106 protein-coding genes (2 of these 106 running past the window's edge) are annotated in these 115,343 nt (G+C 62.3%); 51 read left to right on the top strand and 55 right to left on the bottom strand.

Translation table 11 applies throughout. From position 1 onward, the window contains the following. Positions 1 to 230: the 5' portion of a hypothetical protein gene (locus SPBM01_RS05070; protein ID WP_188064293.1), read on the bottom strand. 73 nt of this gene lie to the left of the window's left edge; only the first 230 of its 303 coding nucleotides appear in the window; the start codon lies at positions 228 to 230; its stop codon lies beyond the left edge, outside the window. Positions 231 to 672: 442 nt separating this feature from the next. Between SPBM01_RS05070 and SPBM01_RS05075 the strand changes: the two genes are divergently transcribed. Then, entirely contained in the window at positions 673 to 912 is a 240-nt protein-coding gene (locus SPBM01_RS05075) for a hypothetical protein (protein ID WP_188064294.1), read from the top strand. A gap of 200 nt (positions 913 to 1,112) precedes the next feature. Here the strand turns inward: SPBM01_RS05075 and SPBM01_RS05080 are convergent, their stop codons facing one another. The 6 genes from SPBM01_RS05080 to SPBM01_RS05105 form a co-directional block, all read right to left on the bottom strand. Then, on the bottom strand, positions 1,113 to 2,099 hold the full coding sequence (locus tag SPBM01_RS05080; protein WP_188064295.1) for a DUF2493 domain-containing protein: 987 nt from the start codon (positions 2,097 to 2,099) through the stop codon (positions 1,113 to 1,115). Between the two features lie 350 nt (positions 2,100 to 2,449). Further along, positions 2,450 to 2,707, bottom strand: a complete 258-nt coding sequence (locus SPBM01_RS05085) for a hypothetical protein (RefSeq protein ID WP_188064296.1) — start codon at positions 2,705 to 2,707, stop codon at positions 2,450 to 2,452. Positions 2,708 to 2,724: 17 nt separating this feature from the next. Further along, a complete protein-coding gene (locus SPBM01_RS05090; RefSeq protein ID WP_188064297.1) occupies positions 2,725 to 2,931 on the bottom strand; it encodes a hypothetical protein in 207 nt (68 codons plus the stop codon). 134 nt (positions 2,932 to 3,065) lie between these two features. Further along, entirely contained in the window at positions 3,066 to 3,296 is a 231-nt protein-coding gene (locus tag SPBM01_RS05095) for a DUF6117 family protein (RefSeq protein WP_188064298.1), read from the bottom strand. 12 nt (positions 3,297 to 3,308) lie between these two features. Next, on the bottom strand, positions 3,309 to 4,358 hold the full coding sequence (locus tag SPBM01_RS05100) for a DUF2493 domain-containing protein (RefSeq protein WP_188064299.1): 1,050 nt from the start codon (positions 4,356 to 4,358) through the stop codon (positions 3,309 to 3,311). A gap of 83 nt (positions 4,359 to 4,441) precedes the next feature. After that, positions 4,442 to 4,957 carry a DUF736 family protein gene (locus SPBM01_RS05105; protein ID WP_188064300.1) on the bottom strand — a complete coding sequence of 172 codons (516 nt, stop codon included), beginning with the start codon at positions 4,955 to 4,957 and terminating at the stop codon, positions 4,442 to 4,444. 159 nt (positions 4,958 to 5,116) lie between these two features. On the opposite strand from SPBM01_RS05105, the gene SPBM01_RS05110 reads away from it, so the two are divergent. After that, positions 5,117 to 5,317, top strand: coding sequence for a hypothetical protein (locus tag SPBM01_RS05110; RefSeq protein ID WP_188064301.1), 201 nt, complete (start codon positions 5,117 to 5,119; stop codon positions 5,315 to 5,317). Between the two features lie 196 nt (positions 5,318 to 5,513). Here the strand turns inward: SPBM01_RS05110 and SPBM01_RS05115 are convergent, their stop codons facing one another. Further along, complete coding sequence (locus tag SPBM01_RS05115; protein ID WP_188064302.1) at positions 5,514 to 9,746, bottom strand: HEAT repeat domain-containing protein; 4,233 nt, start codon at positions 9,744 to 9,746, stop codon at positions 5,514 to 5,516. Continuing rightward, positions 9,736 to 10,626 (bottom strand): hypothetical protein, encoded by an 891-nt coding sequence (locus SPBM01_RS05120; protein WP_223177788.1) that lies wholly within the window; start codon positions 10,624 to 10,626, stop codon positions 9,736 to 9,738. Before SPBM01_RS05120 ends, SPBM01_RS05115 begins: the two co-directional genes overlap by 11 nt. A gap of 232 nt (positions 10,627 to 10,858) precedes the next feature. On the opposite strand from SPBM01_RS05120, the gene SPBM01_RS05125 reads away from it, so the two are divergent. Further along, positions 10,859 to 11,770 carry a DUF4238 domain-containing protein gene (locus SPBM01_RS05125; protein ID WP_188064303.1) on the top strand — a complete coding sequence of 304 codons (912 nt, stop codon included), beginning with the start codon at positions 10,859 to 10,861 and terminating at the stop codon, positions 11,768 to 11,770. On the opposite strand, the gene SPBM01_RS05130 is transcribed toward SPBM01_RS05125, so the two are convergent. Next, positions 11,767 to 12,210 carry a hypothetical protein gene (locus tag SPBM01_RS05130; protein WP_188064304.1) on the bottom strand — a complete coding sequence of 148 codons (444 nt, stop codon included), beginning with the start codon at positions 12,208 to 12,210 and terminating at the stop codon, positions 11,767 to 11,769. The two genes, SPBM01_RS05125 and SPBM01_RS05130, sit on opposite strands and share 4 nt — an antisense overlap. Positions 12,211 to 12,293: 83 nt before the next feature. Here SPBM01_RS05130 and SPBM01_RS05135 point away from each other — a divergent pair, with 83 nt between their 5' ends. After that, positions 12,294 to 13,322, top strand: coding sequence for a hypothetical protein (locus SPBM01_RS05135; protein ID WP_188064305.1), 1,029 nt, complete (start codon positions 12,294 to 12,296; stop codon positions 13,320 to 13,322). A gap of 558 nt (positions 13,323 to 13,880) precedes the next feature. On the opposite strand, the gene SPBM01_RS05140 is transcribed toward SPBM01_RS05135, so the two are convergent. From SPBM01_RS05140 to SPBM01_RS05160, 5 genes are read right to left on the bottom strand one after another with little or no spacing between them, the layout of a single operon-like run. Further along, on the bottom strand, positions 13,881 to 17,117 hold the full coding sequence (locus tag SPBM01_RS05140; protein WP_188064306.1) for an efflux RND transporter permease subunit: 3,237 nt from the start codon (positions 17,115 to 17,117) through the stop codon (positions 13,881 to 13,883). Continuing rightward, a complete protein-coding gene (locus tag SPBM01_RS05145; protein WP_188064307.1) occupies positions 17,114 to 18,268 on the bottom strand; it encodes an efflux RND transporter periplasmic adaptor subunit in 1,155 nt (384 codons plus the stop codon). Before SPBM01_RS05145 ends, SPBM01_RS05140 begins: the two co-directional genes overlap by 4 nt. Then, a complete protein-coding gene (locus SPBM01_RS05150; protein ID WP_188064308.1) occupies positions 18,265 to 19,533 on the bottom strand; it encodes a TolC family protein in 1,269 nt (422 codons plus the stop codon). Before SPBM01_RS05150 ends, SPBM01_RS05145 begins: the two co-directional genes overlap by 4 nt. A 52-nt stretch (positions 19,534 to 19,585) precedes the next feature. Beyond that, the gene (locus SPBM01_RS05155) at positions 19,586 to 20,086 is read right to left on the bottom strand and encodes a hypothetical protein (RefSeq protein WP_188064309.1); all 501 of its coding nucleotides are present in this window, start codon (positions 20,084 to 20,086) and stop codon (positions 19,586 to 19,588) included. Next, on the bottom strand, positions 20,040 to 21,377 hold the full coding sequence (locus SPBM01_RS05160) for an MFS transporter (RefSeq protein ID WP_188065562.1): 1,338 nt from the start codon (positions 21,375 to 21,377) through the stop codon (positions 20,040 to 20,042). The genes SPBM01_RS05155 and SPBM01_RS05160 overlap by 47 nt, the downstream gene beginning before the upstream one ends. 131 nt (positions 21,378 to 21,508) lie before the next feature. Between SPBM01_RS05160 and SPBM01_RS05165 the strand changes: the two genes are divergently transcribed. Further along, positions 21,509 to 21,778: a metal-sensing transcriptional repressor gene (locus tag SPBM01_RS05165; protein ID WP_188064310.1), complete on the top strand. Its 270-nt coding sequence runs from the start codon at positions 21,509 to 21,511 to the stop codon at positions 21,776 to 21,778. A 119-nt stretch (positions 21,779 to 21,897) separates the two neighbouring features. Here the strand turns inward: SPBM01_RS05165 and SPBM01_RS05170 are convergent, their stop codons facing one another. The 12 genes from SPBM01_RS05170 to SPBM01_RS05225 all read right to left on the bottom strand — a co-directional run bounded on the left by SPBM01_RS05170 (position 21,898) and on the right by SPBM01_RS05225 (position 35,874). Further along, on the bottom strand, positions 21,898 to 22,650 hold the full coding sequence (locus SPBM01_RS05170) for a sigma factor-like helix-turn-helix DNA-binding protein (protein ID WP_188064311.1): 753 nt from the start codon (positions 22,648 to 22,650) through the stop codon (positions 21,898 to 21,900). Positions 22,651 to 22,707: 57 nt separating this feature from the next. Next, the gene (locus SPBM01_RS05175) at positions 22,708 to 23,898 is read right to left on the bottom strand and encodes a DUF932 domain-containing protein (RefSeq protein ID WP_188064312.1); all 1,191 of its coding nucleotides are present in this window, start codon (positions 23,896 to 23,898) and stop codon (positions 22,708 to 22,710) included. Between the two features lie 93 nt (positions 23,899 to 23,991). Further along, positions 23,992 to 24,285 carry a hypothetical protein gene (locus SPBM01_RS05180; RefSeq protein WP_188064313.1) on the bottom strand — a complete coding sequence of 98 codons (294 nt, stop codon included), beginning with the start codon at positions 24,283 to 24,285 and terminating at the stop codon, positions 23,992 to 23,994. Between the two features lie 67 nt (positions 24,286 to 24,352). Next, a complete protein-coding gene (locus SPBM01_RS05185) occupies positions 24,353 to 24,571 on the bottom strand; it encodes a hypothetical protein (protein ID WP_188064314.1) in 219 nt (72 codons plus the stop codon). Positions 24,572 to 24,624: 53 nt separating this feature from the next. Then, positions 24,625 to 25,128, bottom strand: a complete 504-nt coding sequence (locus tag SPBM01_RS05190; protein ID WP_188064315.1) for a hypothetical protein — start codon at positions 25,126 to 25,128, stop codon at positions 24,625 to 24,627. Continuing rightward, positions 25,121 to 25,582: a hypothetical protein gene (locus SPBM01_RS05195; RefSeq protein WP_188064316.1), complete on the bottom strand. Its 462-nt coding sequence runs from the start codon at positions 25,580 to 25,582 to the stop codon at positions 25,121 to 25,123. The genes SPBM01_RS05190 and SPBM01_RS05195 overlap by 8 nt, the downstream gene beginning before the upstream one ends. A 72-nt stretch (positions 25,583 to 25,654) precedes the next feature. Beyond that, positions 25,655 to 25,960, bottom strand: a complete 306-nt coding sequence (locus tag SPBM01_RS05200; RefSeq protein WP_188064317.1) for a hypothetical protein — start codon at positions 25,958 to 25,960, stop codon at positions 25,655 to 25,657. 151 nt (positions 25,961 to 26,111) lie between these two features. After that, complete coding sequence (locus SPBM01_RS05205) at positions 26,112 to 30,431, bottom strand: strawberry notch-like NTP hydrolase domain-containing protein (RefSeq protein ID WP_262504330.1); 4,320 nt, start codon at positions 30,429 to 30,431, stop codon at positions 26,112 to 26,114. Between the two features lie 246 nt (positions 30,432 to 30,677). Next, positions 30,678 to 31,043, bottom strand: coding sequence for a hypothetical protein (locus SPBM01_RS05210; RefSeq protein ID WP_232333044.1), 366 nt, complete (start codon positions 31,041 to 31,043; stop codon positions 30,678 to 30,680). A 58-nt stretch (positions 31,044 to 31,101) separates the two neighbouring features. After that, complete coding sequence (locus tag SPBM01_RS05215) at positions 31,102 to 32,949, bottom strand: integrase (protein WP_245897014.1); 1,848 nt, start codon at positions 32,947 to 32,949, stop codon at positions 31,102 to 31,104. Beyond that, complete coding sequence (locus tag SPBM01_RS05220; protein ID WP_126014903.1) at positions 32,946 to 34,742, bottom strand: site-specific integrase; 1,797 nt, start codon at positions 34,740 to 34,742, stop codon at positions 32,946 to 32,948. The genes SPBM01_RS05215 and SPBM01_RS05220 overlap by 4 nt, the downstream gene beginning before the upstream one ends. Beyond that, on the bottom strand, positions 34,732 to 35,874 hold the full coding sequence (locus SPBM01_RS05225) for a tyrosine-type recombinase/integrase (RefSeq protein ID WP_047100428.1): 1,143 nt from the start codon (positions 35,872 to 35,874) through the stop codon (positions 34,732 to 34,734). Before SPBM01_RS05225 ends, SPBM01_RS05220 begins: the two co-directional genes overlap by 11 nt. A 155-nt stretch (positions 35,875 to 36,029) precedes the next feature. Here SPBM01_RS05225 and SPBM01_RS05230 point away from each other — a divergent pair, with 155 nt between their 5' ends. Genes SPBM01_RS05230 through arsH form a run of 5 tightly spaced genes read left to right on the top strand, consistent with a single transcriptional unit; the run spans position 36,030 to position 39,137 of the window. Beyond that, positions 36,030 to 36,362, top strand: a complete 333-nt coding sequence (locus SPBM01_RS05230; protein WP_047100427.1) for an ArsR/SmtB family transcription factor — start codon at positions 36,030 to 36,032, stop codon at positions 36,360 to 36,362. 11 nt (positions 36,363 to 36,373) lie between these two features. Further along, on the top strand, positions 36,374 to 36,904 hold the full coding sequence (locus tag SPBM01_RS05235; protein ID WP_107394420.1) for an arsenate reductase ArsC: 531 nt from the start codon (positions 36,374 to 36,376) through the stop codon (positions 36,902 to 36,904). Next, positions 36,901 to 37,326, top strand: a complete 426-nt coding sequence (gene arsC, locus SPBM01_RS05240) for an arsenate reductase (glutaredoxin) (protein ID WP_047100425.1) — start codon at positions 36,901 to 36,903, stop codon at positions 37,324 to 37,326. Before SPBM01_RS05235 ends, arsC begins: the two co-directional genes overlap by 4 nt. Positions 37,327 to 37,329: 3 nt before the next feature. After that, complete coding sequence (arsB, locus tag SPBM01_RS05245) at positions 37,330 to 38,400, top strand: ACR3 family arsenite efflux transporter (protein ID WP_047100424.1); 1,071 nt, start codon at positions 37,330 to 37,332, stop codon at positions 38,398 to 38,400. Beyond that, positions 38,397 to 39,137, top strand: a complete 741-nt coding sequence (gene arsH / locus SPBM01_RS05250; RefSeq protein ID WP_047100423.1) for an arsenical resistance protein ArsH — start codon at positions 38,397 to 38,399, stop codon at positions 39,135 to 39,137. The genes arsB and arsH overlap by 4 nt, the downstream gene beginning before the upstream one ends. Before the next feature lie 106 nt (positions 39,138 to 39,243). On the opposite strand, the gene SPBM01_RS05255 is transcribed toward arsH, so the two are convergent. The 3 genes from SPBM01_RS05255 to SPBM01_RS05265 are packed head-to-tail and all read right to left on the bottom strand — an operon-like array spanning position 39,244 to position 43,244. After that, positions 39,244 to 40,197, bottom strand: coding sequence for a hypothetical protein (locus SPBM01_RS05255; protein ID WP_188064318.1), 954 nt, complete (start codon positions 40,195 to 40,197; stop codon positions 39,244 to 39,246). Between the two features lie 59 nt (positions 40,198 to 40,256). Next, complete coding sequence (locus SPBM01_RS05260) at positions 40,257 to 42,299, bottom strand: ParB/RepB/Spo0J family partition protein (protein WP_188064319.1); 2,043 nt, start codon at positions 42,297 to 42,299, stop codon at positions 40,257 to 40,259. Positions 42,300 to 42,332: 33 nt separating this feature from the next. Continuing rightward, complete coding sequence (locus SPBM01_RS05265; RefSeq protein ID WP_188064320.1) at positions 42,333 to 43,244, bottom strand: toprim domain-containing protein; 912 nt, start codon at positions 43,242 to 43,244, stop codon at positions 42,333 to 42,335. Positions 43,245 to 43,468: 224 nt separating this feature from the next. Here SPBM01_RS05265 and SPBM01_RS05270 point away from each other — a divergent pair, with 224 nt between their 5' ends. The 8 genes from SPBM01_RS05270 (at position 43,469) to SPBM01_RS05305 (ending at position 53,111) form a co-directional block, all read left to right on the top strand. Beyond that, positions 43,469 to 44,227: a helix-turn-helix transcriptional regulator gene (locus tag SPBM01_RS05270; protein ID WP_188064321.1), complete on the top strand. Its 759-nt coding sequence runs from the start codon at positions 43,469 to 43,471 to the stop codon at positions 44,225 to 44,227. A 77-nt stretch (positions 44,228 to 44,304) separates the two neighbouring features. Continuing rightward, the gene (locus tag SPBM01_RS05275; RefSeq protein WP_188064322.1) at positions 44,305 to 44,931 is read left to right on the top strand and encodes an acyl-homoserine-lactone synthase; all 627 of its coding nucleotides are present in this window, start codon (positions 44,305 to 44,307) and stop codon (positions 44,929 to 44,931) included. Positions 44,932 to 44,941: 10 nt separating this feature from the next. Beyond that, entirely contained in the window at positions 44,942 to 45,853 is a 912-nt protein-coding gene (locus tag SPBM01_RS05280; protein ID WP_262504332.1) for a phytanoyl-CoA dioxygenase family protein, read from the top strand. Positions 45,854 to 45,856: 3 nt separating this feature from the next. Then, a complete protein-coding gene (locus tag SPBM01_RS05285) occupies positions 45,857 to 46,252 on the top strand; it encodes a MarR family winged helix-turn-helix transcriptional regulator (protein ID WP_188064323.1) in 396 nt (131 codons plus the stop codon). A gap of 286 nt (positions 46,253 to 46,538) precedes the next feature. Then, a complete protein-coding gene (locus SPBM01_RS05290; protein ID WP_188064324.1) occupies positions 46,539 to 47,081 on the top strand; it encodes an RNA polymerase sigma factor in 543 nt (180 codons plus the stop codon). After that, the gene (locus SPBM01_RS05295; protein ID WP_188064325.1) at positions 47,074 to 48,144 is read left to right on the top strand and encodes a FecR family protein; all 1,071 of its coding nucleotides are present in this window, start codon (positions 47,074 to 47,076) and stop codon (positions 48,142 to 48,144) included. The genes SPBM01_RS05290 and SPBM01_RS05295 overlap by 8 nt, the downstream gene beginning before the upstream one ends. 156 nt (positions 48,145 to 48,300) lie before the next feature. Further along, entirely contained in the window at positions 48,301 to 50,853 is a 2,553-nt protein-coding gene (locus tag SPBM01_RS05300) for a TonB-dependent receptor (RefSeq protein ID WP_262504333.1), read from the top strand. After that, complete coding sequence (locus SPBM01_RS05305) at positions 50,853 to 53,111, top strand: Atxe2 family lasso peptide isopeptidase (RefSeq protein ID WP_188064327.1); 2,259 nt, start codon at positions 50,853 to 50,855, stop codon at positions 53,109 to 53,111. Before SPBM01_RS05300 ends, SPBM01_RS05305 begins: the two co-directional genes overlap by 1 nt. Here the strand turns inward: SPBM01_RS05305 and SPBM01_RS05310 are convergent. The 6 genes from SPBM01_RS05310 to SPBM01_RS21745 all read right to left on the bottom strand — a co-directional run bounded on the left by SPBM01_RS05310 (position 52,994) and on the right by SPBM01_RS21745 (position 57,606). Next, positions 52,994 to 54,784, bottom strand: coding sequence for an asparagine synthetase B family protein (locus SPBM01_RS05310; protein WP_188064328.1), 1,791 nt, complete (start codon positions 54,782 to 54,784; stop codon positions 52,994 to 52,996). The two genes, SPBM01_RS05305 and SPBM01_RS05310, sit on opposite strands and share 118 nt — an antisense overlap. Next, the gene (locus SPBM01_RS05315) at positions 54,781 to 55,443 is read right to left on the bottom strand and encodes a lasso peptide biosynthesis B2 protein (RefSeq protein ID WP_188064329.1); all 663 of its coding nucleotides are present in this window, start codon (positions 55,441 to 55,443) and stop codon (positions 54,781 to 54,783) included. The genes SPBM01_RS05310 and SPBM01_RS05315 overlap by 4 nt, the downstream gene beginning before the upstream one ends. Positions 55,444 to 55,502: 59 nt before the next feature. Beyond that, positions 55,503 to 55,640 carry a benenodin family lasso peptide gene (locus SPBM01_RS05320; protein WP_188064330.1) on the bottom strand — a complete coding sequence of 46 codons (138 nt, stop codon included), beginning with the start codon at positions 55,638 to 55,640 and terminating at the stop codon, positions 55,503 to 55,505. Between the two features lie 172 nt (positions 55,641 to 55,812). Then, positions 55,813 to 56,454 carry a GntR family transcriptional regulator gene (locus SPBM01_RS05325; RefSeq protein ID WP_188064331.1) on the bottom strand — a complete coding sequence of 214 codons (642 nt, stop codon included), beginning with the start codon at positions 56,452 to 56,454 and terminating at the stop codon, positions 55,813 to 55,815. Positions 56,455 to 56,456: 2 nt separating this feature from the next. Then, a complete protein-coding gene (locus SPBM01_RS05330) occupies positions 56,457 to 56,873 on the bottom strand; it encodes a helix-turn-helix domain-containing protein (protein ID WP_188064332.1) in 417 nt (138 codons plus the stop codon). Between the two features lie 130 nt (positions 56,874 to 57,003). Beyond that, positions 57,004 to 57,606, bottom strand: coding sequence for a hypothetical protein (locus SPBM01_RS21745; protein ID WP_223177789.1), 603 nt, complete (start codon positions 57,604 to 57,606; stop codon positions 57,004 to 57,006). 51 nt (positions 57,607 to 57,657) lie between these two features. Between SPBM01_RS21745 and SPBM01_RS05340 the strand changes: the two genes are divergently transcribed. Then, positions 57,658 to 58,860 carry an IS256 family transposase gene (locus tag SPBM01_RS05340; protein ID WP_188064334.1) on the top strand — a complete coding sequence of 401 codons (1,203 nt, stop codon included), beginning with the start codon at positions 57,658 to 57,660 and terminating at the stop codon, positions 58,858 to 58,860. Positions 58,861 to 59,087: 227 nt separating this feature from the next. On the opposite strand, the gene SPBM01_RS05345 is transcribed toward SPBM01_RS05340, so the two are convergent. The 4 genes from SPBM01_RS05345 to SPBM01_RS05360 form a co-directional block, all read right to left on the bottom strand. Further along, positions 59,088 to 59,897, bottom strand: a complete 810-nt coding sequence (locus SPBM01_RS05345) for a helix-turn-helix transcriptional regulator (RefSeq protein WP_188064335.1) — start codon at positions 59,895 to 59,897, stop codon at positions 59,088 to 59,090. 171 nt (positions 59,898 to 60,068) lie between these two features. Continuing rightward, positions 60,069 to 62,393 (bottom strand): TonB-dependent receptor, encoded by a 2,325-nt coding sequence (locus SPBM01_RS05350; protein ID WP_188064336.1) that lies wholly within the window; start codon positions 62,391 to 62,393, stop codon positions 60,069 to 60,071. A gap of 360 nt (positions 62,394 to 62,753) precedes the next feature. Further along, positions 62,754 to 65,009 carry a N,N-dimethylformamidase beta subunit family domain-containing protein gene (locus SPBM01_RS05355; protein WP_188064337.1) on the bottom strand — a complete coding sequence of 752 codons (2,256 nt, stop codon included), beginning with the start codon at positions 65,007 to 65,009 and terminating at the stop codon, positions 62,754 to 62,756. Continuing rightward, positions 65,006 to 65,386, bottom strand: coding sequence for a hypothetical protein (locus tag SPBM01_RS05360; protein WP_188064338.1), 381 nt, complete (start codon positions 65,384 to 65,386; stop codon positions 65,006 to 65,008). Before SPBM01_RS05360 ends, SPBM01_RS05355 begins: the two co-directional genes overlap by 4 nt. Positions 65,387 to 65,659: 273 nt before the next feature. On the opposite strand from SPBM01_RS05360, the gene SPBM01_RS05365 reads away from it, so the two are divergent. Beyond that, positions 65,660 to 66,361 (top strand): helix-turn-helix transcriptional regulator, encoded by a 702-nt coding sequence (locus tag SPBM01_RS05365; RefSeq protein ID WP_188064339.1) that lies wholly within the window; start codon positions 65,660 to 65,662, stop codon positions 66,359 to 66,361. A 3-nt stretch (positions 66,362 to 66,364) separates the two neighbouring features. Here the strand turns inward: SPBM01_RS05365 and SPBM01_RS05370 are convergent, their stop codons facing one another. Next, the gene (locus SPBM01_RS05370; protein ID WP_188064340.1) at positions 66,365 to 66,766 is read right to left on the bottom strand and encodes a RidA family protein; all 402 of its coding nucleotides are present in this window, start codon (positions 66,764 to 66,766) and stop codon (positions 66,365 to 66,367) included. A 41-nt stretch (positions 66,767 to 66,807) separates the two neighbouring features. Between SPBM01_RS05370 and SPBM01_RS05375 the strand changes: the two genes are divergently transcribed. The 23 genes from SPBM01_RS05375 (at position 66,808) to SPBM01_RS05485 (ending at position 91,057) form a co-directional block, all read left to right on the top strand. Then, positions 66,808 to 67,809: a phytanoyl-CoA dioxygenase family protein gene (locus SPBM01_RS05375; RefSeq protein WP_223177791.1), complete on the top strand. Its 1,002-nt coding sequence runs from the start codon at positions 66,808 to 66,810 to the stop codon at positions 67,807 to 67,809. A gap of 208 nt (positions 67,810 to 68,017) precedes the next feature. Next, positions 68,018 to 69,220 (top strand): IS256 family transposase, encoded by a 1,203-nt coding sequence (locus SPBM01_RS05380; RefSeq protein WP_188064334.1) that lies wholly within the window; start codon positions 68,018 to 68,020, stop codon positions 69,218 to 69,220. Between the two features lie 374 nt (positions 69,221 to 69,594). Then, the gene (locus SPBM01_RS05385) at positions 69,595 to 69,900 is read left to right on the top strand and encodes a hypothetical protein (protein ID WP_188064341.1); all 306 of its coding nucleotides are present in this window, start codon (positions 69,595 to 69,597) and stop codon (positions 69,898 to 69,900) included. Next, entirely contained in the window at positions 69,884 to 70,657 is a 774-nt protein-coding gene (locus SPBM01_RS05390) for a DsbC family protein (RefSeq protein ID WP_188064342.1), read from the top strand. The genes SPBM01_RS05385 and SPBM01_RS05390 overlap by 17 nt, the downstream gene beginning before the upstream one ends. A 226-nt stretch (positions 70,658 to 70,883) precedes the next feature. Continuing rightward, complete coding sequence (locus tag SPBM01_RS05395) at positions 70,884 to 71,201, top strand: hypothetical protein (RefSeq protein ID WP_188064343.1); 318 nt, start codon at positions 70,884 to 70,886, stop codon at positions 71,199 to 71,201. Between the two features lie 110 nt (positions 71,202 to 71,311). Beyond that, on the top strand, positions 71,312 to 71,578 hold the full coding sequence (locus tag SPBM01_RS05400) for a hypothetical protein (protein ID WP_188064344.1): 267 nt from the start codon (positions 71,312 to 71,314) through the stop codon (positions 71,576 to 71,578). Positions 71,579 to 71,619: 41 nt separating this feature from the next. Beyond that, positions 71,620 to 72,219: a type IV conjugative transfer system protein TraE gene (locus tag SPBM01_RS05405; RefSeq protein WP_223177793.1), complete on the top strand. Its 600-nt coding sequence runs from the start codon at positions 71,620 to 71,622 to the stop codon at positions 72,217 to 72,219. After that, on the top strand, positions 72,203 to 72,970 hold the full coding sequence (locus SPBM01_RS05410) for a type-F conjugative transfer system secretin TraK (RefSeq protein WP_188064346.1): 768 nt from the start codon (positions 72,203 to 72,205) through the stop codon (positions 72,968 to 72,970). The genes SPBM01_RS05405 and SPBM01_RS05410 overlap by 17 nt, the downstream gene beginning before the upstream one ends. After that, positions 72,967 to 74,271, top strand: coding sequence for a TraB/VirB10 family protein (locus SPBM01_RS05415; protein WP_188064347.1), 1,305 nt, complete (start codon positions 72,967 to 72,969; stop codon positions 74,269 to 74,271). Before SPBM01_RS05410 ends, SPBM01_RS05415 begins: the two co-directional genes overlap by 4 nt. Before the next feature lie 35 nt (positions 74,272 to 74,306). Then, positions 74,307 to 74,924 carry a TraV family lipoprotein gene (locus tag SPBM01_RS05420; protein ID WP_188064348.1) on the top strand — a complete coding sequence of 206 codons (618 nt, stop codon included), beginning with the start codon at positions 74,307 to 74,309 and terminating at the stop codon, positions 74,922 to 74,924. Next, the gene (locus SPBM01_RS05425) at positions 74,921 to 77,446 is read left to right on the top strand and encodes a TraC family protein (RefSeq protein ID WP_188064349.1); all 2,526 of its coding nucleotides are present in this window, start codon (positions 74,921 to 74,923) and stop codon (positions 77,444 to 77,446) included. The genes SPBM01_RS05420 and SPBM01_RS05425 overlap by 4 nt, the downstream gene beginning before the upstream one ends. 5 nt (positions 77,447 to 77,451) lie before the next feature. After that, positions 77,452 to 77,781, top strand: a complete 330-nt coding sequence (locus tag SPBM01_RS05430) for a hypothetical protein (RefSeq protein WP_188064350.1) — start codon at positions 77,452 to 77,454, stop codon at positions 77,779 to 77,781. Then, positions 77,778 to 78,011, top strand: a complete 234-nt coding sequence (locus tag SPBM01_RS05435; protein WP_188064351.1) for a hypothetical protein — start codon at positions 77,778 to 77,780, stop codon at positions 78,009 to 78,011. Before SPBM01_RS05430 ends, SPBM01_RS05435 begins: the two co-directional genes overlap by 4 nt. Next, positions 78,001 to 78,699, top strand: a complete 699-nt coding sequence (locus SPBM01_RS05440; RefSeq protein ID WP_262504334.1) for a conjugal transfer protein TraW — start codon at positions 78,001 to 78,003, stop codon at positions 78,697 to 78,699. Before SPBM01_RS05435 ends, SPBM01_RS05440 begins: the two co-directional genes overlap by 11 nt. Continuing rightward, complete coding sequence (locus tag SPBM01_RS05445; RefSeq protein WP_188064352.1) at positions 78,696 to 79,709, top strand: TraU family protein; 1,014 nt, start codon at positions 78,696 to 78,698, stop codon at positions 79,707 to 79,709. The genes SPBM01_RS05440 and SPBM01_RS05445 overlap by 4 nt, the downstream gene beginning before the upstream one ends. Before the next feature lie 266 nt (positions 79,710 to 79,975). Beyond that, positions 79,976 to 81,838 (top strand): hypothetical protein, encoded by a 1,863-nt coding sequence (locus tag SPBM01_RS05450; RefSeq protein WP_188065567.1) that lies wholly within the window; start codon positions 79,976 to 79,978, stop codon positions 81,836 to 81,838. Further along, a complete protein-coding gene (gene traN, locus SPBM01_RS05455) occupies positions 81,835 to 82,941 on the top strand; it encodes a conjugal transfer protein TraN (protein WP_188064353.1) in 1,107 nt (368 codons plus the stop codon). Before SPBM01_RS05450 ends, traN begins: the two co-directional genes overlap by 4 nt. Continuing rightward, positions 82,913 to 83,770, top strand: coding sequence for a type-F conjugative transfer system pilin assembly protein TrbC (locus SPBM01_RS05460; protein WP_188064354.1), 858 nt, complete (start codon positions 82,913 to 82,915; stop codon positions 83,768 to 83,770). The genes traN and SPBM01_RS05460 overlap by 29 nt, the downstream gene beginning before the upstream one ends. Beyond that, positions 83,742 to 84,347, top strand: coding sequence for a S26 family signal peptidase (locus SPBM01_RS05465; protein WP_188064355.1), 606 nt, complete (start codon positions 83,742 to 83,744; stop codon positions 84,345 to 84,347). The genes SPBM01_RS05460 and SPBM01_RS05465 overlap by 29 nt, the downstream gene beginning before the upstream one ends. Before the next feature lie 11 nt (positions 84,348 to 84,358). Next, complete coding sequence (locus tag SPBM01_RS05470; protein WP_188065568.1) at positions 84,359 to 85,240, top strand: conjugal transfer protein TraF; 882 nt, start codon at positions 84,359 to 84,361, stop codon at positions 85,238 to 85,240. Further along, positions 85,237 to 85,818 carry a hypothetical protein gene (locus SPBM01_RS05475; RefSeq protein WP_410483026.1) on the top strand — a complete coding sequence of 194 codons (582 nt, stop codon included), beginning with the start codon at positions 85,237 to 85,239 and terminating at the stop codon, positions 85,816 to 85,818. The genes SPBM01_RS05470 and SPBM01_RS05475 overlap by 4 nt, the downstream gene beginning before the upstream one ends. A 53-nt stretch (positions 85,819 to 85,871) precedes the next feature. Then, on the top strand, positions 85,872 to 87,299 hold the full coding sequence (locus tag SPBM01_RS05480) for a conjugal transfer protein TraH (RefSeq protein WP_188064356.1): 1,428 nt from the start codon (positions 85,872 to 85,874) through the stop codon (positions 87,297 to 87,299). 14 nt (positions 87,300 to 87,313) lie between these two features. Continuing rightward, entirely contained in the window at positions 87,314 to 91,057 is a 3,744-nt protein-coding gene (locus tag SPBM01_RS05485) for a conjugal transfer protein TraG N-terminal domain-containing protein (protein ID WP_188064357.1), read from the top strand. On the opposite strand, the gene SPBM01_RS05490 is transcribed toward SPBM01_RS05485, so the two are convergent. Continuing rightward, positions 91,054 to 91,587, bottom strand: coding sequence for a hypothetical protein (locus SPBM01_RS05490; RefSeq protein WP_188064358.1), 534 nt, complete (start codon positions 91,585 to 91,587; stop codon positions 91,054 to 91,056). The two genes, SPBM01_RS05485 and SPBM01_RS05490, sit on opposite strands and share 4 nt — an antisense overlap. 194 nt (positions 91,588 to 91,781) lie before the next feature. Between SPBM01_RS05490 and SPBM01_RS05495 the strand changes: the two genes are divergently transcribed. From SPBM01_RS05495 to SPBM01_RS05520, 6 genes are all read left to right on the top strand, one after another. Continuing rightward, positions 91,782 to 92,069, top strand: a complete 288-nt coding sequence (locus SPBM01_RS05495; protein WP_006960007.1) for a DUF1778 domain-containing protein — start codon at positions 91,782 to 91,784, stop codon at positions 92,067 to 92,069. An 8-nt stretch (positions 92,070 to 92,077) separates the two neighbouring features. Continuing rightward, positions 92,078 to 92,581, top strand: coding sequence for a GNAT family N-acetyltransferase (locus SPBM01_RS05500; RefSeq protein ID WP_188064359.1), 504 nt, complete (start codon positions 92,078 to 92,080; stop codon positions 92,579 to 92,581). A gap of 26 nt (positions 92,582 to 92,607) precedes the next feature. After that, positions 92,608 to 93,522 carry a HEPN domain-containing protein gene (locus SPBM01_RS05505; protein WP_188064360.1) on the top strand — a complete coding sequence of 305 codons (915 nt, stop codon included), beginning with the start codon at positions 92,608 to 92,610 and terminating at the stop codon, positions 93,520 to 93,522. Positions 93,523 to 93,903: 381 nt separating this feature from the next. Next, complete coding sequence (locus SPBM01_RS05510; protein WP_188064361.1) at positions 93,904 to 95,652, top strand: SIR2 family protein; 1,749 nt, start codon at positions 93,904 to 93,906, stop codon at positions 95,650 to 95,652. Then, on the top strand, positions 95,649 to 96,275 hold the full coding sequence (locus tag SPBM01_RS05515; RefSeq protein ID WP_188064362.1) for a hypothetical protein: 627 nt from the start codon (positions 95,649 to 95,651) through the stop codon (positions 96,273 to 96,275). The genes SPBM01_RS05510 and SPBM01_RS05515 overlap by 4 nt, the downstream gene beginning before the upstream one ends. Continuing rightward, complete coding sequence (locus SPBM01_RS05520; protein WP_188064363.1) at positions 96,272 to 98,698, top strand: AAA family ATPase; 2,427 nt, start codon at positions 96,272 to 96,274, stop codon at positions 98,696 to 98,698. The genes SPBM01_RS05515 and SPBM01_RS05520 overlap by 4 nt, the downstream gene beginning before the upstream one ends. A 137-nt stretch (positions 98,699 to 98,835) precedes the next feature. Here the strand turns inward: SPBM01_RS05520 and SPBM01_RS05525 are convergent, their stop codons facing one another. The 3 genes from SPBM01_RS05525 to SPBM01_RS05535 are packed head-to-tail and all read right to left on the bottom strand — an operon-like array spanning position 98,836 to position 102,484. After that, positions 98,836 to 100,809: a DUF3732 domain-containing protein gene (locus SPBM01_RS05525; protein WP_188064364.1), complete on the bottom strand. Its 1,974-nt coding sequence runs from the start codon at positions 100,807 to 100,809 to the stop codon at positions 98,836 to 98,838. Next, positions 100,809 to 101,318, bottom strand: coding sequence for a three component ABC system middle component (locus tag SPBM01_RS05530; RefSeq protein WP_188064365.1), 510 nt, complete (start codon positions 101,316 to 101,318; stop codon positions 100,809 to 100,811). Before SPBM01_RS05530 ends, SPBM01_RS05525 begins: the two co-directional genes overlap by 1 nt. Beyond that, positions 101,315 to 102,484 (bottom strand): ABC-three component system protein, encoded by a 1,170-nt coding sequence (locus SPBM01_RS05535; protein ID WP_188064366.1) that lies wholly within the window; start codon positions 102,482 to 102,484, stop codon positions 101,315 to 101,317. Before SPBM01_RS05535 ends, SPBM01_RS05530 begins: the two co-directional genes overlap by 4 nt. A gap of 201 nt (positions 102,485 to 102,685) precedes the next feature. On the opposite strand from SPBM01_RS05535, the gene SPBM01_RS05540 reads away from it, so the two are divergent. Next, entirely contained in the window at positions 102,686 to 103,021 is a 336-nt protein-coding gene (locus tag SPBM01_RS05540) for a hypothetical protein (protein ID WP_188064367.1), read from the top strand. A 34-nt stretch (positions 103,022 to 103,055) separates the two neighbouring features. Then, the gene (locus SPBM01_RS05545; RefSeq protein WP_188064368.1) at positions 103,056 to 104,483 is read left to right on the top strand and encodes a hypothetical protein; all 1,428 of its coding nucleotides are present in this window, start codon (positions 103,056 to 103,058) and stop codon (positions 104,481 to 104,483) included. 274 nt (positions 104,484 to 104,757) lie between these two features. On the opposite strand, the gene SPBM01_RS05550 is transcribed toward SPBM01_RS05545, so the two are convergent. The 10 genes from SPBM01_RS05550 to SPBM01_RS05595 all read right to left on the bottom strand — a co-directional run. Continuing rightward, entirely contained in the window at positions 104,758 to 105,237 is a 480-nt protein-coding gene (locus tag SPBM01_RS05550; protein WP_262504335.1) for a helix-turn-helix domain-containing protein, read from the bottom strand. A 309-nt stretch (positions 105,238 to 105,546) separates the two neighbouring features. Continuing rightward, positions 105,547 to 106,137: an RNA polymerase sigma factor gene (locus SPBM01_RS05555; RefSeq protein ID WP_262504336.1), complete on the bottom strand. Its 591-nt coding sequence runs from the start codon at positions 106,135 to 106,137 to the stop codon at positions 105,547 to 105,549. A gap of 540 nt (positions 106,138 to 106,677) precedes the next feature. Next, positions 106,678 to 107,364, bottom strand: coding sequence for a ZIP family metal transporter (locus SPBM01_RS05560; RefSeq protein ID WP_188064369.1), 687 nt, complete (start codon positions 107,362 to 107,364; stop codon positions 106,678 to 106,680). 19 nt (positions 107,365 to 107,383) lie between these two features. Next, a complete protein-coding gene (locus SPBM01_RS21855; protein ID WP_262504337.1) occupies positions 107,384 to 107,797 on the bottom strand; it encodes a hypothetical protein in 414 nt (137 codons plus the stop codon). Then, a complete protein-coding gene (locus SPBM01_RS05570) occupies positions 107,798 to 108,283 on the bottom strand; it encodes an SRPBCC family protein (RefSeq protein ID WP_188064370.1) in 486 nt (161 codons plus the stop codon). Continuing rightward, positions 108,276 to 110,810: a heavy metal translocating P-type ATPase gene (locus tag SPBM01_RS05575; RefSeq protein ID WP_188064371.1), complete on the bottom strand. Its 2,535-nt coding sequence runs from the start codon at positions 110,808 to 110,810 to the stop codon at positions 108,276 to 108,278. The genes SPBM01_RS05570 and SPBM01_RS05575 overlap by 8 nt, the downstream gene beginning before the upstream one ends. Then, positions 110,807 to 111,163, bottom strand: coding sequence for a DUF190 domain-containing protein (locus tag SPBM01_RS05580; protein ID WP_188064372.1), 357 nt, complete (start codon positions 111,161 to 111,163; stop codon positions 110,807 to 110,809). Before SPBM01_RS05580 ends, SPBM01_RS05575 begins: the two co-directional genes overlap by 4 nt. Positions 111,164 to 111,179: 16 nt before the next feature. Beyond that, complete coding sequence (locus tag SPBM01_RS05585) at positions 111,180 to 114,437, bottom strand: efflux RND transporter permease subunit (RefSeq protein ID WP_188064373.1); 3,258 nt, start codon at positions 114,435 to 114,437, stop codon at positions 111,180 to 111,182. Beyond that, positions 114,434 to 114,856, bottom strand: a complete 423-nt coding sequence (locus SPBM01_RS05590; protein WP_188064374.1) for a hypothetical protein — start codon at positions 114,854 to 114,856, stop codon at positions 114,434 to 114,436. Before SPBM01_RS05590 ends, SPBM01_RS05585 begins: the two co-directional genes overlap by 4 nt. Then, positions 114,853 to 115,343, bottom strand: the 3' portion of a protein-coding gene (locus SPBM01_RS05595; protein WP_188064375.1) for an efflux RND transporter periplasmic adaptor subunit. 676 nt of this gene lie beyond the right edge of the window; only the last 491 of its 1,167 coding nucleotides appear in the window; its start codon lies beyond the right edge, outside the window — the gene reads right to left on this strand; the stop codon is at positions 114,853 to 114,855. Before SPBM01_RS05595 ends, SPBM01_RS05590 begins: the two co-directional genes overlap by 4 nt.

Below are 115,343 nucleotides of genomic sequence, written 5' to 3' on the forward strand. Positions count from 1 at the left end.
TCGAGGATTTCCGGCGTGCGTTTGCCGACTGAGGCGGCGAGGATCGCAAGGGTCTGGATGCCGGTCGCGTGGAGTTCATCGAATCGAGCATGGTATCCTGACGGATCGGTGCCCTCGAAGCGCCCGAGGATGTCGCGGCAATAGGTTGCTGTGGGCGTTCCCGCATCGCGGGCGCGGGCATCTAGGCGCCTGAAGAGGGCGTCATCGACGCGGATCGTAATGCGAGCCAAGGGTGAGACTCCGGTCTGGCACCCTGACGATCATGATGAAGCGCGCTCCTTATACTCGAATTAGCGCATGATCTCAAGGATTTATGCTGGCGGCCACTGGCAGCCGGATAGTGCCAAGAAAGATCAAAGACTTGGGTCGGGCACCGCCATCGCGCGGCTGCCACTGGCGGCCAAATAGCGCCAGAATGGCTGCCGATCTGCGCCACATCCAAGCTATTATAAACGCTAAAGAAACTGCCGAGCAGCACCCGTGCGTGGGGTGCATTACAAACGCCCTCGGCGTGCGTCCTCCCTTTCGCTGCGACAGCGTCGCTGCGTAGCCTCGCACCGGAAGGGGCGCGGCTCCCCCGAAGGGGCCTCAAGGCAATTTTGGCCTTGCGCCCGAGCGCGCGCTTTTGGATGATGACGCTTGGCGGGCAGACCCATGAGAAGGACCATGGTCATGCCGAAACAAAGTGAACGCGAACGGCTCGTCGATCTCGAATCCCGCCGCCGCAAGCTCGACGACGAAGTCGAGATTGCCCGCCGCGCCTTGCGCGGCAAATATGCTGCTCTGGTCTCCGAACTTGCGGTGGAGTCATTGACCGAGCGCGAGTTCCGCGACCTGCTGGGCCATGCGATCCGCGCTGGTGGCGTCCCTGCCCTGGCCGCACTCAAGGCGTTGCCCGCGCTTCCACGCTGATCAACAATGTCGCCCGTAGGGCGGCCCAGCGACGAGCATGGCGGAGCCACGCGCAGGAGGCCGGTGCCCTTTCGGGCACCGCATCGGCGGGCGACGGACCCGGCACTTCCTGCCGGGTTCCTGAGCCCGGCGATCCTGTTCGCCCGACAAAAAAAGGGGACGGCCCGGGCGTGACCCGAACCGTCCCCATGGCGCGGAGATCACCGCGCTCGTGCCCAAACCGGCGCTTCGCCATTGCGGCTGATCAGACGCGGTCGGACCCCGGCTTCCCCCAATATGCGGGCGAGATGCGCCTGGATGCCCGACCCTTCGCAGATGATCGCATCGGCCGGACGCAGCGCGACGATGCGGTCGTTGCGGACGAACCCGGCGCGCTTGCCCAGACCCTTGGGAAGGCCAAGCCTGACCAGCTTGACATCGTTCGCTGCCGCCCAGCTTTCTGCGATGGCGTCCGCTCCGGTGTCCTGTGCCGTTGTGAGCAGGACCATGTTCGGGATGAACGCCTTCACCCTGTCCAGTGCGGCGTGGATCGGTCGATAATCGTCCCATGCCGCCCCGCCCGAGAAGGCGACGATCGGCCCCTGCGGATGGTGCTGGTCGATCCTGCGGTTGCGGCGGGCTGCGAGGAAGTCGGTCGCGTCAATGACCGAGGCGGTGCGCTTGCTCGACACCAGCGATCCCCGCGCACTGCCCCAAGGCTTGCCGGTCTCGGCGCTGAATGCTGCTGCGGCGTGGTCCCGCATGCAGGCGATGGCGTCATTGGCTTCGTCGAGCTCCCGGCATTTCGCCTGTGCCGCCTCCAGCTCGTTCATCATCACCTCGCTGCCATCGGCGCACCGGATGAGATCCTTCACCTCCCGCGCGGCATCATCGGCCTGCCCTGCGAGGCCCCGCGCAGTGCTGTGCAGGCTGTTGACGATGCCCCAGGCGATGCGCTCGGCGACCCGTTCTAGTCGGGTGTCGCGCAGCACATCGAAGACGGTGCCGATCAGGAGTTCGGTCGCCAGTTGCACCTGCATCGGATCGGGCATGTCGGCGAGCAGTTCGTCTTCGCCCCGTGCGAAGCGGACCCCGTCGAGGTCGGAGCTGAAGGCGGTGGTGAAGTCGCTATTGGGCGCGGCTGTTTCCGCGGCGATGAGATCGGCGATTTCTGTGAAGTCCCGGATGGTGCGCTTGAAGTTCGTCATGTTGACCTCCTTTTTCTTGAAAGAGGTCATTTCCCCTGCACGGGCTCCGAGCGCCGGGGTCAAGGATCGCGAAGCGACCGCTTTAGCGGCGGTGGGGGTCACGATTTTCTTTGGCGCCGCGCGAGGTGTGCGGAAGAGCGCTGCCCTCTGTTCGCCAAAGAAAATGGTGGGGCCCCGCCGTCCTTGAGGCCGGTGCTGTCCCCGTGCCATCATAAGACTTGTTGAGAGAGATATTTTACACGGAAACGGTGCCGCTGGGTACCAAAGATGCCCCTTGGGCTCGATGCCCATGGGGCAGCTCTACGCACAGCCAAAGTTAATGAGGGGAGAGGATGGGAGACGCCATCATCTCACCAGTCATAGATGGGCAAGCCGGGATGCTCCTGCGCATCGCGGTCAAGCATGATCCAGTCCACCCCGGCCCGGCTTGCGACCTCAAAGCAGCCGGCAAGATCAGCGGGCAGCTCATCAGGCACGTCTGTGGGCACATAGACGAACCATCCATAATCGCCCTTCTCGAAGGCAGCGAAGGGCGCGGTGGGCAGATAGACGTTGCACGTCTCAGCGGTGACGTTGGCGGTCGACAGGACCAGCATGCGTTCGATCATGGATCTTGCTCCTCTTTTCATGTCCCGGACCAGTTCATCACCTCAAAGCCCGCATCGACCGGCACGTGCTCGCAGAGCAGTTCAACGATGCAGGTGGCGACGTCTGGGGCTTCAGAGGTGCCGAAGCGGTCCCCCGCCTCCTCCGGTTTCCCGAAGGAAGCCAGCGCGGCCTCGTAAAGGGCAGCGGGGTCGAAGACGTTCAGGTCAAGTCGGACAACGGTCATGGGGATTGCTCCTTTTTCCAGTTTCCAAAAGCCCCGGGCGACGGCTTGCGCAGCAGCCGGCCCCCGAGGTTAAATGCTTCATGTTGATCGTCCGCCACCGCAAGGCCCGGCCTGAGAGACAGCACGGATGCCTTTCAGTGGAGGACCGATCCCGTTGGCGGCTGGTAGGCATCGAAGGGATTCCCGTCATGGAGATGGCCGAAGGGGGTGATGACATAATCGCCATCCTTCCGGCCGACCGCGCAGATGACATAGCGAGGCTCGCCGGTCTCCGTGTCGGTGCATTCCACGAGCGCGAGGTCTCCCGATTCCGCCGCCCGGAGCAGCGTCGAGAAGTTCCGCCGAAAGGCGTCTGGAATAGCCATGCCCCTCCCCCCTCAAGCCACTGCCGCAGCAGCACGGCGTCTTTCCGCCCGTGCCGAACGGCGTCCGTCCGTGATCCTGCGCACCGGCATCCCTTTGTCGGGGGCCTGATCCGATTTCCGGAAGGCATGGATCGGCACGCCTGCACCATCCAGCTCTTCATAGAGATTGGCCTGGACGCCCGATCCCTCGCACAGGACAGCCATTACGGGCCTCAGATCGCGCAGCTTGCGATTGCGCGCAAAGGCGGCCTTCATGCCCGACCCGAGAAGATTGAACCGGACCGTCTGCACCTTGCGGCTGGCGGCCCATTTCTCGGCGATCAGGTCGGCGCCGCTGCGCTGCGCGGTGGTCATCAGCACCATATGCGGGATATGCTCTTTCACCAGATCGAGCCGTTCCCAGAGCAGGTCGACATCGTGCCAGATCGCCGGCCCCGAGAAGACCACGATCGGCCCCTGCGGATTATGCCGGTCGCGGACATCGAGCTGGCGGGCGCGCAGAAAGTCGATCGCGGCGATCTGGCTGGCGGTCGAGATGCGCGAAGCGCGGCTCCCGCGTGCGGGCGACCAAGGCCATCCCGACATCGCCCGGTACATTTCGGCGGCATAGTCGCGCATCGTCTCGATCGCGACACGCTGCTCGGCGGTCGACTGGCAGAGAAGCTGCTTCTCCTCCAGCTCGCGATTATAGACCTCGCTCATGTCAGGGGAGCGGGCCAGCTCGCCGATTTCCACCGCGAGGCTGTCCTCCCGCCGCTCGAGCTTGCCGGCGACGAAGTGGAAGGAGTTGACAAAGCCCCAGGCAATCTCGGCGGCCAGCGGCTCCAGCCGCGTGCCGGTGAACAGGTCGAAGATGGTGGCGATCACGCCCGCGCTATCGGCCTGGGCCGCCAATTCTTCGGGCATGCCATGTTCGCCGGGTTCTTCACCCTGCTCGACGATCGAAAGCGGCATGGGGTCACCAAAGGCGGCCTGAAATTCGGGGGTAGCGGTCATTTCGGCATAGAGTTGCTTGAGGTCGCCAAAGCGATCGACGCTGCGCACGGGTTCGTGCCTGGTCATCGGACAGATCCTTCTTGAAAGATGGGAATGGACAAAAAGAAGCCGGGAGGCGCGCAGCGCCCCCCGGCTCCCTCAGGCTGGCTTCAGAACGGGACCTCTTCGTCGAGATCACCGCTGAACCCGCCGCGCGCGCCGGCCCCCTCCAGCGGCGCGGTGCTTCCACCGAACCCGCCGCCGAACTGGCCACGCTCACCGCTGCCAAAGCCGCGATCCTCGCCCTCATCGTCGTCTCCAGTGCGCGTACGCGCCGCCTTGCCACCGGCCGCGCGGCCCATGTCGTCACGGCGCCACGATGCCCGGAACCCCTCCTCGGCGGTCCCGAACAGGGCGATCTGCATCGGGAAGCGCCAGGACTGGTCGTCCAGCTCGCCGGAGTAGAAAATCTCTCCGGTGGTGTGGATCGCGGTCGCTTCGAACAGCGCGCCATAGGGCACCCAGCGCCCATTGCGGTTGATCGCTTCGACCTCGAACTTGGGCGCGCGCGGGTTGTTGCTGGCGATCGGCTTCAGCCGCGCCCGCTGCAGGTCGATTTCGCCGCTGGCGATGAAGCCCAGCAGTTGGCCATTGACGTTCCGGAACTCTCCAACAGTCTTGGACATGATCTTCACTCCTCTAAAATGTCGCTCATGCGACACTCTCAAAGAGCCTCCTCTTCTCTCCTGCGGTGGGCGGGCCGGCGGGCGATCCCCCGGAGATGAAGCACGACCGTGCCGCCCGCGCCCCTGTTCCCACGGCCCCGAATCGGCTAGACTGCAGAGATGGATGCGGAGACGATGCGCGCGGTGGCGAAGATTGCCCGGTCTCGGGCGGAGCGCGGTGGCGGCTCGGCCGCGCAGGGCGACGGCATGTCTCGCCTGGGCGCATCACGCGCCCTGCACCAGCTCGCGACGGATCTTGAGGTGACGGCCGCAGAATTCGACCGCACCACGACCAAGCGCACCGCCAAGCCGCGCTCCTGATCCCGGCCGCTCTACCGCCCCGCGCCTTCTCCTTCCTGCGATAGGTGATCGTCACCCGCAGGGCCGAGATTCGGCGCAGCCGAAGCTCGGTCGGAGCGAAGCGGAGATAGAGCGCCGGTGCTCGCGCCAGCGGGCAATCGCCATCAACTCGCTACCTCGGTGCGCAACAAACGCGAGCCAAGAGGATCGGCGGCGATCAATCGCCTTCGTCTGGCCCGCGCTCCTCTTCCCGATCCGGGCTCATTGAATACATCGTCATCACCGGAACCACCTTCGGCACGCGATAGGCGCGCGGATCCTCGACTTGCTTGGATCCATCAAGCTTGAGACAAACGGCGACGACCCAACCGGTCAGCCAAGCGACGTCGGTGCCATCAAGCGTCTCGTACCAAGTGACGAGGTCGGGGTCTGGTTCCGGGGATGCCTCGTCTTCCTGCAAGGCTTCGACCCGAGCGACGATTGTGTCCGTCAGGGGATGATTGCCGAAGGGCAACGGAACCAAGGCCGCTGCTATCTGGAGTAATTCCGCGCGCTCCATTTGGGCTGCCGCCATGAGATCGTCATAGAGCGGCTCCCTCACGGCGCCGCCGCTTATTCCGAGCGCGACGAGAGCTGGTCCAGCGATCCAGCCTGGTTCCGTCAGGGCGACCAGACGAAGTTTCTCAATCGCGGCTGGTTCAATGGCGAGGCCATCCACAGCGCGGTCGAAAAATCCCCAGACGGCGGCCTGCGCGACCACCCGATAGTCGGCATCGTCATGAAGTCCCGGGTCATCCAGCGCTTCGCGGAGAACGGTCGGAACGCGGGGATCGCTACGTTTGGCAATTGCGCCGATGGCAGCGCAAAAGACGAAGGGATCTTCCGAGCATCGCGACCCAATCAAGGCATGGATCGAGGCTTCTGTCAGCGTCCCAAATGCGGCCAGCGCCCGGGCCGCCGCCCGCGCGACAGAATAGCGCGGCCAACCCCGGCTGGGGCCATGGTACCGATCAAGACTGAAATCGCGATCGTCGGAAAGGAGCGATACCAGCAATGGCTCTGCCTCACTCCACTTGTGACGGCCCATAAGTTCAGCCCAGGCCAGGCGCACATCTGCTCCTGGATCGCGGACCATATTCAGCAGCGCCGCCCGATCTTCGGCTTCATTCCTCTCGACCAGATAGGTCATGGCTGCACGTCTGACGTGGTAGCGCGGATGGCCAAGCCCATGTCGAATAAGGACATGCTCCTCGTCCCCGCCCCGGATGCGCAGGGCGATGATTGCTGGCATCCCGTCATCTTCATCGCCGGTGGCGAGTAGCCGGCGGGCGGTCTCCAGGATGTCGCCTTCGCCGGTTGCAGCAAGGCAGACAAGGATTCCCGCCAAACCGAGGGGGCTTTCCGGACAAAGTGCGGCGATGCGCTGCCGGACTTCCGGGCTGCGTCCCTGCATGAGCCGTCCGATCTCGGTTTCGTTGTCGATCTCGACGAGAATATGGGCGATGGCCCGCTCGGTCTCTTCAAGGCGATCGGCAAAGACGCGCGCGGGTGCGACCTTAGAATCGATATCATTAGGGGAGGCGCGGTCTAAATCGAGCACGAGCTCCAGTCTGCGAGCCGGTGTCATTCTGTGGATCAGCCCAGCGAGAAGATCGGCGCCATCGGGAGGCCATGCCGTGAACGAAAGCTTGGCGAGCGTGGTGCGCAGGCCCTTGTTGCCGACGTCCGTTCTCGACAAAGCCGCTTCGAGTTCAGGCCGCAGCTCGTCATGCCAGTTCTTCTCGATCAATGACCAGACAGGCGGCAAGGCCCGATCATCCGCGTGCTTGAGCAGGATCTGAAGATAGGGTGCCGAGAAATTCCCGCGCGCATTGCTCTGAGCAGAGGCGAGTGCATAGACCATCGCTGCGCCGTGTTTGTGCCCCTCCAGCCAGTCCCACCCCTCCGCCGCCAGGCGTGAAAGGGCTACCGCTTTGAGGCCCGCGTCAGCGGTATAGTAACGCTCGCCGGGCTCCTCGAGAATGCGATCAGCGCCAATCGCGTCAACCTCGTGTTCGCGAGCGCGTCGTTGTTCGTTGTTGGCGTAGCTCTCGAACCAGCGGTCCACCTCATTTTCGGCCTTGATGAAGGTGTCGATGACGAAATCATAACCAGGCCCTCCCGGCGCGACGGCGCCGGCAACAATTGTGCCGATGTTATCACCCGGCGACTGCAAACTGGCGAGCGTTTCTACGGCAGCGCCGAAGGCGCCGCCAAGGTCATGGCTGAACAAGCCCGCGAACGAGAGAAAGTCCTCCTCATAGTCGCCGTCGGTAAAGGGCAACACGCCGCGAATGAAGGTTTGCAGCAGGCTGCCGGTTCTTGGATCCTTCCGGAAGCGCTCGATCTCTTCGGCTGACAGTTCTGGCGGCATCCAGGTTTGGCCCGGCCAAGCACCCTTTGCGCGCGGAGGAAGACGCATGAGATATTCGCTAAATTGACGCGGCGTGAAATCGGGGGACGCCAATTGCGATAGGTCCGCGAAGGCACGTTCGAACGACCCGCTGCCGGCGGGAGCCGTCACTCGGGCGGCGAGAGCCGCGTCGAGGCCTGCCTGAGCCGAAGCGGCAAGCTCGATCTCGACCGCCTCCAAATTGGATGCCGCGCGAACGATCTCTACCGCGCCACGCGATGCCCAGCCATCGGCACCGCCAGCGATCGTCAGAAGCGTCTCGGCGAGCGCGGTCAACACAGCCTCAGTCTCGGCACGGTTCGTGGCGAGCGCCAAACGCAAACCTTCCTCGACCCGCGGGTGCTGGAGCCTGATGGAATCGTCGCCGATCCGAAGATTGCGGCCAGCACCGAGGAAGTCGATAAACCCTTCGACATGGGGTTTCTGACCGTGGGTGTTCCGCAAAATCCGGAGCACGCGACGAAGGTCGGCCAGGTCAAAGGAGCCGGACGACCTCATCAGACCCCAGAGGACCGCTGCGCAAGCAACACCGTCCTCGCCCCAACCCAGCACCTGGTCGCGAATGACGGAGGAGATTGCCTCAATCGAGGAAGCATCGAGGATTTCATAGACCGACCGCGGGCTCTCCTCCTTCTCGCGAGGCAGTGCCGCCAGAAAGCGCTCGATCTCATAGGGCCGACGAACCCGGCCCAGAACGACATCGCGATGGGCGAGCGCCAAGGCGTGGGCATGTCCACTCAGATCGCCAACATGATTGTCGTAGATCAGCGCGCGTTGGTCGGCGGTATAGTCCTCGGGCTCTATCGCGATCGTGTAGGATTCGAGAGCCTCACCCGGCTCGCTTCGTTTGAAGATGTCGTACCGCGTCGTGATCAGGAACTTATGGGAATTATCGGCCATCCGGAAAAGACCCGGGAGTTTCGACGTCCACCGAGCGGCTTCGATCGATGGCGCCGAATCTCCCCAAGGATCCCTAAGGTAGATCAGCAATGGGCCCGGATCGGTGAGAGCGCTGTTCGCTTCGCCCGCATCCAGGACGGGGCGCTCAAGGAATGCTGGGCTCTGGCGCGCCAGCTTTGCCGCAAGGACATCCGCCGCAAGCGATTTACCGGTGCCGGACGGGCCAACGATGATCACGGCATGCGTGTCGCGAAGCGCTTGTTCAATGGAAAGGAAGGATCGAGGTGGCACGAACTGATCGTGACGCCGATGCGCGAGGCGTGAGCCACCATTGTCGATGATGTTGGCAAGGAGATTCGCCATCGTCCAGCGGCCACCATGTTCGCCCCCTAGGCGTTTACGCACCGCGTCACGCATGTCCTCTAGGCATTTTAGCAGCTTCTGGGGCGGAACATTCCCGTGCCTGTCGAGAAGCTTGAAGATGCGGGATTCCAGCATCTCCATGGTGATCGTGTCGCAAATGCCGATACGCTTTCCCAAGGCGGCCTTTTCGGCGGCTGTCCGCGCGTTGCGGCAATAAGGTGGCAGGTCGCCGGGGTCGGGGAACGACAGCAAAGCGATATTCTGATGCAGGCGCAGGCCTGATTCCAGCCCCTCATTGGTGATGAAGAGATATTTGGCGGTCGGGTCGGCGACCAACATATCGAGCGGGCGAACGCGAGGCGCCGGCCCCCTGGCCTTCCCTTTCGATTTGGTCGCAGCCTCTTTTCCCAGCAGGACGTCTGCGAAGGCCTTGGAGGTCCATGGCGAGGTGGTACGCGACTTGATCTGCATGATAAGGCGGGTGTCGCGCGTGGCGGTAGAAACGCCGAGCGAAACCAGGTTGGGATCCTTCAGCGTCGCCTCAGCGTCCTCATGGGACGGCGGTTCAATCTCAATTTCGTTACTCAGCCCCTTGGCGAGCATGATCTCGAGCGCAATCCAGATGGTGACATCGATCTGATAGTCGTAGGCCGCATAGCTCGGATTGCCCGCAGTGCCCCCGGACTCAGGACGTAGCGTTCCTCCGGCAGATTTTGTGCCGCTGCTAGGCGGCACGGTTGCTGGCTTTGAGTTGGAGATAGATGAAGGCGAACAGGCGAGTGAAGAGATAGTCGATCTGAAGGGCCGTCTCGAGCGGCTCCTGCCAGATTTCCGAGTGCCGGATTCGATGGGTGTTGCCGATCTTGGTGAGCGCGTCCGCCTCGACGCTCAGGGTCGCACGCAGCTTGGATTCTGGCCGTGCGGCATAGTTCAACATGGCGTCGGCTGTGAGGCGTTTGTCATTGCCAGGCTCAAGCGTCTTGATGCGTTCAAAGGCATCCCAGAGTTTCTCCAGGCCATCGCTACGGTCCTCATGTTTGGGCGCGAGAATACGCAGGCGCGCCGTCTCGAGGAGACGATCGGTTTCCGCGTCGCCGGTCGCGAACCGCGCCTGCATCAGGGCGACGCGAAGCGTTGCCGGCAAAAGCCGCTGAATCCTGCCCTCTGGCGTCATCTCGAAAGCGAGCCCGTTGCGCGCGAAGAGGCGATTCACCTCAGCGATAAAGGCGGCGAGGCCGGGATCGCGATCCCAGGCAAGGTGATAATGATCGAAAAAACCATGCCAACTGCCTTCAACGGGTTGTCCAACCGCCCTCGCGCAGAATTCGAGAAGATCGAGGATGACCGGCGTCTCTGGCAATTTGTTGGGACGCAGGGGCCACTCGATCTGCGGCACCTCGGCTTCGAGCATGAAGGCAAAGGCCGATCGGTCGCAGCCACAAGGGCGCTTCCCCGCGTCCGGACATGCCAACGGGAACCGATAACCGAAGGAGGCATCGTCCAGGCGGGTTTCGATCAGGCTATGAAGGCCGCCCCAAAGACGTTCATCGATCGATTCTGAGGCACGCGGCAGAGCGCCGAATTCGCGATCTGTGAAATAGTCGTCAGTCATCATGGGCAATCGTGGTCTCGGTTCATTATCTCGTTTCGACGGCATAGCTTATGTCGCTCACAGATTCACGGCGTGATGTCCGCAGCGTGGTCGACGGCGCACTCGTAGGATCACCCTTGCTTTCAATCCGCAGGGATCGGGAGGCCAACTGTTATCGTGAAGGCCCCATCGAGGCGCCGCGGCAAGATCGATACCAGAACATTGTGTTCCGGTCGGTGGAAAGGCACCTTGCGGCATGACTTCAAACGACCCCCACCGTCATCATTATGTACCGCAATTCTATCTCAGCCAATTCGCGTGCCATGATGATGAGAACAAAGTTACCACGCTGGCTGCCTATAACGGCGGTGACATCGTCGCCGAACGGAAGTCAATTTCCCGGATCGGATATGAAGAGAAGTTGCACGATTATGAGTTCAAAGGGGAAAAGCGGTCGATCGAAGGAACGATCAACGATCAGATCGAAACCCCGTTCACGCAGGGAAGCACATGGCGCAAAGTCACGTCTGGCCGCACGGCGGAGCTAGACGAAACCGACATTGAGCCACTCTATGGGCTCATCCATCATCTTCAACGCCGCAATCTCGAGGCACTGCGTTTCATCGAGATGGAACAGGCGCGCATTCGACGCCACGGTTTCTCGGCTGACGACACTGAGGAAGAGCGAACGATGCACGCTGCACTTGCCGCGCATCCCGATGCCGTCCGTGCCTTCTTTCACGAAGGAATTTTGCAGGAAGCACCCTATCTGGATGACGCTGCCGAGCTTGGCATGCTGGTCTATCGGACCGGGCTGCGGCTTCGAACATCGACCAACCCCGTCATTGCCATTGGCTTGCCGGGCGAAGAAGCAGGACGCAAACGGGCTAATGGTGACGCTGCCCGAGCATGGTGGCTGCCGCTGACACCTCACTGCGGCGTGGTGATGACCCTTGGGGCGTCGTTCACGGGCCATTCGAACGCAGCGATCCCGGACGACAGCGCCCAGGGACTCAACCGCCACTATCTGGTGCAACTTCTCCAAGCCCTGTCGGTGCGCTACGTTCTCGCCGAAGATCAGCACATTGAGAGCGATCTCAAATGGGCGGGTTACCGCATCGAAGTGCGGACAAATCAGGGTTTCAGATACCGCAAGCCGCGCGACTAGAGCCCGATCGAATCCACCCGCCCGTTCTCGCTTACGAACAGAAGGACGACAGCCAGCTTTGCCAGTCCACCGCGGGTTTCCTCGAAGAGGCGTCGATATCGAGGAAAATCCGGGAGCGCTATTGCGATAACGGCGGCCGGATGAGCCGTTTGAAGCCGCAGGGCTTTGAGCATTGCCTGCGCATACCAATGAGCAGCCTGGTTCGTGGGATTGGTCGGCTTTGTCTGGCCAGCTCTTCGTGGATCCCGATATGTCTTCGAGGGCCAGCCTTTGGCTTCCACATATAATTCCACCGCTCCTTTGCTCGCGTGGACGTCGACGCCTCGCTCCTTGGAGCGTGTGTCGGCCTTCGACCGGATGGACCAATCGCTGGCGAGCAGGAAACTAGCCACGGCATCGGCAACATTCCCTTCCCAGAACCAGTCTTGGGTGACATCCACGTCGGTTATCCTTGAGTCCCGCTGGCCAAATAGTCAGACGACCCGCAATATGCCCGTAACGCAAGAGCAAGAACAAGAAGCCCATGGCCACCGACCCTCCCGCGCAGTCCAGGATCTGGTCCTACAAGATCGACGAATGCGACGTAGAAGATCGTGACGCGCTGGTGCGGTTCCGGGCTCGTTCGGAGAACTGGTCGGAGCTTTTACGAGGCGATCCCGCGCACTCGATATCATCCCAGTTCAATGACATGCTCTGGCAGGACGCTGCCTGGCGTATGGCCAATGAAGCGCGGCGTTACGCCCAGGAAGATGGTCCCAATGCGTCCGTGGCGCCCATTCTCGGCGCCATGCTCGACCGTGGATATGTTGCAGGACAAGTGATTGCGATTGGTCGACTGCTTGAGAAGTCAAATCCGCGACAGCCGCAGCGCGGCGTTGTGTCGCTACGTCGAGTTGTAGACGAGATCCGCGCGGACAGAGATCTTTTCACTCGAGAGATCTTCGTTTGCCAGGATGGCTTGCCCTATGACTGGGAGAGTGCGCGCGAAAGAGACGTCGCAACGTGGATGACCAAGCACGACCCGAACGAAGGCGCGCAAATGCAGTGGCTACCGACCCAAGGGCCTGATGCGTGGATGACAGCGAAGCAGCAACACGACCTGTTCGACAAATTGTCGGGAACAGATTCACAGGTGCGAACGCGCACGGATGATCTGGGCGACGCTGTGCTTGATGGGCTGGATAGCGTGCTCGGAGACCAAGTCTTCACGGACTTACTGGCTCTGAGGAACAAAACCATAGCGCATGCCGCAGACACGTTCTCGCGGGCGCAAGCGGCTGGTCTGAGACAGGGCCTCAATCTGGAAGAGTTTGCGCGCGCGCACTACCTTCTGCTCGGCGTACTGCAGGCGGTTTCAGCCTGCCTTCTTTATGGCGAGTGGCGAGGTAGCGCCGTCCCGGTCCCCCAACATGACCAGTTCGCCCATCTGGGAAGCGTGTTCGTGCCCGAGGGCCGCATGAAGGAGCTTCGGGCATACTGGCGCCAACATTGCGACGAGCGGGATGGCTGGCTTAGCACTGCTTATCATGAGGTGATACCGAAGGCCGAGTGACGGCAGATGCCTCTGATGCATACCTGATAGGTGCCATGACGAGGCAACGATATCGGAATGATGGCTGCGAAGGAACGAAAAGCTACCCAAAGCGGGCGCGCCGACGCTTCTCAAGACGCAGGCTGGCCCTGGCCGATCGGCAAGTCACCCAACCGGTTGCTCCTAGATTAGCGTTGACGGGGCCACATTAGCAATGGTCGAAAATATCCGCGATCCTAAAGGCGTTGATGCGCAAGCAGCAGGCTATGCGTTGCCGCTGATACTCGCGCCTGAAGGTGGCACCACAACCACCTCGATATCCCATGCAGTACGAAGTGTTTCGAGCAGCATGAGGCTTTGATCGCCGAGTTGCTGCGCGGTCCGGATGCTCCGGCGGGAAGCAGCCAATTTCGCTGCCTCGCCGCCCCCGAGCACGGGGTCGCTGTCGGCACCCCCAAAGTGAGAGCGGTGCCGATCTAAGGTTAAAGAGTGGAGTACCTCACCGCGACATGACGGGTCGGGGCTGCAGTACAGACCGCGACAGGCCGCCCTGACGATCTTCGCCAGGGCGGTTTACTGTCACGCCCGCACGACCTCCGCCGGCGGTTCTTTGGCAGTCTTCCGTTTAGCCAAAATTCGGAACATCAGCGCCGATATCGCCGGAAGAACCAGCAGCGTCAGCGCCGTCGAGGTGATGAGTCCCCCGATCACAACGGTCGCAAGCGGCCTTTGCACCTCGGCTCCGGTTCCGGTGGCAAGCGCCATCGGGATGAAGCCCAGGCTCGCGACCAAGGCCGTCATCAGAACCGGCCGTACTCGTTCCATCGCGCCACCAATGATCGCGCCGTCGATCCCTTCGCCGTCATCAAGCCGCTTGCGGATCGCGCTCATCATGACAAGGCCGTTGAGAACCGCCACGCCCGAAAGCGCGATGAACCCGACCGACGCGGTGATGGAGAAGGGTATCCCGCGCAGGGCCAGAGCAAACACACCTCCGGCCAGCGCCATGGGAACGGCCGTAAACACGACCAGCGCCGGCCAGGCACCGCCCAGTGCCATGTAGAGCAGCGCGAAGATCAGGACGAAGCAAAGCGGCACGACGATCGCCAACCGCTCGGAAGCGGACTGAAGGCTCTCGAACTGGCCGCCCCATTCGGTGAAGGTGCCGGCGGGCAGCTTCACATCGGCGATCTTCGCCTGGGCTTCGGCGACGAATCCGCCAAGATCGCGGCCGCGCACATTGGCCTGGATGACGACCATCCGCTTACCGTTCTCCCGGCTGATCTGGTTGAGCCCCTCGGTGTAAGTGAAGCGCGCCACTTCGCTGAGCGGGATGGAACGCGCGTTCCCGGCGCCGTTGGATGGTAGCATTACCGGGATCGAGCCCAGCGTGTCGATATCGTCGCGCTGTGCGTCGGGCAGACGCACCACGACAGCGAAGCGCCGATCGCCTTCGAACAACAAGCCCGCTTCGCGTCCACCCAGGGCGGCCGCGACCGTACTGGCGACCTCCTCGACCGACAGGCCGTAACGGCCCGCCGCCTGGCGATCGATCTTGATGTCGAAGGTCGGCGCACCAGATGTCTGTTCCGCCTGCACGTCCGCCGCGCCTGGAATGGTCCTCAGCGCGGTTGCGATCCGGCCCGCCGCTTCGCTCATGGCATCGAGATCGTCGCCATAGAGCTTGACTGCCACGTCCGAGCGAACGCCCGCGATCAACTCGTTGAACCGCATCTGGATCGGTTGCTGGATTTCGGTGCGGTTGCCGATCAGCGGCTTCATCCGTTCCTCGATCCGCCGAAGGATATCCTCCTTGGATTTGACCTCGGCGGGCCACTCCTTTTCAGGCTTGGGGATGACATAGGTATCGGACGCATTAGGCGGCATCGGATCGGTACCCAGATCGGCATTGCCGTTCTTGGAAAAGACCAATGCAACCTCGGGCAACGTCTTGAGTGCATTTTCGATCTGGAGCTGCATCGCGGTCGACTGGTCGATCGAGGCGGACGGAATACGGAAGTTGGTGACCGTGATGTCCTTCTCGTCGAGCTGCGGCATGAACTCTTGTCCAAGCGTGCCGAACAGCAACACCGCCGCAGCAAACACGCCTACGCCGCCCATGATGAACGGCATTGGCCGCGCCACTGCGCGGGTGAGCGCCGGCTGATATTTTTCCTTGAACCAGCGGATCGATCTGACCTCGGTCTCGCTGACCTTGCCGGTCACCAGCAACGCAACCATCGCCGGCACGAACGTGATCGACAGGATGAACGCGCTGGCCAGCGCCAGCATCAGCGTGATCGCCATCGGTGCGAAGGTCTTGCCCTCCACGCCCTGGAAGGTGAGCAAAGGTATGAACACGAGGAAGATGATCGCCTGGCCATAGACCGTTGGCCGGACCATCTCCTGCGCGGCGTGAGTGGTTTCGGTGAGGCGTTCGAGTCGGGTTAGGAGTCTTCCTTCCTTGTGCTGCCGTTCGGCGAGGCGCCGGAGCGCGTTTTCGACGATGATGACCGCGCCATCGACAATCAGGCCGAAATCCAGCGCGCCGAGACTCATCAGATTGCCCGAGACACCCAGCTCATTCATGCCCGCCGCGGTCATCAACATGGTGATCGGAATCACCGCCGCAGTGATGAGCGCGGCGCGGATGTTGCCGAGCAGCAGGAACAGCACGACGATGACCAGCAGTGCGCCTTCGACCAGATTCTTCTCGACCGTGGCGATGGTCGCATTGACCAGCTTGGAGCGATTATAGGCTTGGCTTGCGACAACATCCGGCGGCAGCGTCTTGTTGATTTCGACCAGCTTGTCGGCGACGCGATTGGCAACGATGCGGCTGTTCTCGCCAGTGAGCATCAGGATAGTCGAGATGACTGCTTCCGACCCGCCGACGCTGCCAGATCCGGTCCGCACCGCGCCCCCGATGACGACCTGGCCGACGTCCTTCACGCGCACCGGGACGCCGGCACGCGTGGCGATCACCGCTTCCTCGATGTCGGCGACCGAGCGCAGCCGCGCGTCGGCGCGGACGAGGAAGGATTCACCGGCACGGCGGACATAATTGGAGCCTGCCGACAGGTTCGACCGTTCGAGCGCGTCGGCGAGGTCAGTGACCGAGACGCCATAGGATGCAAGCGCGGTCAGATTGGGCTCGACGACATATTGTTTCACATAGCCGCCGTTGGAATCGACACCGGCAACACCTTGCACGGTGCGCATCTGCGGCCTGATGATCCAATCCTGGACCGTTCGCAGATAAGCGGCCTTGGCAACCACCGTGGTCAGTTTCTCGCCCTCGGGCGTCAGATAGGAACCATCGGACTGCCAGCCGGGCTGACCATCGACCACCTTAACGCCCTTGCCGTCGGGATGTTCGAACGCGACGCTGAACATGAAGATCTCGCCCAGACCCGTCGTGAGCGGCGCGAGTTGGGGTTGAACGCCAGCAGGCAGGCTGTCCTTGGCCTGAGCGACCCGTTCGGTCACCTGCTGCCGAGCAAAATAGATGTCGGTGCTGTCCTTGAAGACCGCGGTGACCTGGCTGAACCCGTTACGCGTGAGCGAGCGGGTCGTCTGCAGACCGGGAATACCGGCAAGCGCTGTCTCGACGGGAAAGGTGACCTGCTTCTCCATGTCGACCGGTCCGAGGGTCGGCACGAAGCTGTTGATCTGGACCTGGCGGTTGGTGACGTCCGGGACCGCGTCGATCGGCAGCAGGGTGATCTGCCAGGCACCGAACAGGACGACGAGGAAGGTGATGAACACAACGGCCCATCGCGCTCTGACCGAGAGCCCTAATATGCGCGCGATCATTCCGCCGACTCCTTGCCAAGCTCGGCCTTGAGAAGGAAGGCATTGGTGGTGGCGATCACCGTGTTTGCAGGGAGGCCCGAGGCAATCTCGACCATGCCGCCGCTGCGCGTTCCAACCCGCACGGTCTGCGCCTTGAATCCCTGGCGGGTTCGCACGAACACCACCGAGCGATCCCCTAGCGTCTGGACCGCATCCTGCGGCACATTCACGCCTGAGGCCGCATCGCCGCCGCTGGCGAAGATACGCGCCTGGACGAGTTGGCCGGGCGCGATCAGGCCGCCGCCTCCGCTTGGCGTCACGACCACCGTCGCTTGCCGCGTCTGCGGATCGACCACGCCGGTCGCCGAGCGGACCTTGCCTTCCACTTTCTGGCCGTTGTTGGTCGTCAGCTCGACCCTGTCACCCGCCTTCACACGCAATGCGTCCGCTGCCGGCATGCTCGCCTCGATCTGAAGGCGGCGCGGATCGGCGACACGGAACAGCTCGGTCTCGGCCTGCACAAACGCGCCGAGATTGACGGGTGCGGATGTTATACGGCCGGAGATCGAACTGACCACCGCAACCGACCTGCCGTCGCGCGAGACCTTTGCCGCGCTGGCGGCAGCGCTCGCTTGCCGGGCTTCGGCCTGAGCGACCGCCAGATTGGCTTCGGCGGTCTCATAGTCTGCCCGGGGCGACACCCCTTGATTGAGCAGTATTCGCTCGCGCGCCAGTTGTCGGCTTGCAAGCGTAACCCTTGCGGCAGCCGTACTGCGATCGGCGGCGATCGCCGACGCATCGCGGCTCTCGACAAGGGCGATCGTTTCGCCCGCGCTGACCGGATCACCGATCCGCTTGAAGATCCGGGTAACGGTGCCCGCTGCCCGGGCAGTGAGCACCGCTTCGGCGTCAGGCGTTGCCTCGACGGTGGCACTGGCGAGGATGATGCCGGCGACGCCACCGGCTGCCGCTTGTGCAAGGCCAATCCCCGAGGTCTTGATACCATCCTGGGTGATCACGACCGTGTCGGTTGGAGCGGCGGAGGCGGCCGCCTCCGTCTCGGCTGTCGGTGCGGACGGGCCAGTCATCCTGGCGACACCGAAACCGGCAAGGGCGGCGAGGACAAGACCGATCGCGGCCCCGGCATAAAGCTTGTTGCGTTCGGGGTTCATTGGATCTCATCTCCGGAAAGGGTGCGGCCCTGAAGGCGGGCGAGCTGCGCGCGCGCCTCGAAACTGGCCACTTTGGCGTCGAGGACGATCCCGCGTGCCGCGCCAAGGCCTTGGCGGGCGTTCAACAATTCGACGAGCGGGGATTTACCAGCATCATAGGCGATGCGAGCGAGACGATAGGTTTCTTCCGCGGTGCGTTGCGATGCCTCCGCAGCGGCAACCCGCGACTGTGCGGCCGCAATCTGCGCCCCGGCTGCGCGGGCTTCGGCAATCGCATCGTTACGCGCCATGGCCAATCTTGCGGCGGCGGCCTGTGCCTCTGCTTGCGAAGCGGCAATATTGCCACGATTGCGATCGAAGATGTTGAGCGGGATCGAGACGCCTGCCGTGAGAGCGGTCGCATTCTCATAATCGAGACGCCGCACGCCGACGATTGCCGTCACATCGGGGATTGCCCGCTTCTGTTCGGCGGTCAGGCGGCGCTCCGCGGCCTCCCGCTCTGCCTGCGCGGCAAGAAAGGACGAACTTGTCATCGGATCGACCGGGCCATAAGTCGGTGCCGCGACGGGCACGGCCAGGAGCGATTCCGATAAGCCGGTGAAGGTCTCCTCGACGCCGGCGAGTGCGGAGAGACGGGCATAGGCCGCAATGCGATCCGCTTTCGCCCCCTCAAGATCGGCGGTCACGGCGTTCAGCGCAGCTTCTGCTTGCAGGGCGCGCAGCCGCGCTTCCTTGCCGGCATCGACCAGCACGCGAGCGGCGCGCAGGATATTCTGCGCTTGCTCGACCTCGCCTTCGGCCAGCATTATCCTCTGGTCTGCGACGTCCGCCGCTGCATAAGCGCGTGCAAGATCATAAGCGTAGCGGATCTTCGCATCACGATCGCGGGCGCGGGAGGCCGCGACGCCGGCCTCTCCGGCTGCGATCCTCGCCGAACGCTTGCCGCCGATTTCGAGCGGCTGGCTATATTGCAGCGTCGTCTCGGCGCGATCGACCCCGCGATAGGGAGACGATCCCGCGACATTCTCGGTGAGAATGCCGATCGTCGGATTGGGTCGGGCGCGCGCCTGGCGTGCAAGACCTTCGGACCGGCGGACCTCAGCTTCGCTTTCGATGCGCCGAGGCGCCTCGGCGGTCTGGCGTAGCAGTGTAGCGAACGGCGGCGCCACTTGCGCCTGTGCGGGTGCGCACAGCGCCGCGACGCAGGTCGCGACCATCATGCCGGACACCACACGACGCGGCAGCCGGCCTATAAAGGCTCTCATATTCTTATCCCCAAAAAAGGCTGCAATGACGGCACGCGCTGCGCGCGTGAATTCAGCCTCGCGGGGGACGCAGAATTGACGAAGGTGCGATAGACCGCGCCGCTTCGGCAGGTTCGCGCGCCCAGATTGCGGTGACAGGCTTCAAGAGCGCAACAATCACAGCCTGCGCAGGCACGTCGATTGTCGGGAGCACCGCATGAGCCGCCAGATGCATCAGGTCGGGTGTGTCCGGCTGCTCGGCCGGGGCGTGATCATGATGATCCCGATCGACGCTGATGACATGCGCGGCATCATGGACGTGCGGCATAGCGTCATGCCAGGTGGCAAGCGCCAGCATCCCGAACAGCGCCAGAATCGCCGAGAGCGCAAAAAGGCGCATGCGGGCACGGGCCCGCACCGAAGCGCGCAATCTGACCGACGATGCCGTCATGTCGATACGGGTATCGCGAACACGGCCGGTCCACAAGCACGCCGCAAGGCAGGGATCATGACAGTCGAGATGAAAGTCATTGGCGTGGCCAGCGCTGATGGAGATCGTCGATGACGAACGCATGCTCCCTCGCGTTGCCGTGATCACCGCGCAGATGGGGATGATCGGGCGCGAGATCCGCATGGTCATGGTTCACCGTATCTGGGTCGGCGCTGGGCCAGAGCCACAAAGCGGCCAGGGTTCCGACGGCCGCAATCGCGGCCATTGCCGCAAACGCCGCCGTCTGCCCGATACTGGCGCCCAACAGCCCCACCAGGGGATAGCAGATCAGCCAGGCGCAGTGGCTGAGCGCGAATTGCGCGGCGAACAAGGCCGGGCGGTCGTCGGCATTGGCCGACCGTCGAAGCAATCGGCCCGATGGCGTCACGCTCATCGAATAGGCGATCCCGAGTATGAACCAGCCGATCAGGACCATTCGCCAATAACCGGGCGCTGCTCCAAAGCTTGCCGTGAGCACCGCCAGAAGGGCAAGGCCGATCGTCATTGCTGCCGCAGCCCCAATCATGATCGTACGATCGGCGACCCGATCGAGGATGCGTGGCAGGGTCAGCGCGGCAAGGATCGAGCCTGCGCCAAAAGCCGCAAGGGTGAAGGCAACATCGCGCTGCGTGAGGCCGAGATTACCACGCACGATGACCACCGTGTTGACGATGACCATCGAACTAGCCGCAGCTGAAGCAAGGGTCAACGCCAGCAGCCCCCGCAGGCGCGGGGTCTTCAGATAGATGCGCGTACCCCGCGTGGTCTTGGCGTAGATGCCCCCAGTTCTTGGTTCTGATTTCGCCGCGCGCGGCAGGACCGTCGTCACGACGAGCAGCGCCGAGCACAGAAACCCGATCGCCATTCCCGAGAATAGCCAGTGGAAGTTGATGACGGTCAGCAGCCCGGCAGCGAGGATCGGGCTGGTCAGGCTTTCCATGTCATAGGCGAGCCGCGACAGCGACAGCGCGCGGGTATAGTCGCGCTCCTCTGGCAGGATATCGGGGATGGTTGCCTGGAAGGTCGGCGTGAACGCCGCGGAAGCCGATTGCAGCACGAAGATCAGGACATAGACCTGCCAGACCTGGCTCACGAACGGCAGGCAGATCGCCACGGCCATCCGCACGAGATCCATACTGACGAGAAATGCGCGACGCGGCAGGCGGTCGGCGAAGGCGCCCACCACCGGCGCGACGCCGATATAGGCCACCATCTTGATCGCGAGCGCCGTCCCGAGCACCGCGCCGGCGCTGCCGCCGGCGATGTCATAGGCAAGCAGACCGAGCGCAACCGTCGCGAGCCCCGTGCCGATGAGCGCGATGACCTGAGCCATGAACAGATGGCGATAGGTGCGGTTTGCCAGAACGGAGAGCACGTGGCGTTTGTTCCGATTGATTGCGACACCATCCCCCATGGGGGATATAGGACGCGCTTGAGCTAACCTCCCCGGGGGGATATGTAAAGGGCCTGAGTGTCCCGCTCGCTGATCTATAGGATGACCATTTGATGACCGATCACAGGCACGCCAGCCATACAGCGATTGTGAAACGGCTCAGCCGGGCTGGGGGACATTTACGCAGCATCGTCGAGATGATCGAAGCGGGTCGGCCTTGCGTGGATATCGCCCAGCAGCTTCATGCAGTCGAAAAGGCAGTGGCGAACGCGAAAAAGGCGCTGATCAACGATCATATCGATCACTGCCTGTCCCACGCAGAGGCGGACAAGAACGTAGGCTCGGCCGTCGAGGAGTTTCGGACGATCTCCAAATATCTATGACGTAAGCTGCCACGATCGTTGAGACAGCGATCGCATTGACCCTGACACCAGAAAGCCCGGCGGCGGTGATGGCGCGCCGATCGTGCCGTGCGGACGAAGGAACAAGGATCTGGTCGGCATCACGCCGGGCGATCGGGATCGCGCTGGAAGCACATCGTCAGGTGGGTCAGCGCCGCTGCGATCTCTCGCTCGATGTCCGCGACGGAGGTGCCGGTGCGTTCGGCGATTTCGGTATAGGGCAGGCCGTCAACCTGGTGCAGCTCGAAGATCGCCCGGCGGTCGGGCGGCAGTGAAGCAATCGCCAAACGATAGGCGATCGCATCAATCGCGGGAACGGACAATATCTCGGCAGGCATATGATCAGAGGTGGTTTCCAGCTCGACCGGCCCAGTATCTGGAAGGGCTCGAGCGCCAACAGACAAGACGCGGTCGGCGGACGGCTTAGGGGTAATGGCGATCCAATCGGCGAAGTCGTCCCCTTCGGCCCCGCAATCGTCGCAGGTCTCATTGTCGAAGAGCCCCGAAATCGACCAGCATTGTTCGTCTGGATCCCATCTGGCGGTGGCGTCGCGGACGATTCCATCGCTTCCGCAGTAGGGACAGACTGGCTTTTGCGCGGCCGCGGGACAAGGCGATTGAGGATCGGGATCATCCCCGTCCGTGATCGGCACGACATGGGCGTGAAGGCCTAGATCGGGAACACGCGGGTCGTGGTAGATACTGTCCTCTGCTCGGATGAGAGCAAGGCGGACGGCCTCGGCGACATCCTCAGCCTCGATATCATATTGTCCGCTGGCGAAGCATTGGTCGCGGCTCAGGAAATCGACGGCAATGCGATAGGCGCGCGTCGGCGCCACCGAATTCTCGGTCATGGCAAGTCTCCAGAATCTGGAAGCGTTGGCGCCGGACCAGATCCGGCGCCAACGCGGTCAGTTGGCGCGTTCCATCAGCTTGCGGGCCTTGCCCTCGAGATCGAGGCGGTCGTCCTGATGGGTCTTGTGTCGCGCGACGGCGGTAATGCCCTGCACAAAGTCGTAGAGTGACGCCGCGGGGTGCCCCTCCTCGTCGAGGACGGTGGCGATGACCTTTGCGGTGTCGGATTTGGAAAAGCCATAGTTGCGCAGGAAGCTCGTGCGATCCTCGTCGGTTCGCGCGACGATGCGGTCCCGCGCGGTGCGGATGCCGTTGATGAAATGTACGGCTGAGGAATCCGCGAAGTGAGTCAACGCGGGCTCGGCCTGCTGCGCGAACCGATTGGCAGCGAATTTCGAATGGCGGATATTGATCTCCTCGAAATTCTCGACGCCCCAGAGATTCCGGTTCATGCACACCGCCCGGAGATAGAAGGTTGCGATGCCGAGCGTCTTCGAGCCGACTTCCGAGTTCCAGCAATAGAAGCCGCGGAAATAGAGGTCCGGGTCACCATTGGGCAGCCGACCCGCTTCGATCGGATGGGTATCATCCACCAGAAAGAGGAAGACGTCGCGATCGGAGGCATAGAGGGTGGTCGTGTCACGGCTGACATCGACATAAGGGTTATAGCGCATCGTGCCCCAGTCGAGCACGCCCGGAACCTTCCACCGTGTATCCCCGACGCCGTCGCCCGCGAATTTCATCACCGCCGCGACCAGTTCATGATCCCAGATCCGGCCATAGTCGGGACCGGTGACCGCCCGCAGTTCGGTGCGGCCATCATGCGTCTGGAGCAGCTTCACCTGCTCGCCGCGATGGGCGATCAGACCATGCTGGAGATTGATGCCGGCGAGCGCTGCCGGCAGATCGCGCAGATAAGAGGCCGGCGCGCCGACCAGGCTGCACATCTGGCCGAACGACCAGTTGGTAGGAGCAACCGGTTCGTCGCTGCCGGGTACCAGGAGTGAGAGGCGCTCGGGATTGTCGCTGCGCGCCTCGACGCGCACGGCCCGGCTCTCGACAACCCGGGTTGTCGCCGCCTCGGCGCGGGCGCGTACGCGATCATAAAGGCTGGTGAGGGAGAGATAGCGTTCGTCCTCGGGGCGCGAAAACCATTCCGAGGAAACGCGGCTGACGTTGCGTCCGCGGCTGATATCAACCTTATAGGCCCCCGATACGGGGCGGTCGACGGTGGTGATCATGTTCATGGGGACCTCCTGATGCTGGCTGCGCGCGCGGAACGTCGTTGCCTCCGCCCGCCGCACATCCCCCAAGGCCCCCTTCCCTCCGCCGGTCCGGCGTCATTGATCGCTCGCGCAAGGCTCGCCGCTGACCACGGGCTCGGCCCGGCAATTGTCGGGTTGTGAATCGAGGTCGGTGAGGCGACGCGCGGCGGCGTCGAGGGAAGCGGGCCGAAGGGCGTAGAGCCAGGTCGGCCCAAGCTGGTTGCGCACCATTCGCAGCGATGCCGAGAAAGGCTCGAACTCGTCGCTCCCGTTCATCCATTTGAGCGAAAGGGCGCGCTTCCAATAGCGCCCATGGCGCGCCCGGAAGTCGAGCAAAGCGCGCCACATTGCGGGGGTGGGGTCATCCATCGGAGGTCTCCCGGGGTGTTGGTTGGACAGCCATAGGCCCGCTTGAGCGGGAATCCGGTCATGGCCACTAAAGCTGTTGGGCCACAAAGCGGTCGGATACGCCGCTGCAGCCCAGTTCGACCTCGAACGTCGTATCGCCGGTTTCGGCTTTCTCGCGCGCTTCTAGGAGGGTGTCCGCCTCGACTTGATACTGCATCTCGAAATTGCGGGTCTCGGTGACCGCGAACTTGAACTGGGCCATCTCATTGCCTCCTTCGGTTTTTAGCGCTGCGATGGTCATGAGCATTTGCAGCGCCTTTGACGGTTCGGGCGAAGCTACGCCTCTACGGCTCGGCGAATTTAGAGGACGCCGCCAGAAAGCGACGCCGCGAGGGCTTCGCCGGTGCTTTCAATCTCGATCCGATCGTGGAAGATCGCGCACCATCCGCCGCCGAACTCCCCGACGCGCATTCGCGAACAGGTGACGCTCCATTCGAAACCGATCGGACCGGTGAGGAGCGTAGCCGAGCAGCAGCGCTGGATCAGCTTGGCGAGTGCCTCGGGGTCGAGGGCGATTTCCGACGTGACGACGGCGGCGACCATCAAGGGATCAGCAAGGCTGCTGCCCGTCAAAACCGCGCCGAAGGATGGGAAATCGCGGTCGGAGAAGATGTCGCGAAAACCAGCCCAGCGGTCGTCCTCGGAGGCCGGAAACAGCGCCAGGAATTCAGGGCTCGGGTTCACCGTATCGGGATTGTAGCCCTCGCCAAGGCCATAGCTCGCCTGAAAGGCTTCCTCCAGCAGCGCCATCTCCGCTGGCGAGCAGGAGAAGGCAAAGCAGCCCTGGACATAGGTGTCAGCCATGATCCTGCTCCTCGTCATCGACGATGGTCAGCGGCGGCAAAGCGACATTGGCCGACTGTAGATAGGCGCCGATGGCCTCGAAGGTGCCGAGCGAACGAACCTCAGGCTCGGTGACCACGACGATGTCATTGTCGGTGACGGTATAGGAACGTGGGTCGGTTGCGCCGTCGAACACGATGCGTTCGGCTTCCCAACTCCCGGGATAGCTGCCACACCAGCGCTGGAAGGGCAGCCGATTATCGACACAGAATGTCTCCAGAGACTCAAGCCGACCCCAGGAAACTTCGTCGGCCGCAAGTTCGAGCGGGCTGAAACCAGTGATCTGGTCCATTGAGAAATATTCCCCGAGCGGATCGGTGAGGGCCTCCTCCTCGATAACGGCAATGAACGCGGCAAGTTGGGCACGCGGCAGCGAGCCGCCGATGCGGATAGTGACGGAAACACGGTCAGCCATGATGGGCCTCCTGCGATGATCGATGAAGGGAAGCCGCCTCGGGCATTCAGTCCTGCGAGGGGGCGGGGTTGTTCAGGCAGGGTCGCCGACAGCAGCGGCACCGATCAGGTATCGCAGCTTCGCCCATGCAGCGGCCTCGCCCACACGAACGCCGTGGTTGAGGCCCTGCCCGTAGAGACGGTAAGCGATCGCCACCATTTCGGGAGAGGCATCGGCGGGCACGAAGGAGAGGAAATTGCCCTCATCGTCCTGCAGTTCGAGCACGTCGCCATGATTGCCGTTCGACGGCAGGGCGACACGGGCGGCGGAATGGAGTTCGGCGAGATCGAGATTGAAGCTCTCGACGAACAGCGCGCTGATCGGATCGGGATCGGCCATGGTAGGTCTCCGGTGTGCGCCGACGACCTATTCGCCGACCACATCCGGCCCCCTCCCTTCCCTCCCATGCGGCCAATATGCGCGACCGGGCCGCAGCCCGAGACAGCTCGGCATCGGTCGCTCGTCGCAAATTGGGTGTGTCGGGCGCCTGTCAGCCCGCTTTCCAGGGAGCGGCGTTTGCGGAAATTGCCCCGAGGATATCCTCGGCGCGATTGGTCGGAACGAACAGGCGCGTCTTGTAGCTGATGATCTCGGTAAAACAGCCGAGCGACTTCAGCCACTCGCGTTTATCGGGCGGGAAGCTTTTGATCTCCAGCCGCGCCTCATCGTTGACATAGGAACGCTGAAGGCGCGCGCCCGGAAGTTCGGGGATTGCGACGCCGTCGCTGCCGCGGGCCGCTGCGACGATTTCGGTCGGCGACAGGGAGATAGCCATGGTCACGCCGAACGCCTGTGCAAGCTTCTCGAAACCAGCGGGCGAGACGATCCTGCCCAGGAGCGAATTGCCCTGTGCATCGGAGATCCGCCAGACACGGACATCGTCATCGGGCAACCGGTTCCAGACTGGCAAGAGCAGCCCCGTGGCGATGTTGATGGTCTCGACGTCGATCCGCGTGGCGATGTCCGCGCATTCCGCCTCCCAGGCAGTGCGAAAGCCGGCCATGTCGATCTCGCGCCAATGGCTCTCGACGAGCGCTGACTGACGAATGCGCTCGGAGCCGACGGGACGGATCAGCTCCCAGACCTGAATGGATTGCCCGTCATTGTCGAGGATCGACCAGGAAGGCACCCGTAGCGCGATCCGGCCCGAGCGGCCATTTTTCAGGAACGCGATGTCCTTCGTCCCGGACCATGTCTCCATGAGACGCTCAAGGGGAGTCGCGCGGCGCCGATGATGAAGCTCGATACGGCAGAGCCTGGTCTCGGCGCCGGTCACCGGATCGCGGCGAAGGATCTGCTCTTCAAGCGGCACAATCCGCTCGGCCCTGATCGTCTCGACGCCAACATCGAGGGTCCCAGCATCGCGCGCGGCATCGATGCGGGCCTGGATCAGCGCCATATACTCCTCGAAGATCGCATTTTGGGTGCCGATCCGCAGCGCCAGCAGCCGATTGAGCCAGCGTTGTATCGGGGGCAAGGTTTCGAGAAGGCCGCCGCCATTCTGATCGACGAGCTTGAGCCCTGTCATGCGCATGAAATCGTCGAGCGCGACGCTGGTAAGCTTGCCCCGATAGAGCAGATGATACCATTGGCTCAGCGCATCGCGAGCATAATCGCTTTCCAGATTGTCAGCCGGATCGAACAAATTCTGGCCCCCGGTCTGCCGCTGTCCCCGGGTGAGCGCGCCAAGACTGTCGAGGCGTCGGGCGATCGTGCTGATGAAGCGCCGTTCGCCCCGGCAGTCTGTCGTCACCGGACGGAAGATCGGCGCGCTGAGCTGGTTGGTTCGGTTGGATCGCCCCAGACCCTGGATTGCGCTGGAGGCGCGCCAACCCGGTTCGAGCAGATAATGAACGCGGCGGCGGTCGGCCGTCGGACAGTTGCGATCGGCATGATAGCTGCGCCCTGTCCCACCGGCATCCGAAAAGGCAAGGATCGCCTTGCGGCCGGACATGAAGGCGTCGGATTCGACAATATTACTGCGCGCGGTCCGGCGTTCGATCTGTTGTCGTCCGCTGCCGTCGATCACCAGGCGCCGCGTCCGGCCAGTCACCTCGGCGACTGCGTCGGTGCCGAAGTGACGGATCAGTTCGTCGAGCGCGGCGGGGATGGCCGGCATCGCACACAGGCGCTCGATCAGGTCGTCACGCGCCTGGAGGGCGACCTGACTATGGACAGGGTGGCCATCCTCGTCGACCATCAACTCCGAGCGAGGTTCGCCATCGGAGCCCTTGAAGACGCGCATCATCCGCGTGGGGAAAGCGGATTTCAGATAGTCGATCATATATTCGCGCGGGGATAGTTCGATGTCGAGCTGCGCGCGCTCGTCGGCGGAGAGGCTCGCCAAACGACGGTCCAGCATCGCCTCGGCCGTCGTGACCAGCTGGACGATGGCATGGCGCCCTTCGGCAACATCCGCCTCGATCGCACCGATGACGGTCGGCAGCTTCATGGCGATCAGCAACTGGCCGAAAAACCGCTGTTTGGCACTTTCGAACCGGGACAACGCCGAGCCCTTGGCCTGGGCATTGAGCGCCCGTCCATTCATGCCGTCGACGATGTTGGTCGCTTCGAGGACGGTGTCGAGATTCTGGTGGATCAGCGCCCAGGCGTCGGCATAGGCATCATAGACGGCAATCTGATCGCGCGTGAGCTTGTGTTCGAGCGGATCATATTCGACGCCGCAGAAGGTGAGCGCGCGTGCCGTATAGAGGCCGAGCGCCTTCAGGTCGCGCGCGACAATCTCCATGGCCGCGATCCCGCCGCTGCCGATCGCCGTCATAAATGCTTCGCGGGTGTCGAAGGCGGAGCCCTGCCCCCAAAGGCCTAGCCGGCTCGTATAGCAAAGATTGGCGGGATCGGTGGCGCCGGTAGCGCTGTTATAGAGGATACAGGCACGCGGCAGCAGGTTCTGCAGCCGCACGCCTGCCAGCCCCTGCTCGGAGCCTTTCTGGGTGCCATATTGTGTGTCGGTGCCGGCGGCGTTGGCGAGTTCATGGGCCTCGTCGATCGCAATGACCCCGTCGAAATCCTCGCCAAGCCAGGCGAGAAGCTGTTGCAGGCGGGATTGCGCGTCCTCGCGTTGGGAGCGGAGCGTCGCGAAGGTCAGGAACAGGATGCCGCTGTCCATTGTGATCGGCGTACCGAATGCGAAGGCATCAAGCGGCTGGATGTCGATCGCCATGCCCCCGAGCGCGCTCCAGTCGCGCCGTGCATCTTCGAGCAGCGCGCTGCTCTTGGAAATCCAGATCGCGCGGCGCTGGCCGCGGCACCAGCGATCAAGAATGCAGGCGGCGATTTGCTGGCCTTTCCCGACCCCGGTTCCGTCGCCGACCATGAAGCCGAGCCGATAGATGTGGCCGTCGGTGTCGGGCGTGAGGAGCGTGCCCGCCTGGTTGGGCACGAATCGGCCGGGCAGATCGCGGGCGAAGGCCTGCCCGGCATAGATCACGGTCTCAAGCTGGGCTTCCGACAGCGCAGAGACAGCGCGCGGCGGCAGCATCGGCCGATAGGATGGCAGCGGCGGCAGGATCGACGACATCGCCACGGATTCGACAAGTTGGTCAGGATGGGGATTGGCGTCGGTGAAAGCCATGCGGGCGAGCCGCCAGGGGACATAGATGCCGATCTGCTCACCGGCGGCCGGCGGCGTGGCCAGCGCTTCGTAGGCAAGAAGTTCCGGTTCACCGGCGATCATCGGCGCTGGAGGTGGCGTTATAGGCCGGAGTGGCTCAACGCGCGCGAACAGGCTGCCGGCGCGCGCCGGGGCTGCCAGTAACGGTCTGGCCGGCACGAACTGCTCGACCGCCACGGGCGGCAGTGGCGGTTCGCCGGCATCCAGGCGCGGCGGCGCGTTGAGGACGATCGGCAGCGCGCCGCGCAGATCGGAGACGACGTGACATTCGGTTTCGCCGGTCCAACCCTTGTCGAAGATCACCAGCCTGATCGAGATCGCGGTACCATGCTTGGCATAGGGCTGGCCGTTGATCGTGATCTCGAACCGCGCCGGGACAAGCGACGTGACGGCATCATAGCCCTTCGATCCCGTGCCATCGCGGGCGAAGGCCGGCGACATGATCGCGACGCAGCGTCCACCGTCGGCAAGGCGCAACAAGGCGGAACGAAGATGACGCGCGCCGGCATGACGATCCCGGCCTCGGCCCTCGCTGCGTGAGAAGGGAGGATTGATCAGCACGACGTTGGGGCGATCGGCGGGATCGAGCATGTCATGGATGAATTCGGCATCGTGCCGGCTGACCTGCTGGTCGAGGGTCAGTGCCAGAAGATCGGCGCGCAGCGGGTCGCGCTCGTTGAGGATCAGTTGGGCGCCAAGCTGCCGCGCATGAACGGCGAGCATGCCGGTGCCGGCCGACGGTTCAAGCACCGTATCAGCGTCGGTGATCCGGGCAGCATGGGCGGCGAGCCACGCCAGATGCAACGGCGTGGAGAATTGCTGCAGGTCGACCTGGCGCTCGCTGCGATAACTCTGGGTCGGCAGCAATCGGGAAACGCGGTCTCGTGCGGCGGTCGCGGCGACAGGATCGTCATAGTCGATAAGGCCAATCGCGGGATCGAGGGCGAGCAGCACCTGGGCGGCCTCGAGCGACTCATAGGCGTCACGCATCGACCAATCGCCCCAGGCGTCCGAACCGCCGAAGCGCTCGCGCATCATGGCTTTGAGCGTCTGGCGGGAGACGCTTGTCCCCTTGGCGAGACGGCCCGTGAGGAGCCTGGCGATGTCGAGGAGCGAGATTGCCTTGGCGCACGGTTCGGACACCGCGGCAGGCGCGGCGAAGAGCGGATAGGTCATGGGCGGTTCTCCAGCAAATGATCGAGAGCCCCTGGCCCTCACCCCGCCGCTTCCCCCTTCCCTCCTCGGTCCCCGACCGGCGCGCGATAGATGTCGGCCGCCCATTGCTCGATCCACGCATCGGTGATTTCGTCGTGATCGAGGTCTTAGGTCTGGTTCGGCCTGTCCGATTAGGTCCAGTTGGCTGACCTTGAAGGGTTTTCGGGCGCGCTCGCTAACCGGACGTCTGGTTAGCCCCGCGCGCGGCTATTCTTCGGACGCATTCGGCGGGGCGATCGGCAGCATAGCAACATTGCGTCGGTCCCGAAGCTCGCGGACAAGGTCGGCATTGCGCTCCTCCAACCGCTTCGCGCGGCTCTCCGCGATCAACGCGCGCCGCAAGAGAGAGGCATTCTCGGTGGCCAGCACCCGGATCCGCACCTCCGCCTCCCCCTTTCCTCCATCCAGCTTTGGAACCTCATCCTGACCCGAAGCCGGAGATCGTTCAGCCTGAAGGGCACGGAGATCTTCAAGCACAGCGCGATGATTGGTGTAGAGCGCATTGCGTCCGATGCCGGCGTGCCGGGCCAGCGCCGCAACGGAGATTTCGGATTCAGGATCGGCGCGCAACACGGCGAGAGCTTCCCGCAGGCGGGTAGCGACCCGCTCGCGGCGACGCCCTTGGGGCGTATCAGCCGAGGTTGCCATCGGCGGGCTGCAAATCGAGATCGTCGATCACGCGGCGGCTCTCCTCGACCCGCGTGATCGCCAGATTTCGGCTTTCAGGGTCAAGGTCGGTTCTTTCCAGGAGAGCCAGGTTTCGTTTCAGGCGGGCTTCCCAGACCGGCTTGTGACGTTCGCTCACCGCGAAGTTCGCGCAAGTGACGCATGTGCCCTGCGTGCGGAGAACGGGATTGGGCTCTTTGTCGGACCCGAGGCAGGCAGACGTCTCCCGACGGTAGAGACAGTAGCCCCAGTCGCAGACGCCGAGCCTGATGTCGGTATCGGCCAACAGGCGGGTGATGTAGGCATCGAGGTCGCCATCGTGCGTGCGACCGCGGAACGGCGATCGCGCCGCAAGATCGCGCCCCGCCTTGCCGCCCAGGCGAGGCGCGACCAGCAACTCTTCGAGCGCGGCGCGGGTTTCTCGTGCCGCCTGGGCGTCGACCAGTTCAACCAGCTCGAAGTCCGTGCCGACATAGGCGCGGTCGGTCATGGCGCGGGTCACATGCCCGAGATGCTTGGCCAATGCCGCGAGACCGGTCCTGTCGCGCCGGCCCACGAACCGCGCGAAGGTCTTGCGGCCCTGGTGGGTGGCAAGCCTCCAGCTTTCACCGTTGATTTCGGGAAGGCGAAGCGCGGCCCCAATGCCGTCATTCAGGCGTATATTCATAGCCGAACTGGTGAGCGGCTCGATCGGCAATGCCGAGGTTCGGATCGCGCTCCCCGGGCGGACCTGGAGCAGCCAGAGATATTGTCGGCCGTCGATCGCTCGCCATGGTGCCGATAGGCGCTCAAGAACTTCGATGGCGCGAACGGCGGGTTCGGGGGCGATCCAGCGATGCGGCACTCCGTCTCCTGGAGCGTCCTTTCGGATCGTGCCGGTCAGATAGGCGAACATCTTCTGCTGCTCGCCCTGCACCCGCTCGATGCAACCGGCTTCCAGCGATAGGATTTCCGAAGCGCGCGGCCCAACGAGATAGGCGAGGACAATGAAGCAAGCCTCGTAGAGACGGGCCACCATGCCATTGAAGGTGAGCATCGGCTGGACCGTCAGCGGCTGAGCCTGCCCAGGAACAAACTCGATCGGTGGAGCAGCGTGCAGGTATCGGCGTATGCGCCTGGAACGCCCCGGTTTTGCATGCCCTTTTGCGGAAGCCGCATCGTGCAGCGCCTGTATGTCGTCACGCATATGAAGGATGGTATCGGCTGGCTCGCCGATGAGATGGAGCGCTCCCGCAACGAGCGGCATTGCGATTTCATCAGGCGTATAGGGCCACCGCTCGACCGGGCGCCAACGGCCCAGCTCATTGAGCGCAGGCGGCGCGGATTTCGGGGTGTCGGGAAGCTTCTCACGCTGTTGGTAAAACGCCCGCAGCAGCGTGCGGTAGTTGCTCGCGGTCGATAGCGCCATCGTGCCATTGTCTCTCGGGCGCTGGGCGAGATCATCGAATAGATGCCGGATGGCCTCGTCATCCAGTTCCGACCATCGAGCCAGGCCGCGGCCCGCCATCCATTCCAGCACGACCCGCTGGAGCGTTCCCTGCGTTCCAAGCGAACGTAACGAGAGCGCGGATCGACCGGGAGGTGGATCGCTGTGCAACGACCAGAGCAGATGCTTGCTCGCCTCGCGCAGCGTCCGCCAATGCGGCTCGTTGAACCGGCTTCCGTCGGGCAGTGTGAACCCCCAGTCGACGCGGAAGGTGGTGTCCCGCTGACCCACGACGCCTGTCGCCATCTGCCAATGGTCGTCGCCGAACATCGAGTGCGGAGAGACGCGCAGCGAGGCCTGCGGCAAGGCGAGGAGCGGAACGCTCATTCCAGTTCCGGGAGATCGGGGAGCATCGCGGCCCGTTGTTCTGCCTCCTCCCTCAAGTCGGGCGGGAACGCCGGAAGAAGATCATGTTCGAGCACCTGCAAGCTGGGCGCATAGAACAACGCCCAGCGAGCCGGATCGATCTGATCGCGGGCGTCGAGAAGATGCCGGCGAGCTTGCAGCACGCGCGCGAACCGCTCGACATCAAGCGGAACGATCAGCCCCGGACAGGCAAGGCAACCTCGCAGTCTCGGACAGAGATGCGGATTTCCGTCAGCGCCCTGTTCGACAGGCGCCAGACAACGATGCCCGAACAATGCCGTTACCGGGCCGTGGCGGGCGGGCTCCTTCCGGTCGGGTCCGCAGACCCAGGCTACCATGAGCTTCTGAAGGCGCGCGATCGTCTCCTGCTCGAGCTTCCGTGCGGCCGGTCCCTCGACGTAGCGATCGGTCGTGACGAGGCTGGCGTGATTGAGAACCGTCCCTGCCGCGCGCAGGTCGCCGCCAGAAGCCAGATAATGCTCCGTGGCGACGCTGCCGCGTAGTTGCGAGGCCGTGAACTTGGGCACCAGTGGTTTCGGTTGCTCCGGATGTGCGGTGTTCCAGCGTTCGATCCGCCTGTTGGTGCGGCCGATGAAGCGATTGATGAACCCGGGGATGCTGTCGGGCGCGATCAGGCCGGCAGGATAGTCGTGCCTGCGATAATAGGCCCGCGACAGATAGCGGATCAGGAACAGACATTCCCGTTCTTCAGGCGGAGCATGCTCGATCAGCGGCTCGGTCATCGCCAGCAGCATTTCGATCAGACGCGGTGCGGATCGCATTTTACGGCGGTCGAAGGACCGACGCTGCATTTTCGGAGTTCGACCGCCCCGCTGCTTGAGCCATTCCACCATGACCCGATGATCATCGAGTGGATGGGGCACGAGGCAGTCGCGGCGGATCGCCCGAAGAGGCTGGGGATTGGCGGCAAGCTGGATCGCCAGCGCGACAAAGAACGGCCCCATCGTGTGCGAGGTCAGGTGATAATGCTGAGCGATCGCCTCCTGACGTCCATGATGCTCGAGCGAGTTCGGGTTGATCCCGGCAGCGCGGATTGCCTCGCCGCTCGGAGCGATGCCGCCGCCGATCCGGTGGAGTTTCCACACCCAGCGCGCGAGCGCCTCTCTCGGACCAGTTCCCTCCGGGGGTTGGGGAGAGGCGATGATCTTCTGGCCGCGCTGGAACCGCGCCCATGCGATGTCGATCTCTTCATAGGCGGCCGCGAGGATCGTTTTCATTTCCGCTGCCGTGAGCCGGGCTTTGGGTTCTGGCGCCCACCCCGTGCTGGGGAACGGGCTGTAGGGGATGGCGAGCGCGCTCCCGAACAGATCCGGATCGGTCTGCTCGATGCGCTCGAGCAATGGTTTCAGGCTGGCGAAGCGTTGAGCCATCGTGGCTCGGCTGAGCTGGCGGCCTTCTATCGAGGGTGCCAGCGCATCAATGTAGCGCCGGATCGTGCCGGCGTTCACATCAGCAGCACAGCTTACGCCTTCTGTGCGTAGGAAGCGACCGAAGCGCCGGATCACTCTCCAGCGTCCGCGTCGTGTGGAGATCGAAGATCCGGCATCATGAACCCTGAACGCCTCGACAAAGGCGCAGGTGAGGTCATGTGGCATGTCGAGGGCGACCGGATCGAACGTCTGCACGACCTGTCCCCATTCATCACGAAAGGAGAAGCGTCGATCATCTGGCGCTTGCGCGGTCGATGCTCGATCGATCGCGATACGGCGGTCGATCCGTCCCTCAGCCAGCATCGTTGATCGCTTCGCCGTAGAGCCAGGCAAGGCTCTCGTTGATATCGGGTTCGTACAGCTCGACGCAGCGCAGGTAGATGGCGGTCGTCGCGATCGAGGCATGGCCCAACAGAACCTGGACGATCTTCAGCGGATTCAGCGCCGGATTGGCACGAGCCTGGATCTGAAGCCGCGTGAGCATCACCATCGCGAAGGTGTGACGGAGCCAATGCAGCGTGCCGGGCAACCCAGCGGCCGCGAACGCCTCGGACAGAAGCGCCGTCAGGCGTTTGCGCGTCATCGCACGGCCATGTTCATTCAGGAGAAGATTGGGCGGCGCCCTGTAGCGGGGATCGGCATTGCGCGCGCGCCGCACGATCCGGGCCCGGTCCTCTCCGATATACCAGTGCGTGCGATCAAGCAGGCGAACCGGCGGATAGACCGTTCGCGGCCGGTCGCCCTTGGTGATGCTGAGCGGCACGCCTACAAGCGGCGTCTCTTCCGGGTGAAGCGACCAGCTATCCGGTATCTGATCGACCGCCAGAGCACATAGTTCCTTGCGTCGAAGGCCTGCGCACAGCGCCCACTCCCCTGCAAGGCGCGCGGTCGGCGCAAGCTGCGCGAACAGCCTTGCCAGCTCATCGGGGCGCATTGGTCGTGGCAGTTGCTCCGGGACCGAGACCGTGAGGCTCCCGGTCGAACGGCGTCTGATCTGTGGCCCAACACGCGGTCCCCTGCCCTGCCGTGTCTGCAACGGTCGCGGGAACGCACGATGCCGGATGAAGTCGTGATCGAGGGCCCAGGAATAGAAGCGATAGACGGTGGCAACCCGGGCATTGATGGTGGAGCGGGCAAACGGCCGCCCGGTATGCTGGCTCGGCCCTTCGAGCATTCGGGATCGATAAGCTGCGAGTATATGCTCGTCAGCGACATCCCATTTGATGTTGGACTGCTCGAGCGCATCGAACCACTCATACAGGTGCTCGCCATAGGTCCGTACCGTCTCCGAGGCCTGGGAGTGGCCATGAACCTCGGCATGTTCGAGCAGATAGGCAAAGGCCGGCTCGATGATGGCCATGTTCGCGTCGAACAGGATGGGGAACCCGGCGGGAATGCCGGGCTCACCTGGAACGGCACGGATGATCGTCACCATGGATCACACCTCCGCCTCACGCACGCGGGATCAGGGCGGTTATTCTAGCATCATCCCGGCCTTTCCAGTTCGGACAGTCGGCTGAGCGAGCACTTTTTGGGCCGGGCGACACGACGCCTGTTCCAATTCATCCATATATCCACTATCTCGGATATATGGATACTGATTCGGCTATCACGGCCCTGGCCGCTCTCGCGCAGGGCACACGCCTTGACGCATTTCGGTTGCTGGTGCGCCACGAGCCCGAAGGATTGCCCGCCGGCGAGATCGCAAAAGCGCTCGACGTTCCTCAGAACACGATGTCCGCGCACCTCGCCGCGTTGACGCGCGCGGGCCTGCTGAAGTCCGAGCGGCAAAGCCGGTCGATCATCTACTGCGCCGACCTCGATGCGCTGCGCGCGCTGACCCTCTTTCTGGTGAAGGACTGCTGCGCCGGAAAACCGGAACTGTGTGCACCGCTCGTCGCCGAACTCGTCCCCTGCTGCTGACGGAGACTGCCATGTCCACCGATCGCGTGTTCAACGTCCTGTTCCTCTGCACCGGCAATTCGGCACGCTCGATCCTCGCCGAGAGCGCCATGAACAAGCTCGGCCAAGGTCGCTTCCATGCCTTCTCGGCCGGGAGCTATCCCAAGGGCGCGGTTAACCCCGACGCGCTCGCACTGCTGGAACGGCTCGACTATCCGACCGAGGGCCTGCGCTCGAAAAGCTGGGAGGAGTTTTCCCGGCCCGGTGCGCCGGTCATGGATTTCGTGTTCACCGTCTGCGACGACGCAGCCGGTGAAGTCTGCCCGGTATGGCCCGGCCATCCAATGACGGCCCATTGGGGCATCGAAGATCCAAGCCATGTCCAGGGCGGTGACATAGAGCGCGAACGCGCTTTCGTGATGGCGCTGAACTATCTGGAAAACCGTATCCGGCTGTTCATCTCGCTGCCGATCGACAAGCTCGAAGCCACGGCGCTGACCGCCAAGCTGCGCGAGATCGGCCATACCGAAGGCTCGACCACTCGCCGGGGAGATGCGGCGTGACCGACATCATCGTCTATCACAACCCGGAGTGCGGCACGTCGCGCAACGTGGTGGGCCTGATCCGCAATGCCGGGATCGAGCCGCATGTCATCGAATATCTGAAGACCCCACCGTCGCGGCCATTGCTGGTCCAGCTCATCGCGCGCGCCGGGATCACGCCGCGCGAGCTGCTGCGCGAGAAGGGCACGCCCTATGCCGAACTAGGCCTGGGCGATCCCTCGCTGTCAGATGAAGCCCTGATCGACGCAATGATGGCACACCCGATCCTCATCAACCGGCCGCTGGTCGTCTCGCCGCTCGGCGTGAAACTGTGTCGCCCTTCGGAGGCGGTACTGGACCTGCTACCCGCACCGCAACAGGGCGCATTCGCCAAGGAGGACGGCCAACAGGTCGTCGATGCGGCCGGCGCGCGGGTGATCTGAGGCATGGCGACCGTTCTCGACGCCACGCCGGCTCGTCCCGGCATCTCCTTCTTCGAGCGCTATCTGACCCTGTGGGTGGCGCTCTGCATCGTTGCTGGGATCGCGCTCGGCCATATGTTGCCCGGCCTGTTCGGCGCGATTGCCTCCGCCGAGGTGGCGCGGGTCAATCTCGTCGTCGCGGTGCTGATCTGGCTGATGATCGTGCCGATGCTGCTCAAGATCGACTTCGGCGCGCTGGGATCGGTGCGCCAGCATTGGAAGGGCGTCGGTGTCACGCTGTTCATCAATTGGGCGGTCAAGCCTTTCTCGATGGCGCTGCTCGGCACGCTGTTCCTGGGCTGGATGTTCGCGCCGTTGCTGCCGGCGGGCGAAGCGCCGTCCTATATCGCCGGGCTGATCCTGCTGGCGGCTGCGCCCTGCACGGCAATGGTGTTCGTGTGGTCGAACCTCTGCGACGGCGAACCCAATTACACGTTGAGCCAGGTGGCGCTGAACGACCTCATCATGGTGTTCGCCTTCGCACCGCTGGTCGGGCTGCTGCTCGGCGTCGCCTCGGTGACGGTGCCGTGGGATACGCTGTTGCTCTCGGTCGGCCTCTACATTGTCGTGCCGGTGATCGTCGCGCAGCTCGTCCGTCGCGCCGTGCTGGCATCAGGCGGACAGGCCGCGCTTGACCGGCTGCTGGCCCGGCTCGGGCCGGTGTCGCTCACCGCCCTGCTGGCGACGCTGATGTTGCTGTTCGGCTTCCAGGGCGAGGCAATCGTCGCGCAGCCCTTTGTGATCGCGCTCATCGCCGTGCCGATTCTGGTACAGGTCTATTTCAATGCCGGGCTGGCCTATTGGCTGAGCCGCCGTTTTGGCGTCGCATGGTGCGTGGCGGCGCCCGCCGCGCTGATCGGCGCGTCCAATTTCTTCGAGCTGGCGGTGGCCGCCGCAATAAGCCTGTTCGGCCTCAAGTCCGGCGCCGCGCTCGCCACGGTGGTTGGCGTGCTGGTCGAGGTGCCGGTGATGCTGTCGGTCGTGGCGATCGTGAAGCGGACACGCGGCTGGTATGAGAAGGGAGCCGCTGCTTGACCCGTATCAGCGAGTTGACCGACCCGGATCATCTGCCGGCGCTCGATCTCCGCTATGTCCATGAGCGGCCCGCGTTCGGGCTTGGTGCGGGCGATCCACCGCCGCGTATCCTGCTGCTCTATGGTTCATTGCGCGAACGGTCCTTCTCGCGTTTCGCAGTCGAGGAGGCGGCACGGTTGCTCCAGTTCTTCGGGGCGGAGACGCGCATCTTCGATCCGACCGACCTGCCGTTGCCCGATCAGGTGAAGGGCGACGATCATCCCGCCGTCCATGAACTGCGCGACCATGCCATGTGGTCGGAGGGCATGGTGTGGTGCAGCCCGGAGCGTCACGGCCAGATCACCGGTATCATGAAAGCGCAGATCGACCATCTGCCGCTGGAGATGAAGGGGATGCGCCCGACCCAGGGCCGCACGCTGGCGGTGATGCAGGTGTCGGGCGGATCGCAGTCGTTCAACGCGGTCAACACGCTCCGGCTGCTCGGCCGCTGGATGCGGATGTTCACCATCCCCAACCAGTCAAGCGTGGCGATGGCCTACAAGGAGTTCGACGAAGCCGGTCGCATGAAGCCCTCCAGTTACTATGACCGCATCGTCGATGTGATGGAGGAGCTGGTGCGCTTTACCGTGCTCACCCGTGGGCACGCCGTGCAGCTCGTCGACCGCTATTCGGAGCGGAAGGCGGAGGCGGCAAAGCAGGATGCCGCCCCCGATCTGGCATCGCAGTCGATCGCTTAAGTCGAGCGCCTCGCCAAGCGAGGGATCAGGCCGACCACCGCCAGCTCTTTGGGTTAGCGCGGCGGTCGGCCTGATCCCTCTCCGCATCCGTTCCTAATGAGACAGATCAGAGGACCGGACCTAAGAGGTCTCCGCTTTCGATCAGGTCGCGAATCTCCGCTCGGGCGTGCCGAATGGCCGCCTCCCAAGCGTTCGCGGGAAAGCTCGAACAGGATCTGACAGCTTGATGTCGAAGGCGACGGGGAGGTTCGGTGAGGCGGACGAGCTGCTGATGCGTCCATCGTTCCATATGCTCGGCGACCAGCGCGTCCGACTTGGACACCCGGCGCCGATAGGCATCCCGGCGTGCGGCGATGCCATAGGCCTGGCTGTCGATCGACGCGATCCGCCCGGAAAATGGGGCAAGATAAGGCAGTGCCGACCCTTTGACGCCGAAAGCGTGAAGGGTGACACCGGCTGGCAGAATGCGGTCGAGATGCTCGATGACGGCAATGAGGCCTTCAGGTCCGGCGATCTCGCGGCGGCACATGCTACCCACACCGATGACCGTTCCCGGCTGAACCGACAGCCAAAGCGCGTCGATACAGCGCTCATAATCGCTCGGGCGCCGTCCTTGGATCACAGGCATCAGGCGATCGAGTAACCCCAAATCGGCGGCACGCTCGCGGCAGTCCCGGTTAGCGCGGATCGTCCGCGAGATGCGGTCGAGAACTTCCTCGCGATCGGCGGCGACTTCCGTTTCGGTGCAATAATCGAGACTCGCAATGCGCCGGAACGGAAAGGCACTGGCGAGATGAAAATAGTCGTCCACGCTCCAGGGGAAGCCGCGGTAGCGGGCCATTGCCACGAATCCGGCGCTGTCGAGGTCGAGCGCGGCAAGGCCATAAGCATTGGCGAGTTGCCCGAGCCGCCATCCGGTCCATTCGCGCCGGCCGCGCCGGTTGGACCAGGAAGATAGGGCATTGGCGGATATCAGCATGGGCTGCTGCAGGCGTCGCGCCCGGGCGAGGATGGGACCCTCGTTCAGATGGGGCAGGCCGATGACGATCTCTATCGACATGGCGACACGGAAAAATCGGGGCCACAGCCTATGCCGCGACCCCGATTCCCTCGTTTCGATCAGGCCGCCTCGGGCAGTATGACCGGTTTGTCGTCCTGCATCTGCTCGGCGTCGTTGAGGTCCTGATCGTTCGCCACCTTCGGCGCATCTCCGAACAGGGTCTCGTCGGCCTCCGCATCCTCCGTGGCGAACCGCATCGGTCCGGGAAGCCAGGCGATCGCCCGCTCCTTGACCTCCGCCTCGGCGATGATCTGGCCGGCGAACAACTTTTCGGACGATGCGGCCAGATCGAACTTGCGCGATGCCGCGTAGCGGCTCTTCAGCTCGTTGCCGCCAATGGCCTCGAACAGCTTCAGGATCGCAGGCCTGGTGATGCGATCGAAGAAGTTGCGCGCGGTCGGACGCCACCAGGCCGCGACATCGATGCGAAGCTTGGCCCCCAGATGATTGAGGAAGCTGCCGCCGGTCATACCGTCGGGAACGGCATGGAGCGTCCGGGCAACCGCCCAACCGAGCCAGGCCGCGCGGGCGCCGTCATCGAGCGCGCAGAAGGCATCATAGCGCTCATGGATCTCCTTGTGGTTGATCCAGCTCCGATCGAGCGCCTCGTCGAGTTTCGCCCAGGCCTGTGCGGCCGGAGTGTCGCTCGTAAAGCCGGAGACGCGCGGGCTCGGCGACCTTGCCCGAAGTTCGCTAGGCATCCCGTAATAGCCCGCGCGGCAGGCATCATCGACCATGATGAAGGTGCCGAGATCAAGGGCGAAGTGCGGGTCATTGGCAATATGAAGCGCGAGCAGCTCGGTTTTCATCATCGCCAGTTCGTCCTTGAGCTTCTGGCTGTAGCTCTCGGTCGCAGGCGCCTCTGCGTCCTCCCCATCATGCTCGGCCGGATCCTCGTCATCACCGATGTCTTCGTCTTCGTCCTCCTCGTCGGGGTCTTCCGAAACCGCGACATAGAGCTGCTCGTAGATGCAGGGCTGGCCGTCCTTGCCGATCATGACATAGGCGATCGCCGAGGCTTTCTGCGTTTCCGTGATGACCTCCTGCGTATCGATGATCGCGCCGATCTCTTCCTCGAGCGCCTCGACCCGATCGGACTGTTCCTCGGTATAACCGTCGGCTTCCTCGGCTTGTCTTTCGATTTCGGCGATCTCCGTTTCGATCTCCGCCTTGCGAACCTCGGCCTCGGGTGCGAGCGGGACAGGCTCGCCGACGAGACGTGCGAGCTGGAAGGTCTCCGAATAGGGAATGGTCGTTGCCTCAATCGTGCGGACTTCGGCAAACCCTTCACGGTCGCGGATCGCTTCCGCTGCCGTCGCGAGCGCCTCGGCGGCGAGACGGTCGACCAAGGCGCCGTCGCGCCAGATTTCTGTGATGGTGTTGGAGAAGAGATCGCTGTCGATGTGACCGCCCGCCGCGACATAGGCGTCGCGGCCGACGAGCAATGCCTTGGGATCACCGCCAGTGTACGAGCCGCTGGCGAGATGCCGCCGGATCTCGTTCACATTATGTCGGTGATAGCTGGTTGCCATCTGCTCGAACACCTTCGCCTGCCGCTCGGTGTCGGAGGTGCTGGCATAGGCCGTGGCGACTTCCAGCGTGATCTCGCTTGTGCGCAGCGCCTCGAAGACCGGTTCCGCCAAGCCTGCAAGGCGCAGCCTGCCGAGTACGAAACGCTCGGTTTTGCCGAAGCGCTTGGCAACGTCGACGGGCGTCTTCTTTTCGCGCTCGATGATAGCCTGGAAGCCCCGGCACTCGTCAGCCGGATTCATGGCGAGATTGAAGTAGTTTTCGGCCATGCTCATCTCGATGGCGTCGCGGGCATTCTTCACCGGAAGGACCGGGACCATGAAATCCTCGCCGAAAATGCCCTTGGCGATGAGGCTGTGAATACGGTCGAGCCGGCGACCGCCACCGAAGATGCTGTAATGGCCCTTCTTGCGCGGCACGGCGACGCCGATCAGGTTCTGAAGGACGATGCCGCTCTCGCCGATATTGGCTTCCAGTTCGGCATCGGCATCCGCATCGCTTTGGGTGCGGACATTGTGAGGCGATTTGGTGCAGTCCAGGGCCCGCACGTAGATGATGTTCGGGTTCGTCATGGGGTTCACTCCAATGGCGGAGCCACCTGACCATCAGGCCGCTAACCGCACCCGATCACCCACCTCCTTCCCCTCCCGCAGCAGCACGCGGTTCCAATCGTTCAACCGATACCAGGGCCAATGGGTCACGATCTCGCGACCGGCGCGCGCATAGGCGAGCTGGGCCTGTCGCTCGGCCAGGCGGCCGGCGAGATCATTGTCGGGCAGGAGAATGAGGCGCTCGACGAAATCGGGGACCGCGATACGGGCCAGTCGTTCACTGCCAAGAGCCGCCCAGACCGGGATACCCAGCAGAAGCGCCGCGGATTCCGCGGTCTCGATCCCCTCAGCGATGCCGAGGCAATTGCCCGGCCGGTATAACTGAACGGCGCCTGCAAGCGGTCGCCCCAATGTCAGCTTGGGCTTGGGAAGATCAGCTGCAAGTCCGGCATTCGCGCGATCGAGAAAGTTTCGCTGGACCGCCACGATCCGCGATTGCTCGCGGACGGCCGCTATCAGCGCTGGCCGAAAGCGAACGGCGCGCCCTCGTCCGAGTGGCGTGCGCGGATGGAAACGCAACGCCGGTGACAGATGCACGATGCCCCGAGCCGCAAGATAGGCGGCTGCAGGCGTCCCGGCGATGGGTTCGGCCTGGCTCCAGATCGCGCGAGCACGCTCGGCCATATCTATGTCGTAATGCGACGAGGCGAGCGGTCCCAAATTATCCTCCACGGGAACATCCAGCTTCATTCGCCGGACCGCTCGAATGATGTCGACGCCCGAGCAACCGGCGAAGCATTTGAACAACAGGCTCCGATCGCCAATGCGTACCGACAGACTGGGCGTCCGATCGGCATGGGCAGGGCAGCAGCACATCCCGCCATTGGGACGCCAGACGCCGCCAAGCCTCTTGACGAGTTCGGACGCCGCGGCCTCGAGTTCAAGATTACGTGCTGAAGTCGACATGGGGCTGGGTCCACTGAGCTAGAGACTGACCAACAGCCCGATCCCCCTTCCCTTCTGCGGTCTCGCTTACATTCCTGCAGCGCGACACGACGGCCGTTAGACCGCCGCGCGCAATTCGATCCGAAATGGTGATTATGGCGAAAAGCTGCAATTTCTGCGCAAAATGTTACAAGAAGCCCGTCACCAAAGGGAGATGCTCAGCCTCTCAACTTTGGAGCGAGCAGATGGTGGACCAGTTTAACTTCAAGAAGATGATCAACGGCTTTCTCAGCGTGCAGATGGAGGATCAGTTACATCTCCATTTGGAACAATGTGCCTTTGATCTTGGATTTCGACAGTTCGCCATGGGGCATCATGTCGACCTCTCAGGGCCTCCACAGGACGCCATTCGTATCACCAACTATCATCCCGCATGGATCGAACGATCGCTCGGCGAAGGTTATTTCGTCTACGATCCCGTCCATTTGGCGAGCACCCGGACCGCGATGGGCTTTCTCTGGTCCGATGTGCCGACGATGATCCGGCTCACCCAGAAGCAGAAGATCATCCTCGATGCAGCCCGCCCCTATGGTCTCAGCGAAGGCTATACAATTCCTGTGCATGTTCCTGGAGAGTATCGCGGCACCTGTTCCTTCGGCGGGGACTCGCTGGAACGGCTTCGCCCCAACGCACTGCCGATCGCCAACATGATCGGGACTTATGCGTTCGAAGCGGCGCGCCGCATCATGCGAACGCGCCGCGGGATTCCCGAGGGTCTGGACGCGCTGCCCCAGTTGACCGAACGCCAGCGCGACTCGCTCGTTCTGGTCGCACGCGGAAAAGGAGATCCGGAAATCGGTGTTCTCCTCGGAATCTCGGCGGCGACCGCGCATGAACATGTCGAGAATGTCCGCCGCGCCTATGGCAACGCGCAACGCCCGCTCCTGATCGCGCGGGCGTTGTTCGATGGTCAGATCTCCTTTTCGGAAGTGTTTGGACGCTGACAACCCCCTGATCAGCGGGTCGCAACCGGGGCGTCTTTGGTTGAGCTGTTCTTCCGCTAACCAGCGGGAGAAGCTCCATGATTCAATATTTCGCAGGCCATGCCGGTCCGGGCGCCTCGGCTACACTCGACAATATGCACCGGGACCGCAAGCGCGTGTTCGTCGATATGCGCCAATGGGAAGTTCCAGTCGTCGATGGGCAATTCGAGATCGATCAGTTCGACGGCGAGGATGCCGTCTATCTGATCAGCGCGGCGGAGGACGGCGAGCATTTCGGATCGATCCGTCTGCTGCCGACCGACCGGCCGCATCTGCTGGGCTCGATCTTCCCACATCTGTGCGATGAGCCGCCTCCGTCCGGAGCCGATATCTGGGAGATCACCCGCGGCTGCCTTTCGCCGCGCCTGCGCGCGGCGGAACGGCTGCGTGTTCGGAACCGCCTTACGACGGCCGCGGTGCAATATGCGCTTCTGCATGGCATCACGCGCTTCGTCTGCATCGCGGATTCGGGATGGCTGACCCAGATCCTGACGCTGGGTTGGCACTGCGAGCCGCTGGGAGAGCCCCGGATGATTGCCGGCGCCACGACGGGCGCGTTGCAAATCCATATCTCGGGGCGGACAATTGAGCAGCTCCGCCAAGCCGGCACCTATGCCTCGATTACCCTTCAATTCGGCGGCGTCTCAACGCCGCTTGCGGCGTAGGGAGGCGACCATGCTCATGGAGCCCATCCCTGACCCAAGGGACATTGCCGTCGCCACATGGGTGGAAGCGCTGTCCGCCGATGGATATTGCATCATCCCCGATGCGATCTCGCCTGTCGCGGTCGATGCTCTCGCCACCGATCTTGCGGATGATTTCGCCAGGACGCCACATGCGTCGGGACCATTTTACGGCGAATGGACCAAGCGCTTTCATGGCTTGCTGCGGCGATCACCCCACATGGACGCGTTCGTTCGTCACGCGCTCGTGCTGGAGATCGTCCAGAGCATCCTGGGGGCCGGCTGCGACAGCATCCAGCTCAACCTGACCCAGGCGATCGAAATCCTGCCCGGCGGTCGTGTCCAGCCCCCGCACCGGGACCAGGATATGTGGCCGGTGCGGGCGCCCGGGGTCGAATATCTGGTCAATGTGATGTGGCCGTTCACGCCGTACACCGAAGCCAATGGCGCCACGCGCATTTGGCCGGGGAGCCATCTGCGACAGGACGAGATCCTCATCGATCCTGTAGAAGCGATCCCGGCCGAGCTTGATCCGGGGGCCGCCCTCCTGTTTCTGGGCTCCACGCTGCATGGTGGCGGCGCGAACCGAACGGCGATTTCGCGACGCGGCATGATCGTGAGCTACAGCCTGGGCTGGCTCAAGCCTTATGAATTGCCGTGGCTGGCTTATCCCCCCGAGGTCGCGCGCGCGTTCCCTGCCGGCCTCGCCGCGCTTGCGGGCTATCGGGCCCATCGGCCCAATCTCGGCACGTTCGAAGGGCGCTGTCCCTCGACACTGCTCGACGCTAAGGCCGCTGGCTCCCTTGGCGCTGTCGATGCACTGAGGCCGGAACAGGAAGCGCTGATCGAGCAATTTTATGCTGGAACATTGCCGGCCGGGCTGCGGCTGGCGGATCGGAGGTGACCCATGAGCGGCGCCCTACCCAGCGTCATGGCAACGCTCGACCGGTGCGTGATGATCAGCCTTGCAGTTCGCGCGCACTGCCTCCTCGGCAACCGATTTGGCAGCGACCTGTTTTCGATGCCGGCTCTCAACATGCTGTTCGATCTGTATGCGCGCGAGGATCGCCGGCCCAGATCGTTGACCAGCCTTTGCGGCGCATCGAAGGCGCCGGCCCGGACTGCGTTGCGGATGATCCACCGAATGATCGAGCGTAATCTGCTCGTCCGGACACCCGATCCGCGTGATCAGCGCCGGATCAATGTCGACCTATCGCCCGAGGGAACCGCGTTGCTCGACGCCTATTTCGATGGCCTTCTCGACATACTTGCGAAGCCCGAACTGAAGGAGTGTCCGCCATGAATCATGGGTGGCAACGGCCCCGTCCCTTTCAAAGGCAATTTCGTGACGTCGTCCTCTTGCATCCGATATGGAGTTAATGCACATTTTGGGTGCAGCGCGGGAATAGGCTGGAAGCCGTCTGCAGGATAAACCTACCAGGCATAAAATGCGCCGATCCATGACGGTTGGGCGCGCGCATTGGACTTAAGTAGGCCGGCCCGCCTGGACGGTTCCGTCGTGACTGAATTTCCTGACACGCTCACCGGCGCGCTTTGCTCTGCGCCCTCGTGGTCCTGTGCTTGACGCAATGCCGGAGCCGGATGATGGCGGCGGTCAGAGCACCGAGCCGGAGGGTATCGATCGCAAGCAGCTCGAGGCGGTCTATCGCTCCGAGGCTCCGCGCCTCAGACGACTTCTCAAGCGCAAAATCTGGATCGAAGACGACCGCAACGACATCGTCCAGGAGGCCTTCACCCGTCTTGCTGAATCCAAATCGGGTGCGGCGTCGCAAAACCCCGGCGCGTACCTGCAGGGAATTGTCCGGCACCTCCTCGCGGATAGGGTACGGCGATGGGCCAGGGCACGATCGCATGCCATATTGGATGTGGCGATCGGTCCAGAGTCGCTTGGCCCCGATGCGGCGGCCGAGATAAACCAGATGCGCGAGCGTTACCGCGCTGCCGTCGACACTCTCCCGCCGAAAACGCGTGAGGTCTATATGCTACACCGCGCGGAGGAACTGGAATATAAGCAGATCGCCGAGAGGCTTGGTATTAGTATCCGCACAGTGGAATGGCACGTGGCTCAGGCAATCATCCGGATCAGCAAGAGCATCAACACCGATGGGTGAAAATGAGATACCGGGCAATGTGCCCCGGCAGGATCAGTTGCTCGAAGAGGCCTCCTTCTGGTTCGCGCGCATGCGCGGCCCGGACGCTGAACAGTATCGCGCGGATTTTGACGCCTGGCTCGCCCTCGGGGCCGTCCATCTTGGCGCCTATAATCGCGCCGGGGAAATTTTTGCCCTGGGCAAGTTTCTGGCCGAGTCGCCGAATGCGGCGGCCGACGGCGATGGCGGGGAGCATTATTCGGCACCCTCGCGTTGGCGCGGTTTGGCGATCCTCGCCAGCATTCTGCTGGTCGTTGGAATCGGCGCTTGGGTTGGACAGGACTCCTTCTCAACGATGTTTGGCAGAACCCCCGAGATTGCTTTGGTGGATCCGGCAGCGGCGCCCGACGGCCAACGGCTCTCGACGGTGGGTGGCGCGCGTCGCAGCTTCAGGCTGGACGACGGCTCGACGGTCACCCTGGACGCCGAAAGCGTTCTGTCGACGACGTTCGACAGCCAGCGGCGCGCGCTGCGCCTTGAGCGCGGGCGAGCGCGTTTCGAGGTCGCCCATGAAACCAGGCCCTTCGTCGTTCTTGCTGGTGGAGGAAGCGTGACAGCAAGGGGAACGATCTTCGACGTCATCATCAACCAGGAAAGCGGCGTGACGGTACGACTGTTGCGCGGCGCGGTGGATGTCGTGCGCCCCAGCGAAGCGGGCGACGCGGACCCAGACAAGCAGGCGACGACGCGCCTGGTCCCCGGGGAAGTGCTGAGCTTCGGTGACGGCCGTATGCCTGACCTTGCAGCGACGACGAAGGTCCGGGACGTTGTTGCAGGCGCTGCGTTGCCGGATATTCCCGTCGCCAAGGAGTTTGACATGGCGCCGTTGTCCCAGGTGATCGCCGAGGCCAATCGGGGTGCTGCAATCCCGATCCGCGTCGCCGATCCAGCGGTAGGAGCGCTCAAGGTCTCGGGTCGTTTCCGGGTCGACAACCCCGAGCTGACGGCCGACCGGCTCGCGGCCTTGTTCGACCTGAAGATCGATCGAACCCGTCACGATGAGATTCTGCTCCGCTCCCGATGATAAATATGAAAGAAATATTGCAGTGGTGACCCCGTAGTTAGCATCTCTGCTGCGATGCACCCTGAAAACCTCGCCAAAATGGCGGGATTGAAAAGGGGGTAGATCATGGGGTTAGATCGGAGCCGGGTACGGATTCAGCTTCTGGCGGCGGTTGCGATGAGCGCGATGACTATCGCGACACCCGCCAGGGCAGATGGCGGTCAACGACAGGAGTATAATGTCGAGGCCGGGAATCTCGGTGACGCGCTGCGGAACGTCAGCCGCCTTTCGGGTCGCGAAATCATCTTCAGTGCAGAGGCGGTTAACGGCAAACGTGCCCCGCGCCTCCGAGGTCGCTACAACGCGGACGAGGCAGTGAAGGCGCTGCTTGTCGGCAGCGACCTCACCGCCGAGTTCAGGAAGGATGCGATCCTCATTCGGGGGCGATCAGACCCGTCGGGCGAAGTAGCAGACCGCCCGGCGGAGGATGCGGACATTGTGGTCACAGGCACTCACATCCGGGGAGGTGAGTCCACGTCTCCCATGATCGTAGCGAGCAGATCGAAGATCCAAGACGAGGGGCTGACGGACCTTGGCGCATATGCGCGTACCCTCACTCAGAATTTCTCCGGGGGTCAGAATCCGGGTGTCGTTGGCGGCGGAGGCCAGGGCGGATCCGAAAATACCAACTCGTCGTCCGCGCTCAATTTGCGTGGCCTCGGCCCCGACGCCACGCTGACCCTCATTAATGGTCACCGAGCTGCATACGACGGAATCTTTCAGGGAATCGACCTTTCTGCCATTCCTTTAGCCGCGATCGATCGCATTGAAGTCGTCGCAGATGGTGCATCTGCCCTGTATGGCTCCGACGCGGTTGGCGGCGTGGCGAACATTCTGCTCCGCCGCGATTTTCGGGGGGCAGTGACATCGGCCCGCCTTGGAGCCGCAACCGACGGCGGCGATTTCGAACAGCAGTACAACATCGTTGCTGGAACTCGGTGGCGTAACGGCGGCATCATGGTGGCAGTCGACTACAAGCACGTGACAGCAATCACGGCAGGTCAACGAGCCTATACGCAGGTTCAGGATAGCGATGCGACGTTACTTCCGCGCCAGGAGCAGATCGGCGCAGTTGTTTCGGGGCATCACCAGCTCGCGGCCGGGGTCCAGCTGGAATGGGACGGATACTTCAACAAACGCGACGCCGTCATGTGCAATGCCTTCCAGGCGACATCAAATTGCACAACGAATGGCGCCAAGATCGAGACGAGCGTCCGCTCCTATTCGATGACCCCGACATTTCGCTTCGAATTGCCCCATAGTTGGGAGTTGAGCCTATCCGGCACCTATGGTGGAAGCAAAACCGAGATATATTCCCCCACGTACAACCAAGGGAAAATCACGGCTACAACACGGCCGAACTATAATAACACATTCACGACGATAGAAGCGGGAGCGAACGGCTCGCTGTTTCAGATGCCGGGCGGTATGGCACGACTAGCGCTCGGGATGGGATATCGCTCCGTCAAGCTTGACGTGAACTCAATTCGAACGACCAGTACCGGCGCAAACACTCCAGTCTATCTCTTCAGCGCCAAGCGCGACATTTACTTCGGCTACTCCGAGTTATCTATACCGCTGGTGGGCGCGGACAACCGCTCCCCGCTGTTCGAGCAACTTCTGGTTACCGGAGCCGCGCGTTATGAGAATTACCGGGGTGTCGGCGATGTGCTTACCCCCAAGTTCGGGCTCATCTACAAGCCGACTACCGAGGTCACAATTAAGGGAAGCTGGGGAAAGTCGTTCAAGGCGGCGACGCTCTTCCAAGCGGGACAGGCGCGCGAAGCGTTTCTCGCTCCGGCATTCATCTTCTCACCGGGTAGCCCGGGCGGTTTGCCCGTCATTCTGATCGATGGGGGCAACTCCACTTTGAAACCCGAACGTGCGACGACCTGGACCGCGTCGGTTGGCTACGCTCCGGGCTTTGCCGAAGGGCTCCGGATTGAGGCGAGCTACTTCCACATCCTCTACAAGGATCGCGTCGCCGCGCCCATCTCGTCGATCGTTACGGCGCTCGATCCCATGTACGCGGACTTGTATGTCCTGAATCCCACGCTCGAGCAGGTAAACTCCACCTTGGCGAGCCTGAACACGGGTCTCACAAATCAATCCGGCGGTCCGTTCAACCCGAGCGCGGTCGGGGCGATCGTCGACAACTCACTTCAGAACATTTCCCGCCTCACGGCCCAAGGCATCGACCTTGCGATCGACTATCGGCATAAACTTGGGTCTCGTGACCAACTGCAACTGAATATCGCTGGAAGTTATCTGGAAAGTGACCAGCAGCTCGCCGGTGGGATGCCTGTGGTTCAACGTGCGGGGATCATCTACAATCCGCCGCACTGGCGCGGTCGCGCCGCAGCGACATGGCAACGGGACAATTTCAGCCTGACCGGTGTCGCAAGCTACATCGGCGGGACCCTCGACAACCGATTCCAGCCCTCCGCCCGCGTCGGGTCATTCACCACTCTTGATGCCGTCGCGCGGATACAGACAAGCGAAGAGCGGGGCCTTCTCGGAGGCGTAGACGTCACGTTGGCAATCCAGAACATTCTGAACGAGAAGCCGGATTCGATCCGGACGACGAACCCGGCAGCATTTCCTTTCGATTCAACAAATTACTCCAGCATCGGCCGAACGATCAGCGTCACTATTTCCAAGACGTGGTAATGACGACGGCCGCTCTCATCTGGGGGCACGGTCTCGCCATTGCGGGCGGATCGTTGTTATTGGGTTTACCCGCTGATGCGCAGTCGAAGGCTCCTTGCCCGTCTGTGCGAGCGGCGGGACCATCCGACGATAGCGCTCTCCGGCCACTAACCACGTCTGATCTTGCACGCCTCCGCGACATTGGTCCGCCAAGTAGCGACGACTTAGGGAGACCCATCCTCACCATCTCTCCGGACGGCTCGGCGATCGCGTTCCAGCTGACCGAGCCGAATCCCGAGCAGAACCAATTCTGCATCGACTTCATTGTGTTGCCGCTCGAACCAGGCGCGATGCCTGTGAATGTGGATGGAGGCAATGAACTCATCCGGCTGTCACTGGAGATACTCGGTCGGGCAGCGTCGCCGACCGGGATTGCAATGCCAATCACGCTTCGATGGACACCGGACAGCCGGTCTGTCTTGTATTTGAAGCGCGTGGGAGGAAAGACTCAGGTCTGGCGGGCAAGCACGGACGGGGCGAACGCGGTCCAGCTTACAAATGGTCCGGACGATGTAGATGATTTCAGAGTTACTCGCGATGGCACGGCAATTATATTCACGACGCGACCTGGTTTGCGCGTGGCCGAAAAGAGCTTTGCGCAGGAGGGTCTGACCGGCTTACGATACGACGACCGTTTCTCCGCGGCCTCGGGCAGCTCTCCGTTTACCCTTGGTCCCCTGCCCCGCGAATTTACTGCTATCGCGCTTCGGGACGGTCGCCCCCGGGTTGCTACGGACGCTGAAGCAGCTCTGCTCACCGCCCTCCCCACTGACGCACCGACGAATGCGATTGCCATTGAACGATCGACATCGGAGCGCGTCGCGTTCCTACGAACCCGTGCGCCGGCGAGCTTTCCGCCGTCAACTGAATTGGTCGCCGACGGCTTGGCTGGACGCAAGAAGGTTTGTGCGTACGAACGCTGCCGCGACATTTCGACACCGATCTGGTGGACGGCGGATGGCAAGCGCGTTCGCTATATGCGACGGGAGGGTTGGGGCAAGAGTCAGACCTCAATCTATGAGTGGACACCCGGATCAAGCGCGCCCCGGAGACTGTATTCCACATCGAATTACCTGGTCGAATGCCACCCTCTGACCGACGACCTTATCTGCCTCCAAGAGGAAGCTCGCAGCCCTCGGCGCGTCATCCGGCTCAATCTCGCGACCGGTTCCACCAAGATCTTGTATGATCCTAATCCCCAGTTTCATGAACTGCAGCTCGGTCAGGTCGAGCGCCTTCAATGGGTCAATTCCTTCGGAATAGAATCATTCGGAGACCTGGTTTACCCGACCGGCTATATCGTAGGGCAACACTATCCGCTGATTGTCGTTCAATATCAGTCCCGGGGTTTCCTGCGTGGCGGCACGGGCGACGAGGTTCCGATCCAAGCTCTCGCGAATCGTGGATTTGCCGTGCTCAGCACGCAGAATCCGAGCTTCTTGCCTTTGATTGCAGGATCGAAGACGCCGAACGAGGCGGACGCAGCGCTCTTGCAGGATTTTGCAGGCCGCAGAAGTATTCTATCGTCCATCGAAACGGCTGTCAGAGCTCTTGTCGACCGCAGGATCGTTGATGGAGAGCACGTCGGAATATCCGGATTGAGCGATGGTTCATCCACCGTCCAGTTTGCCGCTCTCAACAGCCATCTCTTCAAGGCGGGATCGGTGAGCGGCTGTTGTTGGGAGCCGGATCAAGATGCAATTCTCGGCCCCAGAATCGCGCAGATGTTTGCGAAAACCGGTTGGCCAAAAATGACTGAGACGCGGCCGGATTTCTGGAAATATATCTCGCTCGCTCAAAATCCTGACCGCGTGCGCTTTCCGATTCTGATGCAGATGTCGGATGACGAATACACGCTTGCATTGTCGAGCCTTACTGCCCTTCGGCAGTCCGGCCATCCAGCCGACATGTTCATTTACCCGAACGAACATCATATCAAATGGCAGCCTAGCCATCGTCTCGCCGTGTACGACCGCAACGTCGCCTGGTTTGAATTCTGGTTGCGGAACATCATTCCTCCAAACGGGCGAGGCCGGGAGGAAGCGCTTCGGTGGCGCGATATGACCAATTCGCGCGTCGCTGGCAACCAGCGCGCCGAATGTCAGCCCGCACTATGCACATCCTGTATTGGGTCAGTTAACTTGCTGGCGCCCGTCCAGTGTCGAGCCCATGCTTCCGCATCGGCTAAGAGCAATAAGCGGACATATGAGTTTCCGTAGTCCCCCATCGACGGAGTAAGCGCGCGTGCGATGGCGGCGCGGTCCACGATCCCCTGGGCCGACAGTATTCCGTCCATCAGGCGGTCTCTGATCGCGTCCCGGAAGTGGCCAAGGATCTGCGCCGCAAAGCCGTCTGGACCACCCTTTGTTCTACGGTGGACGATTACTGGAGGCAGTCGCTTCCCGAACGCTTCGCGGGCGACGGCCCGGTCCCTTCCTCCCGCGCACGCCTCCCACGAGGGGATTCCGAGGCACAATTCTACAATTGGTTGAGAGGTGAGCGGATTTAGCACCGCTGGACCAATTTCCCGATCAAAGCCCTCGAGATGGTTGTGCATCCGAAGGAGCATTGCAATGTGCGCGGCTTTGCCTGGGAGCGCTTTAGCCGGCGCGTCGAGCCACGGGTGATGGATCTCATGCTCGATACCGGCCGGGACCACATCCGGCTCGAGAAAGGTTGAGTTGATCGGCCATCGGTAGTTGCATCCCGGCAGCCGAGCGATCCTGATCGCCTCTCTGACAGCCTGCGGGATGCTGCAACCCGTTAGGGTGCAGATATCTCGCACTGTCCGGACAAGGTTCCAGCCAAGACCTTCAACTCTAAACCGATCAACTATCGCGCGAGCGGAATGGCTGAGGAAAAACACATTGTCACCACCATTGCCGGTACAGAACGCATCGATTGAATGACGGTTGACCGCGTCCAAGACTTGTCTGTCATATGCAAGCGCCTGGCTGCGCCCGCCTGGTCGGGGAAGATGCGCCCCGACCGAACAATCGATATCGATGTTTTTCAGCAGATATGGCGCCTCAATGAGTTCGGCCCCTACTGCGCGGCACATGACGCGCGCATACTCGCGTTCGTCTCCAGACGGGTCGTCGGCCGACAGCGTTATGCAGGTCAGCTCGGCCTTCGTGGCGGCAAAGCAGTGCGCCAGGATGGAGGAATCCAGACCGCCTGAGACGCCGAGGAGAATGCCATTGAAGCACGATGCCCAAGCGCTCGTACAGGACTGGATCGTCCGTTCCAGTTGAGGCGGGTCTGACTTCGAATGTAATGGAGAATGCGGCGTCACATGGTCCCAAGGAGACCAGAGCGTAATGATGCGGTACCCTTCGCTCGACTCCAATGAGGCCGAGCCAGGCATGACTTGAGACACTCCATCCAGCGCCGTGGCGGCGAACGGAAGATCCGGGAGGTAGAGATGCCGGGCAAAAGCCTGCCAATTGATCGAGGGCGTCAGGAGTCCGGCGGCCATCAAAATGGCGGGATCGGAACAAAACGCCGTAAATGTCGCAGTTCGGATCGTGTAGCACGGCATCCCACCGGAGGGATCGCGGAGGACCATGATACCGTTGCTGTTCGGGATTATCGCGACGTAGGCACCCCAGTATTTTTCAATGAGTTTCGCGCCTCCCGATCTCTGAATTGCGAGGCCCTCATGCTCATCAATTTCCCGAATTTGATGAGCATGTCCAAATCGATGGAAGAGCTTCCCAGCGACCGCGCCATCGGGGAAACTGATCACATCGCTCCCGTCAGGGGTCAGCAAAGCGAATTGCGGCCCCGAAGCCGAAACCACAAGCCCCGACATGTGAACAAACCGATCGGTCAGCGCCCGCGAATCTGAAAGATCACGGAATACGACGAGAAGATATCGGAGCGGCTTCATATGACCAGGATCGGCACAAACAGTCGGGCGTGCTCAGCGGTATCGTTGAGCACAACGTCGCGGAGCTGGACCCAACTATGAGCCGAGAAGGGATTTGTGCGAACTCCGAAGATCAGCCGTGGCGCGATGCCATAGGCGTGCATCATGGACATCAGAGCAAGGGATCTCACCAGACATCGATCCGCCGACGCAAGGACCAGGCTGGTACGTTCAAAGGCGGCAGAAATCTTGGCGATTTCTGCGTTCGGCAACTGGCGTGAGCACCTCCGCACTCGCGCCGACCGTTCAGCGATCTTGAATTTGACTGCCGCTAAGGAAGTGTAGCGGAGCGAAAGTGCGGCGGAGATTTGATATGCGATCGCGCGCGCGACTTGAAACGCCGATGGATCAAGGGAAGCCCATGCCCCAATCTCGCTTATCGGGATCGGTGGGGGGACGCCTGCTGCAATTCTTTCCGACATTTTGTCCGGGACAAGCACCCCTCGAGCAACGAGCGTGTCGAGTTCGTGATGTGCGGTGCCGGAGCTGCCTTCAATATATCCCGCAAATGCCTGCTCCATAGGGTCGGACAAGCAGAAGTATTTGTTTGCATCGACGTCGAGGAAGATTGATCTCCCGCCAGATCGACAATGATAGAGATTATCCCGGAGCCGATACATGCTGAGTTCCCCCCGGAATCAAACGGGCGCGCGACCTTGCGGAAGCGCGCCCAAGGTGGTCAGTCGTCCGACAGGCCGGGAAGGCCCTGCTGCTGGCCGGCGCTGTCATTGCTGACAATGGAGCCGCCCTTGGTCTCCTCGGTGACGGCGCCGAGGTCGATCAGATGGTCCTCGCGATGTTCGTCGATGCTCTGCATGACACGCTCCTCTTGATCCGCCGCAACAATTCGCGGCAGTTCACAGTTAGCGCGCTCCAATTGTTCACGGACCTAAATATATCTGGACAAAATGGCGCGATATCCGCGAGTTGCCAGTGATAAGCTTCACTGATGGAAACAGAACCCGGCTTCGCGCGACTAAGTGTCTGGATTATTGTTCCAATGCCTCTTGAGCCAAGATTTGGATAATTTTCTGTTGATGGACGATTCTCCGCTCATGGTAGGATTCAATACGCCGATGGATGCTCTTATGGACATCGGCCACAGCGGAATTTGTCATTGTGCGGAGCTCCTTGGCCGCTTCTTTGACCTTGGCTGCGCCAGCGACTCGCGGATAAAATAGACGATCATTGATCTGTGCGACGGTGGCGACGGCCTCCGGATTTCCTGTGGATTCGGCAAGTGCGAGGAAGATCGATCCGGTAAGTGTCGCGATCTCAACGGGGGTGGTGCCGAATCCGGAACGCGAGAAGCGGTCCAGAGTCTGGCTGAGAACCGATTTCTTCATTTTCTGGGCCAAGCTCAACAGCAGATGTGCATTCCAGGCATAGAGGTGGATCAGCACTAGCGGGGGCGCGAGCGTGACCCGAAATCCGCCGGCGCTATCTGGCTCGACCAAGCCCTCTCCCATCAGTCGACAGGCTGCTTCTCGCACGGGTGTTTTACTCGACCCATGGCGGTCTGCGATGTCCTGGATTTCGAGCTTCTCGCCAGCGTGAAACAGTCCCGCCAGATAATCTGCCTTGAGTGCGCGATAGACGCGCTCTTGCGTGATCGGATCGGCGGCAGACATCACTAGCTCGCCCCTGCTGCGAACGCCGAGGGCTGCCATCGGGGCGTGAGGGCGTTGGTCAACTGGCTGAGATTTCGCTCGGCGACCACTTCAACGCATAGCCGCTCGAGATCGCAAAGATCGCCGGCCGCCAGCTGCCTTGGAAAGCACATGCGCTGGCCCGCGAACAGCAGGGGGATGAGAATATGGCCGGTCGACAGACCAAGCCGATATGCACAGCGCAGATGATCATCGAGCTTCGACTTCGGATTTCCGGATTCGATCTCGCGCAGCCAGCGGACTCCCATACCGAGATTCCTCGCCAGCTCCCGCTGCGTGATACCTATCTTCTTCCGTGCTTCCTCAATCTGCCGTCCCGACTGTTCTTTCACATACGAGAGCGGTGCGTCAGCAACGGAAGCCGCGCAATCCAGCGACATGTCCGTGTCTCCTTACGGGAGATACCGCCCGCCAAGGCCATTTCGGACCCTATTGCTAGGTGTGCATACCACCACTGTCAAACGGAACCGCCGCCAATTTGGCCAAGCATCGACTGCCAGCATTCTGAAATCATTGACCAATCTTGCCATCGGCGATGAGCGGCCTCTTCACCGGCGGGCTCGCGCGCTCGAAAGCAGCCAGGAGCTGTGCGCCATCCGCGCGCGCAAGATGCTGAAGCGCGAGGATGTAGATGCTCCCGAGTGAGGGCGGCTCACGATCCGGCGTGGCACATCGGACACGCTCGGCGATCTGTGAGGCAGTATCCCAAAGACGATGCGGCGCGCCGACGTGATGCTCCTCCGATCCGCTCAATGGTGCTTCTCGCAGGGCATTCAAAGAGTCGACTATAGCGCTTGCTGGGACCGTATCGAGATAGTTCACCGCCACATGCAGGGTAGTGCCCCACGCAAGAAGGCAGCGCGTGGTGCGAATCAGATGGCAGTGCGAGTCGATTAGTACATCCATCCCGGCCGGCGAGAGCCGGAGTTTGAAGGTTCGTGTTGCTCGGCCCATTCGCTTATTACCCCCTTCCCGATAGCGATTTGCTGTTGTTTCGGGGCAAATGTCGGTCGCGTCCCAGGACGTGGTGTAAGATGTGAGGTTAGCGCTGCTGGCCGGACGCGCGCTTTCAATATTGCGCTTTAGCGTCCGGCCAGTAGCGCGGGTGGTCACCGTGATTTTCGGATAGGCTTGGGTTGCGAAGCTCGAACCTGGAGAACCACGATGACCGATTCCATGATGCACTTGCGCGCGTTGGTCGAGAAGGCCCCTGACGCAGATATTTTGCGCGATATGATCTCGTTTGCCGCCGGGCGGCTGATGGAGATGGAAGTAGGCGGCCTGACGGGCGCTAGCCACGGCGAGAAGTCGGCCGACCGGCTTGTTCAGCGCAACGGCTATCGCGAGCGTGACTGGCAGACCCGTGCTGGCACAGTCGAACTGCGCATCCCTAAACTGCGTAAAGGCAGTTATTTCCCAGGCTTTCTGGAACCGCGTCGGATGGCCGAGCGGGCACTGACGGCAGTCATTCAGGAAGCGTATGTGCAGGGCATCTCCACGCGTTCTGTCGATGATCTGGTCAGAGCGCTTGGCATGGATGGCATCTCGAAAAGCCAGGTCAGTCGCTTGTGTGAAGAGCTCGACGAGAAAGTGCATGCCTTCCTTGATCGCCCGATTGAGGGTGACTGGCCGTACCTTTGGATCGATGCCACTTACGTCAAAGTCCGCCAGAATGGCCGGATCGTCTCGGTCGCGGTGATCATCGCGGTGGGCGTCAACAGCGATGGACGTCGTGAAGTGCTGGGCATGGATATCGGTCCCTCGGAAGCAGAACCGTTCTGGACCGCCTTCCTGCGCAAGCTGGCACGCCGTGGTCTGCGCGGGGTGAAGCTGGTGATCTCCGACGCCCATGAAGGCATCAAGGCTGCAGTCTCCAAGCTGCTGTGCGCGAGCTGGCAGCGCTGCCGCGTTCACTTCATGCGCAATGCGCTGGCCCATGCCGGCAAGAGCGGCCGCCGGGTCGTCTCAGCCTTTATCGGAACCGCCTTTGCCCAAGAAACACCCGAGGCAGCCAGCCAGCAATGGCGCTCCGTTGCCGATCAGATGCGATCCAAACTCCCAAAACTTGCGGGGTTGATGGATGATGCTGAATCTGACGTCCTTGCCTACATGACGTTTCCCAAGGAACACCGCGCCAAGCTTCACAGCACAAACCCCATCGAACGGCTCAACGGCGAAATAAAACGGCGAACCGAGGTCGTTGGCATCTTTCCAAATGAAGCCGCGATCACGCGCTTGATCGGTGCCATCCTAATGGAGCAGAGCGACGAATGGGCTGTTCAGCGCGCACGCTACATGACGCTTGAAACGATGGCCCCGCTAAGCGATAATCCCATCGTCACGCTATCGGCTGTACCCGGCGCGTGATCGGCTCAAACTGACGCCGAAAATCGCGGTGGCCTCAAAAACCTACACCACGACCTGGGACACGATCGATAACCCAGCGATGGAGAGCTTCTTTTCATCGCTCAAACCTGCCCTGCCCGCAACATTCAATACCCGCAATCAGGCACGGGAAGACGTATTCGATTATGTCGATAGCTTATGATGTCCACTACGGATGCAATCGGATCCATAGGCTTCGAAAGGAAATCTCATATAGTCTGGCTAACATTCGTCGAACCGGGTTTAGCACAATCCGCTTGGGTTCGTGCGACATCGATCATTCCAAGGCCCATCGCGAGAGCAACTGCATGCGCGCGGTTAACGGCGTCGAGCTTCTGATTTATTCGCTTCAGATAGATTTTCACTGTTTCCATGGAGATCGATAGGATAATCGCGATTTCGCCCGCAGTCTTGCCCTGTGCGGACCAGTTGAGGCATTCGAGTTCGCGCGAACTTAGCGGCTGTGGCGGCTGGATGCTGCGCTCAAACCGACGGCCAATGACGTTATGGAAATAGTTGGCAATCAACTTGAAGACCGGCTTTGTCGCCTGAGCTGTGGCGTGCCAGCCGTCGCCGCTAATTGGTTCGCCAACCGCAGAGATATACGTGAACTGACCGCGATGACCGATGCCGAGCGTCAGGCCCCGATGGAGACCTAAATCTGACGAATAATTGATGCAGTCGCGTTCCGCTTGCGTGAAGCTCTCGCTGCGTGACCGCACTTCATCCCAATCGGCCTCGCCGTTCAGAAACGCGGTGTGGAAATAAGTATCGTGTTCGCTATGGCGGGCCCAGTCCCGATCCCAATGTGTCGGAAAACCGCGGGTCTTTACAGGCACCGCCGCCCAGCGCCCGTTGGCGTGCTGGGCACTCCGTGTCCAGCCATAGGCGAGCTGGGGAAATCCGAGCCCGACAATTGTTTCATGGAGTACCTCGATCGCTTCGTCGAATGAACGAGTGCGATCGAGGCTCTCTACAAAATCAACCACAAAGGCAAGATCACTGGATTGGAGAAACAAGCTGTCGTTACCTCCCTTCGAGGATGCTCAAGCTCTCTCCCTACGTCCTGCTGGACGCTCGATTCGTGAGTTTGATGCTATCCTCAAATGAGCCCTGCTGAAACCCCGCTAGTGCACGATGCCCGCGAATATGAACGCTATCGATACTGGAGGACGCAAACCTGATAGCGTTCACAGTTTGAACGACGCTGAAAGACCGTAAGTACGTGGATTTCCATAGATGTTGAGCAAAAAGCCCAGATCCGGTAGATCGTTCACGTATGTCCTATATACGGCCTTGGTCGCATTTCGCGCGAAGACTCCGATGGACCAGCGATCGTCACTGCTTTTCAGTCCCAGTCGCGCATTGACGATCCAGTAGCCGGGCTCAAGGCTGTTCACTGAATTCGTTGTCTCGAAATATTGTGAGGATCGATAGTTCGCATCGCTGCTCGCAAAGAAGTCAAGGCCGTTGGCGATAGGCTGATCAAAAGTGCCTTGAACTGTGTAGGTCCACTTCGGCGACTGGACCGTCCGGTTGCCCCGCAAGCTTTGACCCCCGACCGAGATGTCGCTGGCGATCCGCGAACGCAGCCAGCTGCCGCCCATGCTGAGCGTGAACTGTCTAATCGGACGCCATTCCGCATCGAACTCGACGCCGTAAGATTTGATGCTGGCGGCATTGACGGTAAGTGGAATTGGTGAGCTGGGATTGTCGACGTTGATGAATCCGTCACTAAAATTATAATGAAACACTGATGCGTTAAAGAGCAGCTTACGATTCATTGTCACCGATTTGAAACCAGCCTCGTATGCGGTGATCTTCTCTGGCGAGAGCGACGTAAGCGCATCGATCGAGCCCACGAATTCGGAGTTAAAGCTGCCCGACCGGAAGCCGGTCGATACGTTTCCGTAAAACATCAGCTTATCGATCCAGGTAGAGCTGAGTTGGGGCTTCCATTCGACACCAAGCTTGAAGGTCGCTGCGTCGTCCGTGCGCGAGGCTGTGGTGACGGCCGTCGGACCCACGATCGTCGTCGGGCGGGGTGGCACGCCGCCAACGCCGGACCCCGCATAAGTGCCGCCGTCGAAGTTGATCGTTTCACGCGAATACCGCACGCCCGCAGTCAGGCTCAGCGTGTTGGTGAGTTCGACATTGTTGTGAAAGAACACCGCAAGTGCATCGACTTTTTGCGTGAAAGGACTCCACAGCCCGACTCCAGCACCGTAGCCGACCTCGAAATAGTCGCCATTGGTGTATTGGTCGTGCTCGTAATAAGCGCCGAGAACATAGTTCCAGCGGCCACTCCCGGTCGAATTCAGACGAAGTTCCTGAGTAAACTGCTTCTGCACATTGTTGCTATCGACATCAACGAAATCACCCGGACTTTCGTCGCTGTCTTCATGCTGCCGCCGTCGGAAAAATTGGTAGCTGCTGAGCGAAGTAAGCGTGGCATTATCGAAATCATGTTCGATGCGCAGGATTGCACCAGCGCCTTTGTTGCTAACCGTGTGTGGCCGATTGCCTGTCGTCGTATAAGGATCGTTATCGCCTGGATTGAGGCCGTCGGTGCCACGTACGCAGTTCGGATCGTTGCCGCGCACCGTGCCTGCCTGATAAGCAGCGCAGCGAACGAGCGACGAGGTAGCAAAGGATTCCGGCGTATAGACCCCAACGCTCTCATAGGGTTGTAACGTGCCGGTCTGTCTACCCGCGTTAACCGTCAGGTTAACGCGGGTATCAGCGTCGTCCCACGCAAGCTGACCGCGCAAAGCCCAGCGCTTTTCAGCACCTTCGCGATTACCAAGCGTCAGGTTTCGATAATAACCCTTGCCCTGATCTACGAGCATACCCGAAATTCGAGCGCTGAAGCCCCCGCCAAGTGGGCCGGATATATAACCCTCCGTGCGAACCGTCTGATAATTGTCGTAACTGACGGTGCCGCCGATGCTAAACTGTTCGGTGGGCTTACGGGTGAAGAAATTAACGGCACCGCCGGTCGCGTTACGACCGAACAAGGTACCTTGCGGCCCCTTCAGCACTTCGACACGATCAACGTCGAACAGAAGCAGGCCGGTCATAAATGTCTTGGCAAGATAGACTTCGTCAAGGTTCACCGCGACGGGTGAATCGAGATTGGCGGAAAATTCGTTGGTACCGATACCGCGGACGTTGAATGCGACCTGGCCCGCGCCATAATTGGCCTGCATATTAGGCACGAGACCGGTTAGATCAGTAACCGACGTCGCGCCGGAGTTTGCCAGCGCTTCCGACGAAACCACCGACATGGTGATGCCGACATCCTGTACGGACTGGTTGCGCTTCTGCGCAGTCACGACGATTTCAGAGATACCGGCATCTTCTGACGCTGCCGACGCGGGAGCCATGGCGTTCGGCGGAGTGACGGCTGATTGAGGCGTCGCATGCGCTACGTCGATCGGCATCATAATCAGAGCGCTCAATGTGGAGGTGGCAAGTAACGCCGACCTCCGTCGTGCGAAGTATATAATGTCCATGTGAATCCCCTTATAAACGACTCATCGCCCGCTTCAGTCATTTCCCCAGAGTCGCTTGTGTCAGCTGGCGGAACTACGTTCCTTTGGATACGCAAGCCCGTCGACCCTATGCACATTTGTTCCGCATGTGACCTGATCCTTCAAGTAACCCGAATGAGGTACTATCTAGTTCCCAGTCGCGGAGCCGTGCGTCTTTAATGCTCTCGCCAGCCAAGAGGCGAAGAGCGCCGAAAGAGTAAAACCGCAGACACTGCTCATATTGACAGGCTTCACGTCTGTCAGTGTCCGAGCATTGACACGCCGGCAACATTTTGCGCCACCGTGTCAAAATTTCAGGACCTCAAGCTTCCCATTTTTACGTCATAGCTCTGCAAGCGGCTCGTCACTTGCCAGCCTGTCGAGCACGTTACGCGTCAGTCGCGCGACGTTGTTGTCGCCCCCGTTGCAGGGCAACGCCTGGCTCCATGCAATGGAACCTGCCGAAAAAACCGCGCCCCCATTGGCTGTCGTAAAATAAGTGATATCCCCGCGCACCATCGGATCCTGTGTACCGCCCCGCCCCACATAAGTTACCAAGATTTCCTCCGGCACCAACGGATAACTGTCCGAGTGCCCGAACGACGCGGCCAGCAGCAGCGTATGTGGCGGCGTGCCAAGCGCGAGATCGTAGCGATCCATTTCGAGCCCGGAGGCACCATCGAGCGCAAGGCCGAAGTCTCCGATCAGCTCATCTTCACCGATATTTTCAAACATCCAGGCAACGCGTGGATCGAAGCTATCCTGCATACGCTCGAACGGCTTGCTCTCGTCCATGCCTTCAGTGGTGAAGCCAACGCCAACCAATTTCTGCGGCGGACGACCGCGTTGGCGCCATATACCGGATCGTTCGCCAGTCGACGTGAGGTAGCCCTCACCGGGATCAGCTTGCCAACCGCGAATACCTGAATCGAGCTTGCGAACCTCGACGCACCACGGCGCATCCTCACGCGGAGAAGTAACCCAGTAATATCCGTTCCCGCCGAGATAGAGCAGGCGTCCGCCATCGCCGAGATAATCCTCGATAGCATCAAGCATGGGCCGCGAATGATATTCTGGATGAGTGCAGTTCACAATTGCGTTGTAGGGCGCAAGAGCAGCCTGTCCGTCGCGATGCAGATCATGATCGGTTATAATGTCATAATCATAGCCCGCAGCGTGCAGCCACCATATCAGCGACAGATCGGCGGGAAACGCCCAGGGCAGACCCATTGCGGATATCCTGTAGCGCGGGCGCATATTTCGGATCGGACGCCGCCACGACGAGAAGCAAACCCCCGCGCCATCGCTGTGTAGATCGTAAGTTGACAGCCCGAAGGACTCACTCAGTGCATCGTCAAGCTGGCTCGACTGGAGAACTGCCGTCCGTCCGGCAACGGCCTGCATTGCCGCACCGTCATGCGCCAACCGCTCATTGGCATAAGCGAGATAGCTGAACGTTGCGATCAGCACCGCGATTTTCGCCTTAGGTTCAGCGGTTCGAACGAAAAAGGGAATATGGTCCTCTTTACCGTTGCACCGCACGCGCAAGGCATAGCAGCCGCTTTTTAGAGTGCGCGATGTTTCGAAACGTGCGTTCGGCGTCCAGGCGCAGTCGATTAGCGCATCGTCATGGAAAGCCACGCCGCCATATTGCGACGGATCGAGCCGGAAGCAATCTTCGATTCCATTCCAGTTCCATCCAGTCATGCCGCGAATCGGACGATTGATGCCGTCAGCGTGCAGGCCATGTGGCCCTACGTCGCTGATCCGATCGCCTATGCCGGTGGCTGTGTAGCCAAGACTCGTATCCCAATGCGCCAAGATACCTGTTGAAACGGATTCACCGCAGCTGAGAGCGAGGAGTTCGTCATCGGTAAGAACTTGACTCCGTATACCGGGACGATCGATTTTTCCGTTGAATAAAGCTTCGACGAGGCCATTGCTCGACGGTCTGCCAGCGATCAGGAAGTCGACGCCTTCGGTCGCCGCAAATCCAGTCGAGTGATGGATCAGCGTACTGTCGTCATAGTCATAGTCAGCCACAATGCCGACACGGGAATTCCAGCGACTGACTTTGCCAATCTGGCGAAGCGATATGATACCGAGGCTCGCATCCCAACCGGCAGCAACGAAGTACCAGCATTTTGGCGCTAACCTCGTCTCGAGAACGACCTCCTTGACACCGTTACCAGTGCCGATCCGAAATGCGAGCCGCCCCGTGGCGTCGATGAGCAGTTGATAGCCTGTAGGACCATCCACGCCCCAGCAACCCGCGATCACTTGTTCGCCAACGCCGGGAGAAGTCGGCTGGATGAACGCATAGAGCGTCCCTGCTGGCAAGTCGGCAAGCTGGCCCGCGCCGGTTGTCACGCGTGCAAACGAGCCATGCTGCGTGACCTGAGGCCCGATTGCGCAGTCTGCAGGCAGATCGCAGTCGATCTCTTCTTCAACAAAACCCGGCCCGTCGGGATTAGTGTCGCCGTGCAGCAGGCGGACAATGCGGATGTCCGCCTTGCCCAAATCGCCGGTGATCATAAAATCGACGGCATCTCCCGCCGTGATCGAGAGTGGGTCCGAATAACCGGTCAGTTGAGTCACTGTGCATACTCCAGATCGGCTTGCATCAAATCAGCGACGCGTAGCAGGAACACCGCATGAAGTGCCTCGTTAAGGGTGTCATAGACGGGGTCTTTGTTAATCACCGGCGCCGCGCCGCGGCTGCCAGAGAAGGACGCGAGTCCATAGGCAGGAGTCGAATGACCGACGTTGAGCACTGCAAGCTTCCCGGCGACCGGCGCGCGCCGGAAATAGTTGAGGACGCGTTCGAGCGGATCGCTGTGCTGGCCGCAGGGTCGCACGCGATGCTCCTCTATCAGGTCATCGGTGATGAGCGCGCGCAGCATCGTGCGAAGGCGGCGATCGAAACGATCAAAATATTCGAGTTGCCGATCGCGGGCATCGATTGGAAAGCGCATGGCTGACCTCCTGTTGAGATGGTCCCCGGACTAAGGTGAAAGCAATCGTCAGTCTGGAGGATTGGCACCGAGTATGTTGGAATCGCTACGCCGGCTCAACTCACCCAAACGAGGGACACACCGCTGCTTGCTCGTGATTTTTACGTGTTGTAGCCTGCTCAACAATAGGCGCTCCGTGATCGGAATCAGGCGCCGACGAGGGAGAAGCTGTCCAGCAGGCCGACGATCTAGGCGAGAGTTGTCGCAACACGAATCTGTCGAATGGAGACTGCCTTGGATATCATCGGAGATCGCTACTCAGAACGCGTAATCGGCAATGTACTCCGTTTCGGTAGCCAGCTGGCTAACGCACAAAGCGCGGTATTCTTCTGGCTCGACGACCAGTTCGAATTCTCTGCGACCGACGAATTCAACATGCCGGGCGATTTCATCAGCCAGTATCTGCGCGAAATCCGCTCGGTCGATCCGCTCGCCACGCGCGAGCTTTCGCAACGCAAGGCGCGGGTGGAAATGCTGCATGGCGATGCGGCGCGCAGTTCCGGTTCGTGGTCCAACTATGTGAATTATCTCGAATCGCATGGCTTCGGTGACGAAGTCGATATGTTGCTGTGGAGCGGTGATCGGCCGGTAGCTGGAATGGCGATGTTCCGGCCCGTCGACAAGACTGCTCCGTTCGCGGCCGATCATCGCGACTGGGGCGGAATCCAAGTGCATCTGGAACATATGATCCAGATGCACTGCAAGGTCCGCGCAGATCGGGTAAGGCTGTCGCTCGCCGGTCGTTACGGACTTCAGCCGCGCGAGATCGAGCTGACCGGTATCCTAGTTCAGGGTGCCAGAAATGCCGAAATAGCAGAGGCCATGGGCATTAGCGTTTCGACTGTGAAAACCCATATCGTCAACATCCTCGACAAAATGGGAGTACACAGCCGGGCCGAGATTGCGGCCTGCATAAACTATCTTCAGTTCGACTAATGCCTATTTCGCCAGCAATGCGGTTGCCGTGATTTCGACCATTTGCTGAGGATGCGCGAGCGTGGAGCAACCGACAAACGTCGAGGAGGGACGGTGGTCGCCGAGCCAAGGTAACAGCACCGCTCCGGCAAGTTCCATCAGTTGATCCATGTCGGTGGTATAGACCGTCCAGTTCACGATAGCGCTGGGGTCGAGGTCTTCCTTGCTAAGTATTGCTTTTAAGATCTTTAGCACGAAGCTGGTTTGTGCTGCCATATCGCCCAAGCCGACTAACTCGAGATCAGCCATGTTCCCGCGCAGCGGTGCGACGCCTGATATGAAAAGCAAATCACCAGCCTTGGAACAAGGCGCAAAGGCGAGCGCATCAAATACGTCAGCCTCAAGATAATCCTCGATCAAGCTCATCAATCTGCCTCCGAATAGAATGTGTGTTGATTGAGCACAGCATGATCGCGCGGCAATCCATCCAAGGATCGATTGTAGATAGCGAGCCTTCGAAGCATCTTCTGACTGAAGCCGCGCTCGCAGTGTACGTGCGCCGCACCCCAATATCGGAGAAAACAATGGCCGCTGATCATCTTCCCGCCACAGCATCGATCGAGGATGCCGTTACGATCCTGCGCGATCTCGGTTACGTCATAATCGACGAACTTGTGCCGCCTGAGGTCATGGACAAGATCCAGCAAGAGGTCGATCCGTACATGCCCGAAGTACTGTTCGGCAACGACAACTTCCTCGGCAAGCAAACCAAGCGGGTAGGATCGCTGATCGCGCGCTCACCAACATGCCGTGACCTTGTGATGAATCAGCTTGTGCTTGGTATCACGAGCAAGCTGCTTGAGCGGGCGTCGAGCTATCAGGTCCACCTCACCCAGTTGATCGAACTGGCGCCCGGTTCGCCCGCGCAAAAGCTGCATCAGGACGAATTGGTGTGGGACATGTATGATTTCCCCACAGACTATCATCTGCAATGCAACACGCTGTGGGCGATGACCGACTATACCGAAGAAATGGGTGCTACTCGCATTGTGCCGCGCAGTCAGGAAGCAGGTAAACTCGCCAAATTCTCATTTGAGGATACTATTCCAGCGGTGATGAAACGTGGATCGGTACTGATCTATACAGGAAAAGTCTATCATGGCGCGGGCGAGAACAAGAGTAACCGTATCCGCCAGGCACTAAACCTCACCTATTGCGTCGGATGGGTGCGACAGGAAGAAAATCAATATCTTTCGTGCCCGATCGAAGTCGCTCGAACGCTTCCCGAGGATCTGCTCAAGCTGATGGGTTATCGCACCGGATCTTTCGCACTGGGCTACATCCGTGATTTCGAGGATCCCATGGTCGCCATCCGCGACGATGGTGAGAAACGGATCGTTGGCACCCTTGAGGTCAAGAATATGGTCCAAAGTGAGGCAACCAGCACTTTCCTCGAAGGCATCAACTGACATCGTGATGCTGATGACACAATAGAAATGGAAGTGCGGCAATGGAGCAAGCGGTCGCGTCCCAGGACGTGGTGTAAGATGTGAGGTTAGCGCTGCTGGCCGGACGCGCGCTTTCAATATTGCGCTTTAGCGTCCGGCCAGTAGCGCGGGTGGTCACCGTGATTTTCGGATAGGCTTGGGTTGCGAAGCTCGAACCTGGAGAACCACGATGACCGATTCCATGATGCACTTGCGCGCGTTGGTCGAGAAGGCCCCTGACGCAGATATTTTGCGCGATATGATCTCGTTTGCCGCCGGGCGGCTGATGGAGATGGAAGTAGGCGGCCTGACGGGCGCTAGCCACGGCGAGAAGTCGGCCGACCGGCTTGTTCAGCGCAACGGCTATCGCGAGCGTGACTGGCAGACCCGTGCTGGCACAGTCGAACTGCGCATCCCTAAACTGCGTAAAGGCAGTTATTTCCCAGGCTTTCTGGAACCGCGTCGGATGGCCGAGCGGGCACTGACGGCAGTCATTCAGGAAGCGTATGTGCAGGGCATCTCCACGCGTTCTGTCGATGATCTGGTCAGAGCGCTTGGCATGGATGGCATCTCGAAAAGCCAGGTCAGTCGCTTGTGTGAAGAGCTCGACGAGAAAGTGCATGCCTTCCTTGATCGCCCGATTGAGGGTGACTGGCCGTACCTTTGGATCGATGCCACTTACGTCAAAGTCCGCCAGAATGGCCGGATCGTCTCGGTCGCGGTGATCATCGCGGTGGGCGTCAACAGCGATGGACGTCGTGAAGTGCTGGGCATGGATATCGGTCCCTCGGAAGCAGAACCGTTCTGGACCGCCTTCCTGCGCAAGCTGGCACGCCGTGGTCTGCGCGGGGTGAAGCTGGTGATCTCCGACGCCCATGAAGGCATCAAGGCTGCAGTCTCCAAGCTGCTGTGCGCGAGCTGGCAGCGCTGCCGCGTTCACTTCATGCGCAATGCGCTGGCCCATGCCGGCAAGAGCGGCCGCCGGGTCGTCTCAGCCTTTATCGGAACCGCCTTTGCCCAAGAAACACCCGAGGCAGCCAGCCAGCAATGGCGCTCCGTTGCCGATCAGATGCGATCCAAACTCCCAAAACTTGCGGGGTTGATGGATGATGCTGAATCTGACGTCCTTGCCTACATGACGTTTCCCAAGGAACACCGCGCCAAGCTTCACAGCACAAACCCCATCGAACGGCTCAACGGCGAAATAAAACGGCGAACCGAGGTCGTTGGCATCTTTCCAAATGAAGCCGCGATCACGCGCTTGATCGGTGCCATCCTAATGGAGCAGAGCGACGAATGGGCTGTTCAGCGCGCACGCTACATGACGCTTGAAACGATGGCCCCGCTAAGCGATAATCCCATCGTCACGCTATCGGCTGTACCCGGCGCGTGATCGGCTCAAACTGACGCCGAAAATCGCGGTGGCCTCAAAAACCTACACCACGACCTGGGACACGATCCAAATGTCAGTCTTCACCCTACTCCAACCATGACTAAAGCGGCACTTCAGTGCCGCTCGGTTCCATTTAGCGCCCATCTGGGCGCGTGATGGCCTGCAATATTCAAGTTGCGGACTTATAAGCTTTCTTTCGCCGCTTCGGCATCTCAGTGCCCTCCCTATTGCAGGCATTTCAAGACATCGGCATTGCTTGTGGCACACCGGATCGGTGGTCATGGGCGGCTCTAGCTAACGCCCGCAGTCCCTCGATCCGCACCTTTCGAACCCTGAACCAAAGCGCGGATTCGCGCCACGAGGAGACGCGTCTCATGACCTTTCCATGCCCATCGAGCAGGCTTGCTGCGATCCTTGCGGCCAGCCTGCTCGCGTCCCAGGCCCAGGCCCAGGATTATCGGCCCGACGCCGAAGGCTATCCCTGTGCCGCCCGCAGTCAGCTCGCGATCGTCCAGGACGATCAGGGCTATTCGATCCGCCTCCGGCAAGTGGCGGGACAGGCCGCCAAGCCGGTGGTTGCTACCGCGATCCCGATCGGTGCCGCGTTCAAGATCGACGCGAGGATTTTCGCGCTTTCGACCCAAGCGAGCGGGGAGGCTTCCAGTGCGTCGCGCCGCTGAATTGCTGGCAGCTTCGCTGCTGATCGCGGGAACATCCGCTTTCGCGCAGGATGCTCCGATAGCGCGAACGACCGATCCCCTGCCTGCGGCGGCTGCAGACGCCCAGCGTCAATTGCGCCAGACCTTCACCAACCTCAGCTTTGAGGACTTCGGACCGGCGCCCGTCAAGGGAGCCATCTATCAGGCGACGGCCGGTGGGCGCATCATCTATTTTGCGCCGGAGAGTGGTCATCTGCTGTTCGCAGCCGTCTACGACAAGAACGGCATCAACGTCACCGCAATGGCCCAGGATGCGAGCGCGCGAAAGCGGCTCGGCGCGATCGACCCAGCCGATGCGCTTGTGATCGGTCCGGCCGGTGCGCCCCAGGTGATCGAATTCACCGATCCCGACTGCCCCTATTGCCAGGCGCTCGATCGCTTTTGGGCGGCGAAGGCCGCCGAGGGCAAGCCGGTTCAGCGGCTGATCTACTTCGTCAGCACGATCCATCCGGATGCCGCGGCGAAAGCCGAGCATATCCTCTGCTCCCCCGACAAGGAAGCCGCGTTCAAAGCGGTCTACGCCGGCGCGAAGCCCGCAGTGCTCCTCAAATGCCAGGCCGGACAGCAGAAGGTCGCGAAGGACGCGCGCACCGTCAGCAAGATGGGCATCGCCGGTACGCCGACGCTGTTCGTCGATGGCAAGCTCGTCTCCGGTTTTCAGCAGGCCGAGCTCCAGGCGTTCCTCGATCAGAAGGGCAACGCCGATGCACAACCCTGACTCGCCCAGTGCAGTGCCGAACGCCTGCACTCCCCTTCCCTATCTGGCGGGCCTCACCGCCACTCCGCGCCGCTGCTCCAATGAGCGTGCGCCGAGCGGTGCGAGGGCCGGGATGCCGGCGGCCGCGCTCCTTCGGAGCCGTCCAGCGTCGCCGTCGGCCGACAACGATTCCCATCGGTGCCGGCAGGCATGTGTTCGGACGGCTCCGTTTCCAAGGAGACCATCAATGCTCAGTCTGCTCCCCAACCGGACTTTCCGCACCGTCGACGCGGCGGTCCTGTTCTTGCTGGTTGCCATCGCCTGCACCAGCGCCGCCCATGCCTTCCAGGCACCGGCAGCCGGCGATCTTGGCTACGACATCTACGACATCGTCGTGAACAAGGGCGTCAAAGGCCCGCTCGGCTTTGTCGGCGGTGTCGCCGCCTTCCTGTTCGGCGTCTCGCGCCTCTTCAGCAACATCATGATCGGCATTCCGACGATCGTGGCGGCGGTCTGCCTGATCAAGGCGGATTCGATCCTCCAGACCTTCGGCATGGTGATCTGAGCCTTGGCGCGCCGCGCCGGGTCTTCCGGCTCGCGCGCCTTTCGAGACGGGGGGTGGTGGTCACCTCTCGGAAATCACGCTGACGCGTGATGAAGCAAGGGAGAAGGGCGTTGGAAGAACGTCTGCCGCAGTTCCTGCACCGGCCGGTCCAGATCCTCTGGTTCGACAGTCAGGAGTTCATCGTCGTGATGTCCACCATCTTCGTCGCCGTAATCGTCGGCGGGATGATCGGCTGGGCGCTCATCGGCGCTCTTCTCCTCTTCATTCCCTGGAAGCGAACCAAGCCGCGCGGGTTCATCCCGCATCTGGCCTGGCGCTGGGGTCTTCTCCGCTTCCGTCATTATCCGGGTCCGACCCAGACCCGCTTTTTCGAGTAGAGCGCATGGGGCATCCATTCAGACGCAAAGTCGATGCCGACATGATCGGCGACACCCGGCCGAGCTGGCATCTTCACCGCTATCTTCAGGGCTCGGCCAATCTCTTCGAGGAGAACCGGCTCCTGAAGTTCGCGATCGCGGGGCTCTTCGGGATCACCGCAGTGCTCGGCACCGTCGTCTACACGTCGAACCAGAACCAGCGCACCGTGATCGTCCCGTTCGGTGCGGGCGGCGACCTCTATGTCACCGGCAACAAGCCCTCGACGACATATCTGCGGACCATCACGCGGAACATCGTCAGCCTGGCCGGGACCTACTCGGCCTATTCGGCCGATCGCCAGTTCCAGGAGCTGCTAAGCCTTGTCCATCCGAGCGCCTATAATGGCCTGCGTGACAGCCTGAACCGGCTGCTGGACGAGCTCGACAGCAATCCGACGCTGTCGATCGCAACGTACATCCGTGGCGATCAGCCGGTCACCTACACCGACACCGAGATCGTCGTGCCCGTCGAGAAGGTCCGCGTCATCGGCGGCGTCATCCGCAAGTTCCGCGGCAACCTGCGCATCCGCTTCGCGATCGACAATGGCCGCTTCTGGCTGACCGCCCTTCAGGAGGAGAATTTCAGTGCCGAGATTCGGTAGAAGCTCGAGGCTTGCCTGTGCCCTGGCGGTATTCACCACCACAACGCCGGCACTCGCCCAGTCGGTCGCGGCCCTCCCCGACCAGACCAGCCGCATCCGGCTGTCCAACCACGACGTCAATCATATCGTCTGCGTCGGCGGCGATATCGACGATGTGAAATTCTCGGCCGAGAAGGGCCTCGCCGTCGAGCGCGGCGGCTCTGACGCCTGGGTCAAGTTCCTGGTGCTCGAGACCGACGACATGGGCGCAAAGACCCGCACGTTCGTGACGACGCCATCGGAATTCTTCGTCTCGTGCAATGGCGCGATCTATCCGCTTTACGCCGAACCGTCGGACATCCCCGCGCAGACCGTGACGCTTGTCCCCGGAGCGTCCCAGCGGGCACGCGCCAATGATGCACTGCTGGGCCCGCTGGTCGAGGAGGAGCGCGCGGTCGGCATCGTCCTCGCACTGCTGCAGGATCGCGTGCCCGCTTCCTTCTCGGAAGTGGCCCCAGGCCGGAATCCGCTGACAATCGCTGATCTGCCGACCGTCACCCTGACCGAGCGCCGGCGGCTCGATATCGAAGGCGCCGGGCTCTCGGCAAGCGAGTATCTGGTTCGCACGAGCGCGCAGGTTGCGCTCGACGAGCGTGCGTTCCTCGACAGTGCGCTCGGACCCGACATTTTCGCTGTGACGATCGACAGGCTCGCGCTGGGCCAGGGCGACAGCGCGCGGCTGATCGTCGTGCGGCGGAGTGTGACGCAATGACCGGCCCGGCTGATCCCGCCACGCCCGGCGCGGCACCGCTGCCCGGAGCGCCGTCCGGCATGGACGCATCGCTCGACGAGGCCGGCGATCGTCCGGCCCTGCTCGACCTGCGGACGCAATGGGCACGGCTCACATCGGACCAGAAGCTGCGCGCGAAGCAGGCAGGCGTCGTCGCCACGATCGCGGTGCTCGGCTTCGGCCTCTATACTGCGAGTTCGAGCGGCACGCAGGAGCTGGCAAAGACCCCTGAAGCGTTCAAGCTCGACATGGGGGCAGGCCTTCGCGGCGACAGCCTCGAGGTCAAGATGCGCGGCGACCTCCAGAAGATCCTCGACGGGCAGTCCCTGCTCGGCGACCGCGTGACCGCTATCGAGCAGGGCCGCGTCACGCCCGGCGCCAACGCTGGTGTCGGCGATCATGGCGCGGATGCGGGATTGCCGCCGGCCCTGCCCGGAGAGGCGCCTGCCTATCCGCCGGCACCCCCGGAAGCAAAAACCGAGGGCGACTCCCTGCCCCCGCCGCCCGCCGCTCCGGCAGCGCCTCCGGCGCCGCCCGCGCCGCCGACCGAGCGCCAGGTAGGCGCGATCGGCGCGGCCACGAACGCGGTCGCGGCGGAGGGAGGCGCGGCCGGCGGGGCACGATCAAAAAAAGCCAATCGGACGATCTATTTGCCACCTGGTTTCATGAAAGCGAGGCTGCTGACCGGGATCGACGCGCTCGCCAGCCGCGATGCGACCAGCAATCCGGAACCGATCATCGCGCGTGTTCAGGCCCCCGCCGTGCTCCCGAATGACGTGAAGGCGAACCTGTCCGGGTGCTTCGTCATCGGCAATGCGACGGGCAGCCTCGCCAAGGAGCGGGTCGAGATCCAGCTCATCTCGATCTCCTGCGTCGACTTCGATGAGCATGCGGTCGTCGATCAACCGATCAAGGGCTTCTTCGTCGATGCCGACGGCAAGAAGGGTCTGTCCGGCAAGGTGGTGACCCGCGCCGGAGCGACGCTCGCGCGCTCATTCATCGCCGGCACGATCGCGGGCATCGCCCAATCGGTCGAGGGCACGTTCGGCAATGTCTCCACCTCGGCGCTCGGCAGCGTGCGCACGCTCGATGCGGGCGATGCGGCGAAGACTGGCATCGCGGGAGGTCTCTCGCGCTCATCTGACAAGCTGACAGATTTCTATCTCGATCTCGCCCGTCAAGCGGGGCCTGTCGTCGAGGTGGGCGCCGCCAAGGACGTGGTGGTCGTCATCCAGGAGGGCGTCGCCCTCGAGATCAAGCCTTCGGTGGGAGCCAAGTTCTGATGCGCCGACCGACCATCCTCCAAGGAGCACCAGCAATGTCCAAGCATGTCATACGCGGTGGAGCGCTCACATTCGCCTGTGGAGCAGGACTGTTGCTCTCCGGCTGCGCGACCATGGGATCGCTCATGTCGCCCTATAGCGAGAAGTTCTCGTGCAAGAATGATGATCACGGCCAGTGCATCCACCCCGAGAAGGCCTATGAGGACGCGGTCGCCGGTGTCGCGTCCAAATCCGATCCGGCGGTCACCAACGACCGCAAAATGCTGCACGACCAGACCGCAGCAAAGCGCGGTCAGCGCGGCGATCGCGCCGGGTCTCCAAGTGTCTACGGCACCTATCGCGACAGCGTCTATCAGGAGCTGAAAGGCCTGATAGACGCCCCTGTGACGCCGATGCTCAAACCTGCGCGGACCGTCCGGACGTTGATCCTGCCTTATGCCGATCGCCAGCGGCCGGATCGGCTCTATATGCCACGCTACGTCTATTCCATCATGGACAAGCCCGTCTGGGTGGTCGGAGGGACTCTGGTCGCACCGTCGAGCCAGGCGGCAAAAGCGCCGATCCTTGGCCAGGTCCAGGAGCCCGCAGCCGCGACGGCAGGCGGCGATACGCCTGAATCCCCGATCGCGTCCACGACGGAGCCGCGGCGATGAGCGCGCCTGGCTCCAAGCGAGGCCGCGGGCTCTCTTATTCTCGCCTGCGCAATGCGGTCCGCCGCGACGCCTATTCCGATTACCTGCCGCTCGTCGCCTGGGACGCGGAGAGCGAGGCGTTCCTCTGCATCGACGATACATGGGGCCATGCGTGGGAAATCGTGCCGACGGCGTACATGTTCGCGCATGTTCAGGGTGCGCTGCAGGGCCTGCTGAACGTCAATTTCCCGGACGGCACGGTCCTCCAACTCCACACCTTCGCCGACCCGCTGATCGACGACGCGCTCGACGCGTTTCTCGATCTCAAAACCCGCGACGACCCCCTCATCCAGGCGTCCGCGCGGCGCACCCGCGAATATCTGAGCCAGGGCCGACATGGCCTAAAGGCCCTGCACGGCATCCCTGTGCGAAACTTTCGCACGCTGCTGTCGATCAAGACCCGGCGCCCCCTCGGCGAGGATCTTCGGCGCCAGGTCGAGGAGCAGCTCGCCAAGCTCGGTATTCGCCGGCTCGAACCCGAGGAGATGATCTCTTTCTACCGCCGCATTTTCAATGGTGTGACGCAATCAGCACCCGGCGTGTTCGCCGATGGCGCGACGATCGGCGCGCCGACGCTCGCCAAGCAGATCATCGACGCTGGCCCCGACCTCCTGTTCGAGGGACCGGAGGTCTTTCTCGGCAACCAGGTCGCGCGCTGCCTGACGCCCAAGGCACCCGCGCGGCGCATCACTGCCGAGCGCGCGAACCGCCTTCTGGGCGGGATGCGCGGCTCGGCGGAAGACAGCGACCAGATCGGCGGTCCGTTCCTCTACACGCTCAACATCCTGTTCGACCATTCACAGTTCGAGATCCACAAACGCGCGCAGATCCTTTCTGCGCAGAAGGCTGCGGGCTCCTTCGCGGTCGAGGTCGGCAAGCAGATCGAGGAGATCGGCTGGATTCTCGATGAGGCGGGCAACTCGAAGTTCGTCCGCGTCATCCCGATGGTTTGGGTGTTCGGTCGTGACCGCGCCCATGCGCGCGAGCTCGCCGCCCGCGCAAAGCGTCTGTGGGAGAGCGAACCACTGCCCTTCTCGATGCAGGAGGAGAGCTATCTCAATCCAACCCTGCTCCCGATGAGCCTGCCGTTCGGTCTCTATCCCGACCGCACGACGCTGCGCATGCTCGAGCGCGACTTCCGCATGCCAGTCAAGGCGGCTGTTCTGCTGGCGCCGATCCAGACCGACTTTCGCGGCGGCGGCCGGCCGGCATTGCTCTACACGGGCCGCAAAGGTCAGCTCATCACGCTTGATCTCTTCGATCCGCGTATCAACAATTATAATTTCATCGTCTCGGCGGAGTCCGGAGCGGGCAAGAGCTTCCTCCTCAACAATCTCTGCCAGCAATATTATGCCTGTGGCGCGCTCATCCGCATCATCGATATCGGCGGTAGCTACCGGAAACTCTGCACGCTCTGTTCCGGCCGCTATATCGATATCGGCGAGGAGCAACTGGTCCTCAATCCGTTCGATATGGGCCTGGCGCTGGACGGGGACGACAAGCAGTCGGCGATTACCATGGCGGTGGCGATCGTCGCCGAGATGGCCAATGCCTCGACGCGCAAGGGTGTCTCGACTTCCGAATGGAATTTGCTGAAATCGGCCGTCCAGTGGACGATCGACACTGGCCGTGCCGATCATGGCATCGACTCGGTGCGCGAATGGCTCGGAACCTATCCGGCGCAAACTGGAAGCGACCTCGACCGGGTCGAGCACCTCATACCCGTAGCCCGCGAGCTTGCCTTCAACTTGCGGGATTTCGGCTCGGACGGCGCCTATGGCCATTATTTCAACGGCCCCTCGACGCTCGACATCAGATCGGACGAGTTTGTCGTACTGGAGCTCGAACGGCTCAAGGCGATGCCCGATCTCTTCAATGTGATCGTCATGGTGGTGGTCAATGCCGTCACCCAGGAGCTGTATCTCTCCGCCCGCGATCGTCCACGCTTCGTGCTGTGCGACGAGGCCGCGCAGTTCATGACGCGGACCGAGGGACAGGACCTGAGCCGCCTCGCCGAGGCTTTCGGTCAAGGCTATCGGCGCGCGCGCAAATATCGCGGTTCGTTCGGCATCGTGCTGCAATCGATGAACGACCTGACTCTGTTTGGCGGCACCGGACAGGTGATCCTCGAAAATGCGGCGACCCGGTTCCTGCTGCAGGGCTCGACCTATGATCGCGCGGTCGAGAACAAGATCCTCGACTATTCGGGGTTCGTTCTCGACCTCCTGAAATCGGTCCGCAACTCCAAGCCGAACTATAGCGAGGTCTTCATCGACTCCCCATTGGGCCTGGGCATCGCCAGGCTCGTCGTCGATCCCTTCTCCTACTGGATCAACACGTCGGCGCCCGATGAGGTCGCAGCCTTCGAGGCGCTGATCGCGCTGGGTTTGTCGCCGCTCGAGGCGGTCTGCCGCCTCGCAGGCGTCGATCCCGCCGAGATCCTTGGATTGCCGGATCCGGTCCGGCTGGCGGCAGCGGAGTGACCGTGATGCGCCGCGCCAACCCTTCCCACCCCGATCAATTGCCGCTCGATCTGACGGCCGATCTCGAACTCGAGCGGGTGATCGAAGCGCGGGTGGCTGCGCGCTGCGAGGCGGAGTCCGTCCTCTGGAAGTTCCGCCTGGTCGCAATTGAAACACTGATGATGGGGGTGCTCGTCGCAGCGGCCGGCATCGTACTGGACCAACCCGCGATGCTGGTCCTGCGCGCCGCCATATTAGTGGCCGCCTCCTGCTTTGCCAGCGGACTGCTGCTCCTCGGCCTGTCTGCCTGGAGCGCGCGGCTGCTCACCCGCTTCAAACAATGGAGGGCGTCATGAACGGCCTCCTTGATGACAATCCCTCACCCGGAGCAGTGCGTCTCGTCGTCGGCGGCTCCCTTCTGCTGTTCGTGCAGACATTCCTGCTGATGCTCGAGCCGGGCATCGCGAGCCATCTGCGCGTGGTCGTCAGCCTGGTCAGCTTCGTCTCCGGCGCATCGCTCATGTTCGCGCTCGTCGGCTTCCCCGATCCTCCTCCCACCGACTGGAGGCGCCGCCGTGGCCGCTGATCCTCTCATCCCGTCCAGCGCCAAATTGGTCGTTCTTGGGCAGGCCGCGACCGTCGTGCTCCTGCTGATCGGCGCCGGCGCGCTGGCATTTGCCGCTCGCGCCGAAACCCCCGGCATGGATCGCAGCACGATCGGCAGAACCTGGCCGATCGTCGAGCCCGACGCGCTGACCGAAATCGAAGCCAAGGTCGCGACGTTGCCGCCCGATATGTCGAAGGCATTCGGTCCCCGCGAGAAATGGAGCGCCCTAAAGGCCGCGGCGCTTGCGCCCGCGACGACGGATCGGGTGCGGACCGTCGTGCCCTTCTACACGCTCGATTTCGACATTCGCCTGCCCGACGGCAAGACACTCTACCCCAAGGGCTTCACCTTCAATCCCCTGACCTTCGTCAAACTGCCGCAGCGGCTCGTGGTCGTTCATCCGCGCGACCTGGGCTGGGCGCTCCGGACCGCGCGGCCGACCGACTTCATTCTGCTGACCGCACTCGGCGGCGATAGCGGCGACCCGATCGCGCTCACCGAGAAGACGGGCCGCGCGATCTACATCCTTGAGGAAAGGGTCAAGGAGCGCCTCGGGTTGACCGTCGCGCCCGTCGTCGTCGCCCAAGCTGGCCAGAAGCTCGTGTTGACCGAATTTGGCCCGCGAAGCCGCCGGCTGCCAATCAACCTCAGAGGAGCAGTGCGATGATCCGGCGCTGGCAGATCTTCCTCATCGGGCTTGCGATCGGCCTGGTCGCGACCCTCGCCTGGCCGAGCCAGGCGCATGCGTCGAAATGCGAGAGCAGTGTCTTCAATCCCATCACCAAGGTGCGCTGGACGTGCATCTTTCCGATCACCGTCGGCGGCGTCCGGATCGGCAGCTTCGACAAGCTCGACAAGGCGCTGGATGCGCAATCGGCGTCGAAACCTCTCTGCGCCTGCCGCAAAGGGGTCCAGTTCTGGTTCGGCGTGAAGGTCTCCTATTGGTCGCCCAACCGCATGGTCGACGTGGTGACGGAGCCAGGGTGCATGATGGCACTCGGCGCCGATCTCATGCCGACGGGCGGCAAGCTCCAGGGCAGCCAATCCTCAATCGCTGACGGAACGAACACGCGCAAGATGTTCGCGCAGATGCACTATTATATCTCGCCGGTCTGGGCGATGCTCGACATGTTCACCGATCTTCCGTGCCTGGAAGATGACGGGTTCGACGTCGCGCTGATCACCGAGATTCTGCCGACCTGGCAATCGGGCACATTGGGCGCGATCATCCAGCCCGAGGGCATATTGTTCGGCAACCCTGCCGCCGGCCTGGCGTGTATGGGCGACAGCGCGGCAGCCGCGGCCGGCAAGGTCATCGATCCGCTCTTCTGGTGCATGGGCTCCTGGGGCGCGACCTATCCAATCGCCGGCGACATTCATTTCGATGACTCGGTCGAGGCATGGGCGGGGCTCGCGGCGCGCGGCACGTTCATGATGGGGCGCCTCGGCGCGCTCACCATCAGTTCGTCCGATGGCTGCTCGTTCAAGCCCAGCCCGATCTGGACCAAGTCGCGCTACAAGCTTCAGCTGATGGAGCCGGTCAAGGGCGGCAAGTGCGTCAATATCGGCCGGCCCGGTGCGCTCTGGACGAGCGGCAAGCACGCACCCGGCAAGGACAACGCCCAGTTCATGCTTTTCGAAAAGGTGATCTGCTGCGCCGGGATTCCGGTGCCATGAGCGGGTCGCTTTTCCCCCATCCCTTTCAAGAACGTCTCGCGCACGCCGCCGGCAATTACCGGAGGTCTGCCCGCCAAGGCCCTGACGGCCGCTGGCGCGCACGCGAGGCGGGAGCGACGCCGACGTCCCCCCGCGGCGTCGCTCCACCCACGGCCAGCGCGGTCGTCACGCTCCCCTGGCGGTCCGGGCTGCTCCCCCTGGTCTGGACCGTTACCGCGACCGCGCTGGCCACCCTCTTTTCGGCGCCGCCCGCGCTCGCCCAGACAATGGAGGAGCGCGCGCGGACAGCGGCCGAAGCCGCGCGCGCCAAGTCCGGCGACAGCGAGGCTCTACAGCGCAACTATGTCACGCCGGGGCTTTCGGGGCAGCCGATCACGACGGTCGACAGCAGCAAGGCATTCACACCCAATCTGGCCTGTCAGAAGACGGCGACGCTGATGGAAGTGCTGGTCCAACCGGCCTCCTCCGGCGACCTGGCCTCAGTTCAGATCGCGCGGGACACCGACTTCGATGGCACGGTCGATAGCCGCATCAATCTGCCGGTGCCGGTCTCGGGCATTTGCGCGAACGGCGTGATCTCCTGCCAGCCAGGCACCTGGAACCAGTGCAACTATTTTCGCTGGGACATGGATACGGCGCGCAATCTGAAGCTCACCCAGGTCGACATGCCGCAACTCGCCGGTTGCTACTGCATCAACAATAGCTGCGGGACCAATCTTGCCTGGGGCAACATGGCCTCGGTGCTCGGGGATCTGGGCGGCGGGATGATCGGCGCGCTCACCACGGCCGATCCACGCATCGGTGTCGCGCAGGCGGTGATCGACGGCCCCTCGATCCGCTATGTCGGCGCCCAGTCGACCGCCTGCACGAGCGACCCCTCGCTTGCCCAGACCGCTTATCGCGCCAACCCCGGCGCGCTCGCGGACGATGCATTCGCGGCGGCGTCCAGCAACCAGGTGTTCCAGTCGCTATCCGGTTCGCCGGTCGGCATCGGGACCGCGCAGCAACTCCGGCACTGCACGATCGAACGGCAAGTGACGGTCGTCAAATCCGGCATCGACGATATCATCACCCGGACGAGCGGCGGCTATTCGACGATCAAGAGCGGCAAGGCGGTCGACTTCTATCTGGGCTCACCGAGCGACAACAGCCTTTCCGGGGGAAGCTGCCGCCTGTTCGACTTCAAGATGAGACTGCATGTCGGCGATTCCGACCGCATCGTCGATGCCCGGCTCGCGGAGTATTTCGCCGACGATTGGGGGCAAATTCGGATCGACGGGACACTCGTCGCCTCCGGCCCGACGCCATGGACGTCGACCGGCTTCCCCCCCAGTGGATGCGAGAAGAAGAAGACCTTCTATGTCTATCCAAATCTGGACCTGAAGCCCTGGCTTACCCCGGGCGATCATGAAATCTGGCTGCGCGTTGCCGTCGGCGAGGGCGGCGAGGGCATGGCGCGGGTCCATGTCGAAGTCGATGCTAGCTGCCGAACGGTCGAGCAACTGGTCGACCAGTGCGGACCGATCGCGGCTGATCCCAAATGCCGGGTCGACAGCGAGATGGTCGACGGCGTCCAGACCTTCCGAGGCGGCATCAACACGGGCCTGCGTCCGCTGCCCCAGACGCGGCTCCTCGGCACCGAAGCCTGTCCGGTATCCCTCACCCGGGACTACTTTCAGAAGGACAGGACCTATCGATGCGCGATCGACAGCACATCGCTGCCGAAACCGGACACGAGCCGTGGCACCTATATCATCGACCATTCGACCGAGACGATATTGGCCGATCGCGCGCGGCAGGGGGATGGCAGCTTCGCGGAATCGACGCGGCCATTCAGCCTGCCAGATCGTGGCAGCGTGCCGGCATGCGAGCCCATCTGCAAGACCCGCGCGCCTCGCGTGAATACGGCCGCGGCGCCGGCCGGCGTCGTCGGCAGCCTGCAGAACAATCCGACCGCCTACGACAGATTCTATCATGCTTGCGGGAGCGACAATGTCTGTCCGACCGGCCCTGGCGAGGAGATCGTCTCGGCTTGCGGCTGTCTCGACGATTGCCCCGAGGCGGTCGTGATGATGCAGACCGTGCGCCTCGGCGGCGCGGACCTTGTCTGCACGGGGACGGTGCGATGATCGCGCGGTGGCTCCTTTTGCCACGCGGTGCGGCACATGCAGTGCTGTTCGGCTGTGCCTTGGTCGCGGCGTGCCAGGCACAGCCGGCTTCCGCACAGCAGATGTGCGCCGCCGATCTCAACGGCAATGGCGACGCAGCCGACGCCGGCGAGATGGCCTATTGCACCATCACCTCGAGCGGCCAGTATCAATGCCCGATCGAGGAGACCGCCTGCGTGGCGGCCCCTTTCGGCGATTATAGCTGCCCGCTCGGATCCCAGTTCGCCTGCCTGCCCAAGAATGGCGGCGCGACCTGCTCGCCCCATGCCTGCGCCGATGTCGCGAGCAACCCGGTCGTCGAGGAACCTCCGATCGAGGACCCCGGCACGGCGCCTGACGGCCCGGTCGATGCCGACGGCAATTGCCTGGGTACGATCGAGATATTCAGCGGCCGCGCGATGCGCTGCCGGCCTCCCGGGCTCAGCACGACCCTCTCGAATTGCTGCAAGGACAAGGGCAAGATCGTCAAGGACGGCATGGGATCGTCGATCGGTTCGATCGGCACCAAGATCGCTGTCGCCAAGGGTGTCTTCACCGGCATGAGTGCGGCCTTTACCGCGTTCCGTGCCGGGGCCACCGCGGGCCAGGCGGCGAACGCCGGCGCGAATGCACTGATCATCGGCCTCGATCCGACCTCGATCGCGATCAGCCTCGCGATCAATTTCATGATTGAGGTGCTCCTCCAGGGCTGCGACCAACAGGACATGGAGGTCGGCATGCTGCGCGGCTCGGGCATGTGCCACGAGGTCGGCAGCTACTGCACCTCGAGCTTCCTCGGCATCTGCCTGCAGAAGGCGCGCGGCCATTGCTGCTTCAACACCAAGCTCGGCCGCATCATCCAGGAGCAGGGCCGCCCGCAATTGAAGGCGTTCAACGGCAATCCGTGGGGCACGCCCAAAAAGCCGATGTGCCGGGGCTTCACGCCCGAAGAGTTCCAGGCGCTGGATTTCTCCAAAATGGACCTATCCGAATATTATGCGGACATCGAGGCTCGTGCCCAATCCGACATCCAGATCGATATGAAGGAGCGCGTCAATGCGTATCTCAAGGCGGTCGGCGAGTAGCGCCCTCGCCCTGGCCGGGTTTGCCATCGCAACCGTGGCGCTCGCCCAGGATTCGGCGCGAGAGCGCATCCAGGACCAGGGCGGCGCGGCGATGGAACGGGTAAAAGGCGCTGTCACGCGCGCCAGGGAGGGGCGCGCTGATGTGCCGGACCCCAAGCTGCCGCCTGGCCCCAGCGAGGCAGAGCGTCGGCGTGCCTTCGAGGGCTTGCGCAAACGGTTGCCCAGGCCCGCGATCGACGCACGCGCCCGCGCCGCTCTCGCTGCCGGCGAAGCGCGGATGGCTGCCGAACGCGAGGCGCAGGCGAAGCGACTGCGACAGGCGCTCGGACTCGAGCCCGGCGAAATGGAGGCGGTAGCCAAGGCGGCGCCCTCCCCCACGATCAAGGCGTGGGTGCCGGTGCTGTTCGTCTCGTCGTCGATACCCGTGCCGATCCTGCGAACCTACGCCGCGCAACTCGAACGCGTGCATGGCGTCCTCGCCTTTCGCGGCATGCCGGGTGGTCTGCACAAGGTTGGGCCGATGGCGAAGCTGTCGGCCGAGATTCTCCGGATCGATCCAGGGTGCGAGGGGCCGTCCTGCGCGATGCGCAACGTCCAGCTCATCGTCGACCCGATCGTGTTTCGGCAGCACGGGGTCGCCCGTGTGCCCGCGCTGGCCATGGTCCCGGGAGATCCGACCCAGGCCTATTGCGAGCGCGAAGATGAGAGCCCGAGAGCGTCTTACGTCGTCTATGGCGACAGCGCACTCCCGGGTCTGTTGGAAGAATATGCCCGATTGGGCGGCGACAAGGAGGTGCGCGATGCTCAGGCTCTTTTGGGCGCTCGTTAACGCCGTCCTTGGCCTGTGGCCGCGGCTCCGGCGCCTGCCGAGCAAGGCTGCGGTCGCGCTCGGAGCACAGGGCCTGGGCGAGCCGGCACGGCCTGCGCGTTTGTGGCGCGCGCTTGCGATCGTCCTGCCCGTGGCGCTGCTCGCGGCGATTGTCCTGCCGCAGATCAGCCTGGTGATGAGCCCCTCGATCGGCGCTTGGGCCGTCCGCAAGGCGCCGGGGCCGATCGCGAAGGGCGACTATGTGATGTTCACGCTCCACCATCCGATCGCCGGACCCAAGCCGGTCAGCGTCACCAAGCACGCGCTTTGCATGCCGGGCGAGCGGCTGACACTGATCGAAACACCGTCGGTCGGTGCGCCCAAATCCTGGGACGCTCATTTTTTCTGCAATGGCGTGCTGCTCGGGGTCAGCCTTCCCTATGGGATTCACGGCCTCAAGCTCGAGCATTTCCAGTGGAGCGGCGTGATCCCGCGCGGCATGGTCTATATCGGATCGCACCACCCGCGTGGGTTCGACAGCCGCTATTTCGGTTTGGTCCCGATCAGGCGGCTAACCCGGATGGAGCGGCTGCTGTGAGCCGCCGCGTCATGCTCGGCGCCGCGGCGATTGCCACCAGCCTGTTGCTCCCGGCAACCGCGTTCGCGCAAAGCTCCGGCGATCCCGCGAAACTGAAGCAAGGCTATTGGTGGTACGAGGCGCCCAAGGCTCCGCCGCCCGCGGCCGAGGATCCAGAAGCACTGGCCAAGCCCGTCATCCCACCGATGGCAGAGCTTGCGACCTGGACGCCGCCCAAGATCCGCAAGCTGATCGAGCAGCAGCGCGACTATGCCGCCACGGTGCTGACGGTCGATGCGGTCTCCGACTTCTGGCGGCTGCAGGACTTCGCGCGGCGCAAGGCGCGGGCGTTTGCGGGCGTGACCCAGATCGCGATGCTCCAGCACCCCGAGCTCAATTCGAAATCCGCGAACCCGATGGTTGGTGACGCGCGATCGGAACTCACGGCGCAGAAGGATGCGATCCGCCGCGGCTATCTGCGCGCACATGCCAATGAATTCGCGCTCGTCATGTTCTCGCGTTCGACCTGCGGCTATTGCCGTGTCCAATGGCCGATCGTCCAGCGCTTCCAGGAGGAGATGGGCTGGCAGGTCACGCTGATGGACGTCGGCAAACGACCCGAGGTCGGGCAGCGGTTCGGCGTCGAGATCACGCCGACCACGATGGTCATCCGGCGGGGCAGCGCGCAGCGCATGGTGATCGCGAGCGGCGTCGAGGCTTATCCCAATCTCGCGCAGATGGCCTATCAGGCGGTGCGGCTGCTGCGCGGTGATATACGCCCCGAGCAGTTCATGACCGGTCCCGGCGAGGATGACGGCTTCTTCGATGCGCTCGGCAACGGCCCGGTTTCGGCGACCGATCCGCGAGCCTTGGGCGGCGATCTCGTCGATGCCAGCCTGGAGCCGAAGCGGTGATCCGGCTGGTCGTCCTGATCGGCATCCCCGGCCTTGTGATCGCTACCGGATCCGCAGCCACCGCGCAGTCCGTTACGCGCGAGCAGGCGATGCGCGCCGCGATCCATCCGGTCGCAGATAACAATAGCATGCGGGCCTGGTTGTCGCGGGTTCCGATGACGCGCGACTTCCCAGATGACTTCAATGCCACGCTGCGCGGTCAGGGTCCGGCGTTCGTCATTGAGATGACCACCACACCGGGATGCGTTCCCTGCGGCGATCTCTGGACCAAGCTCACGGCGCTCGGAGCACGTTATGGCTGGCAGGTTCGGACGATCAGCGCGCAAGAGGCGATGATCCGATCGGGGCGGCTCGGTCTGCCCTGGGTCGGGCATCCGGTTTCCTGGGCGCGCCCGATCGCCGACGCGGGGCGCGTGGTGCCGATCGCGATCGGCACCGATCACAGCGCCAACCTTGCGCGCAACCTCTATCTCGCGGCGAAGATGCTGACCGGCGTGCGGCCCGCGGTAGGGGTGCGCGCCATGTCCAAATTCACCGGCATCGTCGGCATGCCGGCACAATCACAAGGGAGGCGCTGAGCAATGGCGGGCGCAGCACCTCTCCTTCCCTTTGATTTCAACAGGAGCCCGCCATGTTCCCAGCCCCCACCCGCGTCCGCCTTTTCCTCTCGGGCCTGATCCTTGCGACGGCTGCGAATGCCGTGCCAGCGAGCGCGCAGAGCTGGGCCGAGAGCTGGTTCGACAATGTCACCTATACCAGTCCGGGCAGTTTCGAGGACCAGACGCGCGGTTATGTGACCGCAGGCGGCATGTCGGGCCGGGTCGATGTCCATAACGACTATCTGATGTCGTTGACGCTTCCCAAGGTGAAAGCCGGCTGCGGCGGCATCGACATGTTCCTGGGCGGCATGTCGTTCCTCGACCCGGACTATCTCGTGCAGAAGCTCGAGAGCATTCTGCAGGCCGCGCCTGCGGTCGCGTTCCAGTATCTGCTCGAGACGCTCGACGAGAAGATGGGGAACATCATCTCGAAGATGGAAGCGGCGACCAACTTCCTGAACTCGATCCAGGTCAATGACTGCCGCCTCGCCAACCGCATGGTTCAGATCGCCAAGGGCGACGACAATATGTCGGGTATTATCGAGGAGATGACCGGCTACAAATCGGTCAAGCAAGGCTTCGCCAAGAGCTACCAGAACTCTCGCGAGAAAATACAGGCCAACAACAACAATCCGACCGAGGATCTGCGCGACGCGCTGACCAATTGCCCGGCCGAGGTCACCGAGATCTTCCGTACCGGCTCGCTTTTGAGCCATGCGGCGACGCGGGTCGGAGCGGGCGACTGGGCAAGCGTGATGCGCGCCAGGGTCGGTGACGTTTATATGCGCTGGGATCCGACGGATAAGGTGCCGCTGTTCACCGCGATCCCGCAATGCCCAGCGCAGGATACGGAGAGCCCCCAGGATTTCCTGACAGGTCGAGTCCAGAAGCGAGCGCTGAACATTCCCCCGACCGGCGCCGATTGCGCGCAGGATGGGACCGGGCGCGGGGCATTGATCCTGGCGCGCGAGCGAATGGAGTCGATCGCTACCAAGATTCGCACGCGCGCTGCGCTGTCAGCCGAGGAGCGGCAGTTTGTCGCCAATGTGCGGACCCTGCCAGTCTATCGCATGTTGGAATGGGGCGTGCGTCAGGGCGTGGTGAACTCGGTCATTGGCGACACCGACGAACTGGTCGCACTCACCCTCGCCTATCAGATGCTCAACGACCTTACGCGCACGATTGACTTCGCGGTGAGCAATGCCGAGCGCGGCGCGAGCGCTGCGGGCGCTGCGGACGGCAATAGCGCCACGATCTGCCAGACCCGGATCCTGTCCAAAGGCATCGAGCAACTGCGCGACCTGCGGGACGAGGTGCTGCGCCAGCGCGCGCAGATGCGCCAAAGCTATATGGCAGCGCTCAACCAGGCGAACCTGTCGGCCAACTATGCCGGCCTCGTCCGACAGCGCGACCGCGACGCGCGCGATGCCGCCGGCGCCGCCGCCACTCGCAACCAATAGCCGAAGAGATCGCCATGCGCCGCCTCGCCAAGCCCCTCGCCTTCCTGCCCGCGCTTTTTGCCGCGACCCCGGCGTTTGCAGTCGATACCAGCTTTCACACCTATGACGGGTTCGCCGAGACGGTCGATGCGTTCCGCCTGGTGTCGATGATCTTCGCCGATCCGCGTTATGAGACGCTGGTGCTGATCGTCGCGACCGTCGGCATCGGCCTGGGTGCGCTGCTCGCCAGCGTTCGTGGCTCGGGCATGGGACTGGTGGCGTTCGGGTTCCAGATTCTGGTCGGCATCGGCATCTTCGTCGGGCTGATCGCCACCACCGGCACGGTCCATGTCTACGACCGGGTCCGCAATGCCTATCAGCCGGTCGGTGGCGTGCCCACTTTGCTGGTGCTGGTGGCGGGTGCGACCAACATGATCGAGCGAGCACTGGTCGAGACGATCGACGACAACACCCTCGATCCCAATGCCAAGATCGAGTTCGGTGCCGGCGGCCATAGCTTCGACCTGTTCCTGAACGCGGTCTCGCCGCGCGGGCCCATGACCGACACGTTCCTGGACGCGACGATCAAGGATTACGTCCGTCAATGCTATCCGGTAGCGCGTGTTTCGGCTGCCTATGGCGTCGACGACGACAAGCTGTTCCGCACGACCACCGACCTGCCTGCGGCGTTCGCGGCGATGGCGGGGCCAGCGACCTTTTCGACGGTCTATACCGAGTCCGACAAGGGCGGGACAACGGTGAGCTGCACCGATGCCTGGGCGCATATCTCGGACCGGCTGTCCGACCCGACCCTGTTCGAGAGCTATAGCCAGCAGGTCTGTTCGCGGACCGGATTCGACACGGCCAATGCCCAGCAGCTCGGCCGTTGCCGCCAGCAGCTCGGTGAAATGGGACAGATGATGCTCGGCCGTCCCCTGACCATCCAGGCGCTGATGTCCCATATCCTGCTCGGCAACACGGTGGGCGATGTGCTGTTCGAGGATTCCCCGGCGACAGCCGCGCGCGTGATGGCCAACCGGGCGGTCGTTTCGAACGGCTTGGCGACCATGTCTGTGGCCAATGAATGGATGCCGACAATCCGCGCGACGGTGTTCGGGATCATGCTGTTCATGATACCCGTCGCGCTGCTGTTCATCCTGACGCCGATCAATCTACGTGTCGCGAGCTTCGCGCTTGGCCTGTTCGTATTCGTGGCGCTCTGGGGTGTCATCGATGCCGGTATCTATCAGCTGACGCTTGGCCGCGCGGCTGATGCGCTCGCCGAGATGCGATCGAATGCGCTCGGCGCCAATGCCTGGTTGCTGGCCCCGTCGGCGGCAATGAAGGCACTGGCAATCTTCGGGAGCTTCCGCACGGCTGCCGCTGGCTTAGCCGGCGCATTCGTGTTCACCGTCTTTCGGTTCAGCGGCAATGTCTTCACTTCCTTCACCAGCGGCACCCTTGGCGTCACTGGCCAGGCCAGCGCGGCCGCGGCATCGCTCGGCACGAGCGAAGGCTACGCCTCGGCACTCGAGAGTCAGGCATCGGCCGCAGGCACTCGCTCGCGCGCCGGCGCGGCTTCCAGTTTCGGCGACTTTGGCGAGCGTTCGACCTTCGGCGCCAATCGCGCCTATGGTGAGGCTGGCCGCATTCTTGGCGAACGGCCGGGTGCGGCGGGTGGCACCGCGTTCGCGCTCGGCGGCATCGAGGGCGCGCGGCAGATGGGCAGCCTGTCGCCGGCCCTCAACGGCCGTGACCTGGGCGACCCGCAAGTAGCCCGCGCGGTCCAGGCCAATGCCGCCACCAGCGCCATTCACCAGTTCGCCGAGAAGGACGCGCTTCGGTCACTCGGCAACACTTATTTCGGCCAGGGGGAGGCTGGTGAGAAAGCGTTCGCAGCATTTTCGCAGAACCTCGTCCAGTGGCGGGCATTTGGCGACCAGCGGGCATACGGCATGATGATGCAAGGGGCGACGCGCCATTTCGAGCGCGGCGGCTATTCGGCGAAAGACGCCGAGCTGAAGGCGTCGGGCGTGATCGGTGAAGCCCAGTCCGACCCGACCTTCGCCAAGCTGATCGCCAATGCCTATGACCAGGAGCAGATGATTGCCAACGACCTGACATCGGCCCAGGTTCATGTCGGCGCGATGGAAGGCCGGCGGGATTTTGCCGGGGATAGTGTCGCCGGGATCGAGCGCGGCAACGTCGCGACCGAGCAGGCGCTGCGGACCGGCACCAACCAGGGCCAGCGCGACGCCGCGCAGATGCTCGGCCTTCCTCCACAGGAGACCGCACGCCGCATCGGCTTCGTCAACGCGCTATCCGGTGAAGCCCGCAGTTCCGCAATCTCCCAACTCTCCCGCGCCACCGGGCGCAACGAGGCGCAGGTGCTTCACGCCCTCGAAACCTATAATGCCGCGACCCAGGTCGGCACCGCCGATGGTGCGACGGCCGAGGCCGGTCGCGAAGGCACAAGTGTCTATGGGCGGACGCGCGAAGCGGCAGGATATGATTTCGCCGAGCGCTCCGGCAAACTCGACGCCCAGCGCGAGGTGGGCACCGGCGGCACACGGTCGGCTGCGCGGATCGGAGAGCAGCGTCGGCAGTCCGATAATTTCGGGTTTGCAGAAGGCGCCGCAGCAGCCGGCGTCTCAACGCGCGAGGCGGCGCGCCTCGACAGCTTCATCCAGGCCCTGAGCCGGACGGCCGGCAATCAGGTCGATATGGCTGAGGGCGGTGCTGCAGGCATCGCCGATCGCGCCGGGAACGAGCGGCTGACCAGGATCGTCGATAACGAGCGGCTGAGCCGGATGCAGGGGCTGCTGCGCAGCCACGGCATCACCATGTCGAAGCGCGAGTTGGCGATGGCGCAGAATGGCGATCTCGCAATGAACCTGACCGCGGATCAGGCTGGTCAGTTGCTCCGTGCCGGGCTTATCAACGACAGCCAGTTCGGTGCTCTCGCACAGGGAGGAAATGCTCGCTTCAGCTTTGCCGAGAATGACCTGCTCGTATCCAGCAGCGCAGGGTTCCAGCAATCCGCGCGCAATGACACCAGCACGCGATTCGAGGCGGGCAAGCAGGCCGGTCCGGACACAATCGAACATTTCATGGGCGGCGGCGAGGAAGGCCGTGCCGCGATGGCCAACTGGCTGCAGGGCGGGTTCGAGATGGACCGCAAAGGCGACTGGCGGCTGAAGCCGCAGGTTGCAGACACGCTTCAGCGCGATGTTCAGGCGGTCATGGCGCAGACAGGGTGGCAGCGGTCACTGAGCCGCTCGGCGGACAAGCAAAATTCGATGGGGACCACGGTTGGTTTGAACATCGGCGGCGGGGCGTCAATTGGGTCAGGGGGACAGGGTTTGCCCGATGGAAAAAAAGGCAGTTCGGGCGGAGGCCGCACCGCACGAGGGCAGGCTGGCGGCACCTTGGGATTCAATAGTACCGAAACCAGTCAGACCAATTCGAGCGCGATGGCGACGATGGACATCGTCAATTATGATGTTCGCAATGCGATCGCAGCGGCGGAACGGGTCGCTTCCAAGTCAGGCAATCCGGAAAGAGCCTTTTCGGAGGAGTTGGGACGGCAGGTGTTTGGGGCCCAGGGCCTTCGAAACCGCTATCTCGAAAACGCGGACTCGGGCAGAGGCACATTCGACTATGCAGCACCTCTCGTTTCCGGAGAGCAATCCTCAATCCTGAGCAGTGGAAGACTACGCGGCGATCGCGATCATGGCAGCAACGATGGTGACCCATCGTTCAAGACGCGCAAGGATTAGTGCCCCTGGCGCCGTGCCCGGCTTTCCGCGCTCTCGTGGTGGATCGCTTGATACAATGGGCTAAGGGGATCCGCATACGCTGGAGGACTGTAGGGCGTTCGCCGATAGAACAGGCTTGAGCTGTTATGCTCGCCCTCCGAAATGTCGACCCAATGCTCGCTGTCGCGCCATTTTCGGGCATAGCCGAAGCCGAGCACGAGGAGAGCGGTTATGGGAAGAAAGACAATGTTGAGATAGATACCGACGCTGCTGCCATAGAAGTCTGCGAGGAAGTCGATTCCGAAAGGTGATCCGGCAGGAAGCCAGTAGATGGGGATCGCAGCCCACCAGAGCTTCGCGTACCATGGACGCCACAGATAGTCCGCAGCGCGCGGCCGAACCCACTCCTCGGCTGGAACGACCGGTTCATCCATATTGGTGGCAGAATCTGGCGACATTTGATCCGCGTTCCTGTGCGTGACGGTTATAGCAAAATCCGCACGCTTTTGGAATCGACGATCTGGAATGGATGGGAAATATTCATGGCGCATAGCCAATCTCCTCCAGCCGCGATCCCCCCTTCCCCTCCGACCCGGAATTTCGGCCATAGGGTCATGCCATGCGGCCGAGGGGGGCGCCCAATGAACATTTAGACCCGTCGGCAAAATGTGACGGAAGCGTAAAATTATGTCATGACATTGTCCGGCATGTCGGGTATGAGGGGTGGATCGAAAGGAGGTGTGTCATGGCTTCTGCTACCGCCCGAACTGAGAAACTCGATCTACGCCTGTCACCCACTGCAAAGCGGACGCTTCAACAGGCTGCGCTCGCTGCGCATCGCTCGGTCAGCGAATTCGTGCTGGAAAGCGCATTGGCGCGCGCTGAAGAGACGCTCCCCGATCGTCGGGAGTTCAATCTGGACGCGGACCAGTGGGCGGCATTCCTGGCAGCACTCGATGCGCCCCCTCGCCACACGCCAAGGCTGGCTGAACTGCTTACAAAGCCGAGCGTGTTCGAGCAGGACCCAGGTTAAGCGCACCGATGGCGCCCCAGTTTCGCATTGAAAAGCTTCGCCGCGACCATGCCATCGATGTTTTCGATTGCGGTCGCGAGGAGCTCAACCGGTTCCTGTCGCGCTACGCCTGGCAGGCGCAGCAAGGCGGGGCATCCCAGTCCTACGTTGCCCTAACCGGAGACGAGGTTGTGGGTTTCCACACTCTGGTTGTGGGGCATGTCGATCATAGTGATGCGCCCGATCGCCTGACAAAGGGAATGGCGCGGCACCCCGTTCCGTTGATGATCCTTGCACGGCTCGGCGTTTCGACTGGCTATCAAGGAAAAGGGCTCGGCTCCGGTCTTCTGAAAGATGCCCTCACGCGGACTTTGCAGGCAGCCGATATCGCTGGAATTCGCGCAATCGCTGCACATGCCAAGGACGAGGCTGCACGCCAATTCTATCAGAATTTCGATTTCATCCCAGGGTTATCGGATCCAAATCACATGTTCCTATTGTCGAAAGATGCCCGGCGGCATCTCCAAGGGTAATTGCGAAGAACAGAAACAGGACAGCCATGCGAACAGAACTCGATCATCTCCCTCTAGCGAAGCGGCGCGAGCTTGATCGTGTCGTTCAAATTCTGTTCGAGGAATTCGATGATGCACATGGCAAACCTGACGGCCAGCGCAAGCTTGGCCGCATACTGAAGGTCATTCTCTACGGCTCCTATGCGCGCGGCAACTGGGTTGATGAGCCGCACACGGCAAAGGCATATCAATCGGACTTCGATCTGCTCGTCATCGTCAACCAGAAGGAGCTGACCGATCGCGTGGCTTACTGGGAGAAGGCCGACGAACGCCTGAACCGCGAGCGGACGATTACCCAGAATTTAAAGACGCCCGTAAACTTCATTGTCCATTCCCTTCAGGAGGTAAATGACGGGCTCGCGCACGGGCGCTCCTTCTTCATAGATGTCGCGCGCGACGGAATCGCGCTTTATCAAGCCGAGGACAGCGAACTTCATCAGCCGAAGCCGAAAACACCCGATGAGGCGTTCACGGCGGCTTCCGAGTATTTTGAGGAGTGGTTCTCTGCGGCCGTCAGCTCCAGAAAGATATTTCACTTCTGTATGTCGCAGGAGGAATACCGGGATGCCGCCTTCAATCTGCACCAGGCATGTGAACGGCTGTATCATTGCGTCCTTCTCGTCACGACCTTCTACACGCCACACGTCCACAATCTGGCGTTCCTGCGTACTCAGGCCGAACGGCAATCCAATCATCTTTTCGAGGCATGGCCCCGCGACAATGCCCGGGCCAGAGCGCGTTTCGCGAAGCTCAAGGACGCATATGTGAAAGCGCGCTTCTCAAGGCATTATCGCATCACAGAGGAAGAACTTACCTGGCTATCCGAAAGGGTGGAAGAGCTTGGCCGCCTCGTCCATGAGGACTGCACGTCGCGTCTCGACCAACTGCGCGCCGCGCTTTGATTGGACCGGTATAGCGGGACGATGGCAAAACTTCGATAATAAGCGTGGCCGCAAACAGGAGTGACCTTAAAGCTGCCTTGATGCCGAACCGGTGAAATGGCGAGGCTGTCGGGAACTGACGACCAGAATAAGACGCTCAGCGAGCGATTTCCTCTCCACAATTCCTGACAGTATTCTATTCGAGCGGTTGTCGACCATAATCAGTCGTTCCGCTCATCGCCGAGGACCGACCGCTTTTCCTTCCACCCTGTTACTTTCTACCTTGAGCATGACGATCGCTCTGTTTGGTGACCATCGGTGGACAACCGTGCGCGTTGCGATATGGTTGGGGTCAAGGAATGCGGGCGGATGCCGTGACGCACTAGGGGGACGGCGAAGGGCATGACGGTCGAAGCGGCAACCAACGCAACGATCCCCGATGTCCTGGCACAGCTCGACGGTGATTTCGCGCCGATGGCAAACGCCTTCGGCAACGCCGCGTTTGCGCTTTGGGTCGGGTCGGGCATTTCCTTCGGTCGGGCGCCCGATCTCGGTGTGATCGCCGCGAGGGCGCTCGAGTTTCTTCGCCTGAAGGCGGTGGATCCTGCAACACAAGCGACATTCGAGCCAGCGCTGCGAGCGGCCATTATCGAGAGCCATACCGATGTCGCGCTCGCCGTACCTCACTTTGGAACCGCTTTCGGCGCTTGGCCGGATGAAGTTCGGGTGCCAATTATCAGCGGGCTGTGGAACCGTTACTCACAGCTTCTCAATATCCGCCTCCCCAACACCGACGAAGATTATATCCTGTGGGATGCGGTCGATGTGCGCGATGCATTTAGCAATCCTCCAGCGCCAGGCTGCGCCCATCTCAGCATCGCGATCCTCGTCCTGGAGGGTGTGCTGCGCGAGATCGCGTCGGCTAATTGGGATGGATTCATCGAAGCCGCTATCGAACGCCTGGGCGGCGGCCTGCCCGGCAATCTCCAGGTGGTGGTCGATCCCGCACATTTGCGTGACAACCCCGGTAAGGCGCGGCTGATCAAGTTTCACGGCTGCATTGTCCACGCGACCGAAAATCAAGAACTCTATCGCAAATTCCTCGTGGGTAGCACGAGTCAGATCAACGCTTGGCCCCACCAGCAGCTCTACACAGCTATCCGCAATGAGGTCATCTCGCTCGCGACAAATCACCGCGCGCTGATGACGGGGTTGTCGCTTCAGGACGGCAATCTACAGGCGGCCTTCAACGTCGCGCGTCAGGCCAATCCTTGGCCTTGGCCATGCGACCCACAGGCGCATGTCTTCTGCGAGGGCGACCTTGGCAACGGCCAACGCCTGATGCTCCAAACGGTCTACGCGGGCAGCTATAACAACGCGATCGCCGACATCGAGAACAGTGCGCTGCTGGTTGCCTGGGGCGAGCAGGTGCTGCTCGCCCTGGTCTTAAAGGTCCTCACCGACAAGCTCAGCGCGCTGATCGACGTGGCGCTCGAGGGGCAAGTACTCGCGACCGACCGTGCGGTGCTGGTCGGCTCATTGGCGCGGTTGCGCGATGCCGTGGCGGGGTTCGCAACCGACGACCGCACCGCTTTCCTCGAAAGCGCGATCTTGGTCTGGTCGCGGCTCCTCAGCCTCTTTCGGACGGGCAAGCTGCCCCATGGCGCCGGCGCATACGAAGTGCTCACCGGCGGTCCGGTCGGCGGGGTCGGCCAAGATCAGAACGCCCGCGTGGCCTGCCTGGGTGAACTAGGCGTCGCGCTGGCGCTCCTTCAGCATGGCGTCGACAATGGACTCTGGACCTTGGCACCGCCTTTGAACGACGAGTTGGTCTCGGGTGCAATCGCAGGAATCGCCAGCTGGGAGGACGCTGACCCGCGCCCCCTCTTCTTTGCGCGCTCGGCCGGCGTAGCCATCGCGCTAGAGAAAAGTGGCGCATTCGCTAACGACAACGCGATCGTGATCCATGCGGACGAGGCTTGGCATGTGATGCAGGAGGCGATCGTCGGCGACAGTCCACGCAATATGAGTAGGAGCCCTGGCCGCACCGGCAGGGTCGGAACGCAGCATGTCTGCTTGGCCCGGATGGTCTCCGGCGAGACCACCGCGGCTGGCCTCGCCGCGCGGTTCGTACAGGAGCTATCGCTGTGAGTCAGTCTCTGCTCGTTCGAGGTCTGGTGCAGCGCCTCGAAGCCAATGACTATAAGGCGCTTTCGACCCCCTTTCGGGTTGCCTCGGTGGATTTCGACTTCACTGCCGCGCTGCTCGGGACAGGTGGCAGGTCGCTTGACCTGATCCTCATTGTCGATACCGCAACAGGCGATTTTGGCGATCGTGATGCCGCGTCGGTGCGGCAGCGGGTCCATTCGCTCAGCCGAGCATTCGACGTCACCCAGTCCCGTTATCTGCTGACGGTGATCCTCGCCGGCGCGAGCCTGGCGAGCCTCGTCGAGGCGCTATCGCCGATCTGCCGCGTGCTTAGCATCGAGGATGCCGCGCTCGGTGCCGATGGTGTACCCAGCAGCGCCGAAGCCCTGGAAGCGCTCGATGACCATATCCGGTTGTTGCTGCCGCTCGATCTCCAGCTCGATGACAATGTCGAAGCGACAGCGCCGGCCGATCCGATCGCCGAGTTGCTCGCCGCGCTCCCGACCGATCTTGATCAGGAACTGCTGACTGGACTCGCTGCGGCGTCGATCCGCGGCGATGGGGCTGTAACCCGAGCGCTGGCCAAACGCGTCGGTGAAGTCCTGGTCCTGGAGCCCGGCGCGTGACTGGCCCCATGCTCCACTCGCTCGACCTGAACAATTTCCGCAGCATCCGTGGCACCGTACACGCGCCGCTCGATGCGAAGGTGGTGCTCGTGCATGGCGAAAATGGCGCCGGCAAGACGAGCCTATTGTCGGCCATTGAACTTGCGCTGACGGGACGGGTCATCGCGCTCGAACGGGCTGATCCAGACTATGCCAAACAGTTGCTGCTCCGCGACGCCCAGGCGGGCCGGGTGGGCGTTCGCACCACCGGCCTCGAGGGGCTCAACGACTTCGAGACCCTGCTCGCCCGCGATGGCATCAGCAACAAGGCGATGCTCCCGATTGATCCGGCGAGCTTCTTCAGCGAACGCTGCTATCTGCCACAAGCGATGCTCGGCCAGCTACTGCAGATTTATCAGGATTCAGATTCTTCCCCTGATTCGCCACTCGCGCGGTTCGTGACCGAACTGCTTGGCCTCGATCGGCTCGATGCCATCGAAACCGGCCTCCTTCCGGTTGCTGATCTGCGAAACTTCCGGAAAACGAGCCCCGGCTACGCCCCGACCGAGAGCGAGAAGCAGCGCCTCGATCGCCTGATCACCGACCATCAACAGGCCCGGACCGTCGCGCAGCGTGCCCTGACGGCGATCGTCGCGGAGATCAATGCGGCCTGGAAACGCCTGGGCCAGACCGACACGCTTGCGGAAACCGATCTGGAGGGCCTCGGCGAGCGCCTGGCGCAGTTGTCGGACGAAGCGGCTGTCGCGCCGCTCATCGATCAGAAGCGAACCGTGGAATCGCTTCGGCGCGGATTGGCGGGTGGCACTGCGGCGACAACAGAGGTGGACCTCGCCGTCGCCCATCGCACGGCCGCCGATGCGCTCGGCCGCTGGATCGCCGACTATGGTGTCGCGTTCGATAGGATCGATGGAGAGGTCACGAAGCTACTACCGACGCTCGCGACGCCGGCCAGCGACACCAAGGTCTGGCTCGATGCGGCAACCGTTCAGATCGGCGAGGCCCGTCGTCAGGCCCGTGAGCGTTCGGTCCAGGTGACCATCGACGCGGCGCGCAAGATCACGCTCGCCGCCGAACTCGAAGTCGAGCGCAAGAATCTTGCGACGATCGATAAGGAGATCGCGCTGATCGGAAAGAATGCGGGCTCGCTTGCTGAAATGCTTGCCGAGATCAGCGCCGTGATCGACTCCGACGTTTGCCCTGTCTGCGACCGCAATTATTCGGAGAAGGGCGACGGCGCTCTCATCGACCATGTCCATGCCAAAGTGACCCAGCTGTCGGGCTCAGCCGAGCGCCTATTGGCGCTTGGCCGTAACCGGTCGACCCAGCAGGAACAGATCGACCGCCTTGTTCGCGAGGAAGCAACGCTCGGCGCGCGAGAGATGAAGACCGAGGCCGCCGCCGACCTTGCCCGCCGGGCCGCCGATCTTGATGCCGTCGCTACCGAGCTGGCACGTCTCGCGCAGCCGATCGGAGAGCGGGTTGAAATCATCTCGCTGGAAACGTCGACCCGCCGCACGTTGAGTGACCATCAGGCACGCAGCCAGTCGCGAGCGGCGACCGCCGGACATGTGGCGACGCTGGCCGAAGCGCTAGGCCTTGCCGCACCGGATCCCTTGCGCCCGCTCAGTGACGTGATGCAGGACATCGGGACCGCCATCGACGCCAAGCTTACGGCCATAAATGGCCGCGAAGAGGCGCGGCGTTCGATCAGGGACAATCTGACCCAGGCCGATATGCAGTTCGGCCGTCTCCGCGAAGCGGATGCACTGCTCTCTCGGGATCGGGCGACCGAGCGTCTCCACGATGCGGCGCTGAAGCGAGCCGCGCGGATCCGTAAGGACGGGCAGACCATCAAGGATGCCGTCGAAGCGGTGCGCGCGCAGATCATCAGCCGCGCGTTCAATGATCGGCTGAACCGGCTGTGGCGCGACCTGTTCATCCGGCTCGCACCGACCGAGCCTTTCGTTCCAGCGTTTCATGTGCCAACCGAGCCGACCCACAAGCTCAAACCGAAACTCGTAACGCGCCACCGGGCCGGTGGCGCGGGTGGAACCCCCGGCGCGATGTTGAGCGCCGGCAACCTCAACACCGCAGCGCTCACCCTGTTCGTGGCGCTGCATCTGACGGTAGCGCCGCAGCTGCCCTGGCTGATCCTCGACGATCCAGTCCAGTCGATGGACGATGTTCACATCGCCCATTTCGCGTCCTTATTGCGGACGCTGTCGAAGGAGCATGGCCGTCAGGTGATCGTCGCGGTCCATGACCGCCAGCTGTTCGAATATCTGCGTCTCGAACTCAGCCCCGCGTTTGAGGATGACAGCCTGCTTACTCTCGAGCTGACACGCAACACGACGCGCGACACCGACCTTCTATCCAAGCGGTTCCAGCACAAGCCAGAGACGGCGCTGCGCTTCGCGGCTTAGGCCGCCGCGGCTTCAGAGCCGGGTCTTCTCCATCTGGACTTGATGGTCATCGACCCCGCTATTCCGGTTTCATGGAAGCGGATATGTATCAGCACCCTAGCACCACTCGCGTGCTCGAAGTGCCGCGTCGGCGGTGGCTATTCCGGTTGATCCGACTCCAGCCAATCGAGCGGCACTAGGGCGTGATCGCGCCACTGCTCGGCAAGAACCACGTTAGCAAGGCCGCCCCATACATCCTCGTCTGCATGGTCGAGGACGATGACCTGGAGGCGGCCGGTGGCGGCTGCGACCTGCTCGCCTAGCAATGCGAAGACTTTGCGGACGGCTTCGACATCCTGGTCGCGCCACGTGACCGGATCCGCCTTTTCATCCCGTGCCGTTCGGCGCGGGAAATATACCTGGCTGGGTTGGTCGTAAATCAACAGTCCCGGGACGGGGTGATGCGGCAGCGCCAAGAAGAATGTCTGTAGCGCGAGGGTCAGGGCTACATGATAGGCAAGCCAGTTCGCACCGCTGCCGATCTCCCAGAGATAGTCGTCCCGGGTTCCGCGAATCACCTTCACCGTCAGATCCTGGATCATCAATCGGACGGGCGCTTCGGGCCATTCGGCGTCGAGCCGCGGAATCAGCCGGCCGGTCATCGCCTCGATACTGTCGATCGCATTGCGTAGCTTACGCTGAATCTCGTTTTCCGAGACCCGCCTCTGCAACTCGGCGATCTGCGCCTTGAGAGCATCGATCTGTTGGCGCAGTCCGGCGGATTGATCGGTTCTGTCGTAAAGCTCGAGAGCCTGTTCCAGTCTCCCCAGAAAGCGCTCCATGCGATCGAACCGATCGATCGCCTGTTTCGCCTGCTGCGAGTTGCGCTCCAGCAGCCCGATCTCTCGCTTGATTTCGTTGAGCCGCACCAGCGAGGTCTCGGCCTCCGCCCGCAGACGCAGAATCTCCTTGTCGAGCGTATCGGAGACGCTGGGATGGGTGCGAAGGCGCACTTCGATCGCGGCAAGCGCGTCGCTCAACTGATCGACCTTCTCGCGCCCGCCCTCACCCAGAACCGCGATGACATCCTCGGGCCGGTCCTCGGGCACAAGTTGCTTGAGCCATTCGGAGATCGACAAGCGATCGCGCTGGATCCGAAGCGCGCTTCCATAAGCATCACTGCTCTCGATCAGGCGACGCAATTCGCTCAACCGCTGGCGCCGCTGGGTGAGCTCAGCGGCGACCTTGCTCTCTTCGTCCCGCAGCTCCCGGAGTCTTGCAAGGGCAACATCGATCCCGGCGATGGTGGGATTTGCCGCCTCGCTGTTGGTCGCCACAATGCCGCGCAGGAGATCGACAATATCAGGCCATTCAGTAGGGATCACCTGGCCGGACGGCAGCAGCCCGAACTCGATCGCCTGCCTGAGCCACGATGTCGCTTCCAGCCGCCAGGCATTTCCTGCGGTGACGAGCGAGCGCAGGTCAATCTCCCGGCGCCGCAGGATCCGGTTCAGACGATCGAGTTCATGGCGCGCCTGAAGGACCTCGGCGGTCACCGCCTGCAATATGTATGGAAAGATGGTCTTCAGCTTGTCGCGATGCTCGCTGGTGTCCGCCTTGAAGAACATGACGTCGGGGTTGGCGACGATGTTCTGGGGCTGGAACGTAAATGCCATCAGGTCGCGAAAGCTGGGGCGCGACTGCGAGGCGGCTTCGGAATCTGGCTCGAAGCCGAGATTGGTGAGACCGGCGAGCCGGTCGAGCATCTTCTTGACGTTGGCCTGCGTGGTATCCTTGCCCTCAATGCGATGGGGAACTTCGACCGTGTCGGCCTCGATCAGGACCATGTCCCCGGTGCTCTGCTGATCCCCAGGCTCCCGGCGAGCGAGAAGCTTCTGCCCTTCGACCGTATCGATCACGACGCCGAACCAGCTGCAATTCTCACGAATAACACCGACAGGGATCGCGCATTTGTCCGAAGCGAGGCAATAGTCGATGATCGGAATGACCGCCGATTTGCCCGTCTTCGACGCGCCGCTGATGACGTTCACGACGCCTGGATGAAAATCCAGTTCGCGGGGCTTTTCGTCGGTTCGAGGCCAGAGGATCAACTTGAGAAGCTGGAAATACATTAGAAGTCGATCCTCAAGGTTGAGGCGATCTGGGGAAGGCCGAGCTTGGAAAACCAGTAGCCGAGTTTGTCGGCAGCGCCCGAAAACCCTTTCAGCCGTTCAGGGATGGATGGTTTCTTCACATCGAGAAGATCGAGCGAATAGCCATGTAGCAGCGCCGATCCATGGTCGATACGGATGAGACGTGATGTCGATGCGACGCCGATCGATTGAAGGCTCAGAGGCCGGAGTTGACGTGCCCGTGAGTGGAGCTCGACAAGCGCCTCGCGTTCGCGATCGAACTTGGCGGCAAACAGGGTCAGGCCTGAGGCTTTTCTGGTGGAGGCGACCGCGTCGAAGGTCTGCCGGTGCAATAGCATCGGCAGGACGAGGAACGCGAGCAGGAACGGCGCGGCCTCGGCACCGTCCTCCTGATATCCGAGAGTGAAATTCCAGATCAGATAGGCGCCGATGGCGGGGTTCTGAACGAGGTCGAGTTCAGTGAGATCTATGCTTGCGAGGGCCGTCATTCAGGAGCCTCGCCGAGGAGGGTATCATAGTCTGCATGCCAACCGACCCGGCGGCGATCGGCCAAATCGTTGAAACTGCCATGGACGAAATGCCCCGGCACCACCCGCCCTTCAAGCGGGGCCTGGTGCTGCGCGCATTGACGATAGATCAGGCGCCCCTGAACCGGTGCCGACCGATCGGTATGCAGATCTGCGACGTCGCCTCGGATCATGCCATACCGCCGAACAAGGTCGTCGTCCCAGGTGTCGAGGCTACCGGGAAAAATCACGCCGCGATCCGCCCAATCAGACTTGTCGGCGGACGCCCGCAGATAGTCGCTGACGGCTCGCAACCGCTCCTCGTCATTGGCATCGACGAGTTCGAGCTGACGGATGAACGTCGGCCGTGTGGACGCGATGCCAGCTACGAGATCGCCGCTCGGCGCACCACCGAACGATGTGAGCAGTCCGGGCATGTTGTTCTGACGGACGAACGCATGGAAATCGCGCCTGAAGACGTCTGCATCCAGGATCGGACGCTCGCCGCGCTGAATTAGGCGATCGAGCGCCTGCTTTGCCTGGCCGATGCCCGACTTGATGAGGACATCGATCTGGTTTTCACTGATGACCGGTAAGAGGACGGCCCGTATCGCATCAAGGGGATCTTCCCCCTCCGACTCCAAGGAGAATCGTGTCACGATCGCGATCTGCTGCTCGGCATCTGCGTCGAGAAACGGCTGGAGATGCTCGGCGCAGCCGGGAACGGCTTTCAACTTGCCGAGCTTGGCGCGGATGACCTTCAAAATCGCCTCGGCAGCCTTGACGTCGGCGGCAGCGGACAGCGCCTGGACAAAATCGCCCTTCTTTTGAGGTGTCACGTACAGGTGGTAATCGGTCAGGCTGGCGTCGATCTCCTTGCCGACGATCATGGCTCGCCAGTTTTCGAACGCTTTCCAGAGATCGCCGGCCCAGTCGGAGATTGGGTTTTGTCGGAGCGCACTCTTGGTCTGCTCAAGCAGAAGCTTGCCATCCGCATGATGGACCGCAACGTCATCCTTGAACTCCAGGGATACCTTGGCGCCTTTGGGGCTGGTCAACAGATGATAGAATACCCGCACCGGCTGCAAGGCAAAGCCGAGATATTGTCCAGGCGCGCTGTGCTTGGCAGGTTTTGTCTCGGCATTCATCAGATAAGCCCCCTTGCCAGCGATGCTGTTCAAGTCGCGGCACAAGGTCAAGTGATGATGGCTTGGAGCAACATCTATATGCTCACATCGACAGACGCGCATTGGACATCCACTATTTTATGAAAACCAATCGGCCCGATCAAGGTCCCCCGAACGGGTGTGTCGTGATCACGAAACTTGAATGCAGCAAGGCTTTGTTCCATGATTGTTCCGGTTCAATGGCAGGGGCGGAAGTTGGTAGACGTCATCATTAATGAAGCACTGATCGAGGCGGGGGAGCGCTACTTCATCGCTTATGTCGATCGCCCCAAAGGGATCGGAGCGCAGATCGTCGCCGACCTGGAAATGGATCTCATTGGGCCGGTAACCGTCGACCTTATGGTGCCAAGAAAGCTCAGCGGCTTCGAGTTTCCCGCACTGGAGCTGATCGAACGGGCCAGACGCACTGCTGCGGAAAGCGGCGTTCGCAAGATCCTGCTGGTCGACCCCCAGGGGCTCGTCCGGCTTTCAAAGGTTAACGGCACGGACCGCGACTGACGCAGCTATGGCTATAACTTAGGATCGGCACCGGATGGGGGCATTCCAGACACACAAGCGAACGATCCGGATCGCGGACTTCGAGCACCCACGCGGTGCCGTCAGCATTGAAACGCTCATGGCAATGGAGCGGCCGGACTGGGCGCATCTGCGCGACCAGATCAATCTGCGGCGCGCGGACATCCCGGGCCAGCCGCTGGCGCGCTGTCGGCTATGCGAGCATGGCGTCTTCATCCGCGCCCAGGCTGTGGACGACGATCACCTTCCGATGTTCGCGCATTTCCCGGGCGGCCCTGAGGACTGCCCCTGGTATGATGGCGGCACGATAAGACCCGACGATGCGCGCGCAGCCCAATATCAGGGGCATCAGGAATCGGCCCTGCACAGGCGCACATGCCAAACCGTCGAGGCGATGGCGAAGCAGGATGCCAGCTGCGTCGATAGCGCGATCGACACCTATTTGCGCCCGGCTGTCCATCAGCGCGGGAGATACCCCGACGTGTTCCTTTTCATGACGGGGCTGGGACGCTTCGCCGTGGAGGTTCAACTCTCCAAGCCGTTCGCACCGGAGATCAGCGCGCGGCATCTTCACTACGACCGCGAGGGTGTGAAGCTGATCTGGGTGTTCCTCGAACTGGCAAAGCCGCTCCCACAGGGCTTTCACGATGTGATCTCGATGCAGCGGGGCAACGCCTTCCTGTTCGACGCGGCGGCCGAGGCCGAGTCACTGGCGATGGGAACGCTCGTCCTCAGTTGCTATCTGGAGAACGGCAAGGGCGGTTGGCTGGCACCCCGCCTCGTCACGCTTGACGATCTCGACATCACGACCGGCCGGTCGGTGTTTCTGGAGGACCGACGCAGCGAACGCCTGATTGCGCTTTGTAAAGACGGCCGGAGCCGCTGGTGGCAGGCCCTTGCGCAGGCACGCCGCGAAAAGCCGGACAATCCTTTTCACCATGACGCCTATGAGCCGGCTTGGGCATCGGTTCGCGCCCATGTGCCCGCGCTCAGCCAATGGAAAGACGACCATTGGGCCCGGCATGGCGAGCGCGGACGCGCCCACCTTGCGAGCCTGTTTGCGATCCTCTGCTCTGTCGCGCACAGCGCCGAGCGCGGCGAGGACGTGCTCTACATCTCGCGCTATTCGGGCGATGGTCGGCTTCTTGCTATGCTCAACAGCAAGCTCAGCTCGACGAGCTACTTCCCATATGCCGATCTGCTGGAGACGTTCCTCGGCAATTCCGCCTGTCGCGATCTCATCGACCGCGCGTCGTTCCGCAAGTTGATCGCCGCCGCGCGAGCTGGATCGCCGCAAGTCGGCCAGGATCATCCGGTCTGGATGGCCATGGCACGCCTCTTCCCCGAGGCGCTGAATTCCCTGATCCGGGCCGAACTTGCCGATCTGGGACGCCTACCCGGCTGGGCCCAAGGAGCGGAACCCGAGAAGGCTGAGGCTGCGTAGCCGCTAGCGAGATGACGTGCGGACAGAAACCGCCGGCCTCTGCTCGTCTCCCCCTACTGCTGCCGGCACGGTGCCGAGGACGGCGAGCGAGCCGTGGACATTGGCAATCAGCACCGGAAATCACCGACCGCGACGCTGTTGTTGGTGACGTGCGCCGAAACAATGTCGGCCGTGAGCGAGAGAAGATCGAGCTTGCTGTCGGTCGTGTCGTTCATGAGCTTCCTTTGTGATGGAAAAGCGTCGCGGCCGAGGCAGCCGATCTTGGTGAATGATGCTATTTCGAACAAGGGCGTCTTGGCAATGATCGTTCGCCCCAGGCCTCTCGTCTCCACTGGAGGGGCGTCGCACCAACTCTGCGGACAAAGGTGTTGGTGAAATGGCTTTGATCGACGAAGCCGCATTCGAGAGCGATCTCTGCCAGCGGGGAATGCGACTGCGCCAGGAGGGTCTGGGCGAGAACAATCCTCTGCCCGATAAACCAGGTGTACGGCGCGATCCCGACCGTGTTCGTGAAAGCCCGGACGAAATAGCTCATGGACAACCGGCAAGCGCGAGCGAGATCCGAGATCACGACGGTTTCCCCGAGCTTCGCGCTCATGGTTTCCTTCGCCAGCCGCTCCTGCCACGATGCCAGGCGAGGCCCCGCAGGCGGGTGGATCGTCCGGCGCTCACCCCTTCCCGTCTGCGCTAAAAGAGACGGCGCGCACTCGCCCTGCCGCGAAACGCGCGCGTTGAGATACTCGCCGGCCTTCAAGCGCGCCTTGCCGCCATCGCGACCCCCGGAGGGACAATGGGCAGGCTACGGACGCGGAACGCGGTCTGATTGCCGTTCCCAATAGTCGCCACGCGTGGGACATTGACGCCTGGAAAGGGCGCCCGTGTCAGAACACGGCGTGAGGACCCTATTACTCCCTATCGTCCCTGACACTTGGCGGGACGAAAAGGCGGTCCTCCCGGTTCAAATATTTCTTGGAGATAGAGGGGGCTGCGGTGGGGCGGTCGCAGGGGTTCGGAACCTGCGCATCGTCCGCGCGCTGCGGTCAGCGGTCAGATTGCTCCGATGCTAGCGTGGCGTGCCGGCGGGAGATGCAGGTTCGCAGGAAGACTCGTTACAAAGCGCGGTCCGTAGATGCCGTTCCGCGCGCGCCAGTTCCTTCTGGACGGTACGTTTGTGGAGCCCGAATTTGGCAGCGATTTCGACCTGCGTCTTCTCGTCGCGCCAGGCCGCCAGGAAGATGTCGCGCCTCTGGGCTGGCAGGGTCTCAAGCGCGTCGAGCACTCGATCCAGAGCAAGCCTTGCGCTCGCCGCGCGCTCGGGATCCGGCGCATCGTCGGTGAGATCAACGACTGCGGCGGCATCGGCGGGCGTGAACAGCATTTCATGACGTCGCCGGTTTTTCGCCAGATTGATGGCCATCCGATAGAGATAAGAGAGTGGATTTCTGACCTCCCCTATGACGGGGCCGCTCTCGAGCTTGAGATAGGCGTCGTGGAGCGCCTCAGTCGCGGCATCTGGCGATCGCAGCGCACCGCTGAGCCTGACGAGCAGCAAATCATATTCTGTTTCGAGCAAAGTACGCAGACGGTCGAGAGACGCGTCCGCGATGTGGGCGGACCGGAACGGGGCGCCGGCAACCGCAAGGCTCCGCCCCACAGATGGACCGCCTGGCCCACCCTCCCCGCGACGGGGTAAAGTGCCACCATCCTTCACGGGCTTCGTCGGCACAGCCGCCTCGCCATCCGGTCAGGATGGTCCCAGCACTTGCGCCGTGCGCGCCAAAACCCATCGGTCCTGAGAATCCGACCAGCACGAGAGAGCCGCGATATTATGTGCTCATTGGGCATGGAAGCGTCCATCATCTAAGGTAGCGCGACCAGCGGCGTCAGCGCGTGATCGATCCCCCAATCCGGCACATGCCCAAACTTGCGAATCAATCGCAACAACATAGCTGCTGTTATCCCTCGACACAACGCGACGGGCCGCCAGACGGACGTATCGGCTGAGAGCATCCGCTTCCCGAAACATGCTTATATTCCATTGCAGTCGAGGCTTTAAGCGCTGCAGGCACGCGGTCCACAAACCGCCGGCTTGACGGAGGGCGAAGACGGCCAGACTATTCTGCGGTGTCGGCACCAGAAAGCCTGTACTCCTACGAAATAGCGTTGGGCAGCGATGATCCGCTGGCGGATCATCCTAACCAATAATCTCCTCGATGAGCAGCAAGCCCAGGAAGCCGACGAAGAACATCGCGCTGATCAGTGGGCTGTCGGGCCGCTCATGGGCCTCGACCAACAGCTCCTCGGTGACGAGATACAGCAGGGCCATAAGGCCGAAACTCAGGAAGCCCGCGATCACCACGGGCGAAAAGGTAGCGACCGGGGTCGCGACCAGTGCGCCAACCGGAAGGAGCAACGCCAATCCGAACGTGATGGCGATCACCTTGCGCCTGGAGCGCACCGTCTCCCCGAGTTCGGCTGTCACCGTCAATCCGAGGAACAGCACTTCGAGCGTGAGCGCGATCGTCAACAGAAGGCCGGCTTTGGCGCCTGCGATGAATGCCAGCCCGAGCACCAGTCCATCGATGAGAATGTCGATGCCGATCGCGCCCAACATCGCCACCGGCCCCTTGGTCCGTCCTTCCAGGCCTTTGAGCGACAGCATGACAGCGACCCCGAGCGCACCGCCCATGAAGGTCGCCAACGGAGATGCTTCGTGCATGACCTGCGGCAATATTTCCGCGGCGGCGGCCGCGAACACCACGCCAGCGGCCAGATGCTGCATGGCGCTGACGAACCCGGGGCTCGGCTGGCGCCAGCTCGCCCATATCGAGCCCAGGATCACCGCCAGCACGGGAATGAGCGTGTATTGCAGCGCCAGCATATTCGTTCTCCCGCGAGCCCTAGATCCGACGACAGGCTTGGGCAGGATGCCCTTGACGGTTGATCGTCATCTGCCCGCCCGTTGCATCGGCCGTGATCCGATCGCCGATATACTGAAGCCCTTGCCCCGGGGCACTGAGCCGTACCGGCTTTCCGTCGGCCGTGCTGCGCATCTCGATGGTCAGGCCATCAGCAAGGAAATCGACGGTGATTTGCGCACCGTCGTCACATCCATAGATGTGACGCCCGATGATCTGCGGGTTTGTGCCGGCGAAATGATCTTCGTCGTGCGGATTGGACGAGGGCGCCTGGCTGGAGCAGCCTGCCGCGCTCAATATAATCAGGGCCGCGACCGCGAGAGAAGCCCCTGAAGATCGCAAACGTCGTGGCACCTGCTTCACTGCCGGCCCAATTTCCGTGGGCGCGACGAACATTTAATGAGCCTTCCGTTTGGCAACACGGCGATCACCGCGCGAAAGCGGGCGCGCCGCCGGCGAGCCGGGTCTGAGGTAGCGCTCGAGAGCCCGGTCCGATTCCTTCATGCTGCCCAGGATGTGACCTTTCATCTTGCGCGCAGCCAGAATCGAAACGAGGCCCCAGCAGCGCGTGGTGTGACGGATCTCAGTCCCAGAGGAAATCTCGTCGATCCGATAGGCTTCCTCAAGCATCAGCAGGCCCCGCATCCCGGTCTTCCAGCCGATTTCCGCGGGTTTGCGGAAGCGCGTGATCGTCGCCGGCGCCGTCAGGGGCTTGCGCAGGAAGGTGGTGTTGAACGTGTACCCGATCGCGCTTCCTTCCGCAGCAACGCCCGACAGCCGGATGAACGGGTGCCACCGCGCAAAGCCGCCAAGGTCGGACACCGCCGTCCACACACGCAGCGGTGACGTCGACAGGCACGTCACATGCTCAACCTCAAACATTGTCTCGATCCTTGAAGGCAAGCAGCCGCAACGCATTGAACACGACGACCAGCGTCGATCCTTCATGCGCAAGGACCGCCGGACCGATTCCGAGCCCAAGGATCGTTGCCGGCAGCAACACAGCGACGACACCAAGGCTCATATAAAGATTCTGGCGAATAATCCGGCTCGTCTGCCGGCTGAGCCCAACCGCGAACGGCAAATGCGCGAGATCATCGGCCATCAGAGCAACGTCTGCCGTTTCGAGCGCGACATCCGATCCTGCCGCTCCCATAGCAATACCCACGGTCGCATTGGCCATCGCCGGCGCATCGTTGACACCGTCACCGACCATCGCAACCTTGTCCTGCGCCTTCAGCTTCTTGATGGCCTCGACCTTGTCCTCGGGCATGAGATCGCCCCAGGCCTCATCCAGGCCCACCTGCTTGGCGATCGCGTCGGCGACACGCTGGTTGTCGCCCGAGATCATGATCATGCGGGTAATACCGAGCTCGCGCAGCCGGGCGAGTGTCGCGACGGCAGCGGCGCGGGGCGTGTCCATCAGCCCGATCACGCCAAGATAGCGCTCGCCCCTGCGGACGATCATCGTTGTCCGGCCCATCTCCTCAAGTTTCACACCGGCATCGCGCAGCCCTTCCGGCAACGGAGCACCGTCGACCTCTCCAAATAATTTGGGACTGCCGATATGGACCGCCTCGCCTTCGACCATCGCCTGGACACCCCGACCCGTGATGCTGCGCAGGTCGGTAGCGGCCGGAATCCCCACCTCGCCGAGCCGCGCACGACCGCCAGAAGCAACGGCGGCGGCGAGCGGATGATCGCTCAGGCTCTCAACGGCGATGGCAATGCGCAGCAAATCCGCTTCGGTGGCGCCGTCGGCGGGAATAACATCGGTAATCTGCGGCCGACCTTCGGTCAGCGTGCCAGTCTTGTCGAAGGCGATAGCGCGAAGGGTGCCGAGATTCTCGAGTGGCCCGCCTCCCTTGACCAGAACGCCACCGCGCGCGGCCCGCGCAATTCCCGAGAGCACGGCGCTGGGCGTCGCGATCGCGAGTGCGCAGGGACTGGCAGCCACCAGCACCGCCATGGCGCGATAGAAGCTGTCACGGAAGGGTTCGTCGATCACCACCCAGGCAAACAGCAGCAGCACGACGAGCGCCAGGACAGCGGGCACGAAGATCCGCTCGAAGCGGTCGGTGAAGCGCTGGGTCGGCGACTTTTGCGCCTCAGCTTCGCCGACCATCTGCACGACCTTGGCAAGCGTGGTGTCCTTGGACAGGCGGGAGACCTGCACCTCGATCGCGCCCGCGCCGTTGATTGTCCCTGCAAAGATCCGATGCGCCGCCGCAACCTTGTCAGGCTGTGCCGCAGCGCCCGCGGGATCGTCGACCGGTCGCTTGTCCACCGGCATGCTCTCGCCGGTGACCGGCGCCTGGTTGACGCTTGAGGTGCCGACCACCACGAACCCATCGGCCGGCATGCGTTCGTTGGGCTTGACGATCGCGATGTCGCCGACCGCAAGCTCCTCGACAGGGATTTCCCGGGTTTGCCCGTCCCGCCGTACCAGCGCGGTCTGAGGCGCGAGTTCGGCGAGCGCCTCGATGGCACGCTTGGCTCGGCCCATCGCATAATGTTCGAGCGAATGCCCCATGCTGAACAGGAACAGCAGCAGCGCGCCTTCCGCCCAGGCACCCAGCGCGGCCGCGCCGCCGGCGGCAACGAGCATGAGCGTATCGATCTCGAACCGCTTCATGCGCAGATTGTCGATCGCCTCACGAAGCGTGAAATAGCCGCCCAAGCCATAGGCCAGAATGTAGGCAGCCATCGGTATCCAGGTCGGAGCGCTGGTGAGCTTTTCGACGCCGAAACCGACCGCTGCGAACAGACCGCACAGTATCGCGAAGATTATCTCGGTGTTTGCGCCGAATATCATCCCGCCATGCGCGTGATCATGGCCCTCGCCTTCTTTGCCCGCGCCATGGTCATGCCCCTCATGACCCTTTTCATCGCCATGAGCATGGCCGGCATGGGCGTCGGCAGCGCCCGCCGCCGCGGGCAATGATGGCGCCCTTCCCGGCTCGGCACGGACGCCGAGGCCCATTTCCCCAAGCAGACGACGAACATCGCTCTCCGAGATTGCTTCACGGTCGAAGTCCAACCGCACCACGCCGGCAGCAGACGCATCGGCCTCGACGATACCAGGAGCGCGGAGCAGTCGTTCCGCGACGGTCCGCGCGCGGCGCTGGTTGGAGAGCCCTTCGACGTTCCAGCGCAGATGTCCAAATCGCTCTGTGATCTTCGCGCCCTCGCTTTGCGCGAGTTCACGAATACGCGGCAAGGATAGGAAATCCGGGTCGTAATGGACACAAAGCTTTGCCGGTACATCGCCTTCCGCCGCGACGATATGTGCGTCGAGAACACCTTCCCGCGCGCTTAGATTGGCCACCAGACGCGCCACACAGCCATCGGCCGTGTCATCGACTTCGGGCAAGAGGAGCGGCAATTCCAGGCGCAGTTTTTCGGTCATTGCGCCTCTCCCGGCGTGTCGCTCGGGGCGAAGCTTGCAGCTTCGCCCCCCACGATCTCGACGACTTCCAGGGTCATGAGGCCAATCCCGGTCACATCGGCGAGCGAGGCCACGAAGGCACGGAGCCTTGCATCCTCATCCACGATCTCGATAACCAACGACTGATCATCTTCGAGGACATGACGGCGGTGGACATGTGCTGATCGGCCAAAGCCGATCAATGCCTGAAGCACCGTCACCCCGGCCACTTTGGCGTCACGCGCGCGCGTCGCAACCACTTCGAATACCTTGCGATCGCCGAAGTAAGCGGCTTCGTCGGTGTAGATGCGCAGCAATTTTGCTTGTTCGTTCATCTTCTTGTCCTCTCTCTCAGGCCGTTGCTGGCGAGGCATTCGGGGCCTCTTCATCGTGCTGTTTTGCAGGCCGGCGACCGATCCGCTCGCCCAAGCCCAATACAACCTTGGAAATGGCAGGCAGCACCAGCAGGGTCAGGATCGTCGCCGCGATCAAACCGCCGATCACGACGGTAGCGAGCGGTTTCTGCACCTCGGCGCCGGTGCCGTGCGCGAGCGCCATCGGTACGAAGCCAATCGCCGGCACGAACCCGGTCATGATGACGGGCCGCACCTTCTCGAACGTGCCCTCGATGATGGCCCGGCTCAACTCGACGCCCGCCTCCAGCTTCTCCCGGATCGCGGTCATCACGACGAGACCGTTCAGGACCGCGACCCCCGCAAGACAGATAAATCCGACCGCGGCGGAAACGGAGAAGGATATGCCTGTCAGCCAGAGGGTGAAAACGCCGCCCGCAAGGCCCAAAGGCACCGCGAGAAACACCGACGCGGCCCGGGCAAGACCGCCGAGCGCCATGTAGAGCAGACCGAATATGGCAAGAAAACACAGGGGCACGACGATCGCGAGACGCTGCGACGCCGCTTGCAGGTTCTGGAACTGGCCACCCCACTCCAGATAGGAGCCCGATGGCAAGGCCAGCTTGTCGACCTTGGCCTGGGCCTCGGCGACGAAGGAACCGACGTCACGACCGCGCACATTGGCCTGGATGACGACGCGCCGCTTGCCATTCTCGCGGCTGATCTGGTTCAGACCTTCGCTGAACCGGAACTGCGCGACCTGCGAGAGAGGTACGGAACCCCTGTGTCCGCCGGCTTCCTGGGGAAGCAGGACAGGAAGCGCGGCCAGGGCATCGAGGCTTTCGCGCGTGGCCGCCGGTACGCGCACGGTCACCTCGAAGCGCCGATCGCCCTCAAAGAGCAAACCCGCCTCACGCCCGCCCATCGCGGCCGCAACCGTGTCGGCGACTTCCTCGATGGTCAGGCCGTAACGCGCGATCGCCGCACGATCGAACTTCACGTCGAGCGTTGGCGAACCGCTGGTTTGTTCTGCCTTTACGTCCGCAGCGCCGGGAACGGTCTGGAGCGCACGAACGATTTCCTGCGCAGTGACGCCCATCTTGTCGAGATCATCGCCATAGAGCTTGATCGCGACATCGCCACGCACGCCCGCGATCAGCTCGTTGAAGCGGAGCTGGATGGGCTGGCTGACCTCGAAGGCATTGCCGATCTTCGCGCCGGACTTTTCTTCGATCCGCTTGAGCACGTCGGCCTTCGTGTTGACGCCTTCAGGCCATTCTTCCTGTGGTTTGAGGATCACAAAGCCGTCGGAAATGTTCGGCGGCATCGGGTCGGTCGCTACCTCCGCCGTGCCGGTTTTCGAGAACATGACCTCAACTTCGGGCAGGCTGGCGACTGCCTTTTCGACCTCGCGCTGCATCTCCAGTGACCGCTCAAGCGACACGGAGGGGACGCGGGTCGAGGCAAGCGCGACATTCTTCTCGTCGAGCTGGGGGATGAACTCCTGTCCCAAGAAGCCGAAGACCAATGCCGACGCCGCGAAGAAAGCGAAGCCGGCGCCGATGAACGGCCATGGCTTTGCCACCGCTTTGTGCAGCAACGGCGCATAGCGCGCCTTGGTCTTGGCGATGATCCAGACCTCCTTTTCCGAGACCTTGCCTCGGATCAGGAGCGCAACCATCGCCGGTACGAAGGTGAGCGCAAGGATGAACGCCGCGACCAATGCGAGCATGATCGTGATGGCCATTGGCGAGAAGGTCTTGCCTTCCACACCGGTGAACATGAGCAGCGGTGCAAAAGCGAGCAGGATGATGCCCTGGCCGAACACCGTCGGCTTGATCATCTCCTGGGACGCCCGCATCGTCTCTTCGAGACGTTCGCGCAGGTTGAGCAACCGGCCTTCATGCTCCTGGCGGTGGGCGAGCCGCGCCAGGCAGTTTTCAATGATGATCACCGCGCCATCGACGATCAGGCCGAAGTCGAGGGCGCCGAGGCTCATGAGGTTACCCGGCACGCGAAAGGCATTCATGCCGATCGCCATCATCAGGAAAGAGAAGGGAATGATGAGGACTGCGATGATCGCCGCGCGGACATTGCCGAGCAGCAGGAACAGCGCGGCCGCGACCAGGATCGCGCCTTCGATCAGATTCCTTTGAACCGTGGCAACGGTCGCATTGACGAGCTTCGATCGGTCGAGGACCGTCGTCACCTTGATCCCTGGCGGCAGCGACTTGCCAATCCCGTCCAGTCTCTCCCCGACATTGCGCGCGACGACGCGGCTATTCTCGCCGATCAGCATCAACGCGGTGCCGATGACGGCTTCATGGCCGTTCTGGCTCGCAGCGCCCGTGCGCAACTCGCCGCCGATCTTCACATTGGCGACGTCCTTGACCGCGATCGGCAAGCCGCCACGGGTCGCGACAATGGCGTCGGCAATCTCGTCGATATCGCGAATGCGCGCGTCCGCGCGGAGCAGGAACGCCTCACCGCCGCGATTGAAGTAGTTGGCGCCGACTGCGAGGTTCGATGCCTCCAGCGCCTTGGCGAGTTCGGAATAGGAGATGCCGTAGGAGGACAGCTTCACCGGATCGGGCTCGACGATATATTGCTTGGCGTAGCCGCCAATCGAGTCGATGCCGGCGACGCCCTTTACGGTGCGAAGCTGCGGACGGATGATCCAATCCTGTACCGTGCGCAAATAGGCGGCACGGCCCACCTCGTCGGTCAGCCGCGCGCCTTCCGGGGTCAGAAAACTGCCATCCGACTGCCAGCCCGGCTGGCCGTTGCGAACGGTCGCGCCTTTCCCGCCGGGATTGGCGAAATCGACCGAATACATCAGCACTTCGCCAAGGCCCGTCGTGACCGGACCAATCTGCGGCTGGACACCTTCGGGAAGCGTATCGCGTGCCTGTGTCAGCCGTTCGCTGACCTGCTGGCGAGCGAAGTAGAGATCGGTCTTGTCGGTGAAGATCGCCGATACCTGGCTGAAGCCGTTGCGCGACAGCGAGCGGGTCGTTTCAAGGCCGGGAATGCCAGCCAGGGCGGTCTCGATCGGGAAGGTGACGCGCTTTTCGATTTCAATCGGCGACAGGCCGCGTTCGACGGTGTTGATCTGGACCTGATTGTTGGTGATGTCGGGCACTGCGTCGATCGGCAGCTTTGTCAGCTGCCACGCGCCGAAGCCGGCGATGACGAGAAAAAGGAGAACGACCGCCCAGCGTGCGCGGACGGATAGCGCCATTAAGTTCGCGATCATGGGTTCATTCCTGGGATCGTGCCCGCCGCGTCAGCGGTGGAGGCGTAGGACACAATGATTTGGGAGACAGCGGCAGCGTCCGCGATCGGCAAGCGCACGGCATATGAACCGGTGCGTGAACCCTTGGGGGCGATCCTGCTCCAGCGCGTGTCGGCGGTTACGTCGGGGCGACCATCTGAAAAACGGGCCACGACGTGCAGATGCCCATGAAGCATGCCAAGAGCCAATGCTGGGCGCCGGACCAGTCCGTGAACCAGAACGGTGTCACCGCCGTCCTCGGCATGGACGCTCCAGATTTTAAGCGATTTGCCGGATCTCGCTTCAGGCGTGATAGCGAGCGCCGGATTATTGGCGCAGGCTGACGTCAAAAAGCCGACCGCGCTTCCTGCTACGATCTGCAGGGTTGTGGCGCGCCTCATTCCTCTTCCCCCGCGCCCTTGCCGAGCTCGGCTTTGAGCAAGAAGGCGTTGCGGGTGGCGATGGCCCGCCCAGCAGGGAAGCCCGACGCGACTTCAATACGGCCAGCGCTGCGCTGGCCGGTCGTCACCGGCGTCGCCTTGAAGCCGTTGGCGGTACGCACGAACACGACGTCGCGACCGCCCACGGACTGCACCGCTTCTTCGGGAACGACGATCGCATTGGACGTCACGCTCCGGCTCGGAATCATCCGCACGCGGACCGCAAGGCCGGGTTGAAGCAGGCTGCTGGTCACGTCCAGGACCGCAGTAGCAGCGCGCGTTTCGCCGCTGAGCGTGGGTGTTACAGCCCGCACCAGCGCATCGACAGTACGGCCATCAGGGAGTTCGATGATCGCCTTGTCCCCTGCTTCGAGACGAGCGGCATCAGCGGCACCGACCGCCGCTTCGATCTGGATCTGGCGCGGATCAGCGACCCGAAACAGCTCCG

Origin of the sequence: Sphingobium sp. KCTC 72723, assembly GCF_014280435.1 — a bacterium.
Taxonomy (GTDB): Bacteria; Pseudomonadota; Alphaproteobacteria; order Sphingomonadales; family Sphingomonadaceae; genus Sphingobium.

Coding starts and splice junctions, on each gene's coding strand:
- SPBM01_RS05495 (WP_006960007.1), top strand. CDS start 91,782: ATGGCTTCTGCTACCGCCCGAACTGAGAAACTCGATCTACGCCTGTCA.
- SPBM01_RS05305 (WP_188064327.1), top strand. CDS start 50,853: ATGACGACGGCCGCTCTCATCTGGGGGCACGGTCTCGCCATTGCGGGC.
- SPBM01_RS05315 (WP_188064329.1), bottom strand. CDS start 55,443: ATGTATCGGCTCCGGGATAATCTCTATCATTGTCGATCTGGCGGGAGA.
- SPBM01_RS05175 (WP_188064312.1), bottom strand. CDS start 23,898: ATGAACATGATCACCACCGTCGACCGCCCCGTATCGGGGGCCTATAAG.
- SPBM01_RS05090 (WP_188064297.1), bottom strand. CDS start 2,931: ATGACCGTTGTCCGACTTGACCTGAACGTCTTCGACCCCGCTGCCCTT.
- SPBM01_RS05145 (WP_188064307.1), bottom strand. CDS start 18,268: ATGAACCCCGAACGCAACAAGCTTTATGCCGGGGCCGCGATCGGTCTT.
- SPBM01_RS05350 (WP_188064336.1), bottom strand. CDS start 62,393: ATGGACATTATATACTTCGCACGACGGAGGTCGGCGTTACTTGCCACC.
- SPBM01_RS05275 (WP_188064322.1), top strand. CDS start 44,305: ATGATTCAATATTTCGCAGGCCATGCCGGTCCGGGCGCCTCGGCTACA.
- SPBM01_RS05100 (WP_188064299.1), bottom strand. CDS start 4,358: ATGACCAGGCACGAACCCGTGCGCAGCGTCGATCGCTTTGGCGACCTC.
- SPBM01_RS05205 (WP_262504330.1), bottom strand. CDS start 30,431: ATGACCTATCCGCTCTTCGCCGCGCCTGCCGCGGTGTCCGAACCGTGC.
- SPBM01_RS05360 (WP_188064338.1), bottom strand. CDS start 65,386: ATGCGCTTTCCAATCGATGCCCGCGATCGGCAACTCGAATATTTTGAT.
- SPBM01_RS05165 (WP_188064310.1), top strand. CDS start 21,509: ATGACCGATCACAGGCACGCCAGCCATACAGCGATTGTGAAACGGCTC.
- SPBM01_RS05200 (WP_188064317.1), bottom strand. CDS start 25,960: ATGGCCGATCCCGATCCGATCAGCGCGCTGTTCGTCGAGAGCTTCAAT.
- SPBM01_RS05450 (WP_188065567.1), top strand. CDS start 79,976: ATGGAGGAGCGCGCGCGGACAGCGGCCGAAGCCGCGCGCGCCAAGTCC.
- SPBM01_RS21855 (WP_262504337.1), bottom strand. CDS start 107,797: ATGTTCGTCGCGCCCACGGAAATTGGGCCGGCAGTGAAGCAGGTGCCA.
- SPBM01_RS05310 (WP_188064328.1), bottom strand. CDS start 54,784: ATGAAGCCGCTCCGATATCTTCTCGTCGTATTCCGTGATCTTTCAGAT.
- SPBM01_RS05505 (WP_188064360.1), top strand. CDS start 92,608: ATGCGAACAGAACTCGATCATCTCCCTCTAGCGAAGCGGCGCGAGCTT.
- SPBM01_RS05430 (WP_188064350.1), top strand. CDS start 77,452: ATGCGCCGCGCCAACCCTTCCCACCCCGATCAATTGCCGCTCGATCTG.
- SPBM01_RS05560 (WP_188064369.1), bottom strand. CDS start 107,364: ATGCTGGCGCTGCAATACACGCTCATTCCCGTGCTGGCGGTGATCCTG.
- SPBM01_RS05295 (WP_188064325.1), top strand. CDS start 47,074: ATGGGTGAAAATGAGATACCGGGCAATGTGCCCCGGCAGGATCAGTTG.
- SPBM01_RS05485 (WP_188064357.1), top strand. CDS start 87,314: ATGCGCCGCCTCGCCAAGCCCCTCGCCTTCCTGCCCGCGCTTTTTGCC.
- SPBM01_RS05230 (WP_047100427.1), top strand. CDS start 36,030: ATGGATACTGATTCGGCTATCACGGCCCTGGCCGCTCTCGCGCAGGGC.
- SPBM01_RS05370 (WP_188064340.1), bottom strand. CDS start 66,766: ATGAGCTTGATCGAGGATTATCTTGAGGCTGACGTATTTGATGCGCTC.
- SPBM01_RS05545 (WP_188064368.1), top strand. CDS start 103,056: ATGGGGGCATTCCAGACACACAAGCGAACGATCCGGATCGCGGACTTC.
- SPBM01_RS05225 (WP_047100428.1), bottom strand. CDS start 35,874: ATGGTGACGATCATCCGTGCCGTTCCAGGTGAGCCCGGCATTCCCGCC.
- SPBM01_RS05500 (WP_188064359.1), top strand. CDS start 92,078: ATGGCGCCCCAGTTTCGCATTGAAAAGCTTCGCCGCGACCATGCCATC.
- SPBM01_RS05535 (WP_188064366.1), bottom strand. CDS start 102,484: ATGAATGCCGAGACAAAACCTGCCAAGCACAGCGCGCCTGGACAATAT.
- traN (WP_188064353.1), top strand. CDS start 81,835: ATGATCGCGCGGTGGCTCCTTTTGCCACGCGGTGCGGCACATGCAGTG.
- SPBM01_RS05285 (WP_188064323.1), top strand. CDS start 45,857: ATGAGCGGCGCCCTACCCAGCGTCATGGCAACGCTCGACCGGTGCGTG.
- SPBM01_RS05575 (WP_188064371.1), bottom strand. CDS start 110,810: ATGACCGAAAAACTGCGCCTGGAATTGCCGCTCCTCTTGCCCGAAGTC.
- SPBM01_RS05540 (WP_188064367.1), top strand. CDS start 102,686: ATGATTGTTCCGGTTCAATGGCAGGGGCGGAAGTTGGTAGACGTCATC.
- SPBM01_RS05325 (WP_188064331.1), bottom strand. CDS start 56,454: ATGTCTGCCGCCGATCCGATCACGCAAGAGCGCGTCTATCGCGCACTC.
- SPBM01_RS05140 (WP_188064306.1), bottom strand. CDS start 17,117: ATGATCGCGCGCATATTAGGGCTCTCGGTCAGAGCGCGATGGGCCGTT.
- SPBM01_RS05125 (WP_188064303.1), top strand. CDS start 10,859: ATGACTTCAAACGACCCCCACCGTCATCATTATGTACCGCAATTCTAT.
- SPBM01_RS05105 (WP_188064300.1), bottom strand. CDS start 4,957: ATGTCCAAGACTGTTGGAGAGTTCCGGAACGTCAATGGCCAACTGCTG.
- SPBM01_RS05120 (WP_223177788.1), bottom strand. CDS start 10,626: ATGATGACTGACGACTATTTCACAGATCGCGAATTCGGCGCTCTGCCG.
- SPBM01_RS05280 (WP_262504332.1), top strand. CDS start 44,942: ATGCTCATGGAGCCCATCCCTGACCCAAGGGACATTGCCGTCGCCACA.
- arsB (WP_047100424.1), top strand. CDS start 37,330: ATGGCGACCGTTCTCGACGCCACGCCGGCTCGTCCCGGCATCTCCTTC.
- SPBM01_RS05445 (WP_188064352.1), top strand. CDS start 78,696: ATGATCCGGCGCTGGCAGATCTTCCTCATCGGGCTTGCGATCGGCCTG.
- SPBM01_RS05525 (WP_188064364.1), bottom strand. CDS start 100,809: ATGTATTTCCAGCTTCTCAAGTTGATCCTCTGGCCTCGAACCGACGAA.
- SPBM01_RS05300 (WP_262504333.1), top strand. CDS start 48,301: ATGAGCGCGATGACTATCGCGACACCCGCCAGGGCAGATGGCGGTCAA.
- SPBM01_RS05095 (WP_188064298.1), bottom strand. CDS start 3,296: ATGGCTATTCCAGACGCCTTTCGGCGGAACTTCTCGACGCTGCTCCGG.
- SPBM01_RS05170 (WP_188064311.1), bottom strand. CDS start 22,650: ATGACCGAGAATTCGGTGGCGCCGACGCGCGCCTATCGCATTGCCGTC.
- SPBM01_RS05195 (WP_188064316.1), bottom strand. CDS start 25,582: ATGGCTGACCGTGTTTCCGTCACTATCCGCATCGGCGGCTCGCTGCCG.
- SPBM01_RS05405 (WP_223177793.1), top strand. CDS start 71,620: ATGATCGGCGACACCCGGCCGAGCTGGCATCTTCACCGCTATCTTCAG.
- SPBM01_RS05185 (WP_188064314.1), bottom strand. CDS start 24,571: ATGCTCATGACCATCGCAGCGCTAAAAACCGAAGGAGGCAATGAGATG.
- SPBM01_RS05480 (WP_188064356.1), top strand. CDS start 85,872: ATGTTCCCAGCCCCCACCCGCGTCCGCCTTTTCCTCTCGGGCCTGATC.
- SPBM01_RS05490 (WP_188064358.1), bottom strand. CDS start 91,587: ATGCGCCATGAATATTTCCCATCCATTCCAGATCGTCGATTCCAAAAG.
- SPBM01_RS05570 (WP_188064370.1), bottom strand. CDS start 108,283: ATGTTTGAGGTTGAGCATGTGACGTGCCTGTCGACGTCACCGCTGCGT.
- SPBM01_RS05395 (WP_188064343.1), top strand. CDS start 70,884: ATGCTCAGTCTGCTCCCCAACCGGACTTTCCGCACCGTCGACGCGGCG.
- SPBM01_RS05220 (WP_126014903.1), bottom strand. CDS start 34,742: ATGCTGGCTGAGGGACGGATCGACCGCCGTATCGCGATCGATCGAGCA.
- SPBM01_RS05320 (WP_188064330.1), bottom strand. CDS start 55,640: ATGCAGAGCATCGACGAACATCGCGAGGACCATCTGATCGACCTCGGC.
- SPBM01_RS05255 (WP_188064318.1), bottom strand. CDS start 40,197: ATGTCGATAGAGATCGTCATCGGCCTGCCCCATCTGAACGAGGGTCCC.
- SPBM01_RS05375 (WP_223177791.1), top strand. CDS start 66,808: ATGATCGCGCGGCAATCCATCCAAGGATCGATTGTAGATAGCGAGCCT.
- SPBM01_RS05190 (WP_188064315.1), bottom strand. CDS start 25,128: ATGGCTGACACCTATGTCCAGGGCTGCTTTGCCTTCTCCTGCTCGCCA.
- SPBM01_RS05415 (WP_188064347.1), top strand. CDS start 72,967: ATGACCGGCCCGGCTGATCCCGCCACGCCCGGCGCGGCACCGCTGCCC.
- SPBM01_RS05155 (WP_188064309.1), bottom strand. CDS start 20,086: ATGCGTTCGTCATCGACGATCTCCATCAGCGCTGGCCACGCCAATGAC.
- SPBM01_RS05435 (WP_188064351.1), top strand. CDS start 77,778: ATGAACGGCCTCCTTGATGACAATCCCTCACCCGGAGCAGTGCGTCTC.
- SPBM01_RS05580 (WP_188064372.1), bottom strand. CDS start 111,163: ATGAACGAACAAGCAAAATTGCTGCGCATCTACACCGACGAAGCCGCT.
- SPBM01_RS05270 (WP_188064321.1), top strand. CDS start 43,469: ATGGTGGACCAGTTTAACTTCAAGAAGATGATCAACGGCTTTCTCAGC.
- SPBM01_RS05235 (WP_107394420.1), top strand. CDS start 36,374: ATGTCCACCGATCGCGTGTTCAACGTCCTGTTCCTCTGCACCGGCAAT.
- SPBM01_RS05180 (WP_188064313.1), bottom strand. CDS start 24,285: ATGGATGACCCCACCCCCGCAATGTGGCGCGCTTTGCTCGACTTCCGG.
- SPBM01_RS05530 (WP_188064365.1), bottom strand. CDS start 101,318: ATGACGGCCCTCGCAAGCATAGATCTCACTGAACTCGACCTCGTTCAG.
- SPBM01_RS05425 (WP_188064349.1), top strand. CDS start 74,921: ATGAGCGCGCCTGGCTCCAAGCGAGGCCGCGGGCTCTCTTATTCTCGC.
- SPBM01_RS05510 (WP_188064361.1), top strand. CDS start 93,904: ATGACGGTCGAAGCGGCAACCAACGCAACGATCCCCGATGTCCTGGCA.
- SPBM01_RS05330 (WP_188064332.1), bottom strand. CDS start 56,873: ATGTCGCTGGATTGCGCGGCTTCCGTTGCTGACGCACCGCTCTCGTAT.
- SPBM01_RS05075 (WP_188064294.1), top strand. CDS start 673: ATGCCGAAACAAAGTGAACGCGAACGGCTCGTCGATCTCGAATCCCGC.
- SPBM01_RS05470 (WP_188065568.1), top strand. CDS start 84,359: ATGCTCGGCGCCGCGGCGATTGCCACCAGCCTGTTGCTCCCGGCAACC.
- SPBM01_RS05590 (WP_188064374.1), bottom strand. CDS start 114,856: ATGAGGCGCGCCACAACCCTGCAGATCGTAGCAGGAAGCGCGGTCGGC.
- SPBM01_RS05085 (WP_188064296.1), bottom strand. CDS start 2,707: ATGATCGAACGCATGCTGGTCCTGTCGACCGCCAACGTCACCGCTGAG.
- SPBM01_RS05585 (WP_188064373.1), bottom strand. CDS start 114,437: ATGATCGCGAACTTAATGGCGCTATCCGTCCGCGCACGCTGGGCGGTC.
- SPBM01_RS05385 (WP_188064341.1), top strand. CDS start 69,595: ATGACCTTTCCATGCCCATCGAGCAGGCTTGCTGCGATCCTTGCGGCC.
- SPBM01_RS05380 (WP_188064334.1), top strand. CDS start 68,018: ATGACCGATTCCATGATGCACTTGCGCGCGTTGGTCGAGAAGGCCCCT.
- SPBM01_RS05260 (WP_188064319.1), bottom strand. CDS start 42,299: ATGACGAACCCGAACATCATCTACGTGCGGGCCCTGGACTGCACCAAA.
- SPBM01_RS05265 (WP_188064320.1), bottom strand. CDS start 43,244: ATGTCGACTTCAGCACGTAATCTTGAACTCGAGGCCGCGGCGTCCGAA.
- SPBM01_RS05110 (WP_188064301.1), top strand. CDS start 5,117: ATGGATGCGGAGACGATGCGCGCGGTGGCGAAGATTGCCCGGTCTCGG.
- SPBM01_RS05420 (WP_188064348.1), top strand. CDS start 74,307: ATGTCCAAGCATGTCATACGCGGTGGAGCGCTCACATTCGCCTGTGGA.
- SPBM01_RS05340 (WP_188064334.1), top strand. CDS start 57,658: ATGACCGATTCCATGATGCACTTGCGCGCGTTGGTCGAGAAGGCCCCT.
- SPBM01_RS05465 (WP_188064355.1), top strand. CDS start 83,742: ATGCTCAGGCTCTTTTGGGCGCTCGTTAACGCCGTCCTTGGCCTGTGG.
- SPBM01_RS05460 (WP_188064354.1), top strand. CDS start 82,913: ATGCGTATCTCAAGGCGGTCGGCGAGTAGCGCCCTCGCCCTGGCCGGG.
- SPBM01_RS05135 (WP_188064305.1), top strand. CDS start 12,294: ATGGCCACCGACCCTCCCGCGCAGTCCAGGATCTGGTCCTACAAGATC.
- SPBM01_RS05290 (WP_188064324.1), top strand. CDS start 46,539: ATGCCGGAGCCGGATGATGGCGGCGGTCAGAGCACCGAGCCGGAGGGT.
- SPBM01_RS05150 (WP_188064308.1), bottom strand. CDS start 19,533: ATGAGAGCCTTTATAGGCCGGCTGCCGCGTCGTGTGGTGTCCGGCATG.
- SPBM01_RS05080 (WP_188064295.1), bottom strand. CDS start 2,099: ATGACGAACTTCAAGCGCACCATCCGGGACTTCACAGAAATCGCCGAT.
- SPBM01_RS05215 (WP_245897014.1), bottom strand. CDS start 32,949: ATGAGCGTTCCGCTCCTCGCCTTGCCGCAGGCCTCGCTGCGCGTCTCT.